The organism is Ferrimonas balearica, from assembly GCF_019802085.1.
Classification (GTDB): Bacteria; Pseudomonadota; Gammaproteobacteria; order Enterobacterales; family Shewanellaceae; genus Ferrimonas; species Ferrimonas balearica_B.
In genome coordinates this window covers 1-111,243 of sequence record NZ_JAHVHV010000002.1, presented here as the reverse complement: position 1 = coordinate 111,243, position 111,243 = coordinate 1, and the positions used below count along the sequence as shown (strand labels likewise).

Here is a 111,243-nt window from a genome sequence, read left to right as displayed (position 1 = left end):
TGCAGCTGAGATTGGGGCAGGCTGGCCAGAGCTTCGCCGTTGAGCCGGTACAGCGCCACCATCTCATCCAACAAACCGGTGACGGCGTAGAAATTGAGGTAGCGGGCCCGCTGAGGGTCAGACATCTGGCTGGCTTCGGCGTGCATCTGGTGGCGGGAGGGCCAGCCCATGCGCCGATAAACCGCGTCCATCTGGGTAAAGAAGCCGGCCTGCTCCAGCTGTTGCCGCTGGGCCAGGTAGGCGTTCAGGGGGGCGGCAAAGGGCGCGGCGTCGAGCTCGCAGCCCAAGGCGCAGAATCGCTCAGTCGGTGGGGACGGGGTGGCGCAGCCGGCCAGGGCCAAACTGGCCAGCAGCGTCAGCAACAACGGTTTCATTGGGGCATCCTTGCGCGTTTTTCTCCACCTTGCCCGCTCCCGGTGGCCCGCGCAAGGCGCTAGTGGCCGAGACGGGCGCCGCGGACGCTGTCCCGCATCTGGGCCAGGGGCAGCACCGCCGCGGTCAGGCGGTCGTAGCAGTTCTGGTAACAGAGGCTGCCGGTCAACGCCTCGCGGCGTCCGGGATCCCGGCGATCAAACCCGAGCTCAATGCCGAACTCCGCCAGCAATTCGCGCTCCAGGGGCAGGTGCTGATCCTCCACCACGTCGGCAAAGGCCAGTGCCATGGCGTTGAAATCCCGCACCGCACGGCCCACCTCGCCCTCCAGCGCCACCGCCTGGTGCATCTGGCCGTAGTAGTGCATAAACAGCGGCACGAACTCGCGGTAAAGACCCGGCTGGGCGCAGCCGTGCTCGACCAGGGCGCGGTCCAGGCACAGGGTGAGGGGATCCTGGGGCAGGGGGGAAATCGTCATGGCGGTACTCCAAGGCTCGATAACGTGGCCCCATCTTGGAGCAAGCGCGCCTCGGCGCCCGTGATCCAGATCAACAACGGCGCCGATCTGCCGAGCGGCGCACAGAATCACCAGCGGTTACAACAGCTTCTTTACTGACTGGCCCGGGCCCGCTTGCGCGGCCGGCGCTTGCGGGCGTGGTTGGGGATGGAGGTGACCGTCTTGTGTTTGCGTTTGCGCGGCAGCATCAAAAAAAGCACCGCGGCCACGGCGATAAGGAACAACAGGACTATGGTGAGCAGTTGCATACGCGCCTCTTGTCACTCGTCGATGAGTGTGACCAGCTTGCCACCGACCGGACCCCGTTACCCCGATCCGGATCAAACCCGGCCCTAATGTCAGTCTAGTTCAATGACCTGCGTCAACGCGCCGATTCACCCCTCCCGGCCGATCAGCCGCAGCAGGTAGCCGGCGTCCTCGTCCGCCAGCACCAGCTGCCACAGGGGCTCCGCCTCGCCACTTTCCCGGCTCAAGCGGGTTTGGCCCGGCCCCTGGGGAGTAAAGTCGAGCTGGGAAAGCGGGGCACTGAGTTCCCGGTCCGCCAACTCGACAAACAGGAAGCCACTGGGGTCGAGCTGGAATCGGCTGGGGCCGCTGTCGGCCAGGGTGAACTCTTTGCTGACGATGCTCATGCGCGCTCCTTGTGCGTCCATCCAAAGAGGAGGAGCCCCAAAGATAGTCCCTGCTCCGCCCCTCGCCAGCGAGACAACCCAAAAGCTGATCTGGCGCAAGAACGGCACCCGGCGTCGCCCTGTGCCATCCTCATATCAGCGCCATCCGCGGGAGGGGGTTATGAACAATCAGGAACGGCTTATCGAAGTGCTGCAGGCCAGCCAGGCCTGGATCCAGCACTTCAACTTTGGCGATCTGGATTACTGCGTCAGCCGCTATCAGGCCGACGCCACCCTGGTGGCCAAGCCCCTGGGCGAGTTTCACGGCCGCACCGACATCGACCACTTCTGGCGCCCCTTTGTGGCCTCCGGCGCCACGGACCTGGTCTACACCCAGATCTGGCTCAAGGAGATCGACGCTGACACCGTGCAGCTGGGCGCCCACTGGTCGATGAACGTCGGGCGCGGCATCATCACCCTGGAGGAGTGGGTGCGCACCGCCGACGGCCAGTGGTCCCTGTCCCGGGACGAGTTTGAGATCCTGGAGCGGTTCGAGCCCCTTTGACCCCGGACGTCAGATGGGGTATCAATGCGGGCCAATCACACCGCCGGACCTGCCCATGAGTCAATCCCAACCCAACAACCCCCTCCACGGGGTCACGCTGCAGAAGATGCTGGAGGTGCTGCACGCCACCTACGGCTGGGAAACCCTGGGCACCCTGATCCCGGTGCGCTGCTTCCAGTACGATCCCAGCATCAAATCGAGTCTTAAGTTCCTGCGGCGCACCCCCTGGGCCCGGGCCAAGGTGGAGGCCCTCTACCTGCAGACCCTCGACAAGCCCCTGACCTGGCCCTATCGCCCCCTGTAAACGAGCACACCATGGCACTGAAACTGCAATACACCTACCAAGGGCACACCAAGACCATTGGTTACGCCAACGACAAGCACCACAGCATGTTTGAAGCCGCCGCCGCGGCGGAGGGGCTGGATCTCAGTCGCTACCGGATGCTGGAGCAGCAGGTGGAGATGAGCACCCGGGACAAGCAGGCGCACCGGGACTTTCGCGACAACTACTTTCGCGAGTTGGGGTTTGACGAGATTAAGGTGATCCGGGATGAGACCTGACGGGCCGCTGCTGCTCTACGTGCACGACCCCATGTGCAGTTGGTGCTGGGGTTACCGGCCCACCTGGCAGCGCCTCAAGGCCCAACTGCCGCCGGGGCTGGCCCGGGCCAACCTGCTGGGGGGCCTGGCCCCGGACAGCGAGGTGCCCATGGCTGAACCGATGCGCCAGCAGCTACAGGGGATCTGGCAGCGCATCCAGGCCACCCTGGGCACCGAGTTCAACTTCGAGTTCTGGCAGCGTTGTCAGCCCCGACGCAGCACCTACCCCGCCTGCCGGGCGGTGCTGGCCGCAGCGGAGCAGGGCGCCGAGGAGGCGATGATCCTGGCCCTGCAACGGGCCTACTACCTGGACGCGCAGAACCCCTCGGACCAGGACACCCATAAATCGCTGGCCGACACCCTGGGGCTGGATCGGGCCCGCTTCGACCGGGCCTTGACCGCCCCTGGAACCGAACAGGCGCTGCAGGCCCAGGTGCAACTGGCCCGCCAGCTGCCGATCCAGGGGTTCCCCTCGCTGGTGCTCTGGCATCAGGGCTGGCACCCCCTGCCCCTGGACTACCGGGATCCGGCCCCCACCCTGGCGGCCATCCAGACCCTTCTGGCAACCCCGGCAAACGCCTGAGCCGGGGCTAGAGATCCCGCATCAGGGCGTCCAGCTCATCCTCTGCCTCGGCGATCAGCCGCTGCAAAGAGCGGGCGTCCTGGGGCTTGAGGTGCAACTGCCAACGCGGCTTGGCCCGCTCCTGGCAGGTCAGCCGGTACCCCTCGGGGCCCTCCGGCTCAAAGCGCAACTGGCCAAAGCGCCCATGCAGCGGCCGGGCAGCGTTCTCCAGCTCCACGTCGACTTCACCTAACGGATTGATATAGAAGCGGCTTCGCACCGCCTGGGGCGCCATTAAACGACAGGCATGAAGGTGTACGTACATCGGTTCCCTCCCCAGTTTGCCGTACCTGTATTGAGTATGGCAGCTGGGGGCATCCAGGGGGCCTGGAAGGCCCCGCTGTCACCGAAACGTCAATGATCCCGGGGCAACTGCTCCCCGGCGGCCACCTCGATGGCCAGGGGCGGATCCCAGAGCACGGGGCAGTTCCAGAAGGTGGAGTGGGCGCAGTAGAGGTTGACCGTGTAGTTGAAATCCAGGGTAAAGGGTTCGGCGGGCCCCGATGGCAGATCCACCAGCAGCTCCCGGCCGCCACCGTAAGTCTCATCGCCGTTGGTGCCGTCCTTGAACAGGAACACCAGGGCCTCCAGCGGCGCTTCCCCGGTGGGGTGGTAGGCCGACAGGCTCACCGACTCCCCCTGCCAGGGAAAGTGCACCTGACCCACCCGCACCAGCTGGTTCTTCAGCCCCCGGATGGTCTGGAAGGTCACGGTCTTGGGTTCGCCGGGCTCGAACCGGGCAGTCACCGCCGCTTCCGGGTTGTAGGGGTAGTAGCGGTAGCCTGGGAAATCCCGCACCCTGGGGTGGTTGGGATCCCGCACAAAGGCCCTCAGGCCCTCGTTATGCAGCCGCCCCACGGTCAGGAAGAGGCCTTCGGTCAGCGGCCACTCCTCCCCCACCGCCAGGGTCGCCTGGTGCTCCCCCAACTTCAGGGCCGCCACCGCCCCCTGATGGGTCAATCCCAGATCACCCTCGCTGGCTTCGTCGTGCCAGCGGATCCGCTCCGGCGACGCCTGGCTGTCCAGGTAGGCGCTTTGTCCCGGTGCCAGGTACATGGCATCCCGGATGTTCAAAAAGGAGGTTTTGGGATCTCGAGCCGAGCGGTTTTGCTCCTCCAGCCAGCTTTGCCAGCGCCCTTCGGCCGCCTGCTGCTGGGGCGTCAAGGAGGGCTGACAGCCCAGCAGGGCCGTCAGCAGAACAAGGGGAAGTGCGGTGCGGATCATGGATTGCCCAGGTTAACTAGATGTAACGCCAGAGTAACCGGAACGCCGGGGCGCAGCAACGCTGCCAGGGCTCACTCCTTGACCGCAAGCACCGCCTTTCGGGTGATGGGGTGAGTGGGGATGGCGTGGTAGTCCCTGTCCCGGTAGGTCTCGGCACGGTGGGCGATGCGGTCCAGGATCCCCTGACGCTCATCGTCGCTGCGTCGATTCCAGTTGGCGATCTCCTCCAGGGAGCGGTAGCAGCCCATGCAGATCTCCTGCTCATCCAGTTTGCAACAGCCCACGCAGGGCGACGACACCGACATCCCGGTCTCCCACACTTTCCAAAGGCCCTCAAAGTACTGGAGCTGAACCGGGCGGGCAACCGCCCTTGGCAGCATCGCCATCTTCTGCTTTGATGGGGACAGGCCCCCACTGCGAGTCACCGGACCATGAAGCACCTTGCCATCTTACTGAGCGCCCTAGTGATTTTTGGCTGCTCCAGCAACAGCGTCAGCCTGGATTACAACAGCCAGACCGATTTTAACGCCATCAATCGCTATGCGCTGCTGGCCCCGGATGAGGGGCTGGACCCCCTGATGGACAAGCGGATCCGCACCGCCATCGCGGAGCAGCTGGAGGCTAAGGGATGGCAAGCCCTGGCGGAGGGGGATGTGCAGCTCAGTGGGGATGCCGTGGCCATCGCCTACCAAGCCTGGCAGGAGACCCGCAGCCGGGATTCGGGCATGACCATCGGGGTGGGGGGCGGTCGCAGCAGCGGCAACAGCAGCATCGGCGGCAGCGTGGCGATCCCGGTGGGGGACAGCACCCGCAAGGTGCAGGTGATCCGCATCGACATGGTGCAAGCGGGCCAGCTCATCTGGCGAGCCAGCGACGACTTTAACGTCAGCGACCGGGACAGCCCGGAGAAGCGCAATGAACGCACCCAGGAGCTGGTGACCCGGCTACTGGCCCAGTTCCCGCCCCAGTAAGGCATCGGCCCTGGGGTGTTCACCCTCCCGGGGCCAGGGGTGGCGGTCCGATGGCGTGCCAACGCAGGCCGCCTCCCAGCGCACCCGGTGCTCCAGCGCCGCACCCGGCGCTTCCCCCTCCACCAGGTTGCCCCGCGCCACACACGCCAGCGCGCGTTCCAACATGATCTCCATACCCTCTCCCTGTTCACCCAAGTCCTCGGACAGACCCGGGCAGCCTAGCCGTCGAGGATGACCCTTCCATCACGCGGCGATAACGCGGCGATAACGCGGGGATGACGGTCACCGAGGATTCAGGGGATCCAGAGATCCGCCAGGGGGGCCACCAGATCCTCCCCGCCATGCTGATTGAGGTAATCCAGGATCACCGGGGCAAACTGGCTGACCGTGGTGGCGTCCAGCCCCAGGGCCTGGAACTGCTCCGCCACCTTGGCCATGGTGAGGTTGTCGTCCCCCAGCACGCTGCCCAGGCTCGACATCACCCCCCGACCCAGATCCGTGCTTTGGGCCAGGGCATCGGCTTCCGGCACCAGGGCGGTCAGTTGGGTCCAGTCGTCATGGTTAAGATCGTGCTGGGCGTAGGCCAATAAAGCGCCGGCGCCACCGCTGGCCTGGGCCGGCGTCACCCCCAGTTGCGTCACCAGGGAGTCCACCAGCCCGGCCCCCAAGGCGGGCACAGTGGCACAGAGAAACCACAGGGAAACCAAGAGTCTTAACACCTTCATCGCCGTCTTCGCTTATGGCAGCCGATCCCGACCTTCAAGTGTAGCCTCCCCGCGCCCCTAGCGGACGTCCACCACCCGACTGGCGCGTCGGTATTGCACCCGCCAACCGGGCCAGGCCGGCAGCTCCCAGCGTTTGGGATCCCCCTTGCGACCGCCCTCGGCGTACACCAGGGTCACCCGCTTGCCCCGGGGCTGGTATTCGACGTGAAGTTTCAGCTCCGCCAGCACCAAAAAGTGGGGGTAGCGGGCATCGAACTCCGCCCGCTGCCACTCCGGCACCCCCTCGAAGCGCAGATCCTCCGGCTCCAGCAGGGTCAAGTCGGCTTCGCTCTCCACCCCCAGGGCCGCCAATTCATCCGCTAGCCAGCGCTCGGCGACCACCGGCTCGCCCTCGGCCTCCCCCAGGGCCAGCCAGAGGGCCCAGGCGCGGGTATCCGCCAGCAAACGCTCACCGGCCGGCGCCAGCACCTTGCCGGCCAGGATCTGCTGCACCAGGGCGGTGCGAGCCTGAGCCCCCTCCGGCTGGGCCTGACGCACGGCGATCACCCGACCGGCGTAGACCCGCTCCAGGGTCACCTCCATCCCCTGCTCGCCCTGGGCCACCGCCCCCTGGCGCTCCTCCCCCAGCTCGGCGCTGGCCAGCTGCGCCAGGCTCAGTGGCAGCATGCAGGTGGCCAGGTTCAGCGTCTGCTTCACCCCGCGGCCCGGCAGGCTGTGCAGATCCAGCACCAGGGCCGCCTCGGCGGCATCGTCGAACCGACTCTCCCTGCCCGGCTGCACCTCCATCACCCCGTTGCCTAGGGCGTCGCGCCGTTTGGCCCGGCGAACAAAGGCCAGCTCCGGCATGGCCCTCAAGATCGCCGCCACCCAGGGCCCATAGGGCAGGTGCGAGCTGGCCGCCAGTTGGGGCAGGGCCAGGGCAGCACGGATCTGGTTGGCCAGCTGGCGCGCCTCCCGGCGCAGGGCGGGGTCAATCCCCAGCTCCTCCGGCGGATTCTGGCGCAGCAGGGTCACCAGGGTGAGGCCGTCACAGGGCAGGGGCTGCCAGGCTTTCAAGGCCCGCAGGGCGGTTTCGCCGCTGGGCAGGCGCCACAGCCGCTGCCCCAATGAGAGGGCCGCGGCCAAGTCCACCATCGCCTCCTGGCAGGGCTTGTCCGGCATGGCGGTAATGAGATGGGCAAACTGGGTGTCGATGGGCAGGGGAAACAGGGCTCGGCCATGCTCGGTGATCCCGCCCTCCTCATCCAGCGCCGCCATCACCGTCAGCCGTTCGCGGGCCAGCGCCAGGGATTTTTCCGGCAGGGGATCAACAAAGGCCAGGGTGTCCAGCTTGGCCCCTGCACAGGCGGCCGCCAGCATGGGCTCCACCAACTCCTCCCGCTGCAGCTCCGGCGGGGTCAGTGCTTCCAGGGGGGCGTGCTGGCCCCACAGCCGCAGGCAGAAACCGGGGGCGATGCGCCCGGCCCGTCCGGACCGCTGGGCCGCCGAGGCCTTGGAGATCCGCGCCAGACCGAGCACGGTCCGGCCGTTGCGTTGACGGGTGCGCCGCTCCAGTCCGGCGTCGATCACCACGGTCACCCCGGGGATGGTCAAGGAGGTCTCCGCCACATTGGTGGCCAGGATCACCCGACGCTGGGGCCCGGCGGTGAGCGCCTGGCGCTGCACCGGCTTGGGCACCGAGGCGTGCAGGGGCAGCACCAGGGCACGTTCTCCCAGGGCGGGCTTAAGGGCCGCCTCGCACTGACTGATCTCCCGCCGCCCGGGCAGGAACACCAGGATGTCGCCTTCACGCGCGTCGAACTGCTCGAGCACGGCGTCCCGCACCCGGGCCTCCAGCCCCCGCTCGTCCGGCAGGCTCTGGCTGTCCCGGGCCCGGTGGGCGATCTGCACCTCGAAGCGCCGCCCCTCGGCGTAGAGCCGCTCCCCCGCCAGGTACTGGGCCAGGCGAGCGCCGTCCACGGTGGCAGAGGTGAGCACCAGGCGGTGTTGGCCCCGGCCTTTGAGCAGGGCCAGCAGCAGGTCCGTATCCCAGCGCCGCTCGTGAAACTCATCGATGATCACCGTGCTGAAGCCGGCCAGGCCGTCTTCGCTGAGCCAGCGCAGGGCGATGCCGGGGGTGACAAAGGCCACCTGGGTCTGGTCGGTGACGTTGCTGTCAAAACGGATGGCGTAGCCCACCTCGGTCCCCAGCGGCGCCCCACTCTGCCCGGCCAGGTACTCCGCCAACGCGGTGCAGGCCACCCGACGCGGCTCCACCACCAGCACCCGTCCCCGTTCGGCCGCCCACAGGGGCAACCGGGTGGACTTGCCCGAGCCGGTGTCCGCCTCCACCACCAGGTGGGTGCGGTTCAGGGCCTCGAGATACCGGGGTTTGAGGGGATCGATGGGCAACGCAGTCACAGGGGCGTCCAGGGCAGGCAAACGGGGGAGTCATGGTAGCACGGGGCCAAGGGGCGCCCTCAAGTTAGGAGCGGGCCGGTCGATACCCTGTAACAGACGCCTCACAAGGAAGTATCGATGATCGTCAACGCCGCCCACAGCGCCTACCACTGGGTGATGCCCAAAGCCCTCTGCCCCGCCGACCACAGCCAGGATCCGCCCAAAGCGGTGGAGGAGGCCCTCAAACAGGTCGATCCGGTCAAAGCCGCCGCCACCCTGGCCGCCGAAGCCGGCAAGACCGCCTACCTGGGACGCAAACTGCTGGCGGTGGTCTGATGTTCACCGTCGGTTACGAAATTGTGCTCCCCCAATGGCGCCCATCTCACTATGCTGGTGGAATCGCAATCAAAGAGTAAGGTTATGGATCTTCTGCGCTTTATCGGTAATGTGCTGTGGCTGTTGTGGGGCGGTATCGCCATGGCCCTGGGTTGGGCCCTGGTCGGCGTGGTGATGGCGCTGAGCATCATCGGGATCCCCTTCGCCCGCAGCTGCTTCGTCATCGCCAAACTCTCCCTCTGGCCCTTCGGTCGGGACATCGCCAGCCGCCGGGTGGTCAACCGGGAAGAGGATATCGGCACCGGTGCCCTGGGCACCCTGGGTAACGTGATCTGGTTTATCGTGGCGGGTTTCTGGCTGGCCCTGGGCCATCTGTTTTTCGCCATCACCCTGATCTGCACCATCATCGGCATCCCCTTCGGCATGCAGCACGTCAAGCTGGCGATGCTGACGGTGGCCCCCATCGGCTACGCCGTGGTGGACGATGTCGACTGAGGTCACAGCCTGGCGGCCCGCCGCTTGTGGCCGCCGCCCAGGCCCGCTACCGTGCGCGCTTTTGCCCGAAGCGGACTGACATGCGCCACGCTGCCCCCCTGCCCCAAAAACTGCTCCACCGCCTCAACGACTACCGCCAGGTGATCTGGGACTGGAACGGTACCCTGGTGGACGACGCGCCCCTGGCCACCGACATCGTCAATGGCCTGCTGGATGAGCAGGGGATGGCGGCCACCTCACTGGCCGATTACCGGGACGCCTTCTGCCACCCGGTGGAGACCTACTACCGCAACCTGGGACTGGTGGAGAAGCTGGACTTCGACACCATCTGCCAACGCTTTGGCCTCGCCTACCGGGCCGCCCGGGACACCCTGTCCCTGCACCCCGGCGCTCAGCCGCTGCTGGCGCGCCTGGCCCAGACCCACACCCAGTCGCTGCTCTCCGCCAGTGCCCAGCCCAGCCTTGAGCACTGCCTGGCCCACCACGAGATCGCCCACTGCTTTGACCACGTCTACGGCCTGGACAACCACCACGCCGCCTGCAAAATCGACCGCGGCCACGAGTTGCTGGCCGCCGCCGGGGTGTCGGCCAGGGAGACGGTGCTGGTGGGGGACACCGACCACGACCACGAGGTGGCCGCCGCCCTGGGGGTGGATCTTATCCTCATCGCCGACGGCCACCAGAGCGCCCGCTCTCTGGCGCCCCTGGGCGCCGAACTCTACCCGGGCTGGCGCGCCCTAAGCTAAGGGCGCAGCCGCGCCATCCGTTCCACGTCCACCAGCGCCCCGTCCCGAAACGCCGCGGCCCGGGCCACCCCCTCAGATTCGAAGCCGTACTTGCGATACAGCGCCAGGCCGGCCTCGTTGTCCGTGTAGACCTCCAGCTCCAGCCGGGTCAGCGCCAGCCACTGCTCCGCCAGCTCGATGGCCGCCGCCAGCAGGGCGCTGCCCACCCCCTTGCCCTGCCACTGGTCGTGGACAAACATCCCCAGCTGACCCACGTGGCGCCGGCGGGGCGATTGCAGCGCTTCCAGCCCCACGTTGCCCACCACCTGTCCCTCGGGGGTCTCCGCCACCAGCATGTGCAGGTGATCCGGCCACTGTTCGCAGCGCCGCTGCCACATCGCCAGGCTCGGCCAGGGCAGCTGCATGGTATTGCTGTAGGCGCTGCGGCCGGCGGCGATCTGCTGAAAGGCGGCGGCGTCACTGGGCTCGGCCCGGCGGATGGTATAGGGCATATCGGACTCCCGGATTAGGACAACAAAGGGCAGACAGTCAGTTCTAACAGATTGACTGACAATAAAAAACCGCCCGAACCTATGGGTGGGGCGGTTTGCGTCAATGCCCTAGAGCGGCACCACGCACTCAGCCATTCAGGTAGGCCAGCTGGCTCTCGTGACTCAACGCCCCCGGACGGGCCTGACGCACCTGCTCCAGCACCTCGTCCCAGTCGGCGCCGCTGTCCAGCAGCAGCTTGGCGGCCACCAGGCCGGTGCGGCCGGTGCCGCCGCGACAGTGCACCGACACCCGCTTTCCCGACTCCAGCAGGGCGGTCAGCTGGGGCTGCACCTGTGTCCAGCGCGCTTCGAACTTCGCATCCGGCAGGGACTTGTCCTTCACCGGCAGGTGGTGCCACCGCAGGCCCGCCTGGGACACGGCATTGCCGAGACCGGGGATCCCCAAATCTGAGAGCTCCTGTTCGCTCAGCAGGGTGATCACGGCGGCCACGCCGGCGGCGGCCAGCTGGTCGACCTCCGCCTCCAGCTCGCCCCCCAGGCCGGGGGCGGGGTGCAGGGCCATGGGCAGGCCATTGACGGTCAGGTACGCCGGTTCAAACGCCATGTTGTTCTCCTTCGTTGGGGTGGGCGCCACGGGGCAGGCCCAGAGATATCAGGGTAGTCAGGACCAGGAACGCCAGGGCGATCCAGAGGCAGGCGGCCAGGCCCGCCACCTGGAACACCCAGCCGGAGAGCACGGTGCCGATCAGCCGGCCCATGGCGTTGGCCATGTAGTAGAAGCCCACGTCCAGGGAGACGCCATCCTCACCGGCGTAGTGCACGATAAGGAAGGAGTGCAGGCTGGAGTTGATGGCAAACACCGCGCCAAACACCATCAGGCCGAACACCAGGGTGAACTGGGGCTGCCAGTCGAGCTGCACCCCCAGGGCCACCGCGGCGGTCACCAGGGCCAGGATCCCGGCCCAGTTCAGGGCGGCGGCCCCGTCCGGGATCACCCCCCGGGCCGTGCCGGTCAGCCGCGGCGCCAGCCCCTGCACCAGGCCGTAGCCGATCACCCAGAGGGCAAGGAAGCCCCCCACGGCGCTGTGGCTCCAGCCGAAGGTGCTGCCCAGGGTGATGGGCAGGGCGATGACGAACCAGACGTCCCGGGCGCCAAAGAGGAACAGGCGCGCGGCGGAGAGCAGGTTGATGTTGCGGCTTTTGGAGAACAGCTCGGAAAACTTGGGCTTATTCTTGGCCTTGCCCAGATCCTTGCCCAGCCACGCCAGGCTGAGGCCCAGCACCAGCAGCAGCACCGTCGCCATGGCCACCATGGCCCCCTGGAACCCCAGCCCCATCAGCAACACCCCGCCGAGGAAGAAGCCGACCCCCTTCAGGGCGTTCTTGGAGCCGGTGAGGATCGCCACCCACTTGTAGAGCGCCCCGGTCTGGCCCTTGGGCACCAGCATCTTGATGGAGCTCTTGGCACTCATCTTGTTGAGATCCTTGGCGATGCCCGAGAGGGCCTGGGCGGCCATCACGTAGGGCACCGAGAGCACACTGGCGGGCACCGCCAGCATGGCCAGGGCCACCACCTGCAGCGTCAGCCCCAGGTTCATGGTGCGGTTGAGCCCCAGGCGCGCCCCCAGGTAGCCCCCCACCAGATTGGTGACCACCCCGAAGATCTCGTAGAACAGGAACAGCGAGGCGATGGCCAGGGGGCTGTAACCCAGCTGATGGAAGTGCAGCACCACCAGCATCCTCAGCGCCCCATCCGTGAGGGTGAAGTTCCAGTAGTTGAAGGTGACCAGCAGGTACTGCTTCACCTCATGGCTCAGGCCGGACAGGGCGCGGAACATCGGTTACCAGCCCTGCTTGGCGACGTAGCGGGCCAGCTCCACGGTGCGGTTGGCGTAGCCCCACTCGTTGTCGTACCACAGGTAAAGCTTCACCTGGGTGTCGTTGATCACCATGGTGGAGAGGGCATCGACCACGGCGGAGTGGGGGTTGGTGCGGTAGTCGATGGAGACCAGCGGTCGGGCCTCGTAGCCCAGGATCCCCTTGAGCTCCCCTTCTGCGGCCTCCTTGAGCAGGCCATTGACCTCCTCGGCGCTGGTGGCACGGTCCACCTCGAACACGCAGTCGGTGAGGGAGGCGTTGCACAGGGGCACCCGCACCGCGTGGCCGTTCAGCCGCCCCTTCAGCTCCGGGAAGATGTGGGTGATGGCGGTGGCGGAGCCGGTGGTGGTGGGGATCAGGCTCTCCCCGCAGGCGCGGGCCCGGCGCAGATCCTTGTGGGGGGCGTCCAGGATGGTCTGGGTGTTGGTGATGCTGTGGATGGTGGTCATGGAGCCGTGGCGGATCCCGAGCTTCTCGTGGATCACCTTGACCGCCGGCGCCAGGCAGTTGGTGGTGCAGGAGGCAGCGGTGACGATGTCGTGCTTGGTTTTGTCGTACCAGTGGTGGTTGACGCCGTAGACCGCGTCCAGCACCCCCTCCTGCTTGACCGGGGCGGTAACGATCACCTTCTTGACCCCCTGGTCCAGGTACTTCTGCAGCACCTCCTTGCGCTTGAACTTGCCGGAGGCCTCGATCACCAGATCGCAGCCCGACCAGTCGGTGGTTTCGATCTCGTTGTTGCCGGTGATGGCCACCCGCTGGCCGTCGATGATCAGGGTGTCATCGTCCACCACCACGTCCTTGTCCCAGGGGCCGTGGACGGAGTCAAACTCCAGCAGGTGGCCCAGGGCGGCGGCGCCGCCGGCGGGGTCATTGATCTGGACGAATTCGAAATCGGCCCAATCCCAGGCGGCGCGAAGCGCCAGGCGGCCCATGCGGCCAAATCCGTTGATGCCAATCTTGATGGTCATGCTGCGTCTCTCTGTTCAACAGGGGGAAAATCGGTCGGCGCGTCGGCCGAGGCGGGAAACCAGTGGCGGGTGCGGTTGGCGAAGGCGACCAGGGAGAGCATCACCGGCACCTCCACCAGCACCCCGACCACGGTGGCCAGGGCCGCACCGGAGTGCAGGCCAAACAGGGCGATGGCCACCGCCACCGCCAGTTCAAAGAAGTTGGAGGTGCCGATCATCGCCGCCGGGGCCGCCACGTTGTGGGGCAGCTTGAGCGCCTTGGCGGCACCGTAGGCCAGGGCAAAGATCCCGTAGGTCTGGATCATCAGCGGGATGGCGATAAGGCCGATCACCATGGGGTTGGCCAGCAGCGTCGGTGCCTGGATCCCGAACAGGATGGCCACCGTGGCCAGCAGCCCCACCATGGAGGCGGGCTTGAGCCGTTGGACAAAGCCCTCCAGCGCCGCCTTGCCGCGCTTGAGCAGCAGCCGGCGGGTGAGGATCCCCGCCACCAGGGGCAGCACCACGTAGAGCAGTGTCGCCAGCAGCAGGGTCTCCCAGGGCACCAGGATCTCCGACACCCCCAGCAGCAGGGCGGCGATGGGCGCGAAGGCGAACACCATGATGAGGTCGTTGACCGACACCTGCACCAGGGTATAGGCGGGGTTGCCCCGGGTCAGCTGGCTCCAGACAAACACCATGGCGGTGCAGGGGGCCACCCCCAGCAGGATCATGCCGGCGATGTACTGGCTGGCGTCCTCGGGGGCCACCCAGTCGACGAACAGCACCTGAAAGAACAGCCAGCCGATGGCGGCCATTGAGAAGGGTTTGATCAGCCAGTTGATCGCCAGGGTCAGCCACAGCCCCTGGGGCTGCTGCCCCACCTTGCGCACGGCGTTGAAGTCCACCTGGATCATCATCGGGTAGATCATCACCCAGATGAGCACGGCGATGACGCCGTTGATCTGGAACAGCTGCCAGGTGGCCAGGGTCTCAAACACCCCCGGCAGGGCCTGGCCCAGCACCACCCCCACACCGATGGCCAGGGCCACCCAGAGGCTCAGATAACGTTCGAAGTTGCCCATACTCCCTCCTCAGGCGCAGCAGCTTTGCTGGCGCTGGGGGCGGTCCCCCATGTTGGCCAGGCGTTCGGTGCAGGGGGCCAGGAAGGCCGGTTGACTGGCCGCCGCGCCGGACAGGGTATCGGTCACCCAGGCGGGCAGCGTGGCCAGGCGGTAGAACACCCATTGGCCCCGGCGGGTGTCCTCCAGCAGGCCATCGGCACGCAGGCGGGCCAGGTGGCGGGAGATCTTGGGCTGACTCTCGTCCAGGGCACAGGTCAGCTCGCAGACACACAGCTCCTCCTCCTGCTGGATCAGCATCAGGATCTTGAGCCGGGTTTCGTCGGACAGGCCCTTCAGCAGGGCAACGGGGCTGTTCATGGCCACCTCTCACATACGGAAAAACAGATATAACTGAAATCATATATGCGTTTTGCCGCATGTCAAATGACAATGTCATGACAGACTGCCCCAAGGCCTGAACTGTGATCAATTCAATCCGGTTATCGCCCGATAACACCTTGGTCTAGCTTCTTGTGCGGCGCACAATATGCTCATAATATCGTCAAGGCGCTGTCATTTTCGCCCACTAACCTGAGCGCCGAGAGTGTCCGCGGGGCCACGACGTCCCCGCCCATCCGCAAAGGAGTCGCTATGAGTTCGGGAAGCTACCAGCAGCTGCTGGAAAGCCTGATGCGCTGCAACGAGCAGCTGTTTGACTTGGCCGCCAAGCAGGGCCAGCACACCAGCAAGGCCCTGTTCCAGACCCAGGTGGACGACCTGTCCCAGGCGCTCAACAAGGGGATGGAGGATCCGGGGGAGATGCTGCAGCAGCAGATGGACTGGTGGCAGTCCCAGCTGCTGCTGTTTCAGAACGCCATGCTCAAGCAGGCGGGCCAGGAGGTGGCTCCCATGGTGGAGCCGGAGCGGGGCGACCGTCGCTTCCGCGACAGCCAGTGGCAGGAGCACCCCTGGTATGACTACATCAAGCAGTCCTACCTGCTGACCGCCAAGCAGATGCTGGCGAGCATTGACCGGATCCCGGATCTGGAACCCGCCCAGCGGGACCGGCTGCGCTTTTTCACCCGCCAGATGGTCAACGCCCTGGCCCCCAGCAACTTCCTGGCCTCCAACCCGGAACTGCTGAAGCTGACGCTGGAAAGCGGCGGCGAGAACCTGCTGCAGGGGATCCGTCAGCTGGCCCAGGACATGGGCCGCAGCGCCGGCACCCTCAATGTCAGCATGACCGACGAGTCGGTGTTCCAGCTGGGCCGAGATCTGGCCTCCACCCCCGGCCGGGTGGTGCACCGGGCGCCGCTGTTTGAGCTGATCCAGTACGCCCCCACCACCGACACCGTGGCCAAGCGGCCGCTGCTGATCGTCCCGCCCTTCGTCAACAAGTACTACATCCTCGATCTGCGACCGGAGAACTCCCTGGCCAAGTACCTGGTGGACCAGGGCCACACGGTGTTCATGATCTCCTGGGCCAACCCGGACCAGCGCCACACCCAGGTGGATTTCGAGGACTATGTGGTGGATGGCCTGCTGGCCGCCCTGGACGCGGTGGAGGCCGCCACCGGCGAGCGGGAGGTCAACGCCGTGGGCTACTGCATCGGCGGCACCCTGCTCAGCTGCACCATGGCCTACCTGGCGGCACGACGAATGAAACAGCGGATCAAGTCCGCCACCCTGTTCACCACCATCCTCGACTTCAGCCGCCCCGGTGAGCTGGGGGCCTTCATCAACGAGGAGGTGGTCAGCGCCATGGAGGCGCAAAACGCGGAAACCGGGCTGATGGACGGCCGCCAGCTGGCGGTGACCTTCTCGCTGCTGCGGGAGAACAACCTCTACTGGAACTACTACATCGACGGCTACCTCAAGGGGCAGAGCCCCATGGCCTTCGATCTGCTGCACTGGAACTGCGACAGCACCAACGTCGCCGGCCCCACCCACTCCACCATGCTGCGCCAGTTCTACCTGGAGAACACCCTGGTTCAGCCGCGCACCTTCAGCGTGCGGGGCACCAAGCTGGATCTGAGCAAAATCACCGTGCCCAGCTACTTCGTCTCCACCGTGGACGACCACATCGCCCTGTGGCAAGGCACCTACCTGGGGATGCAGCAGCTGGGGGGCGAGCGCACCTTTGTGCTGGGGGAGTCGGGCCACATCGCCGGCATCATCAATCCCCCCGGCGGCAAGTACGGCCACTACGTGGGCCCCCTGGCGGACAACCCGGAAGCCTGGCTGGACGGCGCCGAGCACCAGGAGGGCTCCTGGTGGCCCCATTGGGACGCCTGGCTCAAGGCCCAGCCCGGCGCCGAGCCGGTGCCGGCCCGGGTCCCGGACACCGGCCTGGCCGCCGCCCCCGGCGACTACGTCCGGGTGCGCCTGAACCCCGTTGACGATGGGGAGGCGGCATGAGCCTCGCGCAAGGGCAGAGTGCCCAGATCCAGAAGGTGTTTGGCCCCGACGAGGTGGCCGCCTTTGCCGAGCTGTCGGAGGATCGCAACCCCATCCACCTGGACCCGGACTTTGCCGCCCAGACCCCCTTCGGCGGCCCCATCGTCCATGGGATCCTGCTCTCCAGCCTGCTGTCGGGCCTGCTGGGGCAGCATCTGCCCGGTGAGGGCACCATCTACCTGGGCCAGACGCTGAAGTTTGTCCGCCCGGTGTTGGTGGGAGAAGAGGTGACCGCCCGGGTGACCGTCGCCCAGGTGCGGGAGGACAAGCCCATCGTCACCCTGGTGACCGAGGTACTCAACAGCCAGGGCCAGCCCTGCGTCCAGGGCGAAGCCGTCGTGAAGGTCTGAGGGAATGAGAACGCAAAAACGGGGCGCAGCGCGCCCCGTTTTCTATTTACGGTGCCGTTTCGGCCCCTGGGTCGGTCGGCCACTGCCGCTGGCCTTGCCCCGGCTGGCGCCCGTACCCTGACCCTTGGCACCGCTCTTGCCCTGTCCCGCCTTGCCCTGACCGCCGGATTTCCCCTGGCCACCGGGCTTGATCTTGCCCGGCAGGGCCCGCGGTTTGAACTGGCCCGTGCCGCTGTGTTTGGTCAGCGCCGGACGACCGGGCCCACCGCGGCGGCGATCCCCCCGCCCCTCCGGCGGCACCAGGCAGTTGGCGCTGGTGCCGATGAGTTTGCCGAGCCCCATGGCCTGGAGCGCCTCGCGGATGATGGGCCAGTTGTCCGGATCGTGGTAGCGCAGCAGCGCCTTGTGCAGGCGACGTTGGCGCCCCCCTTTGGCCACCGGCACCGTCTCGCTGTCGTGGCTCACCTTGCGCAGGGAGTTTTTCTGGGTGTGCCAGACCGTGGTGGCGTTGGCCAGGGGCGAGGGGTAGAAGTTCTGCACCTGGTCCAGCTTGAAGTTGTTCTGCTTGAGCCACTGGGCCAGGTGCACCATGTCCTCATCCGTGGTGCCCGGGTGGGCGGAGATGAAGTAGGGGATCAGGTACTGCTCCTTGCCCGCCTCCTTGGAGTACTGGTCAAACAGCTGCTTGAAGCGGTAGTAGCTGCCCATGCCCGGCTTCATCATCACCGACAGGGGCCCCTCCTCGGTGTGCTCCGGGGCGATCTTCAGGTAGCCCCCCACGTGGTGCTGGGCCAGCTCCCGGACGTAGCGGGGATCCTCCACCGCCAGGTCGTAGCGCACCCCGGAAGCGATGAGGATCTTCTTGACCCCCGGGATCTTACGCGCCGCCTGGTAGAGCTCGATGGTGGGCGTGTGGTCGGTGTCCATATGGCCGCAGATGTCCGGGTAGATGCAGGACAGCCGACGGCAGGTGGCCTCCGCCTTGGGGCTTTTGCAGCGCAGTTGGTACATGTTGGCGGTGGGCCCGCCCAGATCGGAGATCACCCCGGTAAAGCCCGGCACCTTCTCCTTGATCTGCTCAATCTCCTCCAGGATGGAGGCCTGGCTGCGGCTTTGGATGATCCGGCCCTCGTGCTCGGTGATGGAGCAGAAGGAGCAGCCGCCGAAGCAGCCCCGCATGATGTTGATGGAGGTCTTGATCATGTCGTAGGCGGGGATCTTCTTGCTGCCGTATTTGGGGTGCGGCACCCGGGCGTAGGGCAGGCCGAACACCCCATCCATCTCGTCGGTCTCCAGCGGGATCGCCGGCGGATTGAGCCAGACGTGACGGTCGCCGTGGCGCTGCATCAGCGCCCGGGCGCAGCCGGGGTTGGTCTCCAGGTGGAAGATCCGCGAGGTGTGGGCGTAGAGCACCTTGTCCGCCCGCACCTGGTCGTAGGCCGGCAGCAGGATGTACTGCTTCTCCCAGGGCTTGGGCTTGCGACCGGCGTTGACCGGCTTCACCTCGATGGGCTGGGCGCTCTGGTTGGCCGGCGCATCGTCGAACTTGCTGCCCAGCTCGCAGCCCATGTCGTCCGCCCCGTAGGGGTTGGGGATGGGATCGATCTTGCCCGGGGTGTCCAGGGTGGTGGAGTTGAGCCCGGACCAGCCCGGCAGGGCGTCCCGGGTCAGAAAGGCCGTCCCCCGCACGTCACGGATGGCCTTCACCTCCTCGCCGTTGGCCAGTCGATGGGCCACCTCGATCAGCGGCCGCTCGGCGTTGCCGTAGACCAGCAGATCCGCCTTGGCGTCGAACAGCACGCTGCGACGCACCTTATCGGACCAATAATCGTAATGGGCGATGCGACGCAGGCTGGCCTCGATCCCCCCGAGGATCACCGGCACCTCCTTGTAGGCCTCTTTGCAGCGCTGGGTGTAGACCAAGGTGGCCCGATCCGGCCGCTTGCCGTGGACGTTATCCGGGGTGTAGGCGTCGTCGTGGCGCAACCGCCGGTCGGCGGTGTAGTGGTTGATCATCGAGTCCATGTTGCCCGCGGTGACGCCGAAGAACAGGTTCGGTTTGCCCAGCGCCATAAAGGCGTCCTTGGACTGCCAGTCGGGCTGGTCGATGATCCCCACCCGGAACCCCTGGGACTCCAGCATGCGGCCGATCACCGCCATGCCGAAGCTGGGGTGATCCACGTAGGCGTCCCCGGTCACCAGCACGATGTCGCAACTGTCCCAGCCCAGCTTGGCCATCTCCTTGCGGGAGGTGGGCAAAAAGGGCGCCGGACCGAAACACTCGGCCCAGAACTTGGGATGGTCGAACAGCTTGGTCTCGGGGGTCTGGATCATGGGCACCTCATCTCTCCCGGGGAGGCCCGGGGCGGCGGATTGTAGCAGGTTGGCTGCGCCACCGCGATGTTTAAAATTCACTCAATTCGGGCAGGGCCATTGGCCAGCCTACCCCTCCATTGGATAGAGTAGTCCTTTGCTCAGAACGCCAAGGAGAGGGAGGTAGGGATGACGGAGCATGTGGGACCAAGGGCGCTGATCGTCGAAGGGGGCGCCATGCGCGGGATCTTCGCCTGCGGCGTGCTCGATCACTTTCTCGAGACGGGCTTTGACCCCTTCGACAGCTTCTGGGCGGTCTCCGCCGGCACCACCAACCTGGCGTCCTTCCTGGCTCGGATGCCCGGGCGCAACCACAAGGTCTACCTCGACTACAGCTGCCGCCCCCCCTTTGTCACCCCGGGTCGCTTTGCCCTGGGCAAGCACCTGATCGATCTCGACTGGTTGTGGGAGATCAGCTTGAGGGAGCTGCCCATCGACTGGGACACCCTCCAGGCGGAGCAGCGCCCCTACTTTATCACCCTCACCAACAGCGCCAGCGGCGAGGCGGAATACCACCGGCCCGCGCTGCCTTTGCTCAATGAGACCCTGAAGGCCAGCAGCGCCATGCCTCTGGCCTACCGGGGTGGGGTGACGCTGCCGTCGGGGAACTATGTCGATGGTGGCGTCGCGGATGCGATCCCGGTGGCAGAGGCGATCCGTCGCGGGGCCAAACGGATATTGGTGCTGCGCAGCCAAAGCGCCCACTACCGCAAGACGCCCCCCCGCATTCCCGCCCTGGTCAAAGCGATGAACCGCAAGACCCCGGCGCTGATCCCACCCCTGCTGGCGCGGGCCCAGCGCTACAACGCCACGCTGGAGCTGATCCGCAACCCGCCTGAGGGGGTGGAGATCATCGAGCTGTGTCCGCCGGACGACTTTGCCATCGGCCGCCTGACCCGCGAGCCCAAAGCCTTGCAGCGGGCCTATGAGCAGGGCCTGGCAGCGGGAGAGGAGGCCGTGCGGGCCTGGGAAGCGCTCAATGACGCCGGGCGATCGCCCGCGACGCCATGCGATCAATCACACCGGGAGCCAGCAGCTTAAGCCAGCGCCCCAGCCGGCCGCGCCAGGAACCCAGCCAGAGGCGCTGACGCCCCTCGATGGCCCGGAGCATCTTTTCGGCGCACTGCTCGGCGGTCATGATCTTGCCCTCCTGCATCGGACTCTGGCCCAGGGGCGACCCATCCGCTCCCATGGCCCGCTTGTGGGTTTGGGTGACCACGAAATCGGGGCAGAGCAGGGTGACGTCTACGCCGCTGCCCCGCAACTCGACGCGCAGGGCTTCGAAAAACCCCATCACCGCGTGCTTGGAGGCGCAGTAGCCGCTGCGGGTGGGCACCCCGGTCAAGCCGGTCAGCGAGGAGACCACGGCGTACTGGCCCCGGCTTTGCTGCAGGGCCGGCAGCACCGCATGGGCCAGGTGAGCATTGGCCAGGTAGTTGACCCGCATCACCCTATCCAGCACCGAGAGATCCTCAAGCTCCGCCACCGTGCTCCACATGGTGACGCCGGCGTTGAGCAGGGCGATGTCCAGCCGGCCAAAGTGGGCCAGGGTGTCGGCCACCAGCTGCGGCAGCCGCTCAAACTCGGTCAGATCCAGCGGGTAGGCCATCGCCTCGCCGGGCAGCTCGGCCACCAGCGCCTCCAGCCGTTCCCGATTTCGGGCCACCAGCATCAGCCGGGCCCCCTGGGCGCTCAGGGACTGGGCCAGGGCCCGACCGATCCCCTCGGACGCGCCGGTCAACAGCACCACCTTTCCTTCCATACACTCCTCCTTGAAGCAAAAACGCGGCGCCTGAGGCACCGCGTTGAACTGAGCTGGGCCCTCAGGCGTGGACTTCGTCCTCCACCGGCACCGGCCGGTAGCTCTCCAGGTCCTTGGGCCGGCCGATGCCGTACCCCTGGGCGTAGTTGACGCCGATCGCCTTCAGGCGGGACAGGGTCTCCTGGTCCTCAACAAACTCCGCCACGGTTTCGATTCCCATCACCCGGCACACATCGTGGATCGATTTGACGATGGCGTAGTCCTTGGCGTTGCTGGCCAGGTTGCGGACGAAGCAGCCGTCGATCTTGACGTAATCCACCGGCAGCTGACGCAGGTAGCCGTAGGAGGCAAAACCGGAGCCGAAGTCGTCCAGGGCAAAGGCGAAGCCGCGGCGACGCAGGGCGTGGAGGATCTCCAGTGCCCGGCTCTCGTTGGCGATGGCGGCGGTCTCCGTGACCTCGAAGCAGATGGTTTCCGGCGGCACCCGGTAGAGGCCGCACATCTCGTCGATGTAGGCCACCAGGCCACCGCTGGAGAGGGTGGTGCCGGAGAGGTTGATGGAGAGTACCTGGGTGTCCCACAGGTGGCGGTTGCGGGCCAGCCACTCGAAGCTTTTGCGGATCACCGCCTTGTCCACCGCCGGCATCAGGTTGAAGCGCTCCGCCGCGGCGATGAATTGGCCCGGGGCCAGGATCCGCCCGCCCTCCTCGCGGATCCGCAGCAGCACCTCGCACTTGCGCCGGTTGCCGCCGGCCTGGACCGGCTCGATGGGCTGGTAGAAGAGCACCAGATCGTCATTGACGATCGCCTCGTTGATCTTCATCGCCCAGTGGGGGGCGTTGCGCTGGTGGGCCAGGTCCTGATCCAGGGAGTCGAAGAAGTGGATCTGGCTTTCGCCCCCCTTGCCCTTGGTGGCGTGGCAGGCGATCTCGGCGTCCTTGAACACCTCCCGCGGGCGCTGCTCGTCGGCACGCTGGAAGGCCACGCCGATGCTGATCCCCACCTTGTAGCTGCCGCTGTCCCAGTAGAGGGTGATCCCCTGCACCCGCTCCATCATCTGCTTGAGCAGACGGGCGGCGTCCAGCGCCGAGGTGTCTTTCATGATAAGGCCAAACTCGTCGCCGCCGATGCGGGCCAGGAAATCCTGTTTGCGCAGGCCCCGGGCCATCTCCTGGGCCACGTCACGCAGCATGCGGTCCCCGGCCTCGTGGCCGCAGCTGTCGTTGATGAGCTTAAAGCGGTTGAGATCCATGTAGCAGATGGCGTGCTGGCCCGGCTGGCCCTCCAGCTCCTCCAGCCGCTGCTCGAAGGTGTGGCGGTTGAACACCCCGGTGGTCTGGTCCCGCTGGGACTTGCGCTGCAGCTCGCGCTTGAGTTGCTCGGAGTGGGTGACGTCCCTCAGCACCAGCACCGCCCCCAGGGTCTGACCCTCGCCATCCAGGGTGCGCACGGCGTTGTACTCCAGCACCTGGGCGCCGCTCTCCTTGGCGATGCGGATCCGCCCATCCAGGCTGATGCGGCCGGAACGCAGCAGATCCTGCAGCGCCGCGTGCAGCTCCTGGCCCGGCGCTCCGGGTACCAGGCTGGCCAGGGTGCACTGGCGTACCGGCCCGTGGTCCACCGCCAGCAGGCGCTCCGCCACCGGGTTGACCAGTTCGATTCGGGACTTGGGATCCACCAGCACCACGGCGTCGCTGATGGCGCGCATCATGGCGTACTGCTGCTGACGCTGATGGTGGCGGGCGGCGAAGAGGCTGTTGCACAGCTCCGCCAGGTTGCCCAGTTCGTCCGCGGCCCCCTGAGGCAGGGGGCGGCTGCTTTTGCTGTTGCCCAGCCCCTGCTCCAGGCGCAGGCGCAGGGTCTCCAGCGGCGTCAGCAGGGTGCGACGAAACGCCAGGAACATCCCCACCATCAGGAGAATGAGCAGGGCGCCAAAGCCCAGCATGGTGCGCAGGATCTGGGCCTCGCGATCCTCCACCGCCGCGGTGTCGAACACCGGCTTGAGCGCCAGTGCGGCGCCGTGGAAGCTGCTCAGCGCCAGGCCCGCCGGGGCATCCGCCGCCAGGGGCTCGATGGTGACCGACAACAGTTGGTTGTGGCGATAGGCCAGCTGGTCCAGCGCATCGGCGTCCACCAGGCGCACCGCGATCACCCCCCGCCAGTTGCGATGGCGCAGGGGCAGGGCCACGGCCTGCATCACCTGGGCTTCCAGGGCCAGGTAGCCGGTGCGTTCGAATTGGAAGGTGCCCACCGAGAGGATGGGGTCCAGCAGCTCCACCAGGGACTGGGTGCCGCCGTCCACCGGCCGATTGCCGGCCATCAGCGGCCGCAGCTCGCCATGGTGGTTCATCAGCAGCACCGTCTGGCCCGCCAGCTGGGCCTGGCCCAGCAGGTAATCCATCACCTCGCGGTGATCCGCCTCCAGGGCGGTGCGGATCGCCACCAGCTCGCCCTTGGTCTGGGACAGCTGTTGCTCGAAGTCGGTCTGGATGTGGGCCAGCTCGGTCGCCTGACGGCGTTGCTCGTAGCCCTTCACGCCGTCGCTCAGCAGCCAATACGCCGCACTGGTGGCCAGGATGGTCAGCGGGATGGCCAGACAGAGCAGGAGCAGCAATAATCGGCGGGAGAGTTTCATCGGCGGGCTACAACCCAAATCTCTGACGGTGCGAAAAGAGTTTTGAAGTTACCTAATTCCGGCCCCGATGGAAACGCATCTTGAGGATTTTTCACTGTTTTGCAGTGTGTTGGAGGGGAAGTGCAGAAAAATCGAAGCGGCGATATTCCCCTTTGTGATCTGCTGCAAGCGGTGCGCGCCTGCACCCTGTGCCAGGACGTGCTGACCCCCAATCCGGTGGTTCAGGCCGACGAGCGGGCCCGATTACTGATCATCGGCCAGGCCCCGGGCACCCGGGTCCACCAAAGCGGGATCCCCTGGGACGACCCCAGTGGCGACCGGCTGCGGCGCTGGATGGGGATCGATTCGGAGCGCTTCTACGATCCGGCCCGGGTGGCCATCGTCCCCATGGGGCTGTGCTACCCCGGCCGCGGGCGCAGTGGCGACAAGCCGCCGGATCCCCGCTGCGCCCCCCAGTGGCACCCCCAGTTGCTGGCCCGCTTGCCCAACCTGACACTCACCCTGTGCATCGGCCAGTACGCCCAGAAGCACTACCTGTCCGGCTTCACCACCCTCACCGAGACGGTGGCGCGCTGGGCCGACTGGGGCCCCAACCGCCTGCCCCTGCCCCACCCCTCTCCCCGCAACACCCTGTGGCTCAAGCGCCATCCTTGGTTCGAGGCCGATGTGGTGCCCGAGTTGCAGCGACGGGTGCGCCAGGCCCTGGCCGACTGAGCACAAAAAAGCCGCCAGATGGCGGCTTAGGATTGCGACGGTGGCGCCTTACTCAGCGCACAGGTCCCGGGCGATGCCGGACGCCAGACGGGCGTTGTTCAGCACCAGCTGGATGTTGGAGTCCAGACTGTTGCCGCCGGTCAGTTCGCAGACCCGGGCCAGCAGGAAGGGGGTGGACTCCTTGCCGCCGATCCCCTGCTGCTCGGCCTCGCTCAGCGCCTGCTCGATGGCGGCGTCGATGTCGGCCTTGGGCATGGCGTACTGCTGGGGGATGGGGTTGGCGATCACCACCCCGCCCTTGAGGCCCATGCCCCATTTGGCGTTCAGCGCGGTGGCGATCGCCTCGCTGCTGTCCAGTCGGTAGTCGATGTCGAAGTCGCTCTCCCGGGTGTAGAAGGCCGGCAGGCAGTCGGTCTGGTACCCCACCACCGGAACGCCGAAGGTTTCCAGGTACTCGCGGGTCAGGCCCAGATCCAGGATGGATTTGGCGCCGGCGCAGATCACGGCCACGTCGGTGTTGGCCAGCTCCTGCAGATCGGCGGAGATGTCGAAGGTCTGCTGGGCACCGCGGTGCACGCCGCCAATGCCGCCGGTGGCGAACACCTTGATGCCGGCCATGGCGGCCAGAATCATGGTGGAGGCGACGGTGGTGGCACCGGTCTTACCGGCGGCAACGATAAAGGGGATGTCCCGGCGAGAGGCCTTGGTGACGGACAGGCCCTCTTTGCCGAGAAACTCCACCTGTTCTTCGGTCAGGCCCACGGTCAGGCGGCCCTTGATGATGGCGATGGTGGCCGGGATGGCGCCAGCATCACGGACGGTCTGCTCCACCTTCAGGGCGGTTTCCACGTTCTGCGGGTAGGGCATACCGTGGGAGATGATGGTGGACTCCAGCGCCACCACGGGGCGGTTGTTGGCGATGGCGTCGGCGACTTCCGGGTGGATGTCCAGGTACTTCTCTAGCATGGGGTGTTCTCCATCAGGCGGCGCACCGCCGCTTCAGACATGGTGGCATTGATCGTGGTTTTGGTCGCCAGCGCCAGACGGGCGGCGGCCAGGGCAAAGGGAACGGTATCGGCAAAGGACCAGCCGGCCAGTCGGCCGTGGGCCAGGCCCGCCATCAGCGCATCACCGGCGCCGGTGACATTGACCACCTCGGTGGCACTGCTCTGGTAGCGCTGGCCGACGCCGTTTTCCGAGGCGTAGGCGCCGCGACTGCCGAGACTCAGCAGCACCCGGGGCACGCCCAACTCGTGCAGCGCGTCGGCCACCTTGGGCAGATCGGCGTCGCTCTCCAGGGGCTGGCCGGCCAGCAGCGCCGCTTCCAGCGCGTTGGGCTTAAGGGTGTCGATCTGGCCCAGGAAGGGCTTGAGCTTATGGGCCTTGGCCTGGGAGACCGGGTCCACCAGCACCGGGGCCTCGACAGGGCGGGCAAACAGCGCCGCCAGGGCGGTCTCGGACAGGTTGGCGTCCAGCACCAGCGCCGAGGCACGGTCGATGGGGCCGCGTCGACGCTCGATCTGTTCGGCGTCCAGGCGGTCAATCAGGCTCATGTCATTGAGGGCCAGACGCATCTCACCATCACTGTCGTGCAGGGAGAGGTAACTGGAGGTGGTGGCGCCGGGCACCTTGAGGCAGTGCTCGGTGCCCACCCCGGCCAGGCGACAGGATTCGATGAGCTGCTCGGCCCAGCGGTCCTCCCCCAGGGCGGAGACGAACTCCACCCGGCTGCCCAGGCGCGCCAGGTTATCGGCGATGTTGCGGCCCACACCGCCGGCGCTGGCGGTCAGGCTGCCGGGGGTGGAGTCCCCGTCCACCAGAGGCGTGTCCGCCACCCCGCACAGGTCCATGTTGGCGCCGCCCATCACCAGGGCGTACCGCTCTGGGGCGAGGATGTAGCCCTTGCCCTGGATGTGGCCCTTCTGGGTCAGGTGCATGATGTGGCCGGCGATGGCGCTGCGGCTGATCCCCAGTTTGTCCGCCAGCACCTGCTGGGGGATCAGGGGGTCCTGGCGGATCAGGGCCAGGATCTGCTGCTCTCGCTCCGTCATAACATTTGTTTGCCTTGCGAACTTTTGTTTGCATTCTAGCGAGTGCGCCCCGCCGCGAAAAGGGCCAGGATCAAAAAAAGCACCCCGAGGGGTGCTTTTTTCCAAACCGCGGTCGCGCTTACTTGTGGTATTTGCGGGACTGCTCGTGCACGGCCTTGATGAAGGCACCGGCGTGCTCCGGATCGGCGTGCTGGTGGATGCCGTGACCCAGGTTGAAGACGTGGCCGTTACCGTGGCCAAACTCGCCCAGGATGCGCTCCACTTCCTCTTCGATGCGGGGCACCGGGGCGTACAGCATGGAGGGATCCATGTTGCCCTGCAGGGCCACCTTGTCGCCCACACGGGCGCGGGCGTCTTTGACGTCCACGGTCCAGTCCAGGCCCACGGCATCACAACCGGTGGCGGCGATGTCTTCCAGCCACTGGCCGCCGCCTTTGGTGAACAGCACCACCGGCACCTTGCGACCGTCGTGGTCACGGATCAGGCCGTCGACGATCTTGTGCATGTAGCGCAGGGAGAACTCACGGTAGGCCGGGCCAGACAGCGCGCCGCCCCAGGTGTCGAAGATCTGCACCGCCTGAGCGCCGGCTTTGATCTGGGCGTTCAGGTAGACGATGACGGAGTCCGCCAGCTTGTCCAGCAGCAGATGCATGGTGGCCGGCTCTGCAAAGGCCATCTTCTTGATCTTGGCGAAGTCCTTGGAGCTGCCGCCTTCAACCATGTAGGTGGCCAGGGTCCAGGGGCTGCCGGAGAAGCCGATCAGCGGAACTTCGCCTTTCAGCTCGCGACGGATGGTGCGCACCGCGTCCATCACGTAACGCAACTCGCCTTCCGGATCCGGGATCGGCAGCTTCTCGATGGTGGCCTTGTTGTCGGCCAGAGTCTGGAAGCGCGGACCTTCACCGGTCTCGAAGTAGAGACCCAGGCCCATGGCATCGGGGATGGTCAGGATGTCAGAGAACAGGATGGCCGCGTCCAGGGGGAAGCGACGCAGCGGCTGCAGGGTCACTTCGCAGGCCAGCTCGGGGTTCTTACACAGGCTCATAAAGTCGCCGGCTTCGGCGCGGGTGGCGCGGTATTCCGGCAGGTAGCGGCCGGCCTGACGCATCATCCAAACCGGAGTGACATCCACTGGCTGACGCAGCAGGGCCCGCAGGTAACGATCGTTTTTCAGTTCTGACATCAAGTTCATCCCTTACGCATCAATACGCAACACAAAATTTCGGGCCATTGTAGCACCGCCTCCGAGGATTGATACGAAGCGAGCGTGAGCCGCCCCACAAATCGGTGCAATCCTCATCAATGGATAGTTGTATGCAAAAATTTGCACTCCCAGATCGCCTTTGGTATAACAATACCGCGCTAGCAAAACGAAGTAAGAAGCTCACGCGAGTGAGCCCGCAACACCCAATCTTGAGCCCTGTCGCTTTTGCGACAGGGTTTTTTATTGCCCGCTCCCCCCCTCGCCAGAAGAATACTCCGACCAGTGTTAAAAAACCGTTGATCCCAAGGCCATCCCTTACTTAAATTGGAAGAACACGAATGAGAGTTGGCTTGCAAGGGGATGGTGCCATGCTGACAAAACTAGAACGGGCCGTGGACGCTTGGGGAGGCTCCAACAAGCTGATTGACCACTGGCTGGAGAGCCGCAGACAGCTGTTGATCCACTACTGCCAACTGGCGGGTCTCCCGCCCTACGAAGCCGACACGGGCACCCTGCCCGACGAAGACAACATCAAGCAGTTCTGTAACCTGCTGGTGGATTACGTCTCCGAAGGCCACTTCGAGGTGTACGATCAGGTGGCCTCCGCCTGCGAACGCCACGGCGAGCAGTCCCGGGCCCTGGCCCACAGCCTGCTGCCCAAGATCAGCCACAGCACCGACTCGGCGCTGGATTTCAACGACAAGTACACCAACGGCGTCAATGAAGAGGTGCTGATGGAGCTGGACCAGGACCTGTCGCACCTGGGACAGAAGATGGAGGAGCGCTTCGAGCTGGAGGACCGCCTGCTGGAAACCCTGTTTGAACGCCACAGCGAAGCCAGCTAGTCCGACAGGCCAAGCTCGAACCCGGCGCCGGTTTCCCCACAGACAAAAAAACGCCCCGCAGTTGCGGGGCGTTTTTGTTGCTGCCGAGTTTAGGCCGGCTGCTGCAGGATCACCTCACCGGCGGGCTTGGTGTACTGCTCCATCAGGTGGAAGTTCAGGTAGCGGTAGGTGTCCGCCGCCTGGGCATCGATGGTCTTGGCGTACTCCAGGTACTCCGGCACCGTGGGCAGCTTGCCCAGGATGGAGGCCACCGCTGCCAGCTCCGCCGAGGCCAGGTAGACGTTGGCACCGGTCCCCAGACGGTTGGGGAAGTTACGGGTGGAGGTGGAGACCACGGAGGCGCCGTCGGCCACCCGGGCCTGGTTGCCCATGCACAGGGAGCAGCCCGGCTGCTCGGTGCGGGCGCCCACCCGGCCGTAGATGCCGTAGTAGCCTTCGTCGATCAGCTGCTGCTGATCCATCTTGGTCGGCGGTGCCACCCAGAGGCGGGTCGGCAGGGCGCCCTTGTGCTTGTCCAGCAGTTTACCGGCGGCCCGGAAGTGACCGATGTTGGTCATGCAGGAACCGATGAACACCTCGTCGATGTCGTCGCCCTGGACCTCGGACAGCAGGCGAGCGTCGTCGGGATCGTTCGGCGCACAGAGGATGGGCTCCTTGATCTGGGCCAGATCAATCTCGATCACCTCGGTGTACTCGGCGTCGGCGTCGGCTTGCATCAGCTCCGGGTTGGCCAGCCAGGCTTCCATCGCCTGGATGCGACGCTCGATGGTGCGACGATCGCCGTAACCGCTGGCGATCATCCACTTGAGCATCACGATGTTGGACTGCAGGTACTCGGCGATGGAGTCCTCGGACAGCTTGATGGTACAGCCAGCTGCGGAGCGCTCGGCGGAGGCGTCGGACAGCTCGAAGGCTTGCTCAACGGTGAGGGTCTCGAGCCCTTCAATCTCCAGTACGCGACCGGAGAAAATGTTCTTCTTGCCCTTCTTCTCTACGGTCAGCAGGCCCTGCTGGATGGCGTAGTAGGGGATGGCGTGAACCAGGTCACGCAGGGTGATCCCCGGCTGCATCTCACCCTTGAAGCGCACCAGTACGGATTCCGGCATGTCCAGCGGCATCACGCCGGTGGCGGCAGCGAAGGCCACCAGGCCGGAGCCGGCGGGGAAGGAGATCCCCAGCGGGAAGCGGGTGTGGGAGTCGCCGCCGGTGCCCACGGTGTCGGGCAGCAGCATTCGGTTCAGCCAGGAGTGGATCACACCGTCGCCGGGACGCAGGGAGACGCCGCCGCGGTTCATGATGAAGTCCGGCAGGGTGGCGTGGGTGTTCACGTCCACCGGCTTGGGGTAGGCGGAGGTGTGGCAGAAGGACTGCATGGTCAGGTCGGCGGAGAAGCCCAGACAAGCCAGGTCTTTCAGCTCGTCCCGGGTCATGGGGCCGGTGGTGTCCTGGGAGCCCACGGTGGTCATCTTCGGCTCGCAGTACTGGCCGGGGCGCACGCCCTCGACGCCACAGGCCTTGCCCACCATCTTCTGGGCCAGGGTGTAACCCTTGCCGGTGTCGGCCACGTCGACCGGGCGACGGAACACCTCGGAAGGGGCCAGGCCCAGGGTCTCACGGGCCTTGTCGGTCAGGCCACGGCCGATGATCAGCGGGATCCGGCCGCCGGCGCGCACTTCGTCCAGCAGCACATCGGTTTTCAGTTCGAACTCGGAGATCACCTCACCGGCTTCGTTCTTCACCACGCCCTGGTAGGGGTAGACGGTGATGACGTCGCCCATGGCCATCTGCTCCACCGGCATCTCGATGGGCAGGGCGCCGGCGTCTTCCATGGTGTTGAAGAAGATGGGGGCGATCTTGCCGCCGAAGCAGAAGCCGCCGCCGCGCTTGTTGGGCACGCCCGGCAGGTCGTCCCCCATAAACCACAGCACGGAGTTGGTGGCGGATTTACGGGAGGAGCCAGTGCCGACCACGTCGCCCACGTAGACCAGCGGGTGGCCCTTCTGCTTGAGCTGTTCGATGGTGCTGATGGGGCCCACCACACCCGGCTCATCCGGGGTGATGCCATCGCGGGCGGTCTTGAGCATCGCCAGGGCGTGCAGCGGGATGTCCGGGCGGGACCAGGCATCCGGGGCCGGGGAGAGGTCGTCGGTGTTGGTTTCACCGGGCACCTTGAACACGGTCAGGGTGATGGACTCCGCCAGTTTCGGCTTGCTGATGAACCACTCGGCATCGGCCCAGGATTGCAGCACCTGCTTGGCGTGGGCGTTGCCGCCGTTGGCCAGCTCCACCACGTCGTGGAAGGCGTCGAACATCAGCAGGGTGTGGGACAGGGCCTTGGCCGCCAGGGGGGCCAGGGGCTCGTGACCCAGCAGCTTGATCAGCGGCTCGATGTTGTAGCCACCCTGCATGGTGCCCAGCAGCTCGGTGGCACGCTCGGCGGAGATCAGGGGGCTTTTGGCCTCACCGGTGGTGAGGGCGGCCAGGAAGCTCGCCTTGACGTAGGCGGCTTCGTCCACGCCCGGCGGGATGCGGTTTTCCAGCAGATCGACCAAGGTGGCCTCTTCACCGGCGGGGGGATTCTTCAGCAGTTCGACCAGGTCACTGGTCTGTTGGGCGTCCAGGGGCTTGGGCACAATGCCCTGGGCGGCACGTTCTGCGACGTGTTCACGGTAGGCTTCTAACACGACTCACTTCCTCTCTTGCTGGCAGGCTCACATACAAGCTGCACGTCCTGTGAACGGATGTGGCAATTCGGCATGGTTGTGTGACGCACGCCACATCTTGGGTGCCCGCAGTATAGCGATCTTGCGCACGCTTTTAAATCGGCCTGACCGAATCGAAGTCAAACTCGGGGCCGATTTACACCAAAGTCGTAGCCAATTGAGGGGCAACCGTTTCGAACCGACCCATAAACCCAAAAAGGGGGCCCGCAGGCCCCCTTTTCTCGACGTGCCCCTTACTCTTCGGGGGTGTCGATGAGATCGTAGGTGGAAGTGGTGCCGGCCACCACTTCGGCGTTCTCCGGTGAGGCGAAGGAGAGGAAGAAGGGGCCTTCCACGTCCTGGTCACCGTTGGGCGCCTGGGGATCGTCGTTGTGGGCGGTGCAGGTATAGCCCAGGCTGTAGTTGCCTTCATCCAGGAAGCCAAACTCGTAGAAGTAGGTGCCTGCCAGCTCCTCTTCGCCCTCGGTCACCCGGGAGGCGCCCAGCGGGGCCACCTTGCCCTCCTCCTGCTCGCCATCGCGGAAGTCACCCATCTGCTCCAGGGTGGTGTCCGCCGGGTAGAGGTAGACCGCCTCGGCGAAGGTGGAGCCGGCAACGGCCACTTCACAGGCCAGGCGCACGCTGTCGGTGTCGACGCTGCCGCGCAGGTTGCCCACGCCCTCCACGTGCACCAGCTCATAGCCGGTGGGCTTCAGGGTCCAGTCGTCGCTGCTCCCCCGGGGCGGCTGCAGCACCTTCATCAGGTCCATCTCCAGCACCAGGAAGTTGTCGCCCGGGTTCAGGGTGAACTGCTTGTTGACGAACAGGCGGCCGGTGTCATCACCGTCATCGGGCTTGAAGCCGGCGCAGGCGCCGTTGGAGTTGCTCTTCAGGCCGTAGTCCATGTCGTCGGTGGCCACGTAGGAGCTCTCGCGGCTGCCGTCGCCGTCCTGGATGTAGATGCACATCTTGTAGTCGCCGGCGGTCAGCTCACCCTGGTCTTCGAACAGCAACGCGGTGTCGCTGCCCTGGTAGTCCAGCAGATCGATCTGGCGCCACTCGCTGCTCTCGTCGTCGTTGTCCACGCCGATGAAGTGCTCCACCTCGCCCTCTTCCACGTCACCGTCATCGGAGACGCGCTTGAGGCCCACCTCTTTAAAGGCGATCACCACCTCGTTGGCATCGGCCGGGTTATCGGACACGCCCAGGGTCAGGCGGGCGGGTTCTTCAGAAGAACCGTCACTGCCACAGGCGGCCAACAGGCCAATCAATGAAGCAGCAACCAAGGTTTTTTGCAGTTTCATCTCGTACTCCCCTACATCGGTAAGCAAATTTTTTGGGTAGGCAGTAAAGTGTAGGAGTTCCGTCTCTCGGTTGCCCATCTGTTCCCGAACAGGCGACCCACCCAAGTTTAGAATTCAATTCAAGCGGTACCTTTTGACACAATGGCCCAGCAATTAAAAGCGGTAATTTTCGATATGGATGGGGTTTTGATCGATTCAGAGCCCTATTGGCAGCAGGCCGAGCTTCAGGTGTTTTCTGAACTTGGTGTGCCCTTAACCTTTGAAGACACACTGAAAACTCAGGGCCTCAGAATCGATAAGGTGGTGGAGTACTGGTACTGGCGCCACCCCTGGGACGGGCCCGGCATCGACAGCACAAGTGATGAGATTTTGACCAGAGTGGCAACCCTGGTGGCCGAGCAGGGCGAAGCCCTGGCGGGGGTGCACAGCGCCATCGCCGCCATCCGCAGTCAGGGCCTGGCCCTGGGACTGGCCACCTCCTCACCGAGCCGGCTGATCGCCGCGGTGCTTGCCCGACTGGGGTTGACCGACACCTTCGACGCCACGCTGTCGGCGGAGCACCTGCCCCACGGCAAACCCCACCCCCAGGTCTACCTGGACGCGGCGGCAGCCCTGGGCGTGGCGGCCACGGAGTGCCTGGCCATCGAGGACTCCTTTAACGGTCTGCTGTCGGCCAAGTCTGCCCAGATGCGGGCCCTGGCGATCCCGGATGCCCACCACCAGGACGACCCCCGCTTTGTCATCGCCGACCATCGCCTGCCCAGCCTGGTGGCGCTGACCCCCGAGTGGCTCAACGCCCTCGACTGACTGCGGTGCCGGCCGTCGTCGGTCGGCCTTCGTTGAACTCCTGCAGCCACAGGCAGCAGGCCTCGGCGTTCATCGGTCGGGCGTAGAGGAAGCCCTGCATGCGCAAGCAGCCCTGCTGACGCAAGAACGCCTCCTGCTCGACGGTTTCCACTCCCTCGGCCACCACCTGCAGTCCCAGGTTGCGACCCAGATCCAGGATGCTTCGGGTGATGGCGCCGTTGGTTGGGTTGCCGGGCAGATCCTGGACGAAGGAGCGGTCGATCTTCAGTGCATCGACGGCAAACTGGCTTAAGTAGGCCAGTGAGGAGTAACCGGTGCCAAAGTCGTCCACCGCCACCGACACCCCAAGCCGGCGCAGCGCCCGCAGGTGGCCCCGGGCCAGGCTGACCTGCTTCATCAGCACCCCTTCGGTGATCTCCAGGCACAGCTGATTGGCGGGCATCCCCGTCTCCTTAAGTACGCGGGAGACGAACTCCACGTAATCGGGCTGACGGAAGTGACTGGCGGAGACGTTCACCGACAACCGGGCCCCCTCCCCCAGCCCCCAGCGGACGAAGCTCTGACAGGCCTGGCGCAGGGCCCAGCGGTCGAGTTGGACGATGATGCCACTGGATTCGGCCAGGCTGATAAAGGTGTCCGGGGCCACCGGCCCGTTGTCCTCGTCGTACCAGCGCAGCAGCGCCTCGACCCCGATCACCCGGCCGTTTTGCAGGTCCAGTTGCGGCTGGTAGTGCAGCTCGAGGCGGTCGGACTCCAGGGCCTGACGCAGGGCGTTCTCCAGCTCCAGCTGATAGGTGGCCTGGGCGTTGCGCTGCTGGCTGTAGAAACAGACCCGGCCCCGACCCTCCTCCTTGGCGTGGTACATCGCCAGGTCCGCATGGCGGATCAGGGTCTCCGGTTGGTCGGCGTCGGTGGGCCAGCAGGCCACCCCGACGCTGGTGGAGACGTAGAACACCTGCCCCTCCACCTCGAACGGCTGGGCGATGGCGCTCAGGATCTTTTGCCCCAGCACCTCAAGGTCCCGTTTGTCCTGGTAACGTCGAACCAGCACGATGAACTCGTCCCCGCCGAACCGGCACAACAACTCATGCTCGCCCATCAGTCCGCTGAGTCGACGCGCCGCCTCGATCAGCAGGCCATCCCCGGTGGAGTGGCCGTAGGTGTCGTTGATGTGCTTGAAGCGGTCCAGATCCAGGAACATCAGCGCCATGGGCCCGCCCAGGGCGCCGCGCTGCTCAATCGCCTCCACCAGGCGGTTGTTGAACTGGCTGCGGTTGGGCAGTCCGGTGAGGGGATCAAAGTCCGCCAGGCGGCGCAGTTCCAGCTCGGTGCGCTTGCGTTCGGTGATGTCGGAGAACAGCGCCACCAGATGGCGGGCGTTGTCCCCCATGGGGCTGATGTTGAGCCACACCGGCACCTGGTTGGCTCCGCTGCCCTGCAGCAGCACTTCGCCCTGCCAGTTGGACGCCCCCTGGCAGATCGCCTCCAGCTGCGGCCCCTGGTTGGCGAACCAGTAGTGCTGGAAGCGGGCCCCCATGATGCGGGTCCGGGGGGTGGCCAGGATCATCTCCGCCGCCGGGTTGCAGCCCTGGACCACCAGTTGATGGTCCAGGATCACCACCCCTTCGGAGGTGTTTTCGATGGCCTGGGCGTAGAGACCGTGCTCCTCCTCCAAGCGACGGTGGGCGGTCATGTCGGTGTAGATCCCCACCACCCGCCGGGCCTGGCCGTTGCGTTCGTCCCGGTCCACCGCCTTGCCGGCGGCCCAGATCCAGCGCCAGCGGCCCTTGTGATCGGCCTGGCGGTATTCGATGTCGTAGTGTTCCGACAGCCCCAGGTAGTGCTCCCGCCACGCCCGCCACACCCGCAGACGGTCGTCCGGGTGGATGGTCATCTCGCTCATCTCCAACAACTGGGTGTCTTCGATGTCCCCCAGGCAGCGCTGGCGATTGTCCAGACGGAAACGGTTGCTGGCCTTGTCCCACTCCCAGGTGTCGGAGCGGCCGGCACTCAGGGCCAGGTGCAGGCGCTGACGGCTCTGGCTGAGCTGGGCGTTGACCTGACGCACCCGGTCCATCTGGCGCTGGCGCTGCACCAGCCCCGCCAGCAGCAGCATCAACAAGAGCGTGCCGCCCAGCAGCATCGCCACTTCGCTTTGCCACCAGCGCTGCTGCACCACAAACTCCACCCGGCTGGGCACCGGCGACCAGATCCCCTGCTGGATGCCGTACAGCTCCAGCTGGTAGAGGCCGGGGCGCAGGCCGCTGAAGGTGAGCTGATCGTCCTGGAAGACGTCGATTAGCTCCCCCTTCACGCCGTTGTAGTTCAGGCGGTAGCGGTAAGGCTTGGGATGAAAATCCAGCTGCCGGTTGCTGGCAAAGCGCAGGGTCAGCAGGCGGTAATCCGGGCCCACCGCCAGGGACTCCCCCTCGGGGCGCAGCGACAGCTGGCGCTCTCCGTCCTGGTAGTGCACCTCCATCGCTTCGATCATCGGCCGCTCGTCGCGCTCTTCGTGCACCATGCGCTCTACGTCCAGGGTCACCATGCCCCGCACGCCGCCGATCATCAGGCCCAGCTCCGGCCGGAAGAGCACGGCGCCTTCGTTCAGATCGTTGACCGCCAGGCCATCGAACTGGTCGAAGCCCACCAGTTCATGGCGCAGCGGATCCACCACGAAGAGGTTGCGGGTGCAGCCCAGCACCAGGCGATGATCCAGGGCCACGCCGAAATAGGGGCTGTCGCAGTCCAGCTGCCACTCGTCGGTCAGATCGCGAAACTCCTGCCAGCGGGGATCGTAGTGCCAGATCCCGCGGCCAAAGCTGCCAAACCAGATCCCGCCCCCGGGCTGGGGCAGCAGAAGGCTGATGGAGTGTTTGCGCTCCCCCGCCGGCAGCTGCTGAAGCACCGACTCGACGGGGCCGTCGGGGTCCTGGTAGGCCAGCAGGTTGTCGCCCCCGAGCCAGAGTCGACCGTCCTCGGTTCGGGCCAGGTTGCGCACCCCGTACAGGGGCTCGCCATTCACCTCGAACACTTCACTGTGCTGACGCTGCGGCCACCAGCGGTAGAGGTGCTTGTCGGTGATAATCCAAAGGCTGTCGCCATCGGGGATCAGGTTAAACACCATGCGGTGGCTGAGATCCGGCAGGCCCTGCTCGGCAAAGGGGCGGGCCTGGAAGCTGGCCAGATCCACCCGGTAGAGCCCCTCGCTGGTGGCGGCCAGCAAGGCTTCCTCCCCCTGCGGCACCACGGCAAACACCGCCCCGGCATCGCGCATCCCCGGCAGGGAGATGTGGCCGGAGTCGCCGCTGTCGAGATCCACCCACTGCAGGGCGCCGTCGGTGGCCAGGAAGCGGCGTGGGCCGTCGGCGTGGATCCCCCAGACCATCTCGCTGGTCAGGCCGGGATAGCGATCCTGGTTGATCTGTTCGGTGACAAAGGGGGCCGTGTGACGGTAGCCCACCAGCCCCTCGTAGCTGCTGATGATCCACACCTGGCCCCGGGAGTCGACCTCCAGGGCAAAGAGGGACTCCATGCGGTAGGAGGCATCCAGGCCGAGGGACACCGTCCGGGGTTCGGCGGCGCCCTGAGGCCAGTGCCAGAGATCGTCGCGCCCCAGCAGCCACAGTCCCCCACGGCCATCGCTTTCGACATCGCGAAACGCGCGGGCCACCGCCGGCTGGGGCATCACCTCACCGCGCTCGGTGTCCAGCTGATAGAGGCCGCTGTAGCTGGCCAGCCAAAGCCGACCCTCGCCATCCTGGGCCATGGCCCGCAGCTCCCCCAGCTGCGCCGGCCAGAGGTTCTCCCGGGGCCCGATGACCTGGTCGTCCATCCGCACCAGTTGGTGACGACTCATGGCCCAGAGGCTGTCTCTATCGTCCCGCAACAGCTGGCGCCAGTGTTGTTGGGGGGGCATCTGACCCAAGGCATCGTACTGGGTCAGCTCCGGGTCCAGGCGAAACAGAGCGCCCTCCTCGGAGATGAACCAGATGCTGCCGTGGCGGTCCTGGTAGAAGCGGCGGGTGGTGGTGAATTCCGGCAATCCGAGCAGGGTTTCCAGGTTGTGCACCTGGTTGACCCGGATGTCGTAGAGGTAGAGGTGACTGTCGGTGGCCACCAGCATGCGGTGATCCGCCAGCGGCAGCAGGGCCTGGATAAAGCTTTCGTTGAACAGGTAGCGGGCGCCTTGCTGGTCTATCCGTCGCAGGCGCCGGTCGGTCAGCCGGTAGAGGCCGTCCTCTGTGCCGATCCACATCAGCCCGTCCTGATCCTCCGCCAGTGCCAGCACGGTCTGGTTGGACAGCCCCTGCTCGGCATTGACCAGCCGAATCGCCGACGCCCTGGCCGGCGCGACACTCTGCAGCAGGCACAGCAACAGCAGCAGAAAGAAGCGCATGAAACCCGTTCCCTGATTTGTTGTTATTTTTTTGTCGCAAACACTCTACGTGATCCCGGCGGCAGTGTCAGCGAAGGGGCAACAAAAAAGGCGGCCCGGGGGCCGCCTTTGTCGCGAGGGTTACCCTCACTTTTTCTTCTTGGCTTTGGGGTTCGGCAGGTCGGTGATGGACCCTTCGTACACCTCGGCGGCCAGGCCCACGGACTCGTGCAGCGTCGGGTGCGCGTGGATGGTCAGCGCCAGATCTTCCGCGTCGCAGCCCATCTCGATGGCCAGGCCAATTTCGCCCAGCAGCTCACCGGCGTTGGTGCCGGCCACGGCCCCACCGATGATGCGGTGGCTCTCCTTGTCGAAGATCAGCTTGGTCATGCCGTCGGCGGCGTCGGAGGCGATGGCCCGGCCGCTGGCCGCCCAGGGGAAGGTGGCGGTCTCGTAGTTCAGACCCTGCGCCTTGGCTTCCTTCTCGGTCAGACCCACCCAGGCGATCTCCGGATCGGTGTAGGCGATGGAGGGGATCACTTTCGGGTCGAAGTAGTGCTTCTTACCGGCGATCACCTCGGCCGCCACGTGGCCTTCGTGCACCCCTTTGTGCGCCAGCATGGGCTGACCCACGATGTCGCCGATGGCGTAGATGTTGGGCACGTTGGTGCGCAGCTGCTTGTCGACGTTGATGAAGCCGCGCTCATCGACGTTAACGCCGGCGTGCTCGGCGCCCAGCGACTTGCCGTTGGGGGTACGGCCGATGGCCACCAGAACGGCGTCATAGCGCTGAGGCTCGGCCGGGGCCTTCTTGCCCTCCATGGAGACGTAGATCCCGTCCTCCTTGGCTTCCACGGCGGTCACCTTGGTCTCCAGCATGAACTTGAACTTCTTGTTCATGCGCTTGGTGAACACCCGCACCACGTCTTTGTCGGCGGCGGGGATCACTTGATCCAGCATCTCCACCACGTCCACTTCGGAACCCAGGGCCTTGTACACGGTGCCCATCTCCAGGCCGATGATGCCACCGCCCATGATCAGCAGGCGCTCCGGCACCTCTTTGAGTTCCAGCGCGTCGGTGGAATCCCAGATCCGCGGGTCTTCATGAGGAATGAAGGGCAGCTCGATGGGGCGGGAACCGGCGGCAATGATGGCGTTGTCGAACTTGACGGTAGTGACGCTGCCATCTTCGGCGGTCACGTCGATGCTGTTGGCACCGGTGAACTGGCCCTTGCCGTTCACGACCTTCACTTTACGCATCTTGGCCATGCCGCCCAGGCCACCGGTCAGCTGACCGATCACCTTCTCTTTGTGGGCACGGATCTTGTCCAGATCGATGCTCGGCTCGCCGAAGCTCACGCCGTGGTCGGCCATGATCTTGGCTTCGTCGATCACCTTGGCGATGTGCAGCAGCGCCTTGGAGGGGATGCACCCCACATTCAGGCACACCCCACCCAGGGTGCTGTAGCGTTCGATGATGACGGTTTCCAGGCCCAGATCCGCGGCGCGGAATGCGGCAGAGTAGCCTGCGGGGCCAGCGCCGAGTACGACGACCTGAGTCTTGATCTCGTTGCTCATGATGTTCCTCTGATTATTCTGTATTCCGTTGGGGGCGAGCGCATTGTACTGCTGCCCCCAATCAAACAAAAGGAAAACAAAAGGCCGATCACAAAATCGGCCTTTATGGGAGTTACAGCACCAGTTTGCGAATGTCGCTCAGGTAGCTGGCCAGGGTACTGGAGAAGCGCGCACCGTCCGCCCCATCGATGACCCGGTGGTCATAGGACAGGGAGAGCGGCAGGGTCAGACGCGGAGCGAACTCCTTGCCGTTCCACTTGGGCTTCATCTCCGATTTGGACACCCCGAGGATGGCCACTTCCGGCGCATTGACGATGGGGGTGAAGGCGGTGCCGCCGATGCCCCCCAGGCTGGAGATGGTGAAGCAGCCGCCCTGCATGTCCGCGGCGGTCAGCTTGCCGGCGCGGGCCTTCTTGGAGATGGCCATCAGCTCCTCGGACAGCTCGTAGATCCCCTTCTGGTCGACGTCGCGCACCACGGGCACCACCAGGCCGTTGGGGGTGTCCACCGCCACGCCAATGTGAATGTACTTCTTGAGCACCACGCTCTCGCCGTCTTCGGACAGGGAGGCGCAGAACTGGGGCAGATCCGCCAGGGTCTTGGCGACGGCTTTCAGGATGAACACCAGCGGGGTGATCTTGAAGCCCAGCTCCTGTTTGGCCACCACGGCGTTCTGTTCCTTGCGGAACGCCTCCAGCTCGGTGATGTCCGCATCGTCAAACTGGGTGACGTGGGGGATCATCGCCCAGTTGCGGGCCAGGTTGGCGCCGGAGATCTTCTTGATCCGGGACAGCGGCTTGACTTCGACCTCGCCAAACTTGGCAAAGTCCACCTTGGGCCAGGGCAGCAGATCCAGGCCACCACCGTGCTTGCCAGCCGGGGCCACGGCACCGGATTGCACCTGGGCCAGGGCGGCCTTGACGTAGGCGTTGACGTCCTCTTTGAGGATGCGGTTCTTACGCCCGGTGCCCTTCACCTTGGACAGGTCGACCCCCAGCTCCCGGGCCATGCGGCGGATCACCGGGGTGGCGTAGGCGTAGGCGCTGTTCTCGATAAAGCCGGTGCTGGACTCCACGGTGGCCACCTTGCCGGAGTCGGCGGGCGCCGACGGCGGCGGCAGGCGATCCTCGGACTTGGTGGAGGCCGGTTGCGCAGCCGCCGGGGCGGCGCCGGCCACTTCAAACTCCATGATGATGGAGCCGGTGGAGACCTTGTCGCCCACCTGGACGCTGATCCCTTTGACAGTACCGGCGACGGGCGCGGGCACCTCCATGGAGGCCTTGTCGCCCTCCACGGTGATGAGGGACTGCTCCTCGACGATGCTCTCGCCCACCGCCACCAGCACTTCGGTGACTTCGACTTCGTCGCCGCCGATGTCCGGTACGGCGATGCTCTGCACGCTGAGGGTGGCAGGAGCGGACGGGGCTTGGGGCGCCGGGGCTTCGGGCGCCGCTGCGGCAGCCGGCGTGGTGGTGGCCACGGCTACGCCGCCCACCTCAAACTCCATGATGATGGCGCCGGTGGCGACCTTGTCACCCACCTTGATGCTGATCGCCTTGACGGTGCCGGCAAAGGGCGCGGGCACCTCCATGGAGGCCTTGTCGCCCTCCACGGTGATGAGGGATTGCTCCTCCTCCACCACGTCACCCACCTTGACCAGCAGCTCGGTGACCTCCACCTCGTCGTCACCGATGTCCGGCACGGCCACGCTCTGGACACTGGTGGCCGCGGCGGCAGCGGCCGGCGCTTCTGTCTGGGGGGCGGCATCGGCCGGGGCATCGCCTGCGGCCTCGAACAGCATGATGAGGCTGCCGGTGGCGACCTTGTCGCCCACCGCCACTTTAATGGCCTTCACCACACCGGCGGCGCTGGCCGGCACCTCCATGGAGGCCTTGTCGCCCTCCACGGAGATCAGGGACTGTTCCTCTTCAACGCGGTCGCCCACTTTGACCAGGATCTCGGTCACCTCAACTTCATCGGCACCAATGTCGGGTACGTTGATTTCAATAGTCATGATGTCGGGTTTCCCTTATGCGTACAGCGGGTTTTGCTTGTCGGCGTCGATGTTGAACTTGGCGATGGCCTCGGCCACCACCTTGCTGTCCAGCTCACCACGCTTGGCCAGCTCGGACAGGGCGGCCACCACCACGTAACCGGCATCCACTTCGAAGTGGCGACGCAGGTTGGCGCGGCTGTCGGAGCGGCCGAAGCCGTCGGTGCCCAGCACCTTGTAGCTGTCCGCCGGCACGAAGGCGCGGATCTGCTCAGCGTAGTTCTTCATGTAATCGGTGGCGGCGATGGTGGGCGCGCTGCCCAGTACGCGGGTCACGTAGGGCACACGGGCCTCTTCGGCCGGGTGCAGCATGTTCCAGCGCTCCACGTCCTGACCGTCGCGGGTCAGCTCGTTGAAGGAGGTGACGCTGAACACCTCGGAGCCGATGCCGTACTCCTCGCTGAGGATACGGGCCGCCTCGCGCACCTGCATCATGATGGTGCCGGAGGAGAGCAGCTGCACCTGGGCCTTATCGCCGGTGTAGCTTTCCAGCTTGTAGATCCCTTTGCGAATGCCCTCTTCGGCGCCCTGGGGCATGGCCGGCTGGGCGTAGTTTTCATTCATCAGGGTCAGGTAGTAGAAGACGTTCTCCTGGGCCGGCCCGTACATGCGCTGGATGCCGTCCTGCAGGATCACCGCCACCTCGTAGGCGAAGGTGGGGTCATAGCTGATGCAGTTGGGGATGGTGCCCGCCATGATGTGGCTGTGGCCATCCTCGTGCTGCAGGCCTTCCCCGTTGAGGGTGGTCCGGCCCGCGGTGGCCCCCAGCAGGAAGCCCCGGGCCTGTTGATCGCCCGCCATCCAGGCCATGTCGCCGACCCGCTGGAAGCCGAACATGGAGTAGTAGATGTAGAAGGGAATCATCGGCAGATCATTGGTGCTGTAGGAGGTGGCCGCGGCCACCCAGGAGCTCATCGCCCCCAGCTCGTTGATCCCCTCCTGCAGCACCTGACCGTTGGTGGACTCCTTGTAGTAGGAGACCACGTCACGATCCTGCGGGGTGTAGGTCTGGCCCTTGGGGTTGTAGATCCCCACCTGACGGAACAGGCCTTCCATGCCGAAGGTCCGCGCTTCGTCGGCGATGATGGGCACCACGTTCTTGCCGATGCCCTTGTCCTTGAGCAGGATGTTCAGCGCGCGAACAAAGCCCATGGTGGTGGAGATGTCACGCTTCTGCTCGTCCAGCAGGCCCTGGAAATTCTCCAGCGCCGGCAGGGCCAGCTCCTGGGTGAAGTTGGGCAGACGCTGCGGGGTGTAGCCGTGCAGCGCGTCGCGGCGAGCGTGCAGATAGCGGTGCTCGGGGCTGTCGGCGTCGAGCTTCAAGTAGGGCAGCTCCAGCAGCTGCTCGTCAGAGACCAAGTCTTTCAGGCCCAGACGGTCGCGCAGCTGACGCACGTGCTCGGCGTTCATCTTCTTGACCTGGTGGGCGATGTTCATGCCCTCAGCGGCACCGCCCATGCCGTAGCCTTTCACGGTCTTGGCCAGGATCACCGTGGGCTTGCCCTGGGTGTTCTTGGCGTTCATGTAGGCGGCGTACAGCTTGGAGGAGGAGTGGCCACCGCGCTGCAGGGCGAAGATCTCGTCGTCGGTCATGTCCGCCACCAGGGCGGCGGTTTCCGGGTAGCGACCGAAGAAGTGCTCGCGCACGTAGGCGCCGTCTTTGGCCTTGTAGGTCTGGTAGTCGCCGTCCACGGTTTCGTTCATCAGCTGCAGCAGCTTGCCGGAGCTGTCCTTGGCCAGCAGCTTGTCCCAGCCATTACCCCAGATCACCTTGACCACGTTCCAGCCGGCGCCTTTGAACAGGCCTTCCAGCTCCTGGATGATCTTGCCGTTGCCCATCACCGGGCCATCCAGGCGCTGCAGGTTGCAGTTGATTAGGAAGCAGAGGTTGTCCAGGCCTTCGCGGGCGGCGAAGGAGAGGGCGCCACGGGATTCCGGCTCGTCCATCTCGCCGTCCCCCAGGAAGGCGTAAACGCGCTGAGCGGAGGTGTCCTTGAGGCCACGGCTGCCCAGGTACTTGAGGAAGCGTGCCTGATAAATCGAGCTGATAGGCCCCAGGCCCATGGAGACGGTGGGGAACTGCCAGAACTCCGGCATCAGCTTCGGGTGGGGGTAGGAGGGGATCCCCTTGCCGTCCACCTCCTGACGGAAGTTGTCCAGTTGCTCCTCGGTCAGGCGGCCCTCGACAAAGGCGCGGGCGTAGATGCCGGGGGAGATGTGGCCCTGGTAGTAGACCAGATCACCACCATCCTGGCCGTTGGGGGCGCGGAAGAAGTGGTTGAAGCCCACTTCGTAGAAAGCGGCTGCGGATTGGTAAGAGGCCATGTGGCCACCAAGATCGAGATCTTTCTTGGAGGCACGTAGAACAATCATGATGGCGTTCCACCGGATGATGGAACGGATGCGTCGCTCAAGGCTGCTGTCACCGGGGTAGGCCGGCTCGTCCTTGGGAGCAATGGTATTGATGTAGTTGGTGGTGATGCCAGTGGGCAGGTCGACACCGTCGTGCTTGGCCCGGCTGATCATCTGTTCCAACAGGAACTGGGCCCGATCCAGGCCATCCTCTTGCATCACGGCGGCCAGGGACTCCAGCCACTCCTGCGTTTCCTGCTTGTCTACGTCGTAATTCATCGGTTCTGACATGACTGTCTCTCACCATCGTTGCTTGTGTTGAGAGGCCCTACTTAGGAGCCTTATCTGGGCACGATCGCTACAGATCGTTTCTCATTCTTCGCAGACTCCGCTGCTGACGGCTGTCCTCCTGGCGCACCTCCAGGGTCACCTCTTCGATGTAGGCGAGGTGATCGTTGGAGGCCCGTCGGGCCAATTCGGGGTCGCGTTTCAAAATCGCTTCCAGCAGCGCCTCGCGGTGGGTGTTGGCCACCTCGGAGGAGCGCTCTCGGCGGTAAAGCAGTTCCAGGTTCTCGGCGATGTTGCGCTCCAACAGGGGCGACAGGCTGAGCACCAGGTGCAGCATCGCCACGTTGTGGGACGCTTCGGCAATGCTGCGGTAAAAGTCGACGATGGCCTTGGCTTCGGAATCGGTATCCCCCTGCACCGCCTTGATGGCGTCCATCTTCTGGCGCATGTGGGCGTGATCCGCATCCGTACCGCGCAGGGCGGCGTAGTAGGCCATCATGCCTTCGGTGGCGTAACGGAACTCCAGCAAGTCGTACTGGGATTCGGGGTTACTGGCCAGCAGCTCCACCAGGGGATCCGCCAGGCTGTTCCACAGTTGCTGTTTCACGTAGGTGCCGCCCCCCTGACGACGGGTCAGGACCCCCTTGGCCTCCAGTTTCTGGATGGCTTCACGCAGGGAGGGTCGGGAGACTTCGAACTGCACCGCCAATTCACGCTCCGGCGGCAGTTTCTGACCGGGCTTTAGGCTGCCCTCGAGGATCATCTTTTCCAGTTCCTTCAAGATGACGTCGGACAGCTTCGGCTGGTTGATTCTACGGTAGGTCATGGATGTGTTATCCGCTTGTTAACTAATGTTGTTAATTGGTATGACCATTGAACAGCTGCAGGGAATGTAGCAGATCACACAATGGCATGGCAACAAATTTGATGCACCTCACAGAACCGCATTCATCGTGACGAATGGCGGCTCAATGGGTTGGATGGGGCTCACGTTTAAGTGGTCTGACCAAATATAGATCAAGGTGGCCCACTCAGTTGATCACCCCAAAGATGGTGAGCAGGGAAACCACCACCAACAGCAAGATGAAATTCCGCTTGGCCAGCTTGAGCAGCGCGAGAGTGGGCTGCACGCAGACCGGCTCCCCGCTGGTCTCGGGGATCTCCTCCGCCGCCAGCGCCACTTCGCTGATCATGGCGCGGGGCTCGGCCATGGGGTCCAGCACCTTGGGGATCAGCACCGGTACCGCCTTGCTGAAATGCCCCGACAGGGCAAAGCCCAGGGCCACGATGCGCACCGGAATCCAGTCGAGCAGCCGCATCAGCAGGCTCACCATAGGTCGACGACAATCCGCCTCGGTGAAGTGGTCGTGATAGGCGCGCACCGTGCAGTAGAAGGTGGCCGCGGCGGGGCCCAGCAGCACGAAGTAGAGCGCCACCGCCGCGTAGTAGCGGTAGTTGAGCCAGGCGGCCAGCTGGCCCATCTTCTGCCCCAGCTCATCCTCACTGCTGGCCTGGATGCGATCGCTCTCGTCCAGACTGTCGGCATGGTGATAACAGCTTTGGGTGTCGCCACGGCAGGCGGATCTGAGGTAACCGCGAAAGCGCTGACGCAGGGGTTCGTGGCCGAACAGCACCAGGCCGACCCCCACCCAGAGTGCCAGATGGAAGACACCAAACCAGACGCCGGTCAGCAGTTGCTGTGCCAGCCACACCAGCGCCGCCGGCAGCGCCAACGCCAACGCCATCTTGAGGCCGCCTCTGAGCGCCTCGTCGTCGAACATCCAGGCGCGGTAGCGCTCGAACAGGGGCTCAAACTGAAAGTGGGCGGCGACCAGACGCATCCGTTCCGCCATCAGCACCAAGATCAGAGAAAACAGGGCCATCAAATGTCCTTAATCGAGTAATGAGCGGTATCGAGCCCAGTCGAACGCCGGCCCCGGATCCGTCTTTCGGTCCGGAGCGATGTCACAGTGGCCGGCAATCCTGTCCGGGGTCAGTAAAGGATACTGCCGAAACAATGCGCGAGTCACGCCAGCAAGCGATTGATATTGCTCATCGTTATAGGGGATGTGATCCCCCCCTTCCAACTCGATGCCGATGGAGTAATCATTGCATCCGGCTCGGCCCTCGAAGACGCTGACTCCGGCGTGCCAGGCCCGCCGGTCAAAGGGCACAAACTGCACCAGGGAGCCATCGCGCCGGATCAGCAGGTGAGCGGAGACCTCAAGGCCCGCCAGCGCCACCAAAGACGGGTGATCCGGCTGCAGGCAACCGAGAAACAACTGCTGTATATAAGGGGCACCAAATTGCCCTGGCGGCAGGGTGATGTTGTGGATCACCAGCAGGCTGATGTCGGCCGGGTCCGGCCTGGGCCCCTGGAAGGGGGAAAAGCAGTGGTGGGCCTGTTCCAACCAACGCCCCTTGGGTTCCAGCGCCATAGAGGGCACCGGCCGGGACGAATCCTCAACTGAGGGGCAGTTTGCCATGGAAAAAGCGGCCTCACTCGCAAATAATGTGTCAAGGCAGGACTTTAGCAATTTAGGCGGCAAGACGCACACCATGGGTACTCCCACCTACCACCGACGATACGGCCAGACCATGTTTGTGCTGGCCTGGTTGATCCTGGCTGCCCTGCTCTACCTCTACTTCGACAGGAAGCTGGAGCGGCAATATAATCCCAACGAGCGGGTCGCCAGCGAGGTGGACGAGCGGGGTATCCTGGTCAGCCTGCAGCGCAACCGACAGGGCCACTATGTGGCCAGCGGGCTGATCAACGGGGCCGAGGTGGTGATGATGGTGGACACCGGCGCGACCCGGATCTCCATCCCGGAGACGGTGGCCGAGCGCCTGAATCTGCCCAAGGGGCGCCCCTACCCGGTGGACACCGCCAACGGCACCGTCACCGTCTGGCACACCACCATCGAACGCCTGTCCATCGGGGCACTGACCCTCTATGACCTCGATGCCAACATCAACCCCGGCATGCAGGACACCACCATCCTACTGGGCATGAACGCCCTGAAGGACTTGGAGATGGTGCAGCGGGGGGAGACTCTGACACTAAGGAAGTACTGAACACCATGCTGGAAAACGACATTCGCCTGGCCGTCACCGCCGCGCTGGATGAGGATCTTGGCGGCCTGGGGCCGCAAGAGGGCGACATCACCGCGCAGCTCATCCCCGCAGACCGTTACGCCGAAGCCACCATCATCACCCGGGAAGACGCCGTATTTTGTGGCAAGGCCTGGGCCGAGCAGGTGTTTAACCAGCTTGGCGGGGAGGTGGCACTGCACTGGCACGTGGACGACGGCGATCTGGTGGTCCCTGGCCAAACCCTGTGCGAGCTGGCCGGGCCCGCCCGGGCGCTGTTGACCGGCGAGCGCACGGCACTGAACTTCATCCAGACCCTGTCCGGCGTGGCCACCACCGTCAGCCACTACGTGGCACGACTGGAGGGCACGCCCACCCGTTTGCTGGACACCCGCAAGACGCTGCCTGGGCTGCGCACCGCGCAAAAGTACGCCGTCACCTGCGGGGGCGGCCACAACCACCGCATCGGCTTGTTTGACGCCTTCCTTATTAAGGAGAACCACATCGCCGCCTGCGGCGGGATCCCCGCCGCCATCAGCGCCGCCCGTGCCTTGAAGCCGGACGCCCCGGTGGAGGTCGAGGTGGAAAACCTGGACGAGTTGGCCACGGCTTTGGAGGGGGGCGCCGACATCATCATGCTGGACAATTTTGACCTCACCATGATGCTGGACGCGGTTAAGCTCAACCGAAGCAATTTTGGTGGTAAGGCCAAGCTGGAAGTCTCCGGCGACGTGACCCTCGATACCATCGGTGACATTGCCCAAACCGGGGTGGATTTCGTCTCCGTCGGGGCCCTGACCAAGCACGTAAGGGCACTGGATCTGTCCATGCGCTTTAAGGGACTGTAAGCGCTTTACCCCCGTCAAAAATTCGTCGATTGGACGTCAAAAAAGCACACTCTTCCGAGTGTGCTTTTTTTGACTGGCTCACGAACCCAATTCCAGACAAAAAACCCAGGCAAAGGAGTCACTTCCGAGGATCATTTTCTTGCGGCCTTGGTATTCTGTACTAGCTTTAAAGTGGAGCGGCCTGTCGTATTGCCCCATTGAGAGAGGTAAAGGGCCGGAATTGGCGATTTTCTAACTTTTGCTATGGAGAGACAAACATGAACCGCCAAGTACGGAAACAGCAGGGCTTTACCCTGATCGAACTGATGATTGTGGTTGCCATCGTGGGCATTCTGGCTGCGATCGCGCTGCCGGCTTATCAAACCTACACCAAGCGTGCGAAGTTTAGTGAAGTGATTGCCGCAACGGGGGCCATGAAAACTCAGGTGGAAGTATGTGTTCAAAGTGGCACCGCGATTGGGTCTTGTACACCTTCCAGTGCCGGTGCCGACAATGGTGACTTCGTGGCCAGCGTAGCTTGGAGCAGCCCGACCATCACCGCGACTGGTACTACTGACGTCGATGGCGAGACCTATACCTTGCAAGCTGCGGTTTCCAGTGACTTGGGGGTCACCTGGACTTCTGGTGGTACCTGCGTAGCTGCCGGTCTTTGCAACTAAATCGATCGAGCTTATGCGGAGTCCCTACTGGGGGCTCCGTTTGATTGATCCAAACCTGACGGAGTAGGTGAGGCGCTGTGTATGTCGGACTTTTCTTTTAACCAAACTACTCCGCCTCAAAATGCTCATTCAGAACCACATGACACCAATCAATTCTCTTCTCAGTTTTTTGGCACCCCCTCTTTTGATATCTCGTTTCTAGATATTGCCTCCATTCCTGAGTCCATCATCAACCTAAAGCTCATCGAAAAACATAGAGTGCTACCCGTTTCAATTCGGGACAATAAGGTTGTGATAGCCGTTCCTAGTGCCGATTCCGATTCCGCACTGGAGGAGTTTCAATTCAATCTTGGGCTTCACGCCGAGCCCATTATTGCTGATGGCGAAGCGCTTGAGCTTGTGATCAACCATTTGATGGAGGAAGACCTCGATCAACTGGAGATCACCGATGAGGATCAAGAGCGTCTTGCTCATATCGATACTGTCGAAGAGAAAAAAGAGGATGACGCGTCTGGCGCAGACGATGCGCCTATTGTTGTCTTTCTCAATAAAATTATGACCGAAGCGATCCGCAAAGGCGCTTCTGATTTGCACTTCGAACCTTACGAAGACCATTACCGTATCCGTTTCCGCATTGATGGCATGCTGCATACCGTCAATAGCCCTCCGGTTTCTCTGTCGGCTCGCCTGGCGGCTCGCATTAAGGTGATGTCCAGACTGGACCTCGCCGAGCGACGTCTGCCACAGGATGGCCGCATCAAACTCAAAGTCGGTAAGAAAAACATGATCGACTTTCGAGTCTCCACCCTCCCCACTTTGCATGGGGAAAAGGTGGTGATGCGGATCCTCGACTCCTCCGCGGCCAAGCTGAATGTCGACATACTGGGATTCAGTGAGGCGCAGAAAGCGCTGTACCTGGAGAATCTGAATCGCCCCCAAGGGATGATCCTGGTTACCGGCCCGACAGGCTCGGGTAAAACCGTCTCACTCTATACCGGCCTTAATATCCTCAATACCGAAGAGCGCAATATCTCCACGGCGGAAGATCCGGTGGAGATTAACCTGCCGGGCATCAACCAGGTGCAGATCCACCCCAAGGCGGGCCTCAGTTTTGCCTCGGCCCTGCGGGCTTTCCTGCGACAGGATCCGGACATTGTGATGGTGGGGGAGATCCGGGATCTGGAAACCGCTGAAATTGCGGTTAAGGCTGCCCAAACTGGTCACCTGGTGCTCTCCACTCTGCACACTAACTCCGCGGCGGAAACTTTGACCCGTATGCTCAATATGGGGGTACCCGCCTATAACATTGCCAGTTCGGTCAATCTGATTATGGCGCAGCGACTGTGCCGTAAGCTCTGCCCCAAATGTCGGGTACCAGAGCACATTCCCCACGAAGAACTGCTAAAAGAGGGCTTTAGCCCTGCGCAGCTCAGCACGCGCCCCACCATCTACAAACCCGTAGGCTGCGACTCCTGCACCGACGGTTATCGGGGTCGGATTGGCCTCTACGAGATGCTGCCCATGAGCAAAGCCATTGCCGACCTCATTATGGGGGGCGGCTCTTCATTAGAGCTGGAAGCCCAGGCCGCGCACGAAGGGATGGTAAACCTGCGTCATTCTGGCTTAGAAAAAGTCCTTGCAGGTGTCACCAGTCTGGCGGAAGTTAACCGGGTAACCAATCAAAAGTAGCCGGGCGCATCTCGGCAAGTAAACGACTCAGGGAATCTCTGACTCAGGAAGGAGTCCACCATGGCCCTCGCCACCAAAGCCTATCGACAAGCCGAAGCCAAGCACTCTGCTCAAGGCAAATCTCCTTTGGACGTGCAAACCTTTCTCTGGACGGGAAAAAATAGCAAAGGCAAACCCCTGAAGGGCGAACTGCGCGGCCAGTCTTCTGCAGAGATTAAGGTTCTTTTACGTAAACAGGGCGTCACCCCTTTAAGCGTCAAGAAAAAACCCAAAGCCCTCTTTGAGAGAAAGAAAAAAGTTAAGGCGATGGACATCGCCGTGGTCACCCGTCAAATCGCAACCATGCTGACCGCCGGGGTCCCCTTGGTGACCGCCCTGGAGATGGTGGGCCGAGGCCATGAAAATGAAGCCGTCCGTAAACTGCTTGGTAGCATTTTGGGCGAAGTTCAGTCCGGTATTCCGCTCTCTAAGGCCCTGCGCCCTCATCGCACCCATTTTGACGATCTTTACTGCGATCTGGTGGCCGCCGGTGAGCATTCAGGAACCCTGGATACGGTTTACGATCGCATCGCCACCTACCGGGAAAAAGCGGAAGCGCTAAAGTCCAAGATCAAAAAGGCGATGTTTTACCCCGCAGCGGTGATCGTCGTCGCCGTTGTCGTCACAGTGATCCTTCTTTTGTTTGTAGTCCCACAGTTTGAAGCCATTTTTAATGACTTTGGTGCCGAACTGCCCGCCTTTACCCAGATGATCATCGGGCTCTCCCAGTTCTTGTCGAGCTCCTGGTATTACTTTTTGGGGATGCTCTCCGTCGCCGCCTGGATGTTTATCCGCAGTCACCGAAATTCGCAAAAGTTCCGAGACGAGTTTGATAAAGCGCTTTTGAAACTCCCGGCTGTAGGGCCCATCCTGCATAAAGCATCCATTGCCCGCTTTGCCCGGACGCTGGCCACAACGTTTGCGGCCGGTGTGCCATTGGTGGAGGGGCTGGACTCGTCCGCTGGCGCGTCCGGTAACGCACTTTATCGTGACGCCATCCTCAAGGTGAAAGAAGAGGTGATTTCGGGCCTTCAGATGAACATCGCCATGCGCACCACCGGACTGTTTCCGGATATGCTGACCCAAATGGTGATGATTGGCGAGGAGTCCGGCTCCTTGGACGACATGCTCAACAAGGTGGCCAACATCTACGAGATGCAGGTGGATGACGCCGTCGATGGACTCTCTACCTTGATTGAGCCCATGTTGATGGTGGTGATCGGCACCATTGTCGGCGGCTTGGTGGTGGCGATGTACCTGCCGATCTTCCAATTGGGCAACGTGGTCGGCTAGGATCGCAATCAACTCCACTGGCATTGCAACCCGACTGAGACTTCATGACGCACTGGATCGCGCTGTTTGACCAACTCCCCTGGCTGTTTATTGCTCTTTCCAGTGTGCTGGGGCTGATACTGGGCAGCTTTCTTAACGTGGTGATCCATCGCCTGCCCCGGATGATGGAGCGGGAGTGGCAACTGGAGTGCGCAGAAGCGCTATCTCAACCTCTGCCCGCCTCCACCCTGCCGGAGCGTTATAACCTGCTGGTGCCCGGCTCAGCCTGCCCTCATTGCGGCACCGCCATTCCCATCTGGCACAACATCCCGGTATTGAGCTTTTTACTGCTTAAAGGGAAGTGCCATCACTGCAGCGCACCCATTTCCCCTCGCTACCCCATGGTTGAGCTGCTCTGTGGCCTGAGCCTGGGCTTTCTCGCCTGGCACTTTGGCCCTACACCGGCCTTTGCTGCTGGCGCTTTTCTGACCCTGGGCCTGGTGGCGCTCTCCGGTATCGATTTGGATACCATGTTGCTGCCGGACCAGCTCACCCTGCCCCTGCTCTGGCTGGGCCTCTTGTTAAACATCAACGGCCTTTTTGTGCCGCTGGAGAAAGCAGTGCTGGGGGCCGCACTGGGCTATCTCTCCCTTTGGGGCCTGTTCCACCTGTTTCGTCTGCTGACCGGCAAAGAGGGTATGGGCTACGGGGACTTCAAACTGCTGGCACTGTTTGGCGCCTGGTTTGGTTATGCCTCCCTGCTGCCTGTGATGCTGCTGGCCTCCTTCGGCGGTGCCGTGGTGGGCATCACCTTGATGGCTACTGGTCGCCTAAGCCGCGACAAGCCCATGCCTTTCGGCCCCTGGATCGCCCTGGGCGGCTGGCTCTATCTGGTGTGGGGCAACGACGTAGTGGATTGGTACCTGAGCCTGATGGTGGGCGCATGAGTGCTTTTATCGTGGGCCTGACCGGGGGCATCGGCTCAGGCAAGTCCAAAGTCAGCGACCAATTCGAGCAGTTAGGGATTACCGTGGTGGATGCCGATGTGATCGCCCGGGAGGTGGTGGCGCCGGGCTCCGAAGGGCTCAAGACCATCGCGGCACATTTCGGCCCCGAGGTGTTAACCGAGCAGGGGGAGCTGGACCGCGCCGCGCTTCGTGCAAGAGTTTTCGACAATGAGAACGAGCGCCAATGGCTCAATGGGCTGACCCACCCCCTGATCCGCCAGCGCATGCTCAGCCAGTGTGAAGCCGCCACCAGCCCCTACGCCTTGATGGTGGTACCCCTGATGGTGGAAAATGGCCTTAACCAACTGGTGCACCGCCTCGCTGTCGTAGATGTGCCTGAATCCGTTCAGCAAAACCGCACGGCCCAGCGGGACGGTACCGACGAAGCCGAAGTCGCTAAGATCATGGCTCGCCAGGCATCCAGAGAGGAGCGATTGGCCGAGGCTGACGATGTGATCGACAACAGTGGCAGCGTCGCCCAGTTGCAGCAACAGGTGCAGACCCTGCACCACACTTACCTAGAGTTGGCGAGGAAACAGGCCAGTGCTGCTGGTGTATGAACAACCTCTGAACGAGAAGGTCCGCAACTACCTGCGCATCGAAACCGTGGCTGCCCAGGTAGAGGCCCATGGCCGCTTTGACCACCCGGGCGCCGAGTGGGCCTTCTTTCGCTCCCTGTTTGAGCTGGGCGAACTGCTCGAGCGGGCCGACCTGCGCTCTGAGGCGCTCAAAGATCTGGAGCGACAGCTCAACCACGTCGCCCTTTGGCGTCAAGCGGCCAATGTCGACCAGGAGCAGCTCAATGCCTTGGAGGCCCAGTTCACCGGGCTGCTTCAGGGCCTTCAAAAGCTGACTCGGCCGGGCCAGCACCTCAAGACCGACCGATTTCTTTCGGCACTGCGTCAGCGGATGACCATCCCCGGTGGCTACGGCAGCTTCGACTTGCCCCAATTTCACCACTGGCAGGCCCTTCCGGTGGAAGACAAAGTGGCTCAGGCACAGTCCTGGCGCCAGGAGCTTTCCCCCATGGTGGACACGGTGCGCCTGTTGCTGACCATGCTGCGGGAAACCGGGCGCTGGACCGAGCAAATTGCCATGAATGGCTGTTACCAGGAGACCAGCGAGCAGGGGCTGGAGCTGCTCCGGGTGCAGGTCAAACAGGAGTACGGGGTGTACCCTACCATCAGTGCCCACCGCCATCGCTACACCATTCACCTGATTAATTACGAGACCGGAAAAGGCGACAACCGCAATCTGCCGGTGCGCCTCTCCCTGTCCATGGAAGCCAAATGACGTTGAAAGTCGAGTGTCCCACCTGCCAGGCCGAAGTAACCTGGGATGAGCAGCACCCGTTCAAACCCTTCTGCAGTGAACGCTGCAAGCTGATTGACCTGGGGGAGTGGGCCGAAGAGCGCCACGCCATCCACGGTAAAACCGAATTGCCCGACGAGTTTGATGTCAGCGAGCCGGACTTTTTCCTGGACGACGACCCCGACGACAGGGAGCACTGAGTATGACGGCCACGGAAGGCAAGATTCAAAAAACCTATCTGATTTGTTGGGCTCTGATGTTGCTGGGGGCCATGCACTACTACCAGCCCAACGGCGGTGGCAGTGGCCTCAGCCTAGCGTTCAACAGCACCAGTTGGATGGCACTGTCGCTGGTCATGGCGACAGTTTTTTTTCAGGTGGCTAAGAGCTCCCAGGTTAACTGGAGCCTGCAGGACAGGGCACTTGGACTGACGCTGCTTGCTTTGGCTTTTCCACTAGTCTGGTCCCCCTCTCCCTGGGCTGCAGAAGCCCATTCCCGGTATCTTGGTCTTATCGCACTCTGGCTTATCGCCCTGGGGCACCGACAAATCAGTTTAAAAACCCCAGGCCAGACTTGGCTATGGCGCCTGGTGGTTATGGCGGGGTTGCTGGAAGCCACCTTTGCTGTGGTGCAGTTCCTCTTCCCAGAGTCCTTCCCCACACTCATCAATAAGCAACGTCCCACCGGCATCTTCCAGCAAACCAACCTGGTGGCCACCTTTGTCGGCAGCACCATGGTGGTGGCGTTTTACCGGTTGGGCACTTTGGAGAAGTCACAGTATTGGCGCTACCAGCACCTTGCCCTGCTGCTCATTGGCGCCATGGCACAAGCACTAGTGCTGTCCCGTACCGGTTTACTGGGCACCTTTGCTGCCTTGATTGGCGTGACATTACTGACCGGATGGCGCAAAAACAGCAAGCTCTGGCTCCCCCTGGCCCTGGGTACCCTGCTCGCGCTCTCCCTGCAATGGCTTAGTGATGCCCCAGGGCGAAACAACCTTGAACAAGCCGGTTATAGGGCCACACTGTACGGGATCTCAGCCGAACTTATCGTGGAGTCCCCCCTAACCGGTGTAGGCCTGGGACGCTTCCAGGACGCCTTTATGGAGCGCCAGGGAGAGTTGAATCAGGCGGGTACCGACTACCCATTCTGGTCTACCGCCAGCAGCCACCCCCATAACGAGTTGCTCTACTGGGGCGTGGAAGGGGGAGTATTGCCGATGTTGGCCCTGCTCCTGCTCGGCCTATGGCTGACCTGGCAAGTTTGGCGTAACGGCGACCTTCATCACAAAGCGATGTGGCTGTGCCTCTTTCCCATCCTGTTGCACACCCAGACCGAATTCCCGCTGTACCACTCCGTGCCCCACCTGGCGCTTTTTGCCCTGCTGATGGCGGAGATGGACTCAACCCCACGCCGCTCCAAGTCCATCGTCGGGGAGGGCGTGCTGCGACTCAGTGCCCCCATTATGGTGCTGCTGGTCTGTGCCTTTATGATCACCAACTTGATGACCACCTACTGGGGCGGACGTTACTTTGCCACCCAGGATCCCAGTTACCTGACCAGGATTATGAATCCCTTTGGCCAGGAGAAGACCATCAACATGTTGACCGGCAGCGCCCTGATGCGCGTCGGCACCCCCCAGGCGCTGTCGGAAGCGGAAAAGATTGCCCAAAGCGAAGTGGTGCTGCGCCCCTCCAAGGGGGCCTACCGATTGCTTTTCGACGCCCAGCGCGCCCAGGGCAAGTCCACCGACGCCATACAGACCCTGGCCAGGGCTCATCTCCTGTTTCGGGATGACCCGACTTTCCAGGGGCTTATGCCAGCTGAGACAGCAGTTTCTTCACCAGTGGCCGATTCGCCTCAGGCATCGCCAAAGCTGTAAGCTCTGACAGGGGGGCCCACTGGATGGGGTTGCCCTCCTTTGCGCTGGCACTGCCAGAGAACTCGGTGACCAGGAAGGTGTGCAGCCGCACCTGGCGGTCACCGTAATCGTGGGTCACGGTATCGAACCGTTGCCAACACGAGGGGGTTAGCCCCACCTCTTCTGCCAGCTCGCGGCAAAGCGCCCTATCAGGACTTTCACCGTCCTCCACTTTTCCCCCCGGGAACTCCCACAGACCGCCCTGATGCTGCTTTTTGTGGCGTTTGGCCACCAGCACTTTGCCACCATCTACCACAATGCCGATCGACACCTGCACCAACATCGTCTTCCCTCCATGAAAAAGGGCGGCCCGAGGCCGCCCTTGTTAACCTGCCCGGCTCAGCTCAGCTTGCCGTGGCACTGCTTGTACTTCTTGCCGGAACCGCAAGGACAGGGGTCGTTGCGCCCCACCTTGGGTCCCTGGCGCTGGGGCGCAGCTGGTGCCTGGCCGCCCTCTTCTCCCATGCCCTGAGACTGGGCATGTTGGAAGTTGCGCATCCGGGCCAGCTGCTCCTCCTGCTCGCGACGCTTGGCTTCCATCTCATCCACATCGGCCTGGGCCTGAACCTGGACTTTGGAGAGGATGCTGATGACGTCGGTTTTCAGGGTTTCCAGCATGTTCTGGAACAGCTCGAAGGATTCGCGCTTGTACTCCTGCTTGGGGTTCTTCTGGGCGTAGCCACGCAGGTGGATCCCCTGACGCAGGTGGTCCATGGCGCCCAGGTGCTCCTTCCAGAGGTTGTCCAGGGTCTGCAGCATGATCGCCTTTTCGAACTGGCGCAGTACCGGCGCCCCGACCTGCCCCTCTTTGGCCTTGTAGGCGTCGTCCCAGGCTTGAACGATGCGATCGCGGAGGGTCTCCTCGTGCAGATCGTCCTCCTCCTCCAGCCACTGGGCAATGGGCAGCTTGAGGTTGAAATCGGATGCCAGACGCTCTTCCAACCCGGGCACGTCCCACATCTCCTCGAGGGACTGCGGCGGGATGTACTGGCCGATGATGTCGCTCAGCACGTCGGCGCGCACCACTTCGATGGTGTCGTGGATGTCCCCGGCGTCCATCAACTCGTTACGCTGGGCGTACACCACCTGACGCTGGTCGTTGGCCACGTCATCGTACTCAAGAAGCTGCTTACGGATGTCGAAGTTACGGGCTTCCACCTTGCGCTGGGCGTTCTCGATGGCGCGGTTCACCCAGGGGTGCTCGATCGCTTCGCCGCGCTCCATGCCCAGCTTCTTCATCATGCCGGAGACGCGATCCGAGGCGAAGATCCGCATCAGGGTGTCTTCCATGGAGAGGTAGAAGCGGGAGGAACCCGCATCCCCCTGACGGCCGGAACGGCCCCGCAGCTGGTTGTCGATACGGCGAGACTCGTGACGCTCGGTGGAGATGATGTGCAGACCGCCCGCTTCCAGTACCTCGTCGTGACGCACCTGCCAGTCGGTTTTGATCTTGGCGATCTTATCTTCGCTGGCGTTCTCACCCAGCTTATCGATCTCCATCTGCCAGCTGCCACCGAGCACGATGTCGGTGCCTCGACCGGCCATGTTGGTGGCGATGGTCACGGCGCCGGAGCGACCCGCCTGGGCCACGATCTCGGCCTCTTGCTCGTGGAACTTGGCGTTTAGGACGTTGTGCTTGATCTTTTCCTTGCGCAGCAGACCGGACAGGTACTCGGAGGACTCGATGGAGATGGTGCCCACCAGTACCGGTTGACCCCGCTCCATGCAGTCGCGAATGTCGTTGATGATCGCCTCGTACTTCTCCTCGGCGGTGAGGTAGACCAGATCCGCCATGTCCTTGCGGATCATCGGCTTGTTGGTGGGGATCACCACGGTATCCAGGCCGTAGATGCTTTGGAATTCGAACGCTTCGGTATCCGCCGTACCGGTCATGCCGGCCAGTTTCTCGTACATCCGGAAGTAGTTCTGGAAGGTGATGGAAGCCAGAGTCTGGTTCTCGTTCTGGATCCGCTGCCCCTCCTTGGCTTCCACCGCCTGGTGCAAACCGTCGGACCAGCGACGCCCCGGCATGGTACGGCCGGTGTGCTCATCCACGATCACCACCTCGCCCTCGTCGTTGACGATGTAATCCACGTCCCGCTCAAACAGGGTATGAGCCCGCAGGGCGGCGTTAACGTGGTGCAGCAGGGAGATGTTGGCGGCGCTGTAGAGGGAGTCACCTTCCTTCAGCAGGCCAGTCTCAATCAGCAGCTGTTCCACCTTCTCCTGGCCACGCTCGGTCATGTTGACCTGTTTGGCCTTCTCGTCGACTGTGAAATCGCCATCGCCGGTAAACTCTTCGCTGTCCTCCTTCTCCTGGCGCACCAGTTTGGGGATCAGGGTGTTCACCTGGGTGTAGAGGGCGGAGCTGTCTTCGGCGGCACCGGAGATGATGAGCGGCGTCCGGGCTTCGTCGATCAGGATGGAGTCCACCTCATCCACCACGGCGTAGTGCAGTTCACGCTGCACCCGCTCCGGGGCGGAGAAGGCCATGTTGTCCCGCAGGTAGTCGAAGCCGAACTCATTGTTGGTGCCGTAGGTGATGTCGGCGGCGTAGGCGGCCTGCTTGTCGGCGTGAGAAAGACCAGGGACGTTGATCCCAACGGTCATGCCCAGGAATTCGAACAGGGGGCGGTTCCACTCGGCGTCACGGCGGGCCAGGTAGTCGTTCACGGTGATGACGTGCACCCCATTGCCGGTCAGGGCATTGAGGTAGGCCGGCAGGGTGGCGGTCAGGGTCTTACCTTCACCGGTACGCATCTCGGCGATGCGGCCGGACTGCAGCACCATGCCACCGACCATCTGCACATCGAAGTGGCGCATGCCAAACACCCGCTTTGAGGCCTCGCGCACGGTGGCAAAGGCCTCCGGCAGCACCGCGTCCAGCTTGTCGCCGTCGGCAATGCGCTGCTTAAACTCCTCGGTTTTCTGCTTTAACTGATCGTCGCTCAGCGCTTCCCAGTCCGCTTCCAATGCGTTGATTTGGGCAACCACCTTTTGCAGCTGCTTGAGAGTACGTTCGTTCTTGCTACCAAAAACCTTGGTCAGGAGTTTTCCAAACATCGCCTTACGTCGCTACTTTACGGCAGGCGCCGGCTTTCGCCGGCGCCCGATAATTAACATTGCATGGAGCCCCGCTAACTTCTGGGCTTGCGGTACACGTACCGCGCAGGGTCCACCTGTTGATCGTTGAGCATTACTTCGTAATGCACATGGGGGCCAGTAGAACGTCCGGTACTGCCGATCAGCGCTACTGTGTCCCCTTTGGCCACGACCTGGCCCAACTCCACCAGATTTTCTTTATTGTGACCATAACGGGTCTTGATGCCGTTACCGTGATCAATTTCCACCAAATTGCCATATCCGAACATGGTGCCGGAGTAGGATACCACTCCTGCCCCCGTGGCGATCACTTCTCCCCCTTCCGGACCGGCAAAATCCAATCCGCGGTGGAGCGTCCGGCGTCCATTAAATGGATCATTGCGGTATCCAAAGGAGGACGACTGCCAGCCTTTGAGCAGTGGGCGACCGGACAAGTAACTGTCGTTGTCTATATGGTGGTGACGTTCCAGGGTTTCAAGTAGGGCAAGCTGATTATCTGAGCGCTCGAGGCGCAGCAGCATTTGATCCATCTGTTCGAGCAGCAAACCCAGTTCAACCCCCTGTTCAGAGGGCACATTGCCACCACCCAAACCAACTTCACTTTGAAAATCGAACTGATCCGCCAATTCGACCCGATCGGCCACCGCCATGCCCACGGATTCGATCCGGTTCATTCTCGCCTGCATCCGCCCCAATCGGGCGGCCAGCAGGGAGAGCTGGGCTTCGGTCTGCTCACGCAGGGCGCTGATCTCATTCTGATGTTGAGCCGTGGAAGCGGACGCGACCGCCAGCTGCCCCTCCACCTGGGAGGCGTCGCTCTTCGCCTGCCACCACAGGGTGAGGCCGGCACAAACAACAACGGCCGGAAGCAGCATCCATCGCTTGCCCGGCTCATAACGGCGTACGCCGTGCTTTCCACGGATAAAGACTGTTACACTCATGGTGTTCTTACATTGGTTCCAATCCATTGATGAAATCCAAGCCCCAAGATCTGGCTGATCTGGTCGGCCATCGATTCGCCCAAATCCAGGACAAATCCGGTGCCTTGGCTCAGCTGCATCAACATCTGATGCCCCTAATCGACCCGGCAGCACGCCCGCACTGCGCCATCGCCAACCTGCGCGGCGGCGTGGTGGTGATCGGCGTGAGTTCCGCTGCCTGGGCCACCCGACTGCAATACCAGCGTCTCGAGTTGCTGTCAGAACTGAGGAGCAAAGGGTTTCCCATGCTCACCAGTATCGAATTCAAAGTCAACCCGCAGCTGTCACGGCTTGAGCAACAAAAACCGACCAATTCCAATCGGTTAAGTCCCCAAGCTGGTGAGCACTTACAACAACTGGCAAAGGATATAGGCGGCGAATTGGGGGAAAAGCTGAAACGACTGGCCGCCCATGCAGGGCGGCCAGAAAATGCGAAGCGAAGAGGTTAAGCGGTGGCGGGCACCAGGTAGTCCATGGGGACTTCCTGGGCCTGGTCGAAGCTGACCAGCTCCCAAGCGGACGCGTCGGCCAGCACGGCACGAACCATCTGGTTATTGAGCGCATGGCCAGATTTGTGGGCCCGAAACTCCCCCAGAATGGCATGGCCGGCCAGGTAGAGGTCGCCCACGGCATCCAGGATCTTGTGCTTCACAAACTCGTCCTTATCCCGCAGCCCATCGGGGTTCAGGATGCGGAACTCGTCCAGCACGATGGCGTTTTCCATGCTGCCGCCAAGCGCCAGGTTGTTAGCACGCAGAAACTCGATGTCCTTCATAAAGCCGAAGGTACGAGCGCGGCTGATCTTGCGGCTGAAAGCCCCGGCGGAGAAATCCAGGGTCATGCGCTGCGCGCTGCGGCTGATCTCGGGGTGCTGGAAGTCGATGGAGAAATCCAGCTTGAAGCCGTGGTAGGGGCGGAACTCGGCCCATTTGTCACCATCTTCCACGCGCACGGTCTTGCGGATCCGCAGATACTGTTTGGACGCAGACTGCTCCGCGATACCGGCGCTTTGCAGCAGGAAGACAAAGGGACTGGCACTGCCGTCCATGATCGGGATCTCGGGGGCATCCACCTCGATGTAGGCGTTGTCCACCCCCAGTCCCGCCAGGGCGGAGAGCAGGTGCTCGACGGTCGCCACCTTGACGCCCTGCTCGTTAACCAAGCCGGTGCACAGGGTGGTTTCACGAACCAGATCAGCGCGCGCGGCGATCTCCACCACGGGATCCAGGTCGACACGACGGAACACGATACCCGTGTTGACCGGTGCCGGCTTGATCCCCAGTGTGACCTTGTTGCCGGAGTGCAATCCCACTCCCGCCGCTTGGATCGGGCGCTGTAGCGTTCGCTGTTTACTCATCTAGCTCACTGCTCCTCTCAATCAGGGGCGCAATCCTATCACAAATTGACCACATCACCAAAGTCTGGACGGGCCAGTCAGATCGATTGGTTTAATCGGCCTGACGACGCAGGAATGCCGGGATATCCAGGTAATCCTTCTCTTGACTCTCTTTGGGCTGCTTTGCCGCCGCCACATTCCCCTGGCCCGCGGCCGGAGTACGAGCCGGCTCGCTCGGCTCGCCCATGGCGGGGGTGGAATCGACGATGGGACGGCCCATAGTCGGTGCACTCGGCACCGCCGGCTCGGCAGCGTAGCTCTCGCGAGTCGGCTCGGGTTGCTTAGGTTTAGCGACCGTATTGGAGACCAACTGAATGTCCGGTTTCTTCTCGGCGCCAATGCCGGTGGCCACCACAGTCACCCGCAGCTCATCGCTCATCTCGGGATCGATCACCGCACCCACCACCACGGTGGCGTTTTCGGAGGCGTAGGCCTTGACGTGGTTGCCCACGGTCTCGAACTCTTCGATGCTGATGTCGAGGCCGGCGGTGATGTTCACCAGTACGCCGCGGGCGCCGGACAGATCGATGTCCTCCAGCAGCGGGCTGGCCACGGCCGCTTCCGCCGCCTCTTCAGCCCGGTCCTCGCCGCGAGCGACGCCGGTGCCCATCATGGCGTTGCCCATCTCGGACATCACGGTCTTCACGTCGGCAAAGTCGACGTTGATGAGGCCGGGACGGGTGATCAGCTCAGCAATACCCTGAACCGCGCCCAGCAGCACATTGTTGGCAGCCTTGAAGGCGTCCAGCAGGCTGGTGCGGCCACCCAGGACCTTCAGCAGCTTGTCGTTGGGCACGGTGATCAGGGAGTCGACCTGCTTGGACAGCTGTTCGATGCCCTGATCGGCAAAAGTGGAGCGCTTCTTACCTTCGAAGGTGAACGGCTTGGTCACCACGGCCACGGTGAGGATCCCCTCCTCCTTGGCCACCTCGGCCACGACCGGGGCCGCACCGGTGCCGGTGCCCCCGCCCATGCCGGCGGCGATGAACACCATGTCGGAGCCGGCGATGGCCGCGCGGATGGTTTCCCGGTCTTCCATGGCGGCTTCCCGGCCCACTTCGGGGTTGGCGCCCGCACCCAGCCCCTTGGTGACGTTCTTGCCCAGTTGGATGGTGGTGTTGGCAGAGGACTTGCGCAACGCCTGGGAATCGGTGTTGGCGCAGATGAACTCTACCCCTTCGATGGTCTGCTCCACCATGTGCTCGACGGCGTTACCGCCGCCACCACCGACGCCGATGACCTTGATGACCGCGTCATCACTGTGACTATCCACAATCTCGAACATGCTCTTATCTCCGTTCAGCCCGCGTCCAATTCGTTAAAACTCGCCTTTGAACCAGCTCTGCATCCTGCCCAGCAGCTGGCCCAATCCATTTTGCGGTGCCCGTTCCTGGGTCTTGTCCATCAGTTGCTGGGCACCGTAGTGCAGGAGCCCCACCGCCGTGGCGTAGCTGGGCTCCCGGATGTAATCGTTCAGCCCTTTGAGGGGCTGGGGTTGGGCCAGGCGCACCGGCATGCCAAAACACGCCTCCGCCACGGTCTCCGCCCCTTCTATCTGTGCCGTGCCGCCGGTCAGCACCACACCCGCCGCCACCTGGTCCTCCAGGCCACTGGAGCGCAGGGCATCGGCCACCAGCTCGAACAGCTCCTGGTAACGCGGCTCCACCACCTCCGCCAGGGTCTGGCGAGACATGGTGCGCGCGGGGCGACCGCCCACGGAGGGCACCTCGATGCTCTCCTCCTGGCTCACTAGGCCACTCTGTGCGCTGGCGTACTGCACCTTGATCTGCTCGGCGTGGCTCAGGGGGGTGCGGAAAATCTTGGCGATGTCGTTGGTGACCTGGTTGCCCGCCACCGGGATCACCCGGCAGTGGCGCAGTGCACCCCCAGCGTAGATCGCGATGTCGGTGGTGCCGGCGCCGATGTCCACCAGGCAGACGCCCAGATCTTTCTCATCTTCGGTCAGCACCGCTTCGGCGGAGGCGATGCCGGAGAAGACCAGGTCGTCCACGTGGATGCCGCAGCGCTCAACGCACTTGGTGATGTTGCGCGCCCAATCCGAGGCGCAGGTCACCATGTGCACGTCCGCTTCCATCCGCATGCCGGACATCCCCACCGGGCTGCGGATCCCCTCCAGCTCATCGATGGTGAACTCCTGGGGCAGCACATGCAGAATGCGCCGCTCGGTGGGGATCTTCACCGACTGGGCGGTGTGGATGACGTGTTCCACGTCCTCCTGCAGCACCTCGGCGCCGTCGATGGAGACCATGCCCTTTTCGTTCTGGCAGCTGATGTGGTGGCCTGAGATGCTCAGGTAGACCGACGCCACCTCGCACTGCGCCATGCTCTCCGCCTGGGTCAGGGCCAGGCGGACGCTGCGGACTACGGAATCAAGATCGTTGACCCCGCCCTTGTCCATGCCGCGGGACAATTGGCTGCCGATGCCGATCACGCTGATCTCGCCGTCCGGCAGCACCTCACCGATCACTGCGGTGACCTGGGCGGTGCCGATATCCAGTCCAACGACCAAACCCGTCTCTGTGCTCGTGGTCATCCCTTCTGCTTCTCTTGCTCTTGTTGCTGCCAACGCACGGCCAATCCCGTGTCGTATCGTAAATCCACGCGCTGAGGCACTCGCCCTTCGCGCTGCAGCTCCGGCCAGACGTCGATAAAACGCTGCACCCGAGCCAGGGTATCCTTGCGGCCCAGCTCCAACTCGATGCCGTTGTCCAGCACCAATAGCCAGGCGTGTCGGGCACTGAGACTCAAAGAGTGCCCTGTATGCCCATTTAAAGCCAGCAGCTCAGCCAGTTGCTGCCACATTTGCCACACCTTTTCGCTGCTGCCCTGGGGCCCTGCCAGTTGGGGCAGGGGGGCCAGGCCAGCGCGCTCCGGCGCGGAAAACGCCTCCGCCCGCTCGTTGAGCCACTGCCCCTGGGCCCAGTGGGCCACCGGTTGCTGCTCCACCAGGAACACCCGCAGCCGGTTGGGCCACTCCCGCCGGACCGTCACCCGGTCAACCCAGGGCAGTTCGGTCAGGGCATCCCGGATCTGGGCCACGTCGGCGGTGAACAGGCTCCAGTGCTCCAGACTTTCCAGTGCATCGCGCACTTCACTGTCATCGGTGTACTGCCGCTCGCCGATCAGCGCCACTTCTTCAATGGGCAGGTCATCGGCACTGGTGGCGAAGGCTTTCAGCCAGACACCGCCCTGGACCAGTCCCACAAGCACCATGGCCAGAAACAGCAGGCCAAGCCACAGGCCCCACCGGATCTCTTGCCATCGTGCCATTGCCATCGCCCTCTCCTTTAGCGCGCGTCCGCCAGGATCCGCGTCACCAGGGTGTCAAAATCGATGCCCAGCGCCGCGGCGGCCTTGGGCACCAGGCTGGTTTCGGTCATCCCGGGCACCGTGTTGACTTCCAGCAGTTGCCAGCGGCCATCGGCGTCACGCATGACATCCACCCGGCCCCAGCCACTGGCCCCCACCGCCTTAAAGGCACGGACCGCCAGGGCGCGCAGGGCCTGCTCGTCGTCGTCACTCAGTCCCGCCGGGCAGTGATACTGGGTGGTGTTGCTCTGGTACTTGGCCTGGTAGTCGTAGAAGACGTTGGGCGTTTCCATGTGGATCGCCGGCAGGGCCTCTTCGCCGAGCACTGCCACCGTGTACTCGGGACCGTGGATCCAGGCCTCCACCAGAACGGTGCTGTCGTAGACCAGCGCCGCCTCGATCGCCTGCGCCAGTTCCGCCTCGGTGTTGGCCTTGGCCATGCCGATGGAGGAGCCTTCATTGGCCGGTTTCACCATCACCGGCGAGCCCAAGCGGGCCATTATAGCCTCGGCTTTGTCGCGACTAAATGACTCTTTTTCAACTACTTCAAAATCCGCAGTGGGCAGACCGACGCCGGCCCAAAGCCACTTGGTGCGCACCTTATCCATCGCCAGGGCACAGCCCAGGGATCGGGAGCCGGTAAAGGGGATCCCCATCAGCTCCAGCGCCCCCTGCAGGGTGCCATCCTCACCGCCCCGCCCGTGCAACACCACGAAGGCGCGGTCATAATCGACCAGATCGGTCAGGGGCCGCTCTTTGGGGTCGAAAGCGTGGGCATCCACTCCTTCGCGCTGCAGCCCGGCCAAGACCGCGCTGCCGCTGTTGAGCGAGACCGCCCGCTCTGCGCTGGTGCCGCCAAACAGCACCGCTACCTTGTCCCGCTTGGTCGCCTCAGTCACCGCTGCGCTCCTGTTTCATCTTCTCCACCGACAGGCCCATCTGGGCCAGCTCCCGGGCCAGGGCCCCGATGTTGCCCGCCCCCTGGGTCAGTACCACATCGCCATCCTGCAGTTGCTCCGCCAGCAGTGCTGGCAGCCCTTCCGGGCCGGGCACGTAGACCGGATCGATGCCGCGCTGACGGATGGAACGGCTCAGCGCTCGGCTGTCGGCCCCGGGGATTGGGTCTTCACCGGCGCTGTAGACCTCCATCAGCAGCAAACAGTCCACCTCCGACAGCACCGCGCAGAAATCGTCGTACAGATCGCGGGTGCGGCTGTAACGGTGGGGCTGGTAAACCATCACCAAACGGCGCTCGGGCCAGCTGGCCCGGGCGGCCTTAATGGTGACTGCCACCTCACTGGGGTGGTGTCCGTAATCGTCCACCAAGAGCACCTTGCCGGCGCCGGTATCGAATTCGCCGTATTGCTGGAAGCGCCGGCCGATGCCCGCAAAGCCATCCAGTGCGCGGATCATCGCCTCGTCGTCGACGCCCTCCTCCATCGCCACGGCGATGGCCGCCAGGGCGTTTTGCACATTGTGCCGGCCCGGCAGATTGAGGGTCAGGGCCAGAGGCTCGCGGTCCGGACGGTGCAGAGTAAACTGGCTTCGGGTGCCCACCTGGACAAAATCCTCGGCCCGGATGTCCGCCTCGGGGGCAAACCCATAGGTGACGATGCGCCGGCCGACGCGCGGCAGGATTGCCAGCACTCCCGGATCGTCGATGCACATCACCGCGGTGCCGTAAAACGGCAGGTTGTGGAGGAAATCCACGAAGGTGTCGTGCAGCTTGTTGAGGTCGCCGCCGTAGGTGTCCATATGGTCCGGCTCGACGTTGGTCACCACCGCCACCATCGGCTGCAGATGCAGAAAACTGGCGTCGGACTCGTCCGCTTCCGCCACCAGGTAGCGCCCCAGTCCCAGCTGGGCATTGGTGCCGGCGCTGTTGAGCTTGCCACCAATGACGAAGGTCGGATCCAGCCCCCCCTCGCCAAAGAGGCTGGCGGTGAGGCTGGTGGTGGTGGTTTTGCCGTGGGTGCCCGCCACCGCGATGCCATGTCGGAAGCGCATCAGCTCCGCCAGCATCTCGGCCCGGCGCACCACCGGGATTCGTCGTTCGCGGGCGGCCCGGATCTCCGGGTTCTCCTCTCGGATGGCGGTGGAGACCACCACCACGTCCGCGTCAGCCACCCATTCGGCGCTGTGGCCGATGTGGACGGTCGCGCCGGCCTGAACCAGGCGCTCTGTCACCGGGTTCTGTGCGATGTCGGAGCCGCTGACCTGGTACCCCTCGTTGGCCAGGACCTCGGCGATCCCGCCCATGCCGGCACCGCCGATGCCGACAAAATGAATGCGTTTAACGCGCCCCATCCCCGGACGGGGGCTGCTGGCGGCAGAGACTCGTACTTCACTCATCGTGTTCTCTCCGGGCCAATTGTTCACAGATCCCCGCCACCCGGTCGGTGGCGTCCAGGACTGCACTGTCACGAGCCGCCTGGGCCATGGCCTGCAGACGCTCCGGTTGTTCTGCCAAGCCGAGCAGCTGCTCGGCCAGCCCTTCGGCGGTCAGTTGGGACTGCGGCATCAGCACCGCCGCCCCCGCCTGCACCAGGGCCTCGGCGTTCTTGGTCTGGTGATCGTCCACCGCGTGGGGAAAGGGCACCAGCAGTGCCGGCCGACCGGTGGCCGCCAACTCCGCCACGGTCAGGGCGCCGGCCCGGCAGATCACCAGATCCGCCCAGGCGTATGCCGCGGCCATGTCGTCGATGAACTCCGCCACCTGGGCCCCCACACCGGGTGCCTGTTCGCGCCAGTGCTGCTCCACTTCGGTTCGGTTGCCACGGCCCACCTGGTGCCAGACGGTCACCGCTGCCTGATCCGACAGCTGCCCCACCGCCTGGGGCACCAACTCATTAAGCACGCGGGCACCCAGGCTGCCCCCCACCACCAGCACCTTGAGCGGTCCGTCGGGGGCCACAGGCTCACTGGCGCCGATGGCCAGCAGCTCATCCCGTACCGGGTTGCCCACCCGTTCGCTGTCCGGCAGCACCGCATCGAAAGCCACCAGCACCCGGCGGGCAAAGCGAGCCAGGATCTTGTTGGTGGCGCCGGCCACGGCGTTTTGCTCATGCAGCACCAGCGGGGTGCGACGCAGCCAGGCGGCGATCCCGCCTGGGCCGGAAGCGTAGCCGCCCATCCCCAGCACCACATCGGGCTTAAACTCGGCCTGAATGGCACGGGCCTGGCCGATCGCCTTTAAGATCTGGAAGGGGGCCTTGAGCTTGCGCACCAGACCATTGCCCCGCACCCCCTTGATGTCGATAAAGCGGATGGCAAAGCCGTGCTGGGGCACCAGTCGGGCCTCCATCCGTTCGGCGGTGCCCAACCAGAGCACCTCCCACCCCTGCTGGCGCAAGCGACGCGCCACCGCCAGGGCGGGGAAAACGTGACCGCCGGTGCCCCCGGCCATCACCAATAACCGCGGGGCGGTCGAGGCATCAGACTGACTCATTGGCCACCTCCGTCGTTGTTGTTGCGGGCTGGGTCTGTGCGACCCGCCGCTCGTGATCGATCCGCAGCAACATGGCCGAAGCCGCGGTCATCACCCATAAACTGCTGCCACCGTAGGAAACCAGTGGCAATGTCAGTCCCTTGGTGGGCAGCACGCCCACACTGGCACCGACGTTCACCGCGGTCTGGAAGCTGAACCAGATCCCGATGCCGTACGCCAGGTAGCCGGCAAAGGCCTGCTCCTGCTTGAGGGCCAGGTGGCCAATCCACAGGGCACGCATCGCCAGACAGAGCAGCAGGGCCAGGACGGTTACAACGCCGATAAAGCCAAGCTCCTCCCCCAGCACCGCGAAAATAAAGTCGGTATGGGCTTCGGGCAGGTACTCCAGCTTCTGGATGCTGTTGCCCAGCCCCTGGCCCAGCCAGTCACCCCGGCCATACGCCATCAGGGACTGGGTCAGTTGGTAGCCGCTGCCGAAGGGATCCGCCCAGGGGTCCATAAAGCTGATCACCCGCTTCATGCGGTAGGGCTCGAAGATGATGAGGGCCACCACCAGGGCGATGCCACAGAGCACCAGCACCACAAACTCTCCTACCCGGGCCCCGGCCAGGAACAGCATGCCCATCACGGTCACAAACATCACCACCACGGTACCCAAGTCCGGCTGCAGCAGGATAAGGCCCGCGTACACCATCAGCACCAGGATGGGTTTGACGAACCCCTTGGTCTGCTCCCTCAGCTCCTGGTGACGGCGCACCAGGTATCCCGCCAGGAAGACGAACAAGGCCAGCTTGGCCACCTCCGCCACCTGCAGATTCAACGGCCCCAGCGGCAGCCAACGGGTGGCGCCGTTGACGTTGCGCCCCACCAGCAGCACCGCCACCAGCAGCAACAGCGCCGCCAGCATCAACAGCCAGCTCTGGCGGTCCCAGAAGCTCATGGGCACCTGCAGCACCACCACGCCGATCATCAGGGCGGTCAAGAGAAAGCCCACCTGGCGCTTGACGAAAAAGTAGGGGTCGCCGGTGAGTTTTAGCCCCTCGGGCATGGAGGCGGAGGTCACCATCAGCACGCCAAGCACTGACAGGGCGAGGATCAGCACCAGCAGCAGCCGATCATACAGCTGCATTCCCGGTGCCCGGGCGGGGAACAGCCGCGCCCAAAGCGCCGACCAGCGGTCGCTGAACAGGCTCAGTTGCGCCGCCGGGGCCTTCACGACAGCCCCCGAGCGGCGGCGCTGAAGCGATCACCGCGCTGTTCGAAACTGGCAAACATGTCGAGGCTGGAACAGGCCGGTGAGAGCAGCACCATCTGGCCGGGCTTTGCCCGGGCGGCGGCCTCGACCACCGCCTGTTCGATGCTGTCCACCTTGATGGCGTCGGGACGCAGGGCCGCCAAGGCTGATCCGTCTTTACCCAGGGTCAGCAGGCCGGCCAATTGCGTGGCCGCCGGGGCCAGCTCCGTCAGATCCTGTCCCTTTGCATCGCCGCCGGCGATAAGCCAGACCTGATCCAGCGCCAGCCCCTGCAACGCGGCCAGGGTGGCGCCGATGTTGGTGGCCTTGGAATCGTTGACGTAACGCACGCCGGCCACGGTCGCCACCGGCTCGCAGCGATGAGGCAGACCGGTGTAGCTCTCAAGCGCCGCCACCATCTCGCTCATCTCAAGACCCGCGGCTTGCCCCAGGGCCAGTGCCGCCAGGGCATTTTGTTCGTTGTGTCCGCCCACCATCGGCAGTGCCTGGCGGGATAGCAGCTCGGTCTCCCCTTGCACCAGATGGTCACCGCAAAGGCCAAACTGCCCCGCCTCTGGCCGATCCGGGCCGAAGCTGACCACCTTGGCCCCATGGGGCGCCCGGGTGTTGGGATCGGCGCGATTGACCACGCAAGTCGCGCACTGGGGGTAGAGTGCTAGCTTGGCATCCCGGTAGGCCTCAAAGCCGTCATAGCGGTCCAAGTGGTCCGGGCTGACGTTCAGCACGGTGCCGGCCACGGCGCTGAGCGAACGGGTGGTCTCCAGCTGGAAGCTGGACAGCTCCAGGACGTAGAGGTCGTGGCCCTGGCCGAGCAGATCCAGGGCCGGGGTGCCAATGTTGCCCCCCACCCCGACGTTAACCCCGCAGCGACCCGCCAGGTGACCCAGCAGGGTGGTCACCGTGGATTTGCCGTTGGAGCCAGTGATGGCCACCACAGGGGCATCGGCGGCTCGAGCAAAAAGTTCGATGTCGCCCAACACTTCGACCCCAGCGGCGATCGCCTCGGCCAGGGGTGGGGTGCGGCAATCGAGCCCAGGGCTGACCACCAACTGGCGGGCGCGCTTGAGCTCGGCGCCTTCAAAGGGGCCACTGCGCAGCACCACTTCCGGAAAATCCCGAGCCAGTTCGTCGGCCCCCGGGGGTTGGCTCCGGCTGTCCCACACCCCAAACTCGATCCCCTGGCGAGCCAGGTGGCGCACCACGCTGAGGCCGGTAATGCCGAGGCCGAGGATCCAGGTGTGGGGGGCCGGTTGGGTCATCAGCGCACCTTCAGGGTCGCCAGACCCAGCAGAACGAGGCAGAGGGAGATGATCCAGAAACGCACGATGACCCGCGGCTCCGGCCAGCCCTTCAGCTCGTAGTGGTGGTGGATGGGCGCCATGCGGAAAATTCGCTTACGGCGCAGCTTGAAGGAGCCCACCTGAAGGATCACCGACAGGGTCTCCACCACGAACAGGCCGCCCATGATCACCAGGAGGATCTCCTGACGAGTCAACACCGCCAGCGCCCCCAGGGCCGCGCCCAGGGCCAGGGAGCCCACATCGCCCATAAAGACCTGGGCCGGGTAGGTGTTGAACCACAAAAAGCCGAGCCCGGCGCCCACCATGGCGGTGCACACCACCACCAGTTCACCGGCACCCGGCAGGTAGGGGATGTGCAGGTACTGGGCAAAGTTGACGTTGCCGCTGAGGTAAGCCACCAGGGCAAAGGCCGCGGCCACCATGACGGTGGGCACGATGGCCAGCCCGTCGAGACCATCGGTCAAATTCACCGCGTTGGAGCTGCCAACAATAGTGAAGTAGGCCAGGGCGATAAAGAGCAGACCCAGTTGAGGCATCACCTCTTTAAGGAAGGGCACCACCAGCACCTGCTGCTCGGGCGCGGTGACCTGGTAGAGCACCACTGCCACCACCAGAGCCGCCACCGATTGCCAGAAATACTTCCAGCGGGCGATCAGGCCCTTGGGATCTTTGCGGATCACCTTGCGGTAATCGTCGATAAAGCCAATCAGACCAAAGGCCCCCAGCACGAACAGCATGATGAGGACGTAGTGGTTGGAGAGATCCCCCCACAGCAGGGTGGAGACAAAGATCCCTGCCAGGATCATCACCCCGCCCATGGTGGGGGTGCCCCGCTTGCTGAAGTGGGACTCGGGGCCATCGTCCCGCACCACCTGACCGATCTGCAGGCGCTGCAGGTAGGCGATCATGCGCGGGCCGGACCAGAGGCAGAAGGCGAGTGCGGTCAGCAGGCCGACAATGGCCCGAAACGTCAGGTAGGAAAAGACGTTAAATACGCTGTAGTACTGCGTCAGGTACTCCGCCAGGTAAACCAGCATCTATTCGTTTTCCCCTATTTCGTCGCGCAGGGCCTTAGCCACTTTCTCCATGCGGGCACTGCGCGACCCTTTAATCAACACGGTGACCGGGCGGGGCAAAGCCGCCAGCTCGGTCAACAAGGCGGGAAGCAGCTCCGCTTGCTCCCCAAAATGAGTGGCCGCCGAGTGGGTCTCGGCGGCAAAACGGCTTAATGTACCCACTGTCAGCAGCCGGTCAATCTCTTTTTCCTCGGCGTAGCGCCCCACTTCACGATGTTGGGCCTCCGCTTCGTCCCCCAGCTCCCCCATGTCACCAAACACCAGCACCCGGCTGCCGGGGCGTTCGCTCATCAGATCGATGGCGGCGTGGGTGGAGCTGACGTTGGCGTTGTAGCTGTCGTCGATGAGGGTGACCTCATCTTTCAGAGGATAAAACTGGGTGCGACCGGCCACCGTGGGGGCCAGGGCCAGTCCGGTGGCGATAGCCTCGAGCGACACATCCGCTGCGGTGGCCAGGGCCGCGGCGGCCAGGGCATTGTCCACCTGGTGGCGCCCGGGCAGGGGCAAGCGCACCAGGGCCTGGGCTTCACCGCGATGCAGCAGGAAGTGGTAGCAGCCGGAGTGATCCCGGCTGATGGCCGAGGCCCAGAGATCGGCGCTGTCCTGACTGGAGTAGGTCATCCGGTTTTGCTCCCCCAGTTGCTCCAGCAGCCAGGGGGCGCGTTCATCGTCCAGGTTGACGATGGCCACGCCGTCCTCATCCAGGTGCTCGTAGATCTCCGACTTGGCCCGAGCCACTCCCTCGATGCCACCAAAGCCCTCCAGGTGAGCCCCGCGAATGTTGTTGATCAGCGCCGCCTTGGGGGCGACCAGACTGGAGGTGTAGCGGATCTCCCCGGCGTGATTGGCCCCCAGCTCGAGCACGGCGAAGCGGTGCTCCGGCTTGAGCTCCAGCAGGGTCAGCGGCACGCCGATGGTGTTATTCAGGTTGCCCCGAGTCGCCAGGGTGGGGCCCTGTTGGGCCAGGATGGCGGCGGTCATCTCCTTGACCGAGGTCTTACCCACCGAACCGGTAATGGCCAGGCACAGTGGATTGAGGGCATGACGCAGCCAAGCGCCCAGCTGCCCCAGGGCCATCAGGGTATCGGCCACCAGGATCTGCGGCAGCGGGCTGTCCAGCTTGCGACTGACCAGCAATGCTGCGGCGCCGGCCTCGGCGGCCTGATCGGCAAACTCATGACCATCGAATCGCTCGCCTACCAGGGCCACGAAGAGATCGCCTTCGCTCAGCTGCCGGCTGTCGGTGGTGACCCGGGTCACCGTCCTGTCCGCCCCTTCCAGGGTGCCGCCCACCGCCTGGGCCAGAGTTTGCAGAGATACCGGGATCATGCGCCTTGCTCCACCAGTTGGCGCGCCAAGGCGCGCTCGTTGTACTCCAGGCGCTCAGCGCCTATCAGCTGGTAATCTTCGTGCCCCTTGCCCGCCAGCAGGACCATGTCCCCTGGCTGGGCTTCGGCGAAGGCCCGGCGCACCGCCGTCGCCCGATCCTCGATCACCTCCGCCTGGCCACTGAGCCCCGCCTCCATCTGTTGCGCTATGGTGACAAAGGCTTCGCTGCGGGGGTTGTCCGCGGTGATGATCAGATGATCGGCGCCCTGCTCTGCGGCCTGGGCCATCAGCGGACGCTTGCCACTGTCGCGCTCGCCGCCGCAGCCAAACACGCACCAGAGTGCGCCGTCGCAGTGAGGACGCAGGGCAGACAGGGCCTGGCTCAGGGCATCCGGGGTGTGGGCGTAATCCACCACCAGGGTCGGGGTACCCTCACCACCGAAACACTCCATCCGCCCGGCGGCGCTGTGCAGCCCGGGCACCACCGCCAGCAGCCGCTCCAGCGGGAAGCCCATCATCAGCAAGGCTCCCAAGGCGGCCAAAAGGTTGGCCAGATTAAACGCGCCCAGCAGAGGACTGTGCAGCTCACCGACGCCAAAGCTGGAGATCACCCGGGCCGAGACACCCTGGTCGTGGTATTGCGCCGACTCGACGGACAGGAAGGGACCGTCGCAACGGGCCCCCTGGGCGCTGTAGCCCAGAGCCTGAAGTGTTCCGCTCAGCTCCCGGTGCCAGCGAGCGCCGGTTTCGTCGTCCAGGTTAAAGACCCCCAGTTGAAGCCCGGGCAGCTGGAACAGCTGTCGCTTGGCGGCGGCGTAGCTGGCCATGTCACCGTGGTAGTCCAGATGGTCGCGGCTGAGGTTGGTGTAGACCCCCACCTCCAGGGGCAGGGCCGCTACCCGGTCCTGGCTGAGGCCGTGGCTGGAGATTTCCAGAGCCACCGCCTCGGCGCCGAGCTTGGCTTGCCGATCCAGCTCTCGGGCCACGGTGACCGCGTCCGAGGTGGTGTTCAATGACGGGGTGAGATCCCCCCACAGGCCGTTGCCCACGGTGCCCATCACCCCGGCCTGGTGACCCAGGGCGCTGAGCAGTTGGGCGCACAGCTGGCTGACCGTGGTCTTGCCGTTGGTGCCGGTGACCCCAATCAGGCGCGGACGGCTGGCGGCCGGGTAGGCGCGCAGCGCAATGGCGGAGAGGCGGGCTGCAAGGCGGGACAGTCCCACCACCACCACCCCGTCCCGATCCGTCAGGCGTTCGTCGCGGTCCGCCTGGGCCAGCACCGCCACCGCTCCGTTGGCGATGGCGGCGTCAATGAAATCGCGGCCGTCCACACTGTGGCCGGCCACGGCGATAAAGAGATCCCCTGGGCGTACGCGTCGGCTGTCCAGTGCCAACTGATTGAATTGGATCCCTGTTGCAAGCGTCATCCAGGGAGCCAGCAGATCATCGAGTGACGACATCTTCGCTCCCCCATACCGAGGCCAGGGTGCCCGCTGCGGGCGGTCGCTGGCTCGGTTCCACGTTCAAAAGTTGCAAGGCCCCGGCCATCACCTCGGAGAACACCGGGGCGGCCACGGTGCCGCCGTAGTAGGCGTCCCCCTGGGGCTCGTTGATCACCACCGCCATCGCCAGGCGGGGGTTGTCCGCCGGCGCCAGGCCGGCAAAAAGAGTGACGTAATCTTCGCCGTAACCGCCGGCCACGGCCTTACGACTGGTGCCGGTTTTACCGGCCACGGTGTAACCGTCGATGGCCGCGCGGGTGGCGGTGCCGCCCCGTTCGGTCACCCCGGTGAGGATTCGCACCACCTGACGGGCCACTTCCGGGGCAATCACCTGCTCCCCCTGGGGCACCTGGCCCTCTCGCAGCTTGAGGATGGACGCAGGACGCGCCACGCCGTCGCCCCCCAGGATGGCGTAGAGACGGGCCAGTTGCAGGGGCGTGGTGGTCAGGCCATAGCCAAAGGCCAGGGTGGCCCGTTCATGCTCGGACCAGCGACGGCGCTTGGGCACGTTACCCGGTGACTCGCCGTCCAGATTAATGCCGCTGTAGGTGCCCAGGCCAAAATCGGCGTAGAAGGCCAGTACGTCGTCCACCTCCATCTGCAGGGCCATTTTGGCCATGCCGATGTTGGAGGATTTGACCAGCAAGGTGCTGACGTCCTGCTTGCCCAGGTTGCGCCCGTCCCGCACCAGGCCTCCACTGACCCGCATCCAGCCGGGGCTGGTGTCGATGACGCTGTCCGGGGTCACCAGGCCGCGCTCCAGGGCGGCGGCCACCACCAGGGGCTTGACCACGGAGCCGGGCTCATAGGCGTCGGTGATGGCGCGGTTGCGCATCTGGTAGGCCTGGACCCCACTGCGCTGGTTGGGGTTGAAACTTGGGGTGTTGGCCATCGCCAGGATCTCCCCGGTGGGGATGTCGATGATCACCAGCGAGCCCGAGGTGGCCATATGGTACTGGGTGGCTTTCTTCAACGCCCGGTAGGCCAGACTCTGCACCCGCATGTCCAGGCTCAGCACCAGATCGTTGGGGTGCTCGCCCTCCGCCACCACCGAGAGGTTCTCCACCACTTCGCCACCCAGCCCCTTGCGCACCCGGATCTGCTCCGGAGCCCCGGTCAGCCAGTCGTCGTAGTTGCGCTCCAGCCCCTCGATCCCCTTGTCGTCGATGTTGGTCAGGCCAATCAGCTGGCCGGTGGCTTCACCGGCGGGGTAGTAGCGGCGGGACTCGGGCTTGAGCCCGACACCGGGGATGCGCAGCTTGGAGATGTACTCAGCCACCGCCGGGGTGACCTGACGGCGCAGGTAGATGAATCGGCGCGCCGGATCCTCTTTCACCCGGGCCACCAGCTCCGCCTCCTTGAGCTCGAGGATGTCGGCCAGAGCCCGCCAGCGTCGGGGATCGGCAAAGCCATTGCCCTCAAACACCCGTTTGGGATCCGCCCACACCGCTTGCACCGGCACGCTGACCGCCAGCATCTCGCCGTTGCGATCGGTGATCATGCCCCGCTGCACTTCACGGGTCTCCAGGCGCAGGGTGCGCAGATCGCTCTCGTAGCGCAGTCGGTCCGGCGCCACCACCTGGATGTAGGCCGCCCGGGCCACGATGGCGGAGAACACCATCAGGATCGCCACGGTCACCAGCTGCAAGCGCCAGCGAAACGGTACCGGCTTAAGCTTCTGCTTGGCCTGTTTGTTCTTGCTGGCCTTGTTGACCTTGCGCCGCGTCATGGCAGCCTCACCACTTTTTCCTGGGAGGGCTTGGGCCGGTGCATCTGCAGGTCTCGAGTAGCCTTTCGGGCCACCCGGCTGTGCTCGGCCAGGGTTTGCTCCTCCAGCAGCAGATGGCGCCACTGCACGTCCAACTGATCACGCTCCTGCAACAGCTCGTTCCAGCGAGCCGTCAGGTTTCGGGACTCCTGAGCCGACCAGACCACCCCCATGGCGGACGCCAACACGCACAGGGCCAGGGCCACCAACCATTTGTGGTGCCACAGGTCCATGCCGATGATGCGGGCCAGGTTGGTGGTCATGGGGCTCCTAAAGCTTCTCGCCCACCCGCAGTACGGAACTGCGGGCGCGGGTGTTGTCCGACACTTCCAGGTCGGAGGGTTTCAAGGCCTTGCCGACGGTTTTCAGCCGCCGGGTCTGTTTGAGCTGGTCTTCGGTCAGGGGCAAGCCATGGGGGATCGGCTCTCCCTGGCTCTGACGACGCATAAAGCGCTTCACCAGGCGGTCTTCCAAGGAGTGGAAGCTGATCACCGACAAGCGGCCGCCGGGCTTGAGCACCTCAAGGCCGCCGCTGAGGGCCCGCTCGATCTCCTCTAGCTCGCTGTTGATGAAGATGCGGATCGCCTGGAAGCTGCGGGTGGCGGGGTGCTTGCCCTGCTCGCGCTTGTGCTTGGGGGTCATCTGCTCAATCAGCCCCGCCAGGTGGCTGGTGCGGGTCATGGGCTCGCCAGCGGCGATGTGTTCTTTGATCTTGCGGGCGATCGGGCGAGAGAACTTCTCCTCGCCAAAGGTTTTCAGCACCCAGGCGATGTCGTCCGCCTCGGCGCGGGCCAGCCACTCGGCGGCGGTTTCGCCCCGACTGTTGTCCATCCGCATGTCCAGCGGACCGTCGCGCAGGAAGCTGAAGCCTCGCTCGGCGTCATCCAGTTGGGGGGAGGAGACCCCCAGGTCCAGCAGCACACCGTCGATTTGTCCACTGAGACCCAGATCTTCGATGTACTGCGCCAGGCCGGAGAAGGGGCCATGAACAATTTGAAAGCGGGGGTCTTCAGCGGCCAACTGCTCGGCCACGGCCACCGCCTGAGGGTCGCGATCGATGCCGATCAAGCGCCCCTTGGGGCCCAAGCAGGCCAGGATGTGCCGCGAGTGCCCCCCCCGGCCAAAGGTGCCGTCAACGTAGATCCCGTCCGGCTGGAGATTGAGCCCGTCCACCGCTTCATCAAGCAGCACGGTGATGTGTCGGAATGCATCAGACATCAGAGTGAAAATTCCTGCAGCCGGGGGTTGGATAGGAGTTCGGCCTGGCTCACCTGCTGGTGCGCGGCCTCGATCTGGGCCTGCCACTGCGGCTCGGCCCAGAGTTCAAACTTGTTCAGTTGCCCAACCAGCATCACGGACTTGTCCAGTTGGGCGTATTGGCGCAGGGGGGCCGACAGCAACAGGCGGCCGGCCTTATCCATCTCCCCTTCGGTGGCGTAGCCGAGCAGCAGACGTTTGATGGCCCGTTCCGCCGGCTGAGTATCAGACAGGGACATCAACTTCTGCTCCACCCGTTCCCACTCAGGCAGAGGATAGAGCAGAAGACAGGGAGACTGGATGTCGACGGTGCAGATCAGGGCCCCGCCGCAACAGGCGCGCAGGGGGTCACGGTAGCGCGTCGGCACCGTGAGTCGACCCTTGCTGTCCAGCGATATGGCGTTGGCGCCACGAAACATAGCCGCCCTTCCCTGTCGTTACGATCCCGGAAGATCCACAAAAAACCACTTTTTCCCACAACTAAACAAGTTTATGGACAGGGTGCAAATCTTGTCAAGGCGGTGCAGGGGTCGAAAAAGCCCGTCAAACAGCGCTTTTAACGGCATTTTTCCATATGAAGAAAAGCCTTTTTTCGCAACCACAGGAAAAGAAAGAGAAAGATCAAACTTCGCCTCAGACGGCCGGGCCGGGGATCCGACGCTCAAAGGCGAAATTTCTTACCCTAACGAAAGTCGGCTCAACGGCCACTCTCCGTGTCCCGAAATCCGGCCACCGCGCAAAGCGATTCTTTGTTGGTGCGAAGTGGAGGGTTGGCGGATCCCCGCCTAGACTCCCGAGTGCCGGATTTTTCACCGGCCCATTCACGGTATTTTCTGCCTCAGATTCGCATTAGGAGTGATGTATGACGTACTCCAAGATCACCCGCTCGCTGGCGCTGGCCGGCACCGTAGCCCTGATGACTCCCACACTGGCCTTTGCCGGGTTCGCCGATTTCTCCGAAGGCGTCGAAGGTAACCTGGGTACCGCCACCGTCACCGATGCCTCTACCGGCATCATGGCCATGGGCATGTACTACAACGACACCACGGGGATGTGGGAGATGGCCAACCTTTACCGTCGCGATGAAACCGGCGATGAAGGTCTGGGCGTCTGCAACCCCCTTGAAGGGGACACCTGTGATACCGGCGGGGGGGACATCAACGAACTCTCCAACCAGGTGGCACCGGAGTTCATCTACCTCAAACGCCCCGACAACTACAGTTGGGTGGCGGTCTACCTCTCATCTCTGGATGGCAATGGCGGTGAGGGGGAGCCGGAGTCGGGCCAGATCTGGATGGACTCCGATGGGGATCCCAACAACGGTGGCCTGACCCTGCTGGCCGATTTTGTCGGTAGCGACGCCAATGTCGAGCAGATGCTGGACGTGGTCGCGCTGGGTGGCGCTAATGCCCCCTACCTGGTTTTGCGTCCCTACGACACCGTGGGCACCGAAGGGGAGGACGTCAACAACGACTATCTGGTCAAGGCCGCTGAGGTGGCTCGGATCCCCGGTGGCGAAGGCTGCACCCCCGGCTACTGGAAGCAGCCCCACCACTTCGACTCCTGGGTCATGTACAGCCCGGATGACACCTTCTATATGGCCTTCGGCTCCGACATTTTCGGATCCGACAAGACCCTGCTGGAGGTGCTCAAGACCGGCGGTGGTAAAGAGTACGCCATGGGACGCCACGCGGTGGCCGCACTGCTCAATGCCTTAAATGACGACGTCAGCTACAAGTACAGCAAGGACGAGGTGGTCGCAGCGGTGCAAGGCGCCAGCAAGGGCAGCTACAACGATGTGAAGAACGCCTTTGAGCATCAGAACGAGAAGGGTTGCCCACTGAACTGAACCGTGAGGTTCACGGAGGGCCATTAGAAAACCCGCAGCCTCTTTCGACGCTGCGGGTCCCTCGAATGGGTTGGCGCAGGCCGATAAGCCGCCGCTCCTGTATCAGTGGAGTGGACACGCTTTGCTGTCGCCCAAAAAAGGGTCTCTCGAACGGGTTGGCGTTAGTCGATAAGCCGCCACTCCTGTATCCGTGGAGTGAACACATCTAAGCCGTCGGCAAAAGAAAACCCGCAGCCTTTTTCGAAACTGCGGGTTTCTCGAATGGGTTGGAGTTGGCCGATAAGCCGGGTTCTGTCGTGGACAATCATTCCTCTAGGCCTGGGATCGCTCCCAGGCTCCAGCAACCTACCCGCCCCCAACGCGGGCCACGCCAATGGGGGCCTATTTGGTCTTGCTCCGGGTGGAGTTTACCGTGCCGCGAACTGTTGCCAGCCGCGCGGTGCGCTCTTACCGCACCCTTTCACCCTTACCTGTGCCCGGCTTCGAAAAGCGCGGGCCATCGGCGGTCTGCTCTCTGCTGCACTGGTCGTAGGCTCACGCCCCCCAGGTGTTACCTGGCACCCTGCCCTATGGAGCCCGGACTTTCCTCCCCCTCGCCCGTCTGCCCGCACCCGAAGGTACCGGCACAACGACAAGGCAGCGATTGCCTGGCCAACTCCAGGCGGCGGATTATAGCGACTCGATCGGCCGCCTACCAGCCCCGTTCCAGCCCGGCTTTGTAGAGGGCGTTTTTTTTTACGCCGTGGATCTGGGCCGCCAGGGCCGACGCCTTCTTCAGCGGCAGCTCCTGGCACAGCAGTTCTGTGGTGCGCAGCGCCTCGGCAGGCAGGGCGTCCTGAGGGGCCTTATAGGGGGCGATCATCAACACCATCTCGCCACGAGTGCGGTTGTCGTCTTCGGCCAGCCAGGTTCGAAGCTCGGCCGACGGGGCGCCGTGGATGGTTTCGAAACTCTTGGTCAGTTCCCGAGCCAGGACGACCTGGCGTTCGGGCCCCATCACCTCAATCAGCTCCGCCAGAGTGTCCATCACCCGCCGGGGGGACTCGTAGAAGATCAGGGTGCGCGGCTCCTCTTTCAGGGCCGTCAGGGTGTCGATTCGGGCCTTGCTCTTGGCCGGCAAAAACCCCTCGAAGCTGAAGCGATCCGACGGCAGACCCGCGGCACAGAGCGCGGTGGTGGCGGCACAGGGGCCCGGCAGGGGCACCACAACAAACCCGGCCTCGCGCACCTGGGTCACCAGGTGGTAACCGGGATCGGAGATAAGGGGCGTGCCGGCGTCCGAGACCAGGGCGATGCTCTGCCCCTGACCCAGTCGCTGAATGATGGTCTGGGCGCGCTGACGCTCGTTGTGATCGTGCACCGAGAGGGTGGCGGTGCCGATGCCAAAGTGGCTGAGCAGTTTGCCGGTGTGGCGGGTGTCTTCGCAGGCGATCAGATCCACCGCTTCCAGCACGGTCAGGGCCCGGTGGGTGATGTCGGCCAGGTTGCCGATGGGGGTGGGCACGATGTAAAGCGCGGCGGTGTGTGACATGGGCACCTCGAAGCGGCAGTAGCTCGGATTGGTTTACTGCAAACAGGGGGTTAAACTAGTGCCAGCAATTCTATCAGAGTGGATCCCCGTGGTGAAAAGCGTTTCCCTTGTTCGACCCGCCCCTCGCCGGCACCTGGCCCTTGCCCTGCTGGTGGCCGTCCTGACCGGCTGCGCCGCCGATCCCGGCACCACCACGGCCCCCTCACGTGTGGAGTTGGGCCAATCCGTTCAAACCCCCAGCCAATACCTGGGCCTGGCCAACGGCGCCGAAGGCGAAGCCCGCCAGGGCTATCTGCTGCTGGCCGCCCGCGCTTACCTGAACCAGGGGCAACGGGGAGCGGCCCAGGGTCTGCTGGACTCCCTGGCCCCCGAACTGCCGACCCAGGGCCCCCTGCAGGCGGAGTACCGCCTGCTGCGTGCCCATATCGCAGCCGATCAGCAGCAACGCGAAGACGCCCTGGCGCTGCTGGAGTGGCCCAGCAACTGGGCACTCTCCTCCGCCCAGTGGCGGGACTTCTTTGCCCTGCGTGCCGAGCTGCACCAGCAAGGCGGGGAGTACCTGGCGGAGGCCGCCGCCCGCTACGGCCAGTCCGCCTACCTCAGCGGCGCTGAACAGGAAAGCAACTACGACGCCCTCTGGCTGGCCCTCTCCCGGGTGGACGAGGAGACCCTGAAAGCTCAGCAGAGTCAAAGCCGGGAGCCCCAGTGGCGCGGCTGGCTGGAGCTGGCCTGGCTGGCCCAGCACTTTGCGGTGCAGCCCTCCTCCTTGCTGGGCGAGCTGGCCCGCTGGCAGCAGGCCAATCCCAGCCACCCGGCGGCCCAACGCCTGCCGGTCAACCTGGAACGGGCGCTCAGCGTGCAACCCTACCGACCGCACCAGGTGGCGGTGCTGCTGCCTCTGAGTGGCCGCATCGCCAACCAGGCCCGGGCGATCCAGGATGGTCTTCTGGCCAACCTGCTGGCCAACCAGGAGGAGCGCCAGGTGCGCTTCTACGATACCGGCGAGATGGACGCCGGGCAGGCCTACCAGCAGGCGCTGGAGGACGGCGCCGAGTTCATCATCGGGCCACTGCTCAAGCCCAACCTCGATAAGGTGCTGGCCCTGTACGACGGTCAGGTGCCCCTGTTGGCCCTGAACAGCCGCGAAGCCGAAAGTCCGGAGCAGCCGGATCTCTACTTCTTCTCGTTGGACCCGGAAGCCGAAGCGGCCCAGGCGGCCCGCAAGATGTGGCAGCAGGGCCATCGTCATCCCATGGTGCTGGCTGCCGGCAGCGCCATCGGCAAACGCATGGCGGAGCGCTTCGTCGAGGAGTGGCAAACCCTCAGCGACGAAGACGCGGAGGTGCACTACTTCAGCACCAACGCCACCATGCGGGAAACGGTACAGAGCGCTATGCACGTGGATCAGAGCCAGGCGCGCATCCAGGAGATGAAGGGGATCTTCGGCCCCCGCACCCAGGCGGATTTCCGCTCCCGCCGGGACGTCGATGCCCTCTACCTGGTCGCCAACGGCGACGAAGTGCGTCTGCTCAAGCCCTTTGTGGACGTCAGCCTGGCGGTGTTCGCCGATCCCCTGGCGCTCTACGCCAGCAGCCGGGCCCATGTGGCCCTGGCCGGCCAGCAGAGCCAGGAACTGGATGGTCTGGCACTGAGCGACATGCCCTGGCTTATTAACGACAACGCCCAGCGTCGTCAGGCCGAAACCCTTTGGCCGGAGCGCCAGCAGGCGCTGATGCGCCTCTACGCCATGGGTTACGACAGCTGGAGCCTCATTGACCGGCTGGCCCAGATGCGGGTCTTCACCGGCTACCGGGTCAATGGCCTCAGTGGGCAGTTGACCGTGACCCCGGACGGCGATCTGGACCGGGAGCTGGACTGGGCCAAGTACCGCCGCGGTCAGCTGAACGCGGACTGATGCGCCGAGACGGGCAACTCGCCGAGCAGCGCGCCCAGCGCTACCTGGAGTCCCAGGGCCTCAAGGCCCTGGCTCAGAACGTTCATGGTCGCTTTGGTGAGCTGGATCTGGTGATGCTGGATCACCCGGTAGTGGTGTTCGTGGAAGTGAAGTTTCGCCGCTCCAGCGGCTTTGGGGGCGCCCTAGGGGCCGTCACCGCAGAAAAACAGCGCAAATTGCGCCTGACCGCCGAGGGCTATCTGCAGCAACAGGGATGGAGTCAGCGCCCTTGCCGCTTCGATGTGCTGGCCCTCGATGGCAACGACATCAACTGGATAAAAAACGCATTTTAATAGGGTCAGGGGACCATGCTGGAACGAATCAAAGAGAGCTTTACCGAAAGCATCCAAACCAAGATTGACGCCCTGGAGTCCCTGCCGGACTCCATCGAACAGGCGGCCATGGCGATGGTGCAGTGCCTGCTCAGCGGCAACAAGATCCTCTGTTGCGGTAATGGCGGCAGCGCTGGCCACGCCCAGCAACTGTCCAGCAGCTTGCTCAACCGCTTCGAAACCGAGCGCCCTTCCCTGCCGGCCATCGCCCTGACCACCGACAGCACCAGCCTCACCTCCATCGCCAACGACAGTGGCTTCGAGGAGGTGTTCTCCAAGCAGGTTCATGCCCTGGGTCAGCGGGGGGATATCCTGCTGGCGATCTCCACCAGCGGCAACTCCCAGAACGTCATCAAGGCGATGGAAGCGGCGGTCAACCGGGACATGACCATCGTCGCGCTCACCGGCACCGACGGCGGCGCCATGGCGGGGCTGTTGAGCGAAAACGACGTCGAGGTACGGGTGCCGAGCAACCGCACTGCTCGTGTCCAGGAGGTGCATCTGCTGGCCATCCACTGCCTGTGCGACGCCATCGACCGCACCCTGTTCCCCCAGGAGGACTGAGATGCCCCACTCCCTCTCCCTAGGCGCTAAGGCCGCCCTGCTGCTGTTGATGACCAGCCTGCTCTCCGGCTGTGCCGGGGTGATCATGGCCGGCGCGGTGGGCGGCGCGGTGATGGTCAACGACCGACGCTCCTTCGAAACCCAGATCGACGACCACGGCCTGGATGTCGCCATCACCGACGCCCTCAACGAAAACGAGGGGCTGAAGAACGAGTCGCGGATCCGGGTGATCAGCATGAACCGCCGGGTGCTGCTGGTGGGCCAGGTGCCCAACCAGATGCTCAAAGAGCGCGCGGCGCAGATCGCCCGCAATCACCCCGAGGTCACCCAGGTGCACGATCAGCTCAGGATCGGCAACCCGGTAGGCTTCTCCACCCGCAGCAACGACACCTGGACCACCACCAAGGTGAAGTCCCGCATGTTCGGCGACAACGAACTGGACGCCCTGCGGATCAAGGTGGTCACCGAGAACGGCGAGGTGTTCCTGCTGGGCCTGGTAGACAACCAGGAGGCGGATCTGGCGGTGGAAGTGGCCCGCACCACCTCGGGGGTCCGCAAGGTGGTCAAGGTGTTCGAGTACCTCTGAGTTTCCCGCTACAAAAAAAGCCGACCTGATGGTCGGCTTTTTTCGCTTTGACGGTCAGCGCGGCATCGGCGGCAGGCCGACGGCGTCGTAGACCTTGGCCAGAGTCACGGCCGCCCGCTCGCGGGCGCCTTCGGCACCGGCCTTCATCACCTCGTCAAGGTAGGCCTGATCGGCGCGGATCTCGGCGAAGCGCTTCTGCATCGGCTCCAGTAGGGCCACCACGGACTCGGCGGTCGCCACCTTGAGGTGGCCGTACATCTTGCCCTCGAACTCCGCTTCAATCTCGGCAAAGCTCTTGCCGGAGGTGGCGGAGTAGATGCTCATCAGGTTGGAGACGCCGGCCTTGTTGTCGAGGTCAAAGCGCACCACCGGCGGCTCGTCGGAGTCAGTCACCGCCTTCTTGAACTTCTTGGTGATCGCCTTGGGATCTTCCAGCAGCCCCACCCGGTTGTTGGCGTTGTCGTCGGACTTGGACATCTTCTTGCCCGGGTCCTGCAGGCTCATCACCCGGGCGCCGGCCTCAGGGATGTGGGGCTCCGGCACAGTAAAGACCTCGCCGTAGAGGTTGTTGAACCGGGTGGCGATGTCGCGGGACAGCTCCAGATGCTGTTTCTGATCGTTGCCCACCGGCACCTCGTTGGCCTGGTAGAGCAGGATGTCCGCGGCCATCAGCACCGGGTAGCTGAACAGACCGGCGTTGATGTTGCTGGCGTGGCGGGCGGACTTGTCCTTGAACTGGGTCATCCGGTTGAGCTCACCCATCTGGGTGTAGCAGTTGAGGATCCAGCCCAGTTGGGTGTGCTCCTGCACGTGGGACTGCACGAACACCGTGCTTTTCTTCGGATCCACGCCACAGGCCAGGTAGAGGGCCAGGGTGTCCAGGCAGGCGTTGCGCAGTTTTTCCGGGTCCTGGCGGACAGTAATGGCGTGCAGATCGACGATGCAGTACAGGGCATCGTGGGTTTCCTGCAACTTAACCCACTGACGCAGAGCGCCCATGTAGTTGCCAAGGGTCAGGCCACCGGAGGGCTGTGCGCCACTCAATACAACGGGTTTGGTCATAGGGTTACGGTCTCTTCTCGGGCTGGCAGCAGCGCCAGCAGGTGTTCAAATTGATCCAGGGTGTGGTCTGGGCCCAACTCGGCGATGGGCTGGCCGTAGTTGTAGCCGTAGCTGAGGCCGACGCAGCCGCAGCCGGCCGCCCGGGCCGCGTCGATGTCATTGCGCGAGTCTCCCACCATCACCATCTGCTCCGGCTGCAGGTCAAACTTGTTCAGCACCGTATGCAGCGGCAGCGGATGGGGTTTGCGCTCGGCCAGGGAGTCGCCGCCGAGCATCAGCTCAAAATGCTGAGCCAAGCCACAGGTGGCCATCAGCTCAGGCAGATAGCGGGCCGGCTTGTTGGTGACCAGCGCCAATCGGTATCCGCGCTGACGCAGGATCGCCAACGTGTTGGCCACGCCGGGGTAGAGGGGGCTGCCCTGGTCCAGGTGCGCGTCGTAGTGATGGTGGAATCGGTCCAAAGCCCGCTCCAGCAGTTCCGGCGACAGCGTCGGATCCGGCACCACATTAGCGCTCAGGGCCCGACGCATCAACATCTCGACACCGTTGCCGATCCAGCCGCGGGCCGCGTGCACGTCACAGGCCGGTCGCCCCAGGTCCACCAGCGCCGCTGACGCGGCCTGGGCGAGGGCCGGTACGCTGTCGATCAGGGTGCCATCGAGATCAAAGGCGATGGCCCGGATGCCGGTAAAACCCGCCATCAGCGGACGCTGGCCAGTTGCTGGCGCATGCGGTCGATCTCCGCCCTGTAGTCCGCCTTGCCGAAAATGGCGGAGCCGGCCACGAACATGTCGGCGCCGGCCGCCGCGATCTCGGCGATGTTGTCCGCTTTGACGCCGCCGTCGATCTGCAGTCGGATCTCCCGGCCACTGGCGTCGATGCGCTCCCGCACCTGGCGGATCTTGTCCAGGGTGCCGGGAATAAAGGACTGGCCGCCGAAGCCGGGGTTGACCGACATCAGCAGGATCACGTCCAGCTTATCCATCACGTGATCCAGGTAGTGCAGCGGGGTCGCCGGGTTGAACACCAGGCCGGCCTGGCAGCCCTGGTCCTTGATCAGCTGCAAGCTGCGATCCACGTGCTCAGAAGCCTCGGGATGGAAGGTGATGATGGACGCCCCGGCCTTGGCAAAATCGGGAATGATGCGGTCCACCGGCTTGACCATCAGGTGCACGTCGATGGGGGCCTCGATGCCGTAGTTGCGCAGAGCCTGGCACACCATGGGGCCGATGGTCAGGTTGGGCACGTAGTGGTTGTCCATCACATCGAAGTGCACCACGTCGGCGCCGGCGTCGAGCACATTGGCCACCTCTTCCCCCAGTCGGGCGAAGTCAGCGGAGAGAATGGAGGGGGCAATCAGGAACTCTTTCATGGCCGGATCTCTTATGGGGGGCAATTTTTGCCCGCCATTTTAGCGTTTCACCGGGCCAGCCCCAAGGCCAATTTAATTTCTCCTTGCATCACAATGGCTTTGCCCATAGGTTAGGAATTCCCCCCAGGTCCATTCCGCTTTGTTTTTGTCACATTGGGCGTTGCCCATGGATTAGGGAATGGATGATGAAAAAATTTGCACTGTCTTCTTTGGCTGTCGCCCTGATGGCCAGCAGCTCGGTTGTGTCTGCCGCAGAATGGTCGGCTAACATTGGCGCAGGAAGTGACTACCTCTGGCGCGGTATTTCTCAAACCGACGGCAAGCCCGCCATCTCGGGCGGCATCGATGTCGGTACTGACATCGGCTTCTATGCCGGCACTTGGGTCTCCAACATCGACTTCGGTGATGACGCCACTTACGAGCTGGATCTGTACGGCGGTTTCGCCGGTGACGTGGGAGATTTCTTCTGGGACGTGGGTTACGTCTACTACGCCTACCCCAACGGTGATGACCTAGACTTCGGTGAAGTTTATGCCGGGGTCGGCTGGAACTGGTTCGGCGTCAACGTTGCGTACGCAACCAACGAAAGCGCCTCTGAGAAGTACTATGAAGACGCTTTCTACGTCGAGGCTACCTTTGATTTCGAGCTCACCGAAACCATCGGCATTGGCTTTGCAGTCGGTAACTACAGCTTTGACATCAGTGACGAAGACTACGTGAACTACAACGCGTACGTCTCCAAGGCCACCGACATCGGTGACTTTACCTTTATGGTCAGTGACACTGACCTGGACGACGACGATCCCATCGTCATGGTCAGCTGGGCTTACGAGTTCGACCTCTAAGTGCGCCTAAACCTTGGCCATCCTGCGATGGTCAAGGATTAGTCAACTTGCTATACTCGTCTCGTTGCGCTTGCAGGAGGCGGGTATGGCTATCAAGAACGGGTCAAAGCGGTGGCTACTGGTGCTGGGAACGGCGGGTTTCCTGCTGGCCTCTGGCGTCACCGTCCACCACCTCCAGTGCCATGACCGCGCGCTCACCGCGCAGTGCAGCACCGCCACCGCCCTGAACTGGCGCAACTGGTTGGTGGGCAAAAGCGGCTCCAGCCAATTCCACTTCGTCGATCTCCTCGAGCTGCTGTACGGCCACAAAGAGCGGCATGAGCCCATGCCCAATCGTCCAGGCAAGTAGTGCGAGTCCTGCTTAGCGTCCTCGCCGCCCTGTTTGGCGTGCAAAGCGAACGCAACCGTCAACGGGATTTTGCCTCCGCGTCCCCGCTCCCCTACATCCTCACCGGCTTAATGGCCGTGATCCTGTTTGTCCTCGGCCTGGTGGCGGTGGTCAATCTGGTGCTCTCAGGCTCGGTATAACGCCATCAGCTCATCCACCTTTTTCCGCCCACGGCCGTTTTGGCTGATGGAACGCGCCACCTGAATGGTGTCCAGGGCCGCCTTGTCGTAGAGCTTGCGCGCCAGGGGGGTGTCGTGATTGCTGATCAGCACCGCCAGACGCTTGTCCCGAACGGTCTTCTCAGCGTGGGTCGCCAACATCGCCTGGTCGTCCAGACTGAAGCCGCCGCTGGCGTAAGTGGTGAAGTTGGAGGTGGTGGACAGCGGCAGGTAGGGTGGATCGCAATACACCACGTCGCCAGGCTGGGTGCGGGCAAAGGTCTGGGCATAGCCTTCGCACAGGAAGGTGGCCTTCTGCGCTTTCTCGGCAAAAAAACGCAGCTCCTTTTCGGGGAAGTAGGGCCGTTTGTAGGAACCAAAAGGCACGTTGAAACCGCCGGACTTGTTGTAGCGGCACAGGCCGTTGTAGCCGTAGCGGTTCAGGTAGAGAAAGAGCACCGCCCGGTCGAAACGGTCGTGGCACTGGTTGAACTCGGCCCGCAGACCGTAATAGGCCTCTTTGCGGTTGTTGCTGTCGATAAAGAGTTTGTTCGACTCGGCCAGGTAACGCTCCGGGGTCTGCTTGAGGGTCTCGTACAGCCCAATCAGGTCGGGGTTGATGTCGCTGAGCAGGTAACTGGGGTAGTCGGTGTTCAAAAACACCGAGCCTGCGCCGACAAAGGGCTCCACCAGGCGCTCGGCCTGGGGCAGCCGGGCGGCGATCTCATCCACCAGCTTGAACTTGCCACCCGCCCACTTGAGAAAGGCTCTCGATTTCGTCATCTGCCGACCATTGTATTGAATAGTTGTGCCTCAGCCCTGGGGACTGAGGATCTCTGTCAGTTCCAGCTCGGCGGCCAGCTCGCTCTGCACCTTGGCCACCGGTTTTACGTAGGGGGACAAGCGCCGGACACTCTCAACCAGCGCCTCGCGGGCCTCTCGCGCCTCGGCTTTGCTCTGGTATCCCCCCTGCACCACCACGAACCAGGGCATCGGCTCCCGATCGATCCGGTACACCCGAACCTGGTCCGCCAAGCCGTGGCTGGCCAAAAAATCCGGGATCAGCTGGGGATAGGAGAAGACCGCCAGCTGCAGGACGTAGCTTTGAGCCGGGCGGGCCATCAGGGGCTGCTGACCCAGAGGTTGGGGTTCAGGCTCAGGCTCAGGCGTCGGCTCGGCTGACGCCGTCTCCTCCAGCGGTTCGGAGGTCTGCGCCAGGGCCACTGGGGTTTCCGCCGCTTCCGTCTCGCCCTCGGGCACTTCAGTGGTGGCCAGTGGCGCTTCGGTGGGCTCCGGGGAGTCCGGCTCAAAGGGCACCGGGGTTTCATCCCGCTCAGGCTCGGTGGGCCAGGGTTTGGCCAACCCAGCCACCGTCACCGCATCGGCATTGGCTTCCGCTTCGGCAACCGCCGGCGCGGACGCCTCCGGCAAGTCCGTTTCAGCGTTCACCACCTCGACCGGCGCTTGAGTCTCGCTGGCTGGGTCCTTGGCCACCGGCCACCAGATCCCCACCGCCAGCAGAATCAGGGCCAGCAGGGCGATGGCCCCGGTGATCACGGGGCGCCGCAGCCCCTGCCCGGCGACCGGGCGCGACTTGGCCGCTTCGGCCAGGGCGACGACCGCCCGCGCACTGCCGTCCTGCTCGGCCAATTGCCGCTCGATGGCGGCCTCATTCAAAAACAGCTTGCCCTGATACCGGGCCACCAGCTGATCATAGAGTTTGCGACGCTCCCGGTCCGACAGGGGGGGCACTTCCACCGGCAGCAGGTGACTCTGATAATGCTCGGGCAGTTGTTGCTGCAAGCGGCTGACCAGAGCATCGTCGGAGACCAGCACCAGGGTAACCCGCAAGCCCGAAGGCTCGTCGCTCAGCACCAGGGCCATCAACTCAGCCATCAGGGTGTCCGCCAGGCGGTGGGCGTTGTCCACCACCAGCATCAATCGGGCGTGGTTGGGGGGCAGGAGCCGCTCCAGACTGTCACCCAAGGGGTCCTGGTTGTCGAACACCGGCTCGGCCACCAGCTGGCGCACTAGCCGCTCCCGGGCCAGCGCCGGATCCATGCCCGCCTCAACGCTCAGATAGGCCTGGTTGAACTCCTCGGCGTCGGTGAGCAGTGACTGAGCAAGGGTGCTTTTTCCAACCCCATCAATGCCGTGCAACAGCAACAGGTGATCGCCGTATTCGGTGAGGTATCGAAAGCGCTCCAGCAGAGCACGCTGGCTGGGCAGCAGGGGCAGGGAAGCCGGTGGAACCGTCATGCGCCGTCGATAAGCCGCTGCAGCTGGGCATCGGAGACGTTGGAGACCACTTCGGCGCGGCCGATGTCGGTGGGCAGGATCAGCCGCACCTTGCCCGCCAGGGACTTCTTGTCTCGACGCATGTGGGGGATAAAGTGGGTGAAGTCCATCGACGGTGGGGGCGTAATGGGCAGATCAAAGGCCAACAGCAAGCGCTCGATGCGGCTGACCTGCTCCGCGCTCAGCCAGCCCAGCTGCTGGGCCAGGGTAGCGGCCATCATGGTACCGGCGGCCACGGCTTCGCCGTGCAGCCACTGGCCATAGCCCATCTCCGCCTCGATGGCGTGACCAAAGGTGTGCCCCAGGTTCAGCAGCGCACGGACGCCCTGCTCGGTCTCATCCTCGGCCACCACTTCGGCCTTGATCTCGCAGCAGCGACGGATGGCGTAGCTCAAAGCAGCGTCATCCCGCTGGCGCAGCGCGCCCTGCTCAGCTTCCAACCACTCGAAAAACGCCTTGTCCCAAATGATGCCGTACTTGATCACCTCGGCCATGCCGGCAGCGAACTCCCGCTCGGGCAGGGTGCCCAAGGTGGTGGTGTCCGCCAGCACCAGGGCGGGCTGATGGAAGGCACCGATCATGTTTTTGCCCAGGGGGTGGTTGACGGCGGTTTTGCCGCCCACTGAGGAGTCGACCTGGGCCAGCAAGGTGGTGGGAATCTGGATAAAGGGCACGCCGCGCTGATAGCAGGCGGCTGCGAAGCCGACCATATCGCCGATCACCCCGCCCCCCAGCGCCACCAGTGCACAATCCCGACCCAGACCCAACTCCAGGGCTCGGGCGAAGATCCGCTCCAGGGTCTCCAGGGTTTTGTGGGCCTCGCCATCGGGCAGCACCAGGGTATCCACCGGTCGCCCGCTCTGGTTCAGCAGCGCCAGGGCCTGATCAAGATAGAGGGGCGCCACCACGTCGTTGGTGATCACCAGAAGACGGGAGAACGGCACGGACTCGAGCCAGGACCCGGCCTGCGCCAACAACCGCTCTCCGATGATGATGGGGTAGCTGCGCTGCCCCAGATCGACCTGGATCCGTTCCATGGCGCCCTTTTCTGTGATTGGGGAGATTAGAAGCCGAGCTTCTCGATGATCTGGTTGGCCACCACTTTGGCGCTCTGCTCATCGGTACGGACCACCAGATCCGCCACCTCTTCGTACATGGGGTTGCGCTCTTCGGCCAGGCGCTCGAGCACTTCCCGAGGCTCGTCCACCTGCAGCAGCGGACGACGCTTGTCCCGCTGGGTTCGTGCCACCTGCTTGTCGATGGTGGTTTCCAGGTAGACCACGATGCCACGTGCAGACAAACGGTTACGAACCTCTTTTGACTGAACGGAGCCACCACCGGTGGCCAGCACGATGCCCTGCTTCTCGGTCAGGTCGTTGATGACCCGGGCTTCGCGAACACGGAAACCCTCTTCACCTTCCACGTCGAACACCCAGGAGATGTCGGCACCACTGCGGGCTTCAATCTCTTGGTCGGAATCATAGAAATCCAGGTGGAGCATCTGGGCCAGATGTCGGCCGATGGTGCTTTTGCCAGCCCCCATGGGACCTATGAGAAAGATATTTCTTTTTTCAGCCATTTCAAAAGTCGAATCGTTAATACTGTAGACACGCGACCGCCGTCACGGCGGTGGAATAACACCCACTATGACGCAAATTTTGGTGGCAGATTATCGCAAGGAAAGCGGCGGTATGGCAAGAGAGGGCGGCGCAGGTGCGCCGCCCATCTCCAGGTTTAGAACTCTTCGGTCACGATTTTGGGGGTCACGAAGATAAGCAGTTCCCGTTTTTCCGTGAAATCCTGGGTGCTTCGGAAGAACCAGCCGACGAAAGGCACGTCCCCCAAAACCGGCACCTTGGTCACGGTATTGAGTTGCTGCTGCTGGAAGATTCCGCCCAGCACGATGGTTTCCCCATTGACCGCCAGCACCTGGGTGGAAATTCGCTGGGTGTCGATGGCCACGGCGGGACCGGTAGCGGTTTGCACCGTCTCGCCCCGGGTATCCTGGGTCACCGTCAGATCCAGCACGATGCGGTTATCCGGAGTAATTTGAGGGGTTACCGTCAAACCCAGCACCGCCTTCTTAAACTCCACCGAGGTGGCACCGCTGGAGGTGGACTGGACGAATGGGATCTCCGTCCCCTGCTCGATAAAGGCGGTGAACTGGTTGGCGGTGGTCAAACGCGGGCTGGCGATGATCTCACCCTTGTTCTCCCGCTCCAAGGCCGACAATTCCAGATCCAGAACGGTACCGTCTCCCAACTTGGCCACGTGGAAGGCAATGCTGCCGGCGGGCTCCACCACCGGCAGGTTGACGTTCAAACGGTCGCCGATGGCCGGAATGGTGCCGTTGGCAATCGCTTCGGCCCCCGGCAAGGTACCGGAGGTGCCCTTGTCGTTTTGCTGGTCGGTGATCCCCCAGCGGATCCCCAACTCCTCGTCGATGTTGTCGCGCACCGTCACCATCCGCGACTCGATCACCACCTGCTTGACCGGCACATCGAGGATGTCCACCAAACGGTGGATGTCTTCGAGTCGCTCGGCGGTGTCGTAGATCAGCAGGGTGTTGGTGCGCTCGTCGACGGAGACGGAGCCGCGCTCTGACAGCAGGGTGTTGCCCTCGTTGTCCAACAGGGCGGCGATGTCCGCAGCCTTGGCGTAGTTGATCTGCATGTACTCGGAGAAGAGCGGGGCCACCTCTTTGGCCTCCTGGGCCGCCCGCAGCTCCTGGCTCTCCTGGGCCGCCATCTCCTCGCGCGGTGCCACCAGCAGGATGTTGCCCTCGATGCGCTTATCCAGGCCCCGGATCTTCAGGATCATGTCCAGCGCCTGGTCCCAGGGCACCTCGTCCAGGTGCAGGGTCAGGCTGCCGTTGACGCTTTCGGTGGTCACCAGGTTGAACTTGTTGTGGTCGGCGATGATCTGCAGCACGGTGCGCACCGGCACGTCCTGGAAGTTCATCGACAGCACACTACCTTCGTAGACCTTGTCTTCCATCAGCGGCTCAGCCGGCTTGGACAGCTCCACCACAAAGCGGTTGCCCTCCTGGCGGTAGTCGTAATCGAAGGCTTCCTGGGTGTCGATGCGCACCCGGGTGTTGAAATTGTCGCGGAAGGTTTCAAAACCGGTGACCAGGGTGGTGAAATCCTGGACGTCGACGATATAGAGATCGTCGTCGTTAATGCGGGTGTTGAACAGGGTCAACTCCAGGTCACTGCCGGTGCGGGTAAAGTTGGTGGCTGCGGCGCTGTTGGCCAGGGTGAAGGTCAACAGGGCTTGCCCCTCTTTGCCGCGGTTGAAGTCGATGGACTCGATGCGGTTCAGGAACTGGCTGCCGGCGTCGCTCTGGCTGGCCATGTTGTCGTTGAAGGTCACCCGGTAGCTGTTGCCCTGGATTCGGCCCTGGTAGGTGGTCATCTTCTCCAGGAAGAACACCACCTCCAGATCGGCACCGACCGGGGTCACCTCCACCCGCTTCACCCCTTTCATGTCGATGGGGATCTGGCTCATCTGCAGCCCAGTGCGTCCATCGGCAAAGCGGAATCGAATTTGCGCCGGGTTGGCGGACACCGAGATCTCCGGTGACGCCACCGACTGATCGAAGGCCAGCTCCACCTCGAGCATGCCATCAACCTGCCCCTGGTAGCGCAGGTCCCGAAGCTCGGCCGCGCCAACCAGACTGCTGGTGGCCAGCAGCCACCCTGCGAGCGCGACCCGGGTAACCCGACTTCGACACGAAACAAACGGCAGCAAGTGCCGGATCCCCTGCAGTAAGTTCATACGCCGTCCTTGTTCTTAATCCTTGGCCAACAAGAGTTTAGTGTCTCTTTGATTCCAACAGCCATCGCCATCAGGGATCCACTCGGACACCAGGACTGCTTCGCCGTCAATGTCGGCGACCTGGCCATGGTACAGCCCCAAATAATCGCCCTGTCTGACGGTGTAGACGTTGCCGTCCCCCGCCAAGAGCAATGCCCAAAATTGTTCCCCATCCTTCAGGGTGCCCTTCAGATCCAGACTGTCGAGGGCGTAGGCCTCGAGGTGGGCCCGGGTCCGCTGCATGTCCGGCTGTGGACAGTCGGGGCGCCCAAGATCAATGGGCTCGCTCAGGGTCACCCTGACCTGCTGGAAGGGGCTGCGCAGTTGTGCCACCTGGTAGGGCACCGAATGGAACTGAGGCGGCACCACCGGCGGCTCGTTAAAGGGTACCGGCGTGGCCTGCACCTCGGCCACGTACTGCCGAAGGTCCCCCATGCCACCACCGCAGCCGCTGAGCAGGGTCAGGCTCAATAACGCGATCGTCTTGCGCATCACTTGCCCTCCTTGTCCTGCTGTTCAGAGAAACGGTAGGTCTTGGCCAGCACCGTCATGGACACGCCGTCGTCCGAGCGCACCATGGTGAAATCGTGCAGGCTGACGATTCGAGGCAGGTTGGCCACCCCGGCGGAGAACTGGCCAAACTCGTGGTAGCCTCCGTGGATCTTCATCTCAATGGGCAGCTCGGTGTAGAACTCCTTGGGCTGCTCGGGTTGCCAGTTGAGGCTGGTGATCCGCAAGTTGGCGTCGGTAGCGAGGAAGGTCACGTCGTCCAGCAGGCCCGGCATTTCGCTCTGGGTGGGCAGCATGCTGAGCATGTCCTGGAACTGTGCGCGCATCTGATCCAGCTGCTCACGATAGCGAGGCAGGTTGGCGGCCAACTGGTACTTGGCTTCGAATTTACCCCTGAGCTCCTGCTCTTCGGCCTGCAGCCGGTTGAGGCTGTCCATGGAGTCTTTGATCATCAGGAAGTAGCCGGCCACCCCCATCAGGATGGCGACGATAACCGCGAAAATCACCTTGACCTCTTTGGGCCAGGTGGCGATGTTCTCGAAATCGAGATCCCCTAACTGCTTTAAATCCAAGCTCATCCTTGCCCCCCGACCGCGGCCAGTTCCTCGACAAAGCGCAGAGGCCCGTCACCCTGCTGCAACACCGCCAGCTCCAATTTGAAGGCGTGAACCCGGCCCGGCTGACCCTGGGCGCCATTAGCGGCCACGATCTGCTGCACCTTGGGCTGAGCCAGCCACTTGGCCTGCTCCACTTCCCGCATCATGTTGGCCAGGTGGTTGTTGGACTCGCAGTAGCCCTCCACCTGCACCACCCCATTCTCCACTTTGAGGCGGGTCAGGTAGACCCCGGGTACCATCACCCGGGCCAGCTCGTTCATCACCTGCACCGGCAGGTGGCGACGCATCTGCAGCGCTTCGATCACATCGATGCGGCGCATCAGGTTGGCTTTCTGATCCTTGATCTTGCTGATCTCAGCGATCTGAATGTCCAGCTTGGCGATCTCGGTCTGCAGGTATTGGTTGCGCTCACGCTGCAGATCCTGGCGATGGCCCACCCAGAGGTTCGCCACCAGGGTGACCGCCAGCGACAAAACGGCCACCGCCCCGAGGGCATAGAGGTACTCTTTCTTGCGTCTGAGGCGTTGCGCTTCCCGCCAGGGTAATAGGTTTATGTGTGCCATGGCTCAAAGCTCCTCAGGGCCAATCCACAGGCCACCATATATCGTGGGATCTCCTCCTGGAGTCGATTGGCCAGTCCGTCGTTGGCGGTTAGGTTGCCCTCGAAGGGGTTGGCAATGGCAGTGGGGATCCCAAGCTCGTTGGTCAGCATGTCCGCCAGTCCCTCAATGCCGGCGCTGCCGCCGCTTAAGATCAGGTGGTGCACCTTCTCTTTGCCGGAGGCGTTGCAGTAAATCTGCAGGGTGCGCCGGATCTGCTGAAGCAGCTGGGTCTGGAAAGGAGCCAACACCTCGAACACGTAGTTGCGGGGCAGTTCGCCATTGACCTTGGCCGCTTCGGCCTCTTCGTAGCTCATGCCGTAGTAGGAGAGGATGGACTGGGTGAACTGCTCGCCCCCAAACGCCTGCTCACGGATGAACACCGTCTCGCCGTCGTCCACCACCGCGAAGGTGGTCATGCTGGCGCCCAGATCCACCAGGGCCACCACCTTACCGGCGGTGCCACCGATGATCTGCTCGGCAATCAGCTTGTAGCTGCGGCCCAGGGCGTAGCCTTCGACGTCGATCACCTTGGACTCCAATCCCGCCGCTTCCAGGGCCTCGACCCGGGCATCGACGTTATCGGAGCGGCAGGCCGCCAGCAGCACATCGACCTTGCCGGCGTCTCGGTCATTCACTTTGAGGGTCTGGAAGTCGATGTTCACGTCTTCCAGCGGGTAGGGGATGAGATTGTCCGCCTCGATCTCGATCTGCGCCTCGAGCTCTTCGTCCGACAGGGCGGCATCCATAAAGATGACCTTGGTCATCACCGTGGAGCCGGACACCGAGGCGGCGCCGAAGCGGGCGTCCTTGGGCAGCTGGGCTTTGATCTGGCCCATGGCGTGTGCCACCACCATGGGATCTTTGATCTCTCGGTCGACGACGGCACCACGAGGCAAGGGCACCCGGGCAGCACCATCTACGCGGTAACCATTAGGGGTTTCGGCCAATAGGATCGCCTTAACTTCCCGCGATCCGATATCCACCCCCACCATCCTAGGCAAACGGGGTTTGAATAAATTGGAAAGCATGCTCCCTGCCATTGTTAAGTTGTTGTTATATCCATGGCCTAGACTAGCACAGTTTTTATTTCGCGCATTCAGAAACCCCTCCATTATTAATAAAAAAACGACGCCTTTTTGGTCAGGGTTTGGCGCGGTATACTGTGCCCTTTTAATTCCAGTTAATGAGTGGAAAACACTAACGTGAAGTGGCTTAAGCGCATATTGGCAACGCTCGGGATCCTCGCCCTGCTGGGGATTGGCGCCCTGGCGGGACTGTATTTATGGATAGCCCCAACCCTGCCGGGAGTGGACTCCCTAAAAACAGTTCAACTGCAGACGCCGATGCGGGTCTACAGTGCCGATGGGCAATTGATGTCCCAGTTTGGTGAAAAACGTCGTATTCCCTTACGTTACGACGAGATCCCGGACCCACTCATTCAGGCGGTGCTGGCCACCGAGGACGCCCGCTTTTTCGAACACCGGGGGGTCGACCCCATCGGCGTGATGCGCGCGGCCGTGGTGCTGGTGACCACCGGACGCAAGTCCCAGGGCGCCAGTACCATCACCATGCAGGTGGCCCGAAACTTCTTCCTGACCCGAGAAAAAACCTACATCCGGAAGGTGAAAGAGATCTTCCTGGCCCTGGAGATCGAGCGGCTGCTGACCAAAGAGGAGATCCTCGAGCTCTACCTCAACCGCAGCTTCCTGGGCAATCGGGCCTACGGTGTGGGCGCCGCGGCTCAGGTCTACTACGGCCGAGACGTACAGGAGCTGACCCTGGCGGAGATGGCGATGATCGCCGGCCTGCCCCAGGCGCCCTCCGCCGCCAACCCCATCCGCAATCCGGACCGGGCCCGCAACCGTCGCAACGTGGTGCTGAGCCGAATGATGGACGTCGGCTACATCAGCCGGGCCGAGTTTGACGAGGCGCGTCAGGCGCCCATCACCGCCCGCTACCACGGTGCCGAGATCGATCTGTACGCCCCCTACATCGCCGAGATGGTGCGCGACCACATGGTGGCCACCTACGGCGAGGAGGAGGCCTACACCAGCGGCTTCCGCATCTACACCACCATCACCGCCGAGACCCAGCATGCCGCCCAGCGCGCCCTGCTGGACAACCTCTTCGCCTACGACACCCGTCATGGCTACCGAGGGCCGGTCACCCGCCTGTGGGGCGAGCCGCTGGAGGATCAAAACCAGGCCATCGAAGCGGCGGCCTGGGATCCGGAGCGGATCCAACAGCACCTGCGGGGCGTCAGCCGATTCCGGGACCTGCACCCCGCGGTGGTGCTCGCCGTCGAGGAGAAGAGCGCCGAGGTGATGAACGCCCGGGGTGAGCGCCTGACCCTGCCCTGGGAGGGGATCAACTGGGCCCGAGCCTTCCTCACCGACTCCCGCCAGGGCAACGCGCCCAAGCAGGCTGCCGAAGTGATGACCCCGGGGGATCAAATCTGGATCCGTCAGCACGATGGCCACTGGTGGTTGTCCCAGGTGCCGGAGGTGAGCAGCGCCTTTGTGGCCCTGGATCCCAACGACGGCGCCATCCAAGCCCTGGTGGGCGGCTATGACTTCGGTCAGAGCCAGTACAACCGGGTGACCCAGGCCAAGCGTCAGCTCGGCTCCAACATCAAGCCCTTCCTCTACTCCAGTGCGCTGGAGGAGGGGTTCACCCTGGCCACCCTGGTCAACAACGCCCCCATCAACCAGTGGGACCGCAGCCAGGGCACCGCCTGGCGCCCGCGCAACTCACCGGACGTGTACACCGGCCCAACCCGGGTACGCCAGGGCCTGGCCCAGTCCATCAACGTGATGGCGGTGCGGGTGCTTCGGGAGATCGGCGTGGACGAGTTCATCGATCACGCCACCTTGTTCGGCTTTGACCGGGCGGACATCCCCCGCAACGAGTCGGTCTCACTGGGCTCTGCCTCCGCTACCCCGATGGAAAACGCCCGGGCCTTCGCGGTGTTCGCCAACGGCGGCTTCCTGGTGGATCCCTACTTTATCGAGCGGATCGAAGACTACGACGGCAACGTCATCTTCGAGTCCCAACCGAAGATCGCCTGCCTGGAGTGCAAAGCCGCCCTGGCCCAGACCGACAGCGGCACCGAGTCGCAAGAGGCGCGCGCCGACTTTGCCCAGCAGTGCCCCTGGCCAGCGGATCGCCTGGCACCTCAGGTGATCAGCGAGCAAAACGCCTTTTTGATCCACGAGACCCTCAAGTCGGTGATCTGGGGCGGGGGCGACTGGAGCCAGGGCACCGGCTGGAACGGCACCGCCTGGCGGGCGGCCCGCCTGATCAAGCGCCGGGACATCGGTGGCAAGACCGGCACCACCAACGAAGCCCGAGACACCTGGTTTACTGGTTTCGCCCCCAACCTGGTGGCCACCGCCTGGGTGGGCTTCGATGACCACGGTCGTCAGCTGGGCCGCACCCGCTGGAACCCCTACGGGCCCCAGGATCAGATCACCGCCGGCGAGTCCGGGGCCAAAACCGCGGGCCCGGCCTGGAACCAGTTTATGCACCAGGTGCTCAACGGCGTGCCCCAGGAGAGCAGCGCGATACCCGAGGGGATCGTCACCGCCCGCATCGATCTGGCCAGCGGCAAGCTGTCCAATCGCAACGACGCCAGCTCCCGCTTCGAGTACTTTATCGACGGCACCGCGCCCACCGAGCTGGCCGAAGTGGCCGAGCCGGAAGCCCCAGTGTTCGAGCAGGAAGCCACCGAAGAGCTGTTCTGAGCCGCCAACAACAAAAAAAGCCGCCCAACGGGGCGGCTTTTTTTGCTGTGGTGAACTCAGTCGAAGCGATACTCCATGGCCACCTCGTCGCAGGCGTGTTTGCGCGGGCAGAGGTCGCAGTCCTTGATCACCTTCTCCGGCAGGCCGGTCATCTCGGTGCGCTCGAACCCGAGCTTGTTGAAGAAGCCCGGTACCCGGGTCAGGACAATCACCCGTTCCAGCTCCAGCTCCCGGCCCCGCTGCAACATGTAGTCCACCAGTGCCCGTCCCTGGCCGGCGCCGTGATGCTGAGGATCGATCCCCACCGAGCGCATCTCCGCCAAACCGGTTTCGTAGATGTAGAGAGACGCACAGCCCACCACCTGGTCGTCCTGCTCCGCCACCGAGAAGTCGAGGATGTCCCGCAAGACGTCGTCCCGGCTGCGCGGCAGGGTGTCGCCCAGTTCGGCCCAGTAGGCGTTGATCCTGTGGATGGCGTCCACATCGGACAGTTTGGCGCTGCGGACCTTGAGGATCTCCGCTTTGTGGGCGTTCAGACGCTGCTGACTGGTGTCCACGGCGTGGCGCACCTGCTCCGGCGCGGTGCCCCCCAGGGCATCCAGCTCCGCCAGATCGGCACTGGCTTCGCGGCTGTCCAACGCCTGCTCCACCTGGCCCAGGGCGGTGCCACCCAGGGTATCCCGTTTGGCCAGGCAGGCATCGATGGTCAGATGCTGGAACACGTCCGATTGGATCACCTCGCTGTACGCCTGAAGCTCCGGCAGGGTGAAGTCCTCCAGCGCCTTCTGAGCGTCGATGGCGGCCACCACCACCTCGCCGACGATGTGGTGGGCTTCCCGGAAGGGCACGCCCTTGGACACCAGGTAATCCGCCAGCTCGGTGGCGTTGGCGTAGCCCTGCTGGGCCGCGGAGAGGGTGCGCTGACGGTTCACTTTGAGCCCATCGAGCACCAGGGTGGCCATCTCGGTGCAGGCCAGCCAGGTATCCAGGGCATCAAACAGCCCCTCCTTGTCCTCCTGCATGTCCTTGTTGTAGGCCATGGGCAGGGCCTTCATGGTAGTGAGGATCCCCACCAGGGCCCCGTACACCCGCCCGGCCTTGCCCCGGATCAGCTCCAGCGCATCCGGGTTCTTCTTCTGCGGCATCAGGGAGGAGCCGGAGGTGACGGCGTCGGCCAGCTCGATAAAGCCCGCCTCCCCGCTGTTGTAGAAGATCAGATCCTCGGCAAAGCGGGACAGGTGCATCATGGCGGTGGCCGCGGCGCTGCACAGCTCCACCACATGGTCACGATCCGATACCGCATCCAGGCTGTTGGCGGTGGCGCTGGCAAACCCCAGGGCCTGGGCCAGAGCCTGGCGATCCACCGGATAGGCGGTGCCCGCCAGGGCCCCACTGCCCAGGGGGCAGCGATCCAGCCGGTTCACGGCGTCCTTAACCCGGGTCAGGTCGCGCTCCAGCATCTCGACGTACGCCAGGCACCAGTGCCCAAAGGTGATGGGCTGGGCCCGTTGCAGGTGGGTGTAGCCCGGCAGCACGGTTTGCGCCTCCTGCTGGGCCAGACCGAGCAGCTGCTGCTGCAGGCGCACCAGCGCTTCGATGATCAGTTCCCCCTGGTCTTTGCACCAGAGCTTGAGATCCGTGGCCACCTGGTCGTTGCGGGAACGCCCGGTGTGCAGCTTTTTACCCAGGTCCCCCACTTTCTCGATCAGGGCACCTTCGACAAAACTGTGGATGTCCTCGGCGCCGGAGGCGAGGATCTGCTCATCGCTGACGGACTCCGACAACTCGTGCAGTGCCTTGACCAGCGAACCGTGCTCCAGCTCATCCAGCACCCCCACCTGCTGCAGCGCCCCGGCCCAGGCGATGGAGCCGGTGATGTCCTGCTGCACCAGGCGGAAGTCCACCGGCAGGGAGTCGTTGAATAACTTGAAGCGGCTGTCTGCGGCGCCGCTGAACCGTCCTCCCCACAGGGCCCCTTTTGCGCTCATATTACTGCTGCTCCTCGTGCATGGCGGCGATCCGGCTGGACAGGCTGAACAGACGGATAAAGCCTTCGGCGTGCTTCTGGTTATAGACCTCATCCTCCTCGAAGGTGGAGAAGGCCTCGGAGTAGAGGCTGTTGGGGCTCTGACGCTTCACCACCACGGCGTGACCCTTGTAGAGCTTCACCACGATCTCGCCGGTCAGGGCTTCGGCCAGGCTTTCGGCAGCGGCCAACTGGGCCTTGGCCACCGGGGTGAACCAGCGACCGTCGTACAGGACGTGGGAGAACTCCAGGCCCACCTGCTCGCGGAATTTGAAGGCCGCCTTGTCCAGCACCAGGGTCTCCAGGCCCCGCAGCGCGTTGTTGATCACGGTGCCACCGGGGGTTTCGTAGCAACCGCGGGATTTCATGCCCACCAGACGGTTCTCGACGATGTCGATGCGGCCAACGCCGTGTTTGGCGGCCACGCCATTGAGGTAGTTCAAAGCGTTGTAGGGGGTCATCGCCTCGCCATCCACGGCGGTCAGTACCCCGGCCTCGAACTGCAGGCTGACGTACTGGGCTTCGTTGGGGGCCTGCTCCGGAGACTGGGTCCAGGTCCAGACCTGCTCGCTCGGTTCGCAGTACGGGTCCTCCAACTCGCCCCCCTCGTGGGAGATGTGCCAGGCGTTGGCGTCCCGGCTGTAGATCTTCTCGGCACTGGCGGTGGTAGGGATGTTCTTGCTGGCCAGGTAGTTGAGCAGATCCGTCCGGGACTTCATGGTCCACTCCCGCCAGGGGGCGATCACCGCCAGCTGCGGGGCCAGGGCCGCATAGGTGGACTCGAAACGCACCTGGTCGTTGCCCTTGCCGGTACAGCCATGGGACACCGCGTCGGCCCCCACCTTCAGTGCCAGCTCCACCTGGGCCTTGGCGATGATGGGCCGGGCCATGGCGGTACCCAGCAGGTAGGTGCCCTCGTACAGGGCGCCGGTCTTGAGGATGGGATTGATGTAGTCGCTGACAAAGGCCTCTTTCAAGTCCACCACGTGGCAGCTGGACGCCCCGGAAGCCAGTGCCTTGGCCTCGACGCCTTCGAGCTCCTCGGCCCCCTGGCCCACGTCGGCCACAAAGGCCACCACTTCACAATCGTGCTGCTCCTTCAGCCAGGGAATGATGGCGGAGGTATCCAGGCCACCGGAGTACGCGAGAACAACTTTCTTAATCTGGGTCATGGTCTTAGTCCTTCATCAATTCGAGCAAAATGGCGTTCTGGATGTGCATGCGGTTTTCGGCCTGGTCCAGGATCAACGAGGCATCGGAGTCCATCACCTCGGAGGTGATCTCCACCTCACGGTGGGCCGGCTGGCAGTGCAACACGTGCTTGGCACCGGAGAGGGACATCAGCTTGCTGTTGATCTGGTAGGGCTGGAACTTGGCCTTGATCGCCTCCAACGGCGTGGTGTCCCCCATGGAGATCCAGGTATCGGCGTAGAGGGCGTCCACCCCTTCCAGGGCTGCCAGTTCCGAGGAGAGCACCAGCTTGCCGCCGTGCTGTGCGGCAATCGCCTGGGCTTCGGTCACCACCTGGCCATCGGGAAAGTGACCCGGGGGGCAGACCACCACCATGGTGGCGCCCAGCTTGGCGGCGGCAAACATCAGCGAGTGGGTGACGTTGTTGCCATCGCCGACGTAGGCCAGCTTCACCTGTGACAGGTCGTCGTAGTGCTCCGCCAGGGTAAGGAAATCCGCCAGGCCCTGGCAGGGGTGGTAGAGATCGGACAGGGAGTTAACCACGGGCACCGTCGCGTATTCGGCCAGCTCCTCCAGGGTCTGGTGAGAGAACACCCGGGCGACGATGGCGTCGCACCAGCGGGACAGGTTCATGGCAAAATCCTTCACCGCTTCCCGCTGACCGATGGCGCCATTTTGCTGGTCCAGGTAGAGGCAGTGGCCACCCAGCTTGTTAATGCCGATGTCGAAGCTGACCCGGGTGCGCAGGCTGGGTTTTTCAAACAGGGTCACCACGGACTGGCCCTTGAGGGCGTCCTGGTAAGGGGTGTAATCCGCCTTCAGGGTCTTGGCCAGACCGATCAAGCCGTGGATCTGTTCAGGGCTCAGGTCCTTGATGCTCAGTAGATGGTTCATTGCGTTTCCTTAGAATGCGTTATCAGGGGTGGACCTGAGTGCCCACGGGTTCGCCCTTCACCAGGGCCGCCAACTGCTCGGGGTAGCGCCAACTGGCCACCAGCACCCGGTTGTTGATGGAGCGCGCCGCATCCAGGGCCGCGTCCACCTTGACCTTCATGCCCCCTTCGATGACTCCTTGACGCGTCAGCTCCGCCGCGAGGGCCGGGTCCAGGTGGGGGATCAGCTGGCCTTTGCCGTCCAGTACGCCGGAGACGTCCGACAGCAGGGTGAGCTCCGCGCCCAACAGTTGGCAGATCACCGTAGCGGCCTGATCGGCGTTGACGTTCAGCCGCTGGCCCTCGGCATCGACGGCAATGGAGCTGATGATGGGCAGCATCCCCTGGGCCAACAGGCCCTCCAGCAATGCCGGCTTGCCCGCCGCGACTTTGCCCACCGCCCCCAGCTCCGGTGCCAGCACCTGGGCTTGGGTCAGCCCGCCGTCGGCCAGGGAGAGCCCCACCGGGGTCAGGCCCGCGGCGATGGCCTTGGCCACCAGTTGGGTGTTGGCGCTGCCCGCCAGGGCTCCGGCCACCACGTCCATCTGCACCTCGGGGGTGACCCGCAGTCCGTTAAGCTTGTGGGAGCTGAACCCATTGGCCTTGAGCTGCTGCTCCACCAGGGCACCACCACCGTGCACCAGCACCGCCTGCCAACCGGCCTCCGACAGGCCTTTGAGGGTGACAAACAGTCGGTCCATCCCCGCTTCGCAGCCCAGCAAGGCCCCGCCAACCTTAATCACCATGGTCTTCATGCGTCATCCCCGAATCCAAAACGAATAAGTATGCATTGCAGTGCCTGGCTGGCTGCCCCCTTCATCAGGTTGTCGATGGCACTGGCTACCACCAGCACCTGGCGTTCGCTGTCCAGTTTCCACGCCAGCAGGCAGCGATCGGTGCCGGCCACGTCATCAATCTTCGGCCACTGCCCCGCCGGCAGGCAGTACACCACCTGGCTGGCATCATAAGCGGCGAAGGCCTGTGCCACGTCCGCGTCAGTGCAATTGACGGTCACCGGCACCGTGATGGTGGCCAGGATCCCCCGTTTGAAGGCTCCCAGGTGAGGGGTGAACACCACGGCGTGGCCGAGCTGAGATTCGATTTCCGGTTGATGCCGGTGACCCAGTACCCCGTAGGGGGTCAGGCTGACCTGGCAAAAGCTGTTGGTGAGGCTGGCTTTGCGCCCGGCACCTGAGACACCGCTGACCGCATTGATCACCGGCACTCCGGCAATGAGATGGTTTTCCTTCAGCGGCTTAAGGGCCAGCAAGGAGGCGGTGGGGTAACATCCGGGGACGGCGATCAGTGCCGCCTCCCCCAGGCTCGGCGGCGCCCACTCCGCCAACCCGTACACGGCACCGGGCAGCAGTTCGGGGGCCGGGTGGGTGAATCCGTAATGCTTTGGGTAAACCGCGGGCTCGGCGAACCGGTGGCCACCGGAGAGATCGAACACCGTCAGCCCCTGGGCCAGCAGGGTTGGCGCCAACTGGGCGCTGATCTGATGCTCAGTGGCCAGGCACACCGCTTGGGCCTGAGTGCCCAGTTGGGCCAGGGCGCTGTCGGTCAGGGGCTGAAGGGGCTGGTCCACCCACCCCAGCAACTCAGGGTACAGTTGGGAGAGCGGCGTGTGGGCATCGGCGCTGCCGGCAGAAACGTAGCAGCCGGCCAGCGTCAGGCTGGGGTGTTGCGCAACCAGTTTGGCCAGGGTGGCGCCGGTGTAGCCGGAGGCACCGATGATGGCGACCTGAATCATGGTCTTATCCTTATTGTGTCAATGCGAAATGGGGTACAGCGAGGGCGGGCCTGATGGCCCCGGAGGGATCAGGGTCGTCGTCGATTGACAGAAACAGGCAGGGTCCAGATGGTCATGGTTCGGCTCATTACTCCGTGAGATGGGGACAGAGTAACAGCACTGATTTATTATGCAACCCCGTCGCATATTTATTTTTCCCAGTCCGCACGGGTGCAGCATCGATGTCCAAGCGGCGACCCCGCTAAAGGATAAATGTAGGAAAATTACGAACAGACCTATTGACCCCACTGACTCCCAGCTTCAGGATCGAGGGTCAGGGTATTTGGCAAGGGAACCTCAATGACTGATATGTACGCCCCCCTAAAAGCGAACGTCCACATGCTGGGCGCCATTTTGGGAGAGACCATCGAGGCCGAGCACGGCGAAGCCTTCCTGAATCGCATCGAGCAGGTGCGCCAACTCTCCAAGGCATCGCGTCAGGGAGACACCCAGGCGCAATCCCAGATGCTCGCTCTGCTGTCCGAACTGCCCGACGATGAGCTGGTGCCCTTTGCCAGTGCCTTTAACCAGTTCCTCAATCTGGCCAATATTGCCGAGCAGTTTCACACCATCTCCCGCAACTGCGACGAGCTGGTGTGCGTGCCGGATCCGGTGGACTTGCTGCTGGGCCGTCTGCTCAACGGCAAGGCCCAGCTCAACCCGGACCAGCTTATTGACGAGTTGGAGAAGCTGGAGATCGATCTGGTGCTCACGGCCCACCCCACCGAGGTGACCCGTCGGACCCTTATCAGCAAATACGCCGCCCTGATCGATTGCCTCAGTGAGCGGGAAAACCCCCAGCTCAGTGAACGTGAAGCCAAACGCAACCAACTGCGGATGCGCCAGCTGGTGGCGCAGATCTGGCATACCAACGAGATCCGCAAACAGCGTCCCACCCCGGTGGATGAAGCCCGTTGGGGCATGGCCACCGTGGAAGCCAGCCTCTGGCACGCGGTGCCGGAGTTTCTTCGTCAGCTTAACGAGCAGGTGGAGGAACACGCCGGTCGACAGATCCCACCCCACGTAGCCCCGGTCAAGTTCTCCAGCTGGATGGGGGGGGACCGTGACGGCAACCCCTTTGTTACCGCCAAGGTGAGCGAGGAGGTGCTGCTGCGCAACCGTTGCACCGCCGTCCGCCTCTACCTGGAGGACATCAACCAGTTGATCGGCGAGCTGTCGATGACCGACTGCGACGAGGCCCTGCGGGCTCTGGCCGGCGAGCACCGTGAGCCCTACCGGGTGCTGCTGCGCAAGCTGCGCCATAAGCTGGCCGACACCCACGAATACCTGCTGGCCCGCCTGGATGGCCATCAGCCGGAAGTCAGCCTGGATGATCTGGTGTGGCAGAAGCGCGACCTGCTGGAGCCCCTGGAGGTGATCTACCAGAGCCTACTGGGCCAGGGTATGCGTCTGATCGCCAACGGCCTGCTGCTGGACACCCTGCGCCGCATCCACTGTTTTGGCCTGACGCTCGTCCGCCTGGACATCCGCCAAAGCTCCGATCGTCACGCCAGCGCCCTGGCGGAGATCACTCGTTACCTGGGCCTGGGCGATTACCTGCACTGGAGCGAAGAGGAGAAGCGCGCCTTCCTGCTGCGGGAGCTCGCCAGCCGCCGTCCCCTGCTGCCCCACCAGTGGCAAGCCTCACAAGAGACTCAGGAGGTGCTCGACACCTGCCGCCTTATCGGTCAGCAGAGCCAGGAGGCCCTGGGCTCCTACGTCATCTCCATGGCCAGTGAAGCGTCCGATGTGCTGGCGGTGGCCCTGCTGCTTAAGGAGTGCGATTGCGATTTCTCGCTGCCCATCGTGCCCCTGTTCGAGACCCTGAGCGATCTGGACAACGCGCCCGAGGTGATGGGTGCCTTGATGCAGATCGATTGGTACCTGGGTTACTGCCGGGGCCAACAGCAAGTAATGATCGGCTACTCTGACTCCGCCAAGGATGCCGGCGTAATGGCCGCTTCCTGGGCCCAATACCGCGCACAGGAAGCCCTGGTGGGCGTGTGCCGCGACGCCGGGGTGGCCCTGACCCTGTTCCACGGTCGCGGCGGCTCCATTGGCCGTGGCGGTGGCCCGGCCCACGAAGCGATCCTCTCCCAGCCCCCGGGCTCCGTCGACAGCCGTCTGCGAGTCACCGAGCAGGGCGAGATGATCCGCTTCAAGTTCGGCCTGCCTAAAGTGGCGGTGCAGAGCCTGGCGCTCTACACCTCCGCCGTCCTGGAAGCCACCCTGCTGCCGCCCCCGGCCCCCAAGGCCCAGTGGCGCAGCCTGATGGATGAGATTGGCCACTTCTCGGTGAACGCCTACCGGGAGATCGTCCAGGAGGAGGCGGACTTCGTACCCTACTTCCGGGCCGCCACACCGGAGCTGGAGCTCTCGGCCCTGCCCCTGGGCAGCCGCCCCGCCAAGCGCCGGGCCGACGGTGGCGTGGAGTCTCTGCGAGCCATTCCCTGGATCTTCGCCTGGACCCAGAACCGCTTGATGCTGCCCGCCTGGCTAGGGGCCGGTGAGGGCTTGCAGCACGCTATCGAGCAGGGACACAAGGAGACCCTCAGGGAGATGTTCCTGGAGTGGCCGCTGTTCCGTACCCGGCTTTCAATGCTGGAGATGGTGTACGCCAAGTCCGAGCCCAACCTGTCACGCTATTATGAACAGATCCTGGTGTTGCCGGAGCTGCATGGCCTGGGGGCCGAATTGCGCCGTCGCCTGGAGACCGGTGTCTCCAGCGTGCTGGACCTGACCCAGGAGCAGGGGCTGATGGACCTGACGCCATGGAACAAGGAATCCGTAGCACTGCGTCACCCCTACATCGATCCCCTGAACTTCCTGCAGGCGGAGCTGTTGCGCCGTTGTCGCCAGGAGCCGGAGGATCCCGCACTGCAACAGGCATTGATGATCACCATCGCCGGCATCGCCGCCGGTCTGCGGAACACGGGGTAACGAATGAAGATTTGGATCGCGGCACTGACGTTGTTGCTGGCCGGATGCGCCACCTCCTACACGGTGACGGAGTCCGAGCTTGAGGGCTACCTGAACGATGCACTGCGCAAGGAGCGCAGTGCCGAACTCAGCCCGGGCCTCAGCGCCACCATGACCCTGTCGGACATCGCCGTCACCATCGGTGACCAGCCGGACCGGGTGGCGATCCAGACTCGCAGCAGCGTCAAGATCGACACCCCGCTGATCCCCCTGCGGGCGCAATTAGCCTTCACTTTCAGCGCCAAACCCTGGTATGACCGAAGCGATCACAGCCTCTACCTGCAAGAGGTGGAGCTGTCCGGGGTCAAAGCCAGCCCCGAGGAGCTGGAACAGATGCTCATTCCCCTGAGCCGCGAGGCGATGCAGTTTGTGAGACTCTATCTGGAAAACCAGCCGGTGTACCAGCTGGACCAACAGGGTTGGCGTGAGGACCTGCTGCGCCAGTTTGGCGAGGAGCTTAAGGTGCGCCCAGGCAAACTGGAGTTTGTCCTCAGGCCTTGAGCAATCGAGTGCCCGTTCGCTTCATATAGCCGTAATCCGCCAGGGGGGGCTGCCCCAACAGGGCTCGGCGCACCATATCGTGCGCCACCGTCGCGGCCAGCAAACGGATGGCATTGCGGCTTCGGGTTCCCAAAAACAATGTCTGGGCCACGCAGCCACTCTCGGATGCCAAAGCAAAACAGACGGTGCCAACGGGCTTATCCTCTGAGCCTCCCTCCGGGCCGGCAATGCCACTGATGCTGACCGCCAGGTCGCTTCCCATGCGCTGCCGCGCGCCCTGGGCCATCTCAATCACCGTCGCCAGTGACACCGCACCCTCTTTGGCCAGGGATTGACTCTTCACCCCCAGAAGCGATTGCTTTGCTTGATTGCTGTAGGTCACCAAGCCAGCCAGCAGGTAATCGGAACTGCCCGGCAGGTCCACCAACTGACTGGCCACCATGCCCCCGGTACAGGACTCCGCCGTGGCCAGCGTCTTACCCTGCTGGCGCATCAAATCATGAACGGCTTCCGGCAGGGACTTGAGGTTTTCCCCCACCAAAGCATCCCCCAGCACGCCCCGAAACGCGTCCAGCAGATTGCTCCAGGCATCTTGGGCCACCGGCTCACGTTGCAGCAGCTTGATTTCGATGTAGGGCAGCGAAGCTCGAAACCCCAGGGTTACCCCCTCGGGGAGAGCGATGGGCTCCAACAGTTGGGCCAAATTGGACTCCCCCTGGCCAATGGTCAGCATGCGATGCAGCCCAACAGGGGCCTCAATGGGAAAGGCTTGCTTGAGCCACGGCAGCAGCTGCTCATGCACCATGCGCTTGAGCTCGGAGGGCACACCGGGGGTAAAGAAATACCAGGTGTCTTTATAGCAAGCCCGAAAACCGCAAGCGGTCCCCACCGGGTTGTCCACCATCACGGCGCCTTGCGGCAGCATCGCCTGCTTACGATTCTTGTCAGACATGGGCCGTCCCCGGGCAGCGAACATGGCGCTCATGGTGGTCAGCCAAGCCTCGTTGAGCTCCAGAGAGACCCCCATCAGCTGAGCCATGGCCTCGGCGCTTAGATCATCGGCAGTGGGTCCCAGACCACCGTTCACCAGCACCACGTCGGCGCGCTCGGCACAGTCGGCGAAGGCCGCCACCAGATCGGCCATGCGATCACCCACCGTGGTGCGCCGCTGCATCTCAATGCCGTTCTCCATCAGCAACTGAGCGACCCAGGCGGCATTGGTATCGGTGATCTGACCGGAGAGCACCTCTTCGCCGGTGCATATCATTTCGAAACGCATCACTTCCCTTAACGTTATAGGCGTTTGGCCTCACGGTAATGGAGCAACGGGGATGGGACAAGCCCGGTTCACTTCAGGCGGGAATTTCTGACGTCCAGAAACGACAAAACCCAGCCATACGGCTGGGTTCTGAAGATGGTGCTGATACCCAGATTTGAACTGGGGACCTCACCCTTACCAAGGGTGCGCTCTACCAACTGAGCTATATCAGCAAATTAGGTGCCTGGCGGTGACCTACTCTCGCATGGGAACCCCCACACTACCATCGGCGCGGTTGCGTTTCACTGCTGAGTTCGGCATGGGATCAGGTGGGTCCACAACGCTATTGCCACCAGGC

105 protein-coding genes, 1 tRNA gene, 1 rRNA gene and 1 other RNA gene (1 of these 108 only partly in view) are annotated in these 111,243 nt (G+C 63.8%); 36 read left to right on the top strand and 72 right to left on the bottom strand.

The features are described from left to right. The 4 genes from KUV81_RS08685 to KUV81_RS08670 all read right to left on the bottom strand — a co-directional run. Nucleotides 1–374: the 5' portion of a hypothetical protein gene (locus KUV81_RS08685; protein ID WP_222543474.1), read on the bottom strand. It extends 196 nt beyond the left edge of the window; only the first 374 of its 570 coding nucleotides appear in the window; its start codon is at nt 372–374; the stop codon falls past the left edge of the window. A 59-nt stretch (nt 375–433) separates the two neighbouring features. After that, a complete protein-coding gene (locus tag KUV81_RS08680; protein WP_222543473.1) occupies nt 434–850 on the bottom strand; it encodes a hypothetical protein in 417 nt (138 codons plus the stop codon). Nucleotides 851–981: 131 nt separating this feature from the next. Beyond that, complete coding sequence (locus KUV81_RS08675) at nt 982–1,137, bottom strand: hypothetical protein (protein ID WP_222543472.1); 156 nt, start codon at nt 1,135–1,137, stop codon at nt 982–984. Between the two features lie 126 nt (nt 1,138–1,263). Further along, on the bottom strand, nt 1,264–1,521 hold the full coding sequence (locus KUV81_RS08670) for a hypothetical protein (RefSeq protein ID WP_222543471.1): 258 nt from the start codon (nt 1,519–1,521) through the stop codon (nt 1,264–1,266). A gap of 160 nt (nt 1,522–1,681) precedes the next feature. Between KUV81_RS08670 and KUV81_RS08665 the strand changes: the two genes are divergently transcribed. From KUV81_RS08665 to KUV81_RS08650, 4 genes are read left to right on the top strand one after another with little or no spacing between them, the layout of a single operon-like run. Further along, nucleotides 1,682–2,065, top strand: a complete 384-nt coding sequence (locus tag KUV81_RS08665; protein WP_222543470.1) for a hypothetical protein — start codon at nt 1,682–1,684, stop codon at nt 2,063–2,065. 55 nt (nt 2,066–2,120) lie between these two features. Then, complete coding sequence (locus tag KUV81_RS08660; RefSeq protein ID WP_222543469.1) at nt 2,121–2,369, top strand: VF530 family DNA-binding protein; 249 nt, start codon at nt 2,121–2,123, stop codon at nt 2,367–2,369. Nucleotides 2,370–2,380: 11 nt separating this feature from the next. Continuing rightward, entirely contained in the window at nt 2,381–2,626 is a 246-nt protein-coding gene (locus KUV81_RS08655; RefSeq protein ID WP_222543468.1) for a DUF2960 domain-containing protein, read from the top strand. Continuing rightward, entirely contained in the window at nt 2,616–3,248 is a 633-nt protein-coding gene (locus tag KUV81_RS08650; RefSeq protein WP_222543467.1) for a DsbA family protein, read from the top strand. The genes KUV81_RS08655 and KUV81_RS08650 overlap by 11 nt, the downstream gene beginning before the upstream one ends. A 7-nt stretch (nt 3,249–3,255) precedes the next feature. Here the strand turns inward: KUV81_RS08650 and KUV81_RS08645 are convergent, their stop codons facing one another. From KUV81_RS08645 to KUV81_RS08635, 3 genes are all read right to left on the bottom strand, one after another. Continuing rightward, nucleotides 3,256–3,552 carry a hypothetical protein gene (locus tag KUV81_RS08645; protein ID WP_222543466.1) on the bottom strand — a complete coding sequence of 99 codons (297 nt, stop codon included), beginning with the start codon at nt 3,550–3,552 and terminating at the stop codon, nt 3,256–3,258. An 89-nt stretch (nt 3,553–3,641) separates the two neighbouring features. Continuing rightward, entirely contained in the window at nt 3,642–4,511 is an 870-nt protein-coding gene (locus KUV81_RS08640; protein WP_222543465.1) for a DUF1684 domain-containing protein, read from the bottom strand. Between the two features lie 71 nt (nt 4,512–4,582). Then, nucleotides 4,583–4,816, bottom strand: a complete 234-nt coding sequence (locus tag KUV81_RS08635; RefSeq protein ID WP_222543464.1) for a DUF1289 domain-containing protein — start codon at nt 4,814–4,816, stop codon at nt 4,583–4,585. 126 nt (nt 4,817–4,942) lie between these two features. Between KUV81_RS08635 and KUV81_RS08630 the strand changes: the two genes are divergently transcribed. Further along, nucleotides 4,943–5,482 (top strand): DUF4136 domain-containing protein, encoded by a 540-nt coding sequence (locus KUV81_RS08630; protein ID WP_222543463.1) that lies wholly within the window; start codon nt 4,943–4,945, stop codon nt 5,480–5,482. On the opposite strand, the gene KUV81_RS08625 is transcribed toward KUV81_RS08630, so the two are convergent. The 3 genes from KUV81_RS08625 to KUV81_RS08615 form a co-directional block, all read right to left on the bottom strand. Next, the gene (locus KUV81_RS08625) at nt 5,456–5,656 is read right to left on the bottom strand and encodes a hypothetical protein (protein WP_222543462.1); all 201 of its coding nucleotides are present in this window, start codon (nt 5,654–5,656) and stop codon (nt 5,456–5,458) included. The two genes, KUV81_RS08630 and KUV81_RS08625, sit on opposite strands and share 27 nt — an antisense overlap. Nucleotides 5,657–5,775: 119 nt before the next feature. Then, nucleotides 5,776–6,201 (bottom strand): DUF2780 domain-containing protein, encoded by a 426-nt coding sequence (locus KUV81_RS08620; RefSeq protein ID WP_222543461.1) that lies wholly within the window; start codon nt 6,199–6,201, stop codon nt 5,776–5,778. Between the two features lie 63 nt (nt 6,202–6,264). After that, entirely contained in the window at nt 6,265–8,607 is a 2,343-nt protein-coding gene (locus tag KUV81_RS08615) for a helicase-related protein (RefSeq protein ID WP_315900059.1), read from the bottom strand. Between the two features lie 117 nt (nt 8,608–8,724). Here KUV81_RS08615 and KUV81_RS08610 point away from each other — a divergent pair, with 117 nt between their 5' ends. The 3 genes from KUV81_RS08610 (at nt 8,725) to KUV81_RS08600 (ending at nt 10,163) form a co-directional block, all read left to right on the top strand. After that, nucleotides 8,725–8,922 carry a hypothetical protein gene (locus KUV81_RS08610; RefSeq protein ID WP_222543459.1) on the top strand — a complete coding sequence of 66 codons (198 nt, stop codon included), beginning with the start codon at nt 8,725–8,727 and terminating at the stop codon, nt 8,920–8,922. Between the two features lie 84 nt (nt 8,923–9,006). Further along, nucleotides 9,007–9,417 (top strand): YccF domain-containing protein, encoded by a 411-nt coding sequence (locus tag KUV81_RS08605; RefSeq protein WP_222543458.1) that lies wholly within the window; start codon nt 9,007–9,009, stop codon nt 9,415–9,417. Between the two features lie 80 nt (nt 9,418–9,497). Then, nucleotides 9,498–10,163: an HAD family hydrolase gene (locus KUV81_RS08600; RefSeq protein ID WP_222543457.1), complete on the top strand. Its 666-nt coding sequence runs from the start codon at nt 9,498–9,500 to the stop codon at nt 10,161–10,163. Here KUV81_RS08600 and KUV81_RS08595 read toward each other — a convergent pair. From KUV81_RS08595 to KUV81_RS08570, 6 genes are all read right to left on the bottom strand, one after another. Continuing rightward, the gene (locus KUV81_RS08595) at nt 10,160–10,654 is read right to left on the bottom strand and encodes a GNAT family N-acetyltransferase (protein ID WP_222543456.1); all 495 of its coding nucleotides are present in this window, start codon (nt 10,652–10,654) and stop codon (nt 10,160–10,162) included. The two genes, KUV81_RS08600 and KUV81_RS08595, sit on opposite strands and share 4 nt — an antisense overlap. Nucleotides 10,655–10,781: 127 nt before the next feature. Further along, nucleotides 10,782–11,258, bottom strand: coding sequence for a tyrosine-protein phosphatase (locus KUV81_RS08590; RefSeq protein ID WP_222543455.1), 477 nt, complete (start codon nt 11,256–11,258; stop codon nt 10,782–10,784). Next, nucleotides 11,248–12,492 (bottom strand): organoarsenical effux MFS transporter ArsJ, encoded by a 1,245-nt coding sequence (gene arsJ, locus KUV81_RS08585; protein WP_222543454.1) that lies wholly within the window; start codon nt 12,490–12,492, stop codon nt 11,248–11,250. The genes KUV81_RS08590 and arsJ overlap by 11 nt, the downstream gene beginning before the upstream one ends. 3 nt (nt 12,493–12,495) lie before the next feature. Beyond that, nucleotides 12,496–13,503, bottom strand: a complete 1,008-nt coding sequence (locus KUV81_RS08580; protein WP_222543453.1) for an ArsJ-associated glyceraldehyde-3-phosphate dehydrogenase — start codon at nt 13,501–13,503, stop codon at nt 12,496–12,498. Beyond that, nucleotides 13,500–14,567 (bottom strand): ACR3 family arsenite efflux transporter, encoded by a 1,068-nt coding sequence (arsB, locus tag KUV81_RS08575; protein ID WP_222543452.1) that lies wholly within the window; start codon nt 14,565–14,567, stop codon nt 13,500–13,502. Before arsB ends, KUV81_RS08580 begins: the two co-directional genes overlap by 4 nt. Before the next feature lie 9 nt (nt 14,568–14,576). Next, on the bottom strand, nt 14,577–14,924 hold the full coding sequence (locus tag KUV81_RS08570; RefSeq protein WP_222543451.1) for a metalloregulator ArsR/SmtB family transcription factor: 348 nt from the start codon (nt 14,922–14,924) through the stop codon (nt 14,577–14,579). Between the two features lie 273 nt (nt 14,925–15,197). Between KUV81_RS08570 and phaC the strand changes: the two genes are divergently transcribed. Together phaC and KUV81_RS08560 are read left to right on the top strand one after the other, a co-directional pair. Beyond that, entirely contained in the window at nt 15,198–16,964 is a 1,767-nt protein-coding gene (phaC, locus tag KUV81_RS08565) for a class I poly(R)-hydroxyalkanoic acid synthase (RefSeq protein ID WP_222543450.1), read from the top strand. Beyond that, nucleotides 16,961–17,353 carry a MaoC family dehydratase gene (locus KUV81_RS08560; protein ID WP_222543449.1) on the top strand — a complete coding sequence of 131 codons (393 nt, stop codon included), beginning with the start codon at nt 16,961–16,963 and terminating at the stop codon, nt 17,351–17,353. Before phaC ends, KUV81_RS08560 begins: the two co-directional genes overlap by 4 nt. A 42-nt stretch (nt 17,354–17,395) precedes the next feature. Here KUV81_RS08560 and KUV81_RS08555 read toward each other — a convergent pair whose 3' ends face one another. Beyond that, entirely contained in the window at nt 17,396–19,687 is a 2,292-nt protein-coding gene (locus KUV81_RS08555; protein ID WP_222543448.1) for a YgiQ family radical SAM protein, read from the bottom strand. A 168-nt stretch (nt 19,688–19,855) separates the two neighbouring features. On the opposite strand from KUV81_RS08555, the gene KUV81_RS08550 reads away from it, so the two are divergent. Continuing rightward, nucleotides 19,856–20,767: a patatin family protein gene (locus KUV81_RS08550; RefSeq protein ID WP_222543447.1), complete on the top strand. Its 912-nt coding sequence runs from the start codon at nt 19,856–19,858 to the stop codon at nt 20,765–20,767. On the opposite strand, the gene KUV81_RS08545 is transcribed toward KUV81_RS08550, so the two are convergent. Both KUV81_RS08545 and KUV81_RS08540 read right to left on the bottom strand, forming a co-directional pair. After that, complete coding sequence (locus KUV81_RS08545) at nt 20,703–21,488, bottom strand: SDR family oxidoreductase (protein ID WP_222543446.1); 786 nt, start codon at nt 21,486–21,488, stop codon at nt 20,703–20,705. The genes KUV81_RS08550 and KUV81_RS08545 overlap by 65 nt on opposite strands. Nucleotides 21,489–21,549: 61 nt before the next feature. After that, complete coding sequence (locus KUV81_RS08540) at nt 21,550–24,123, bottom strand: putative bifunctional diguanylate cyclase/phosphodiesterase (protein WP_222543445.1); 2,574 nt, start codon at nt 24,121–24,123, stop codon at nt 21,550–21,552. A 120-nt stretch (nt 24,124–24,243) separates the two neighbouring features. On the opposite strand from KUV81_RS08540, the gene KUV81_RS08535 reads away from it, so the two are divergent. After that, the gene (locus KUV81_RS08535; protein ID WP_315900057.1) at nt 24,244–24,837 is read left to right on the top strand and encodes a uracil-DNA glycosylase family protein; all 594 of its coding nucleotides are present in this window, start codon (nt 24,244–24,246) and stop codon (nt 24,835–24,837) included. A 48-nt stretch (nt 24,838–24,885) separates the two neighbouring features. On the opposite strand, the gene KUV81_RS08530 is transcribed toward KUV81_RS08535, so the two are convergent. From KUV81_RS08530 to hemE, 3 genes are all read right to left on the bottom strand, one after another. Continuing rightward, nucleotides 24,886–25,803, bottom strand: a complete 918-nt coding sequence (locus tag KUV81_RS08530) for a pseudouridine-5'-phosphate glycosidase (RefSeq protein ID WP_222543444.1) — start codon at nt 25,801–25,803, stop codon at nt 24,886–24,888. After that, nucleotides 25,797–26,888 carry a PfkB family carbohydrate kinase gene (locus KUV81_RS08525; RefSeq protein ID WP_222543443.1) on the bottom strand — a complete coding sequence of 364 codons (1,092 nt, stop codon included), beginning with the start codon at nt 26,886–26,888 and terminating at the stop codon, nt 25,797–25,799. Before KUV81_RS08525 ends, KUV81_RS08530 begins: the two co-directional genes overlap by 7 nt. A 118-nt stretch (nt 26,889–27,006) precedes the next feature. Further along, nucleotides 27,007–28,071 carry a uroporphyrinogen decarboxylase gene (gene hemE, locus KUV81_RS08520; protein WP_222543442.1) on the bottom strand — a complete coding sequence of 355 codons (1,065 nt, stop codon included), beginning with the start codon at nt 28,069–28,071 and terminating at the stop codon, nt 27,007–27,009. A 389-nt stretch (nt 28,072–28,460) separates the two neighbouring features. Here hemE and rsd point away from each other — a divergent pair, with 389 nt between their 5' ends. Next, nucleotides 28,461–28,937 (top strand): sigma D regulator, encoded by a 477-nt coding sequence (gene rsd / locus KUV81_RS08515; protein ID WP_222543441.1) that lies wholly within the window; start codon nt 28,461–28,463, stop codon nt 28,935–28,937. A gap of 89 nt (nt 28,938–29,026) precedes the next feature. Here rsd and acnB read toward each other — a convergent pair whose 3' ends face one another. Then, on the bottom strand, nt 29,027–31,621 hold the full coding sequence (gene acnB / locus KUV81_RS08510) for a bifunctional aconitate hydratase 2/2-methylisocitrate dehydratase (protein WP_222543440.1): 2,595 nt from the start codon (nt 31,619–31,621) through the stop codon (nt 29,027–29,029). A 272-nt stretch (nt 31,622–31,893) separates the two neighbouring features. After that, nucleotides 31,894–32,943, bottom strand: a complete 1,050-nt coding sequence (locus KUV81_RS08505) for a DUF4382 domain-containing protein (protein WP_222543439.1) — start codon at nt 32,941–32,943, stop codon at nt 31,894–31,896. Between the two features lie 141 nt (nt 32,944–33,084). Between KUV81_RS08505 and hxpB the strand changes: the two genes are divergently transcribed. Then, on the top strand, nt 33,085–33,750 hold the full coding sequence (hxpB, locus tag KUV81_RS08500; RefSeq protein WP_222543438.1) for a hexitol phosphatase HxpB: 666 nt from the start codon (nt 33,085–33,087) through the stop codon (nt 33,748–33,750). Here hxpB and KUV81_RS08495 read toward each other — a convergent pair. The 7 genes from KUV81_RS08495 to ampD form a co-directional block, all read right to left on the bottom strand. Beyond that, entirely contained in the window at nt 33,734–38,146 is a 4,413-nt protein-coding gene (locus KUV81_RS08495; RefSeq protein ID WP_222543437.1) for an EAL domain-containing protein, read from the bottom strand. The genes hxpB and KUV81_RS08495 overlap by 17 nt on opposite strands. Before the next feature lie 126 nt (nt 38,147–38,272). Next, nucleotides 38,273–39,703 (bottom strand): dihydrolipoyl dehydrogenase, encoded by a 1,431-nt coding sequence (lpdA, locus tag KUV81_RS08490; protein ID WP_222543436.1) that lies wholly within the window; start codon nt 39,701–39,703, stop codon nt 38,273–38,275. Between the two features lie 112 nt (nt 39,704–39,815). Next, nucleotides 39,816–41,717, bottom strand: a complete 1,902-nt coding sequence (gene aceF / locus KUV81_RS08485; RefSeq protein ID WP_222543435.1) for a pyruvate dehydrogenase complex dihydrolipoyllysine-residue acetyltransferase — start codon at nt 41,715–41,717, stop codon at nt 39,816–39,818. A gap of 15 nt (nt 41,718–41,732) precedes the next feature. Next, complete coding sequence (aceE, locus tag KUV81_RS08480) at nt 41,733–44,399, bottom strand: pyruvate dehydrogenase (acetyl-transferring), homodimeric type (protein ID WP_222543434.1); 2,667 nt, start codon at nt 44,397–44,399, stop codon at nt 41,733–41,735. Nucleotides 44,400–44,466: 67 nt separating this feature from the next. Next, nucleotides 44,467–45,222 carry a pyruvate dehydrogenase complex transcriptional repressor PdhR gene (gene pdhR, locus KUV81_RS08475; RefSeq protein ID WP_222543433.1) on the bottom strand — a complete coding sequence of 252 codons (756 nt, stop codon included), beginning with the start codon at nt 45,220–45,222 and terminating at the stop codon, nt 44,467–44,469. Between the two features lie 205 nt (nt 45,223–45,427). Beyond that, entirely contained in the window at nt 45,428–46,279 is an 852-nt protein-coding gene (gene ampE, locus KUV81_RS08470) for a beta-lactamase regulator AmpE (RefSeq protein WP_222543432.1), read from the bottom strand. Nucleotides 46,280–46,288: 9 nt separating this feature from the next. Further along, nucleotides 46,289–46,834: a 1,6-anhydro-N-acetylmuramyl-L-alanine amidase AmpD gene (gene ampD, locus KUV81_RS08465; protein ID WP_261389328.1), complete on the bottom strand. Its 546-nt coding sequence runs from the start codon at nt 46,832–46,834 to the stop codon at nt 46,289–46,291. A gap of 121 nt (nt 46,835–46,955) precedes the next feature. Here ampD and KUV81_RS08460 point away from each other — a divergent pair, with 121 nt between their 5' ends. The 10 genes from KUV81_RS08460 (at nt 46,956) to KUV81_RS08415 (ending at nt 56,193) form a co-directional block, all read left to right on the top strand. Then, nucleotides 46,956–47,471 (top strand): TIGR02281 family clan AA aspartic protease, encoded by a 516-nt coding sequence (locus KUV81_RS08460; protein ID WP_222543431.1) that lies wholly within the window; start codon nt 46,956–46,958, stop codon nt 47,469–47,471. A gap of 5 nt (nt 47,472–47,476) precedes the next feature. Beyond that, nucleotides 47,477–48,334: a carboxylating nicotinate-nucleotide diphosphorylase gene (nadC, locus tag KUV81_RS08455; protein ID WP_222543430.1), complete on the top strand. Its 858-nt coding sequence runs from the start codon at nt 47,477–47,479 to the stop codon at nt 48,332–48,334. 257 nt (nt 48,335–48,591) lie between these two features. Beyond that, on the top strand, nt 48,592–48,993 hold the full coding sequence (locus KUV81_RS08450) for a prepilin-type N-terminal cleavage/methylation domain-containing protein (protein ID WP_222543429.1): 402 nt from the start codon (nt 48,592–48,594) through the stop codon (nt 48,991–48,993). A gap of 81 nt (nt 48,994–49,074) precedes the next feature. Continuing rightward, entirely contained in the window at nt 49,075–50,682 is a 1,608-nt protein-coding gene (pilB, locus tag KUV81_RS08445; RefSeq protein ID WP_222543428.1) for a type IV-A pilus assembly ATPase PilB, read from the top strand. Between the two features lie 60 nt (nt 50,683–50,742). Then, entirely contained in the window at nt 50,743–52,014 is a 1,272-nt protein-coding gene (locus KUV81_RS08440; RefSeq protein ID WP_222543427.1) for a type II secretion system F family protein, read from the top strand. Between the two features lie 44 nt (nt 52,015–52,058). Beyond that, a complete protein-coding gene (locus KUV81_RS08435; RefSeq protein ID WP_222543426.1) occupies nt 52,059–52,940 on the top strand; it encodes a prepilin peptidase in 882 nt (293 codons plus the stop codon). After that, complete coding sequence (gene coaE / locus KUV81_RS08430; protein WP_222543425.1) at nt 52,937–53,560, top strand: dephospho-CoA kinase; 624 nt, start codon at nt 52,937–52,939, stop codon at nt 53,558–53,560. The genes KUV81_RS08435 and coaE overlap by 4 nt, the downstream gene beginning before the upstream one ends. Further along, nucleotides 53,544–54,293 carry a cell division protein ZapD gene (locus tag KUV81_RS08425; RefSeq protein WP_222543424.1) on the top strand — a complete coding sequence of 250 codons (750 nt, stop codon included), beginning with the start codon at nt 53,544–53,546 and terminating at the stop codon, nt 54,291–54,293. Before coaE ends, KUV81_RS08425 begins: the two co-directional genes overlap by 17 nt. Further along, entirely contained in the window at nt 54,290–54,511 is a 222-nt protein-coding gene (gene yacG, locus KUV81_RS08420; RefSeq protein ID WP_222543423.1) for a DNA gyrase inhibitor YacG, read from the top strand. Before KUV81_RS08425 ends, yacG begins: the two co-directional genes overlap by 4 nt. Before the next feature lie 2 nt (nt 54,512–54,513). Beyond that, nucleotides 54,514–56,193, top strand: a complete 1,680-nt coding sequence (locus KUV81_RS08415) for a PglL family O-oligosaccharyltransferase (protein ID WP_222543422.1) — start codon at nt 54,514–54,516, stop codon at nt 56,191–56,193. Here the strand turns inward: KUV81_RS08415 and mutT are convergent. The 3 genes from mutT to KUV81_RS08400 form a co-directional block, all read right to left on the bottom strand. Next, nucleotides 56,126–56,515 carry an 8-oxo-dGTP diphosphatase MutT gene (gene mutT / locus KUV81_RS08410; protein ID WP_222543421.1) on the bottom strand — a complete coding sequence of 130 codons (390 nt, stop codon included), beginning with the start codon at nt 56,513–56,515 and terminating at the stop codon, nt 56,126–56,128. The two genes, KUV81_RS08415 and mutT, sit on opposite strands and share 68 nt — an antisense overlap. Before the next feature lie 56 nt (nt 56,516–56,571). Continuing rightward, complete coding sequence (secA, locus tag KUV81_RS08405) at nt 56,572–59,295, bottom strand: preprotein translocase subunit SecA (RefSeq protein ID WP_222543420.1); 2,724 nt, start codon at nt 59,293–59,295, stop codon at nt 56,572–56,574. Nucleotides 59,296–59,369: 74 nt separating this feature from the next. Beyond that, entirely contained in the window at nt 59,370–60,275 is a 906-nt protein-coding gene (locus tag KUV81_RS08400; RefSeq protein ID WP_222544226.1) for a M23 family metallopeptidase, read from the bottom strand. A 29-nt stretch (nt 60,276–60,304) separates the two neighbouring features. Here KUV81_RS08400 and KUV81_RS08395 point away from each other — a divergent pair, with 29 nt between their 5' ends. Continuing rightward, a complete protein-coding gene (locus KUV81_RS08395) occupies nt 60,305–60,763 on the top strand; it encodes a DUF721 domain-containing protein (RefSeq protein WP_222543419.1) in 459 nt (152 codons plus the stop codon). On the opposite strand, the gene lpxC is transcribed toward KUV81_RS08395, so the two are convergent. The 16 genes from lpxC to mraZ all read right to left on the bottom strand — a co-directional run bounded on the left by lpxC (nt 60,760) and on the right by mraZ (nt 78,395). Further along, nucleotides 60,760–61,671, bottom strand: a complete 912-nt coding sequence (lpxC, locus tag KUV81_RS08390; RefSeq protein ID WP_222543418.1) for a UDP-3-O-acyl-N-acetylglucosamine deacetylase — start codon at nt 61,669–61,671, stop codon at nt 60,760–60,762. The genes KUV81_RS08395 and lpxC overlap by 4 nt on opposite strands. A 91-nt stretch (nt 61,672–61,762) precedes the next feature. Further along, nucleotides 61,763–62,995, bottom strand: a complete 1,233-nt coding sequence (gene ftsZ, locus KUV81_RS08385; protein WP_222543417.1) for a cell division protein FtsZ — start codon at nt 62,993–62,995, stop codon at nt 61,763–61,765. Between the two features lie 33 nt (nt 62,996–63,028). Beyond that, entirely contained in the window at nt 63,029–64,264 is a 1,236-nt protein-coding gene (ftsA, locus tag KUV81_RS08380) for a cell division protein FtsA (protein ID WP_222543416.1), read from the bottom strand. Then, nucleotides 64,261–65,001 carry a cell division protein FtsQ/DivIB gene (locus tag KUV81_RS08375; RefSeq protein WP_261389327.1) on the bottom strand — a complete coding sequence of 247 codons (741 nt, stop codon included), beginning with the start codon at nt 64,999–65,001 and terminating at the stop codon, nt 64,261–64,263. The genes ftsA and KUV81_RS08375 overlap by 4 nt, the downstream gene beginning before the upstream one ends. A gap of 17 nt (nt 65,002–65,018) precedes the next feature. After that, nucleotides 65,019–65,939 (bottom strand): D-alanine--D-alanine ligase, encoded by a 921-nt coding sequence (locus tag KUV81_RS08370; RefSeq protein ID WP_222543414.1) that lies wholly within the window; start codon nt 65,937–65,939, stop codon nt 65,019–65,021. Continuing rightward, nucleotides 65,932–67,392 (bottom strand): UDP-N-acetylmuramate--L-alanine ligase, encoded by a 1,461-nt coding sequence (gene murC, locus KUV81_RS08365; RefSeq protein ID WP_222543413.1) that lies wholly within the window; start codon nt 67,390–67,392, stop codon nt 65,932–65,934. Before murC ends, KUV81_RS08370 begins: the two co-directional genes overlap by 8 nt. After that, a complete protein-coding gene (murG, locus tag KUV81_RS08360; protein ID WP_222543412.1) occupies nt 67,385–68,488 on the bottom strand; it encodes an undecaprenyldiphospho-muramoylpentapeptide beta-N-acetylglucosaminyltransferase in 1,104 nt (367 codons plus the stop codon). Before murG ends, murC begins: the two co-directional genes overlap by 8 nt. Next, nucleotides 68,475–69,704: a cell division protein FtsW gene (gene ftsW / locus KUV81_RS08355; protein ID WP_409995563.1), complete on the bottom strand. Its 1,230-nt coding sequence runs from the start codon at nt 69,702–69,704 to the stop codon at nt 68,475–68,477. Before ftsW ends, murG begins: the two co-directional genes overlap by 14 nt. Then, a complete protein-coding gene (gene murD, locus KUV81_RS08350; RefSeq protein WP_222543411.1) occupies nt 69,701–71,002 on the bottom strand; it encodes a UDP-N-acetylmuramoyl-L-alanine--D-glutamate ligase in 1,302 nt (433 codons plus the stop codon). The genes ftsW and murD overlap by 4 nt, the downstream gene beginning before the upstream one ends. Further along, complete coding sequence (gene mraY, locus KUV81_RS08345) at nt 71,002–72,081, bottom strand: phospho-N-acetylmuramoyl-pentapeptide-transferase (RefSeq protein ID WP_222543410.1); 1,080 nt, start codon at nt 72,079–72,081, stop codon at nt 71,002–71,004. The genes murD and mraY overlap by 1 nt, the downstream gene beginning before the upstream one ends. Next, nucleotides 72,082–73,449, bottom strand: coding sequence for a UDP-N-acetylmuramoyl-tripeptide--D-alanyl-D-alanine ligase (murF, locus tag KUV81_RS08340; protein ID WP_222543409.1), 1,368 nt, complete (start codon nt 73,447–73,449; stop codon nt 72,082–72,084). Next, entirely contained in the window at nt 73,446–74,909 is a 1,464-nt protein-coding gene (gene murE, locus KUV81_RS08335) for a UDP-N-acetylmuramoyl-L-alanyl-D-glutamate--2,6-diaminopimelate ligase (RefSeq protein ID WP_222543408.1), read from the bottom strand. The genes murF and murE overlap by 4 nt, the downstream gene beginning before the upstream one ends. After that, complete coding sequence (locus KUV81_RS08330) at nt 74,893–76,680, bottom strand: peptidoglycan D,D-transpeptidase FtsI family protein (protein WP_222543407.1); 1,788 nt, start codon at nt 76,678–76,680, stop codon at nt 74,893–74,895. The genes murE and KUV81_RS08330 overlap by 17 nt, the downstream gene beginning before the upstream one ends. Then, entirely contained in the window at nt 76,677–76,982 is a 306-nt protein-coding gene (gene ftsL / locus KUV81_RS08325) for a cell division protein FtsL (RefSeq protein ID WP_222543406.1), read from the bottom strand. Before ftsL ends, KUV81_RS08330 begins: the two co-directional genes overlap by 4 nt. Nucleotides 76,983–76,989: 7 nt before the next feature. Continuing rightward, nucleotides 76,990–77,937: a 16S rRNA (cytosine(1402)-N(4))-methyltransferase RsmH gene (gene rsmH, locus KUV81_RS08320; RefSeq protein ID WP_222543405.1), complete on the bottom strand. Its 948-nt coding sequence runs from the start codon at nt 77,935–77,937 to the stop codon at nt 76,990–76,992. Next, nucleotides 77,937–78,395 (bottom strand): division/cell wall cluster transcriptional repressor MraZ, encoded by a 459-nt coding sequence (gene mraZ / locus KUV81_RS08315; RefSeq protein ID WP_222543404.1) that lies wholly within the window; start codon nt 78,393–78,395, stop codon nt 77,937–77,939. The genes rsmH and mraZ overlap by 1 nt, the downstream gene beginning before the upstream one ends. A gap of 443 nt (nt 78,396–78,838) precedes the next feature. Between mraZ and KUV81_RS08310 the strand changes: the two genes are divergently transcribed. Next, the gene (locus KUV81_RS08310) at nt 78,839–79,825 is read left to right on the top strand and encodes a hypothetical protein (protein WP_222543403.1); all 987 of its coding nucleotides are present in this window, start codon (nt 78,839–78,841) and stop codon (nt 79,823–79,825) included. Nucleotides 79,826–80,089: 264 nt separating this feature from the next. On the opposite strand, the gene rnpB is transcribed toward KUV81_RS08310, so the two are convergent. Beyond that, nucleotides 80,090–80,484, bottom strand: an RNA gene (rnpB, locus tag KUV81_RS08305) — RNase P RNA component class A. 32 nt (nt 80,485–80,516) lie between these two features. Next, nucleotides 80,517–81,356, bottom strand: coding sequence for a 16S rRNA (cytidine(1402)-2'-O)-methyltransferase (gene rsmI, locus KUV81_RS08300; protein ID WP_222543402.1), 840 nt, complete (start codon nt 81,354–81,356; stop codon nt 80,517–80,519). Between the two features lie 91 nt (nt 81,357–81,447). Between rsmI and KUV81_RS08295 the strand changes: the two genes are divergently transcribed. From KUV81_RS08295 to dolP, 4 genes are read left to right on the top strand one after another with little or no spacing between them, the layout of a single operon-like run. Continuing rightward, on the top strand, nt 81,448–83,271 hold the full coding sequence (locus tag KUV81_RS08295; RefSeq protein WP_222543401.1) for a penicillin-binding protein activator: 1,824 nt from the start codon (nt 81,448–81,450) through the stop codon (nt 83,269–83,271). Next, nucleotides 83,271–83,603 (top strand): YraN family protein, encoded by a 333-nt coding sequence (locus KUV81_RS08290; RefSeq protein WP_222543400.1) that lies wholly within the window; start codon nt 83,271–83,273, stop codon nt 83,601–83,603. Before KUV81_RS08295 ends, KUV81_RS08290 begins: the two co-directional genes overlap by 1 nt. A 15-nt stretch (nt 83,604–83,618) precedes the next feature. Continuing rightward, nucleotides 83,619–84,206, top strand: a complete 588-nt coding sequence (locus tag KUV81_RS08285; protein ID WP_222543399.1) for a phosphoheptose isomerase — start codon at nt 83,619–83,621, stop codon at nt 84,204–84,206. A gap of 1 nt (nt 84,207) precedes the next feature. Further along, nucleotides 84,208–84,792, top strand: a complete 585-nt coding sequence (gene dolP, locus KUV81_RS08280) for a division/outer membrane stress-associated lipid-binding lipoprotein (RefSeq protein ID WP_222543398.1) — start codon at nt 84,208–84,210, stop codon at nt 84,790–84,792. A 54-nt stretch (nt 84,793–84,846) separates the two neighbouring features. Here the strand turns inward: dolP and trpS are convergent, their stop codons facing one another. The 3 genes from trpS to rpe are packed head-to-tail and all read right to left on the bottom strand — an operon-like array spanning nt 84,847 to nt 87,226. Beyond that, entirely contained in the window at nt 84,847–85,854 is a 1,008-nt protein-coding gene (gene trpS, locus KUV81_RS08275) for a tryptophan--tRNA ligase (protein ID WP_222543397.1), read from the bottom strand. Beyond that, a complete protein-coding gene (locus KUV81_RS08270; RefSeq protein ID WP_222543396.1) occupies nt 85,851–86,555 on the bottom strand; it encodes a phosphoglycolate phosphatase in 705 nt (234 codons plus the stop codon). Before KUV81_RS08270 ends, trpS begins: the two co-directional genes overlap by 4 nt. Continuing rightward, entirely contained in the window at nt 86,555–87,226 is a 672-nt protein-coding gene (gene rpe, locus KUV81_RS08265; RefSeq protein ID WP_222543395.1) for a ribulose-phosphate 3-epimerase, read from the bottom strand. The genes KUV81_RS08270 and rpe overlap by 1 nt, the downstream gene beginning before the upstream one ends. Before the next feature lie 185 nt (nt 87,227–87,411). Between rpe and KUV81_RS08260 the strand changes: the two genes are divergently transcribed. From KUV81_RS08260 to KUV81_RS08250, 3 genes are all read left to right on the top strand, one after another. Next, entirely contained in the window at nt 87,412–88,071 is a 660-nt protein-coding gene (locus KUV81_RS08260; protein WP_261389326.1) for a TorF family putative porin, read from the top strand. Between the two features lie 85 nt (nt 88,072–88,156). Next, nucleotides 88,157–88,420, top strand: a complete 264-nt coding sequence (locus tag KUV81_RS08255) for a hypothetical protein (protein WP_222544261.1) — start codon at nt 88,157–88,159, stop codon at nt 88,418–88,420. Beyond that, on the top strand, nt 88,420–88,599 hold the full coding sequence (locus KUV81_RS08250; protein ID WP_222543393.1) for a DUF2970 domain-containing protein: 180 nt from the start codon (nt 88,420–88,422) through the stop codon (nt 88,597–88,599). Before KUV81_RS08255 ends, KUV81_RS08250 begins: the two co-directional genes overlap by 1 nt. Here KUV81_RS08250 and KUV81_RS08245 read toward each other — a convergent pair. The 9 genes from KUV81_RS08245 to KUV81_RS08205 form a co-directional block, all read right to left on the bottom strand. Further along, a complete protein-coding gene (locus tag KUV81_RS08245; protein ID WP_222543392.1) occupies nt 88,585–89,400 on the bottom strand; it encodes a Dam family site-specific DNA-(adenine-N6)-methyltransferase in 816 nt (271 codons plus the stop codon). The genes KUV81_RS08250 and KUV81_RS08245 overlap by 15 nt on opposite strands. A 30-nt stretch (nt 89,401–89,430) precedes the next feature. Beyond that, the gene (locus KUV81_RS08240) at nt 89,431–90,876 is read right to left on the bottom strand and encodes an SPOR domain-containing protein (RefSeq protein WP_222543391.1); all 1,446 of its coding nucleotides are present in this window, start codon (nt 90,874–90,876) and stop codon (nt 89,431–89,433) included. Further along, nucleotides 90,873–91,952, bottom strand: coding sequence for a 3-dehydroquinate synthase (gene aroB / locus KUV81_RS08235; protein ID WP_222543390.1), 1,080 nt, complete (start codon nt 91,950–91,952; stop codon nt 90,873–90,875). The genes KUV81_RS08240 and aroB overlap by 4 nt, the downstream gene beginning before the upstream one ends. Nucleotides 91,953–91,978: 26 nt before the next feature. Beyond that, on the bottom strand, nt 91,979–92,494 hold the full coding sequence (aroK, locus tag KUV81_RS08230; RefSeq protein WP_222543389.1) for a shikimate kinase AroK: 516 nt from the start codon (nt 92,492–92,494) through the stop codon (nt 91,979–91,981). Nucleotides 92,495–92,649: 155 nt separating this feature from the next. After that, nucleotides 92,650–94,695 (bottom strand): type IV pilus secretin PilQ, encoded by a 2,046-nt coding sequence (locus tag KUV81_RS08225; protein WP_222543388.1) that lies wholly within the window; start codon nt 94,693–94,695, stop codon nt 92,650–92,652. A gap of 15 nt (nt 94,696–94,710) precedes the next feature. Further along, complete coding sequence (locus KUV81_RS08220) at nt 94,711–95,226, bottom strand: pilus assembly protein PilP (RefSeq protein ID WP_222543387.1); 516 nt, start codon at nt 95,224–95,226, stop codon at nt 94,711–94,713. Continuing rightward, nucleotides 95,226–95,822: a type 4a pilus biogenesis protein PilO gene (locus KUV81_RS08215; RefSeq protein WP_222543386.1), complete on the bottom strand. Its 597-nt coding sequence runs from the start codon at nt 95,820–95,822 to the stop codon at nt 95,226–95,228. Before KUV81_RS08215 ends, KUV81_RS08220 begins: the two co-directional genes overlap by 1 nt. Continuing rightward, entirely contained in the window at nt 95,819–96,424 is a 606-nt protein-coding gene (locus KUV81_RS08210; RefSeq protein WP_222543385.1) for a PilN domain-containing protein, read from the bottom strand. Before KUV81_RS08210 ends, KUV81_RS08215 begins: the two co-directional genes overlap by 4 nt. After that, nucleotides 96,412–97,491, bottom strand: a complete 1,080-nt coding sequence (locus KUV81_RS08205) for a pilus assembly protein PilM (protein WP_222543384.1) — start codon at nt 97,489–97,491, stop codon at nt 96,412–96,414. The genes KUV81_RS08210 and KUV81_RS08205 overlap by 13 nt, the downstream gene beginning before the upstream one ends. A gap of 174 nt (nt 97,492–97,665) precedes the next feature. On the opposite strand from KUV81_RS08205, the gene KUV81_RS08200 reads away from it, so the two are divergent. Further along, a complete protein-coding gene (locus KUV81_RS08200; RefSeq protein WP_222543383.1) occupies nt 97,666–100,206 on the top strand; it encodes a penicillin-binding protein 1A in 2,541 nt (846 codons plus the stop codon). Nucleotides 100,207–100,262: 56 nt separating this feature from the next. On the opposite strand, the gene argH is transcribed toward KUV81_RS08200, so the two are convergent. The 5 genes from argH to argC are packed head-to-tail and all read right to left on the bottom strand — an operon-like array spanning nt 100,263 to nt 106,108. Beyond that, nucleotides 100,263–102,194 (bottom strand): argininosuccinate lyase, encoded by a 1,932-nt coding sequence (gene argH, locus KUV81_RS08195; protein WP_222543382.1) that lies wholly within the window; start codon nt 102,192–102,194, stop codon nt 100,263–100,265. Nucleotide 102,195: 1 nt separating this feature from the next. Further along, entirely contained in the window at nt 102,196–103,404 is a 1,209-nt protein-coding gene (locus KUV81_RS08190; protein ID WP_222543381.1) for an argininosuccinate synthase, read from the bottom strand. A 4-nt stretch (nt 103,405–103,408) separates the two neighbouring features. Next, nucleotides 103,409–104,317 (bottom strand): ornithine carbamoyltransferase, encoded by a 909-nt coding sequence (locus KUV81_RS08185; protein WP_222543380.1) that lies wholly within the window; start codon nt 104,315–104,317, stop codon nt 103,409–103,411. A 22-nt stretch (nt 104,318–104,339) separates the two neighbouring features. Beyond that, nucleotides 104,340–105,110, bottom strand: a complete 771-nt coding sequence (gene argB / locus KUV81_RS08180) for an acetylglutamate kinase (protein ID WP_222543379.1) — start codon at nt 105,108–105,110, stop codon at nt 104,340–104,342. After that, nucleotides 105,107–106,108 carry an N-acetyl-gamma-glutamyl-phosphate reductase gene (argC, locus tag KUV81_RS08175; protein ID WP_222543378.1) on the bottom strand — a complete coding sequence of 334 codons (1,002 nt, stop codon included), beginning with the start codon at nt 106,106–106,108 and terminating at the stop codon, nt 105,107–105,109. The genes argB and argC overlap by 4 nt, the downstream gene beginning before the upstream one ends. A 339-nt stretch (nt 106,109–106,447) precedes the next feature. Between argC and ppc the strand changes: the two genes are divergently transcribed. Both ppc and KUV81_RS08165 read left to right on the top strand, forming a co-directional pair. Beyond that, on the top strand, nt 106,448–109,087 hold the full coding sequence (gene ppc / locus KUV81_RS08170) for a phosphoenolpyruvate carboxylase (protein ID WP_222543377.1): 2,640 nt from the start codon (nt 106,448–106,450) through the stop codon (nt 109,085–109,087). 3 nt (nt 109,088–109,090) lie between these two features. Further along, nucleotides 109,091–109,627 (top strand): DUF1439 domain-containing protein, encoded by a 537-nt coding sequence (locus KUV81_RS08165; protein WP_222543376.1) that lies wholly within the window; start codon nt 109,091–109,093, stop codon nt 109,625–109,627. Here the strand turns inward: KUV81_RS08165 and KUV81_RS08160 are convergent. The 3 genes from KUV81_RS08160 to rrf form a co-directional block, all read right to left on the bottom strand. After that, nucleotides 109,617–110,906 (bottom strand): competence/damage-inducible protein A, encoded by a 1,290-nt coding sequence (locus KUV81_RS08160; RefSeq protein ID WP_222543375.1) that lies wholly within the window; start codon nt 110,904–110,906, stop codon nt 109,617–109,619. The two genes, KUV81_RS08165 and KUV81_RS08160, sit on opposite strands and share 11 nt — an antisense overlap. Nucleotides 110,907–111,042: 136 nt before the next feature. Continuing rightward, nucleotides 111,043–111,118, bottom strand: a tRNA-Thr gene (locus KUV81_RS08155). A gap of 9 nt (nt 111,119–111,127) precedes the next feature. After that, nucleotides 111,128–111,242, bottom strand: a 5S ribosomal RNA gene (gene rrf / locus KUV81_RS08150). Between the last annotated feature and the right edge of the window lies 1 nt (nt 111,243).

Excerpts from the sequence above, each read along its gene's own strand:
- KUV81_RS08625 (WP_222543462.1), bottom strand. The coding sequence starts at position 5,656 with ATGGAGATCATGTTGGAACGCGCGCTGGCGTGTGTGGCGCGGGGCAAC.
- lpdA (WP_222543436.1), bottom strand. The coding sequence starts at position 39,703 with ATGAGCAACGAGATCAAGACTCAGGTCGTCGTACTCGGCGCTGGCCCC.
- KUV81_RS08645 (WP_222543466.1), bottom strand. The coding sequence starts at position 3,552 with ATGTACGTACACCTTCATGCCTGTCGTTTAATGGCGCCCCAGGCGGTG.
- yacG (WP_222543423.1), top strand. The coding sequence starts at position 54,290 with ATGACGTTGAAAGTCGAGTGTCCCACCTGCCAGGCCGAAGTAACCTGG.
- murG (WP_222543412.1), bottom strand. The coding sequence starts at position 68,488 with ATGAGTCAGTCTGATGCCTCGACCGCCCCGCGGTTATTGGTGATGGCC.
- KUV81_RS08650 (WP_222543467.1), top strand. The coding sequence starts at position 2,616 with ATGAGACCTGACGGGCCGCTGCTGCTCTACGTGCACGACCCCATGTGC.
- arsJ (WP_222543454.1), bottom strand. The coding sequence starts at position 12,492 with ATGTTCCGCGCCCTGTCCGGCCTGAGCCATGAGGTGAAGCAGTACCTG.
- KUV81_RS08660 (WP_222543469.1), top strand. The coding sequence starts at position 2,121 with ATGAGTCAATCCCAACCCAACAACCCCCTCCACGGGGTCACGCTGCAG.
- rsd (WP_222543441.1), top strand. The coding sequence starts at position 28,461 with ATGCTGACAAAACTAGAACGGGCCGTGGACGCTTGGGGAGGCTCCAAC.
- phaC (WP_222543450.1), top strand. The coding sequence starts at position 15,198 with ATGAGTTCGGGAAGCTACCAGCAGCTGCTGGAAAGCCTGATGCGCTGC.
- KUV81_RS08415 (WP_222543422.1), top strand. The coding sequence starts at position 54,514 with ATGACGGCCACGGAAGGCAAGATTCAAAAAACCTATCTGATTTGTTGG.
- murC (WP_222543413.1), bottom strand. The coding sequence starts at position 67,392 with ATGAGTGAAGTACGAGTCTCTGCCGCCAGCAGCCCCCGTCCGGGGATG.
- KUV81_RS08460 (WP_222543431.1), top strand. The coding sequence starts at position 46,956 with ATGGGTACTCCCACCTACCACCGACGATACGGCCAGACCATGTTTGTG.
- ftsZ (WP_222543417.1), bottom strand. The coding sequence starts at position 62,995 with ATGTTCGAGATTGTGGATAGTCACAGTGATGACGCGGTCATCAAGGTC.
- ftsA (WP_222543416.1), bottom strand. The coding sequence starts at position 64,264 with ATGACCACGAGCACAGAGACGGGTTTGGTCGTTGGACTGGATATCGGC.
- KUV81_RS08205 (WP_222543384.1), bottom strand. The coding sequence starts at position 97,491 with ATGCTTTCCAATTTATTCAAACCCCGTTTGCCTAGGATGGTGGGGGTG.
- KUV81_RS08505 (WP_222543439.1), bottom strand. The coding sequence starts at position 32,943 with ATGAAACTGCAAAAAACCTTGGTTGCTGCTTCATTGATTGGCCTGTTG.
- KUV81_RS08595 (WP_222543456.1), bottom strand. The coding sequence starts at position 10,654 with ATGCCCTATACCATCCGCCGGGCCGAGCCCAGTGACGCCGCCGCCTTT.
- KUV81_RS08570 (WP_222543451.1), bottom strand. The coding sequence starts at position 14,924 with ATGAACAGCCCCGTTGCCCTGCTGAAGGGCCTGTCCGACGAAACCCGG.
- KUV81_RS08630 (WP_222543463.1), top strand. The coding sequence starts at position 4,943 with ATGAAGCACCTTGCCATCTTACTGAGCGCCCTAGTGATTTTTGGCTGC.
- KUV81_RS08290 (WP_222543400.1), top strand. The coding sequence starts at position 83,271 with ATGCGCCGAGACGGGCAACTCGCCGAGCAGCGCGCCCAGCGCTACCTG.
- mraY (WP_222543410.1), bottom strand. The coding sequence starts at position 72,081 with ATGCTGGTTTACCTGGCGGAGTACCTGACGCAGTACTACAGCGTATTT.
- KUV81_RS08600 (WP_222543457.1), top strand. The coding sequence starts at position 9,498 with ATGCGCCACGCTGCCCCCCTGCCCCAAAAACTGCTCCACCGCCTCAAC.
- KUV81_RS08530 (WP_222543444.1), bottom strand. The coding sequence starts at position 25,803 with ATGCTAGAGAAGTACCTGGACATCCACCCGGAAGTCGCCGACGCCATC.
- KUV81_RS08605 (WP_222543458.1), top strand. The coding sequence starts at position 9,007 with ATGGATCTTCTGCGCTTTATCGGTAATGTGCTGTGGCTGTTGTGGGGC.
- pilB (WP_222543428.1), top strand. The coding sequence starts at position 49,075 with ATGTCGGACTTTTCTTTTAACCAAACTACTCCGCCTCAAAATGCTCAT.
- KUV81_RS08210 (WP_222543385.1), bottom strand. The coding sequence starts at position 96,424 with ATGGCACACATAAACCTATTACCCTGGCGGGAAGCGCAACGCCTCAGA.
- KUV81_RS08545 (WP_222543446.1), bottom strand. The coding sequence starts at position 21,488 with ATGGAAGGAAAGGTGGTGCTGTTGACCGGCGCGTCCGAGGGGATCGGT.
- KUV81_RS08555 (WP_222543448.1), bottom strand. The coding sequence starts at position 19,687 with ATGATCCAGACCCCCGAGACCAAGCTGTTCGACCATCCCAAGTTCTGG.
- aceF (WP_222543435.1), bottom strand. The coding sequence starts at position 41,717 with ATGACTATTGAAATCAACGTACCCGACATTGGTGCCGATGAAGTTGAG.
- ppc (WP_222543377.1), top strand. The coding sequence starts at position 106,448 with ATGACTGATATGTACGCCCCCCTAAAAGCGAACGTCCACATGCTGGGC.
- KUV81_RS08680 (WP_222543473.1), bottom strand. The coding sequence starts at position 850 with ATGACGATTTCCCCCCTGCCCCAGGATCCCCTCACCCTGTGCCTGGAC.
- rsmH (WP_222543405.1), bottom strand. The coding sequence starts at position 77,937 with ATGTCTGATGCATTCCGACACATCACCGTGCTGCTTGATGAAGCGGTG.
- KUV81_RS08450 (WP_222543429.1), top strand. The coding sequence starts at position 48,592 with ATGAACCGCCAAGTACGGAAACAGCAGGGCTTTACCCTGATCGAACTG.
- mutT (WP_222543421.1), bottom strand. The coding sequence starts at position 56,515 with ATGTTGGTGCAGGTGTCGATCGGCATTGTGGTAGATGGTGGCAAAGTG.
- KUV81_RS08185 (WP_222543380.1), bottom strand. The coding sequence starts at position 104,317 with ATGAACCATCTACTGAGCATCAAGGACCTGAGCCCTGAACAGATCCAC.
- pdhR (WP_222543433.1), bottom strand. The coding sequence starts at position 45,222 with ATGACCTACCGTAGAATCAACCAGCCGAAGCTGTCCGACGTCATCTTG.
- KUV81_RS08245 (WP_222543392.1), bottom strand. The coding sequence starts at position 89,400 with ATGACGAAATCGAGAGCCTTTCTCAAGTGGGCGGGTGGCAAGTTCAAG.
- KUV81_RS08525 (WP_222543443.1), bottom strand. The coding sequence starts at position 26,888 with ATGACGGAGCGAGAGCAGCAGATCCTGGCCCTGATCCGCCAGGACCCC.
- trpS (WP_222543397.1), bottom strand. The coding sequence starts at position 85,854 with ATGACCAAACCCGTTGTATTGAGTGGCGCACAGCCCTCCGGTGGCCTG.
- murE (WP_222543408.1), bottom strand. The coding sequence starts at position 74,909 with ATGTCGTCACTCGATGATCTGCTGGCTCCCTGGATGACGCTTGCAACA.
- KUV81_RS08165 (WP_222543376.1), top strand. The coding sequence starts at position 109,091 with ATGAAGATTTGGATCGCGGCACTGACGTTGTTGCTGGCCGGATGCGCC.
- KUV81_RS08215 (WP_222543386.1), bottom strand. The coding sequence starts at position 95,822 with ATGAGCTTGGATTTAAAGCAGTTAGGGGATCTCGATTTCGAGAACATC.
- argH (WP_222543382.1), bottom strand. The coding sequence starts at position 102,194 with ATGAGCGCAAAAGGGGCCCTGTGGGGAGGACGGTTCAGCGGCGCCGCA.
- KUV81_RS08610 (WP_222543459.1), top strand. The coding sequence starts at position 8,725 with ATGATCGTCAACGCCGCCCACAGCGCCTACCACTGGGTGATGCCCAAA.
- KUV81_RS08330 (WP_222543407.1), bottom strand. The coding sequence starts at position 76,680 with ATGACGCGGCGCAAGGTCAACAAGGCCAGCAAGAACAAACAGGCCAAG.
- mraZ (WP_222543404.1), bottom strand. The coding sequence starts at position 78,395 with ATGTTTCGTGGCGCCAACGCCATATCGCTGGACAGCAAGGGTCGACTC.
- KUV81_RS08435 (WP_222543426.1), top strand. The coding sequence starts at position 52,059 with ATGACGCACTGGATCGCGCTGTTTGACCAACTCCCCTGGCTGTTTATT.
- argC (WP_222543378.1), bottom strand. The coding sequence starts at position 106,108 with ATGATTCAGGTCGCCATCATCGGTGCCTCCGGCTACACCGGCGCCACC.
- KUV81_RS08580 (WP_222543453.1), bottom strand. The coding sequence starts at position 13,503 with ATGACCATCAAGATTGGCATCAACGGATTTGGCCGCATGGGCCGCCTG.
- KUV81_RS08310 (WP_222543403.1), top strand. The coding sequence starts at position 78,839 with ATGACGTACTCCAAGATCACCCGCTCGCTGGCGCTGGCCGGCACCGTA.
- KUV81_RS08400 (WP_222544226.1), bottom strand. The coding sequence starts at position 60,275 with ATGAGTGTAACAGTCTTTATCCGTGGAAAGCACGGCGTACGCCGTTAT.
- KUV81_RS08670 (WP_222543471.1), bottom strand. The coding sequence starts at position 1,521 with ATGAGCATCGTCAGCAAAGAGTTCACCCTGGCCGACAGCGGCCCCAGC.
- ampE (WP_222543432.1), bottom strand. The coding sequence starts at position 46,279 with ATGGCCCTGTTTTCTCTGATCTTGGTGCTGATGGCGGAACGGATGCGT.
- argB (WP_222543379.1), bottom strand. The coding sequence starts at position 105,110 with ATGAAGACCATGGTGATTAAGGTTGGCGGGGCCTTGCTGGGCTGCGAA.
- ampD (WP_261389328.1), bottom strand. The coding sequence starts at position 46,834 with ATGGCGCTGGAACCCAAGGGGCGTTGGTTGGAACAGGCCCACCACTGC.
- KUV81_RS08540 (WP_222543445.1), bottom strand. The coding sequence starts at position 24,123 with ATGAAACTCTCCCGCCGATTATTGCTGCTCCTGCTCTGTCTGGCCATC.
- murD (WP_222543411.1), bottom strand. The coding sequence starts at position 71,002 with ATGACCCAACCGGCCCCCCACACCTGGATCCTCGGCCTCGGCATTACC.
- hemE (WP_222543442.1), bottom strand. The coding sequence starts at position 28,071 with ATGTCAGAACTGAAAAACGATCGTTACCTGCGGGCCCTGCTGCGTCAG.
- rsmI (WP_222543402.1), bottom strand. The coding sequence starts at position 81,356 with ATGTCACACACCGCCGCGCTTTACATCGTGCCCACCCCCATCGGCAAC.
- KUV81_RS08190 (WP_222543381.1), bottom strand. The coding sequence starts at position 103,404 with ATGACCCAGATTAAGAAAGTTGTTCTCGCGTACTCCGGTGGCCTGGAT.
- KUV81_RS08160 (WP_222543375.1), bottom strand. The coding sequence starts at position 110,906 with ATGCGTTTCGAAATGATATGCACCGGCGAAGAGGTGCTCTCCGGTCAG.
- KUV81_RS08255 (WP_222544261.1), top strand. The coding sequence starts at position 88,157 with ATGGCTATCAAGAACGGGTCAAAGCGGTGGCTACTGGTGCTGGGAACG.
- KUV81_RS08220 (WP_222543387.1), bottom strand. The coding sequence starts at position 95,226 with ATGCGCAAGACGATCGCGTTATTGAGCCTGACCCTGCTCAGCGGCTGC.
- KUV81_RS08395 (WP_222543419.1), top strand. The coding sequence starts at position 60,305 with ATGAAATCCAAGCCCCAAGATCTGGCTGATCTGGTCGGCCATCGATTC.
- aroB (WP_222543390.1), bottom strand. The coding sequence starts at position 91,952 with ATGGAACGGATCCAGGTCGATCTGGGGCAGCGCAGCTACCCCATCATC.
- lpxC (WP_222543418.1), bottom strand. The coding sequence starts at position 61,671 with ATGAGTAAACAGCGAACGCTACAGCGCCCGATCCAAGCGGCGGGAGTG.
- KUV81_RS08655 (WP_222543468.1), top strand. The coding sequence starts at position 2,381 with ATGGCACTGAAACTGCAATACACCTACCAAGGGCACACCAAGACCATT.
- KUV81_RS08225 (WP_222543388.1), bottom strand. The coding sequence starts at position 94,695 with ATGAACTTACTGCAGGGGATCCGGCACTTGCTGCCGTTTGTTTCGTGT.
- arsB (WP_222543452.1), bottom strand. The coding sequence starts at position 14,567 with ATGGGCAACTTCGAACGTTATCTGAGCCTCTGGGTGGCCCTGGCCATC.
- KUV81_RS08665 (WP_222543470.1), top strand. The coding sequence starts at position 1,682 with ATGAACAATCAGGAACGGCTTATCGAAGTGCTGCAGGCCAGCCAGGCC.
- murF (WP_222543409.1), bottom strand. The coding sequence starts at position 73,449 with ATGATCCCGGTATCTCTGCAAACTCTGGCCCAGGCGGTGGGCGGCACC.
- KUV81_RS08635 (WP_222543464.1), bottom strand. The coding sequence starts at position 4,816 with ATGTCGGTGTCGTCGCCCTGCGTGGGCTGTTGCAAACTGGATGAGCAG.
- ftsL (WP_222543406.1), bottom strand. The coding sequence starts at position 76,982 with ATGACCACCAACCTGGCCCGCATCATCGGCATGGACCTGTGGCACCAC.
- secA (WP_222543420.1), bottom strand. The coding sequence starts at position 59,295 with ATGTTTGGAAAACTCCTGACCAAGGTTTTTGGTAGCAAGAACGAACGT.
- hxpB (WP_222543438.1), top strand. The coding sequence starts at position 33,085 with ATGGCCCAGCAATTAAAAGCGGTAATTTTCGATATGGATGGGGTTTTG.
- nadC (WP_222543430.1), top strand. The coding sequence starts at position 47,477 with ATGCTGGAAAACGACATTCGCCTGGCCGTCACCGCCGCGCTGGATGAG.
- KUV81_RS08675 (WP_222543472.1), bottom strand. The coding sequence starts at position 1,137 with ATGCAACTGCTCACCATAGTCCTGTTGTTCCTTATCGCCGTGGCCGCG.
- KUV81_RS08375 (WP_261389327.1), bottom strand. The coding sequence starts at position 65,001 with ATGGCACGATGGCAAGAGATCCGGTGGGGCCTGTGGCTTGGCCTGCTG.
- KUV81_RS08440 (WP_222543427.1), top strand. The coding sequence starts at position 50,743 with ATGGCCCTCGCCACCAAAGCCTATCGACAAGCCGAAGCCAAGCACTCT.
- KUV81_RS08285 (WP_222543399.1), top strand. The coding sequence starts at position 83,619 with ATGCTGGAACGAATCAAAGAGAGCTTTACCGAAAGCATCCAAACCAAG.
- rpe (WP_222543395.1), bottom strand. The coding sequence starts at position 87,226 with ATGAAAGAGTTCCTGATTGCCCCCTCCATTCTCTCCGCTGACTTCGCC.
- aroK (WP_222543389.1), bottom strand. The coding sequence starts at position 92,494 with ATGGCTGAAAAAAGAAATATCTTTCTCATAGGTCCCATGGGGGCTGGC.
- aceE (WP_222543434.1), bottom strand. The coding sequence starts at position 44,399 with ATGTCAGAACCGATGAATTACGACGTAGACAAGCAGGAAACGCAGGAG.
- KUV81_RS08270 (WP_222543396.1), bottom strand. The coding sequence starts at position 86,555 with ATGGCGGGTTTTACCGGCATCCGGGCCATCGCCTTTGATCTCGATGGC.
- KUV81_RS08550 (WP_222543447.1), top strand. The coding sequence starts at position 19,856 with ATGACGGAGCATGTGGGACCAAGGGCGCTGATCGTCGAAGGGGGCGCC.
- dolP (WP_222543398.1), top strand. The coding sequence starts at position 84,208 with ATGCCCCACTCCCTCTCCCTAGGCGCTAAGGCCGCCCTGCTGCTGTTG.
- coaE (WP_222543425.1), top strand. The coding sequence starts at position 52,937 with ATGAGTGCTTTTATCGTGGGCCTGACCGGGGGCATCGGCTCAGGCAAG.
- KUV81_RS08640 (WP_222543465.1), bottom strand. The coding sequence starts at position 4,511 with ATGATCCGCACCGCACTTCCCCTTGTTCTGCTGACGGCCCTGCTGGGC.
- KUV81_RS08495 (WP_222543437.1), bottom strand. The coding sequence starts at position 38,146 with ATGCGCTTCTTTCTGCTGCTGTTGCTGTGCCTGCTGCAGAGTGTCGCG.
- KUV81_RS08240 (WP_222543391.1), bottom strand. The coding sequence starts at position 90,876 with ATGACGGTTCCACCGGCTTCCCTGCCCCTGCTGCCCAGCCAGCGTGCT.
- KUV81_RS08560 (WP_222543449.1), top strand. The coding sequence starts at position 16,961 with ATGAGCCTCGCGCAAGGGCAGAGTGCCCAGATCCAGAAGGTGTTTGGC.
- KUV81_RS08260 (WP_261389326.1), top strand. The coding sequence starts at position 87,412 with ATGAAAAAATTTGCACTGTCTTCTTTGGCTGTCGCCCTGATGGCCAGC.
- KUV81_RS08590 (WP_222543455.1), bottom strand. The coding sequence starts at position 11,258 with ATGGCGTTTGAACCGGCGTACCTGACCGTCAATGGCCTGCCCATGGCC.